The sequence below is a fragment of the Bordetella sp. BOR01 genome (assembly GCF_019218885.1).
Taxonomy (GTDB): Bacteria; Pseudomonadota; Gammaproteobacteria; order Burkholderiales; family Burkholderiaceae_B; genus Bordetella_A.
This window is the reverse complement of sequence record NZ_JAHUWT010000003.1, coordinates 451958-564633: the sequence shown is the minus strand read 5'-3', so window position 1 is coordinate 564633 and position 112676 is coordinate 451958. Positions and strand designations below refer to the sequence as shown.

Below are 112676 nucleotides of genomic sequence, written 5' to 3'. Positions count from 1 at the left end.
GCCGGCTATATGTACGGCCAGGTGCTGGGCGCGGCCACGGTGTTCCTGGCCATGCTGGTGGTGCTGGTCGTGCGGCCTCGTGGCCTGTTCGGCATAGGAGCGCGCGCATGAAATTCCTGCCCATTCCCATTCTGTGCGTCGCGGCGCTGGCCGTCCTGCCCTTGATGGCCGGGTCGTATGGCATGTCGTTCATGATCCAGACGTTCATTTTTATTGCGCTGGCGTATTCGTGGAACCTGATAGGCGGCTATGCCGGCTATACCCACTTCGGGCAGGTGGCCTTCTTCGGCCTGGGTGCGTATGTGGGGTCGCTGGCCATCCTGGACGGCACGCATTGGCTGGTGGCCTCGTTGTACGCGGGGGTGGCGGCTTCGCTGCTGGCGGCCGTGCTGGGTGGCGTGATGCTGCGCCTGAAGGGGCCGTACTTCGCCATCGGCATGTTCGGCATTGCGCGCGTCTGCGAATCGCTGGCGCTGGGGCTGGACGACATCACCCAGGGCGGCACGGGCCTGTACCTGGTGGTGGTAGAGCAACTGCACCTGTACTACGCGGTGAGCGCGATCGCCGTGCTGATGGTGCTGGCGACCTGGCGGCTGGACAACTCGCGGCTGGGGCTGCAATTGCTGTCGATCCGCGAGGACGAGACCGCCGCCAATGCGCTGGGGGTGCGCACCACCCGCCTGAAGATCGGCACCTTCGTGGCCTCGGCCTTCGTGCCCGGCGTCTGCGGCTGCCTGTACGCCTGCTACCTGGGCTATATCGACCCGGCCACCGCTTTCGCGCCCATGACCGAACTGACCGTGATTGCCATGGTGCTGCTGGGCGGCATGGGCACGGTGTTCGGCCCGCTGGTGGGCGCCGCGCTGATGTCGGTGGTCAATGAAGTGCTGTGGGCGCGCCTGCCCGAGATCTACCTGGCGCTGGTCGGGGTCATCATCCTGATCGCCGTGCTGTACATGCCGCGCGGCATCGTCAACTACGCGCAGCGGCGCGCCTGGCGCTGGGTGCCTGCGGCGCGCGGCCACCTGCGCCGCATGGCGCAGCGCAAGAAGGAGGCGACCTGATCATGAGCGCAACCTCATCGCCCATGTTGTCTGTCGAGAACGTCAGCAAGCGCTTCGCCGGCCGTGTCGCGCTGGATGGCGCCAGCCTGCAGATCGCGCCGGGGTCGATCACCGGCGTGATCGGCCCGAACGGCTCCGGCAAGTCGACCCTGTTCAACATTATTGCCGGCGCCATCCCCGCCGATGGCGGCCGGGTGGTGCTGCAAGGCCAGGACGTCACCCGTGCCACGCCGGCCGATATCTGCCGGCGCGGGGTGGGGCGCACTTTCCAGATCTCGCGGCTGTTCAACGAACTGACCGTGCTGGAGAACCTGGTGGCGATCGCGCATGGCCTGTCCGATGTGGCGGCCGTGGAACGGGCCCTGTCTTTGCTGGACTTCCTGGAAATCTCGGCCTTGCGCGACAAGTGGGGCGCCGAGCTGTCGTACGGCCAGCGCAAGCTCGTAGAGATCGCCCGCGCCCTGATGCTGCAACCCACCATGATGCTGCTGGACGAGCCGTTCGCCGGCATCAACCCGCGCCTGCAGAACCGCATCGTGGAGCACCTGCAGGCGCTGCGCGCGCAGGGCATGACGTTGTTTTTCATCGACCATGAAATGCGCATCGTGCTGGAGATCTGCGACGACCTGTATGTGCTGGCCGAAGGCCGCGTGATCGCGCATGGCGATGCCGACGCGATCCGCGGCGATGCGCGCGTCAAGGATGCCTATTTCTAGTGTCAGCAGACCCTGAGGTTCCGGAGCACAACGTCCCAGGCAGGGACACATAACTGGAGACAAGGAGCAGCCCATGAATCGACATATCGCGAAATTGGTGTTGGTGGCAGCCAGCACCCTGGCCGCCCTGGGGGCGGCGCAGGCAGCCGAGAACAAGCCCATCCGCGTGGGGGTGGCACTGTCGCAGTCCGGCAACCTGGCCGACAGCGCCAAGCACTATTTCCAGGGCGTGGAGCTATGGCGCGACCAGGTCAACGAGCGCGGCGGCTTGCTGGGCCGCCAGGTCGAACTGGTGGTGTACGACGACCGCAGCGATCCCGCCACGGCGGCCCGCCTGTACGAGAAGCTGATCAGCGACGACAACGTCGACCTGCTGTTCGGCCCCTGGGGGTCGGCCTCGGCCGCAACGGCCGCGGCGGTGGCCAACAAGCATAAGCGCGTGTTCCTGAATTCGGGCGGCGCGTCGGAACAGATCCAGGAGCGCGGTTTCAAGTACGTGTTCCAGACGGCCGCGCCCATCAGCGCCTATGTGGCCAGCATCGGCCCGCTGGCCGAGCAGCATCAGCTCAAGAGCATTGCCTTTTTCGGCCGGGACTATGCCGCCGCGCGCGACATGGCCAAGAGCATCAAGAAAATCGCCGAAGACCGTAAACTGGACCTGAAGACGACCGAGTTCTTTCCCGCCGGCACGACGGACTTTTCGTCGATGATCGCCCAGGCGCGGCAGATGCAGCCCGATATCTGGGTGTCGGTGGGCTATCCGAACGAGGCTATCGAGATGGTGCGCCAGATGAAGGCGTCGAACTACCTGCCCAAGGTCTTCATTCACAACGGTGCCTCGATCGAGGATTTCCTGAAGAGCACGGGCAAGGATTCGGAGTACGTGTTCGCCATGTCGCTGTACGAACCCTCGCTCAAGACCAAGGGCAACCCCGAATTCGTCAAGGCCTACCAGGAACGCTACAAGGCCGAGCCGGGCTATTACTCGGCGTTCTCGTATGCCGGCGCCACGGTGCTGGAAGCCGCCGTCAAGCAGGCGGGCTCGGTCGATCAGGAAAAGCTGCGCGAGATACTGACCACGCTGGAACTGGACACGGTGATGGGCCACCACAAGGTCAACCCCGAGACCGGCAAGCAGGTGGGGGTGACCGGGCTGCTGGCCCAGGTGCGCGACGGCAAGCGCGAGATCGTGATGCCGCTGGACGTGAAGACGATGGACGCGGTGATCCCCATGCCCGCCTGGGACAAACGCTGACCCCCGGCCCGGAGATCGCCATGGAACAGCAAACGGACGCCGCGCCCTTCCTGGAGTTGCGCGCGGTGACCACGGGCTACGGCGACGTGCCCGTGGTGCGCAACGCCAGCATGGCGTTTGCGCGCGGTGCGATCACGGCGGTGATCGGCTCCAACGGCGCCGGCAAGTCGACGGCCATCAAGGCGGCCGCCGGCCTGCTGCCAGTCTGGAAAGGGCAGGTGCTGATCGACGGCGCCGATGTGACCGCCGAGGCGCCGCACAAGCGCCTGGCACGTGGCGTGGCATTCGTGCCGCAGGGCCGCATCGTGCTGCCGGATATGACCGTGCGCGAGAACCTGGACATCGGCGCCTACATCCTGGGCGGCGATCGCGCCCGCATCGATGCCGCGTTGGACCGCATGGTGCGCATCTTCCCGGTGATCGGCCAGCGCATGAACCAGCTGGCCGGCACCATGAGCGGCGGCGAACAGCAGATGCTGGCGATTGCCCGTGCCCTGATGACCGACCCCATTGCCGTCATCCTGGATGAGCCCTCGCTGGGCCTTTCGCCCAAGCTGGTCGACCAGGTCTTCGAAAGGCTGACGGCCCTGGCCGGCGACGGCCTGACGGTGATCATGGTCGAGCAGAAGGCCTCGCGCGCGCTGGCGGTGGCCGATAGCGGGTATGTCATGCATACCGGGCAGGTCGTCTATTCGGGGCCGGCGCGGCAGTTGCTGGACAACCCCAATGTGCAGCGCCTGTTCCTGGGCGAGGTGCCCGAGGAAATCGACCGCCTGCTGGCGGCGGTGGAAGACGGGGAGCCGGCTCATGCCTGATGTGTGCGTGCGCCTGCGCCGCAGCCTGCTGATGACGCCGGGCAACCGGCCCGAGCGCCTGGCCAAGGCGGCCGGTTGCGGCGCCGACGTGCTGGTGTTCGACCTGGAAGACAGCGTGCCGCCCGAGCGCAAGGCGCAAGCCCGCGGCTGCGTCGCGCAGGCTTTGCGTGCGTTGTCCGCGAAAGGGCCGGAGCGTTGCGTGCGCATCAACGGCCTGGATACGCCCCACGCCGCGCCAGACCTGGCGGCGTTGCCGCTGGCGCACCTGGATAGCATCATGGTGCCCAAGGTCGAATCGCCCGATACGTTGCGTACCCTGGATGCACAACTGGCCGAACTGGAAGCCGTGCAGGGGCGTGAGCAAGCGCTGGAGCTGATCGTGATGCTGGAGACGCCGCGCGGCATCTTGCGCGCCTTGTCCATTGCCGATGCCTGCCATCGCACCACGGCGCTGTTCTTCGGTTCGGGCGACTACACCTCGGCGCTGGGAGCCGAGGTGGACGACACGACGCTGCTCTACCCGCGCTCGGTGGTGGCGGCCGCGGCCGCCGCGGCCGGCCTGGCCGCGATCGACGCGGCGTATTTCCTGGATGTGAAAGATGCCGCCGCCACGCGCCGCGACGCCGACACGGCACGCTGCCTGGGTTTTGACGGCAAGGTGGTGTTCCACCCCAACCAGGTCGGGCCGGTCAATGATGTGTTCACGCCCGACGCCACGGCGCTCGAGCGGGCGCGCCGCATCGTGGCCGCTTATGAGGCGGGCCTGCGCGATGGGCGCGGCACGGCCGTGGTGGACGGTGTGTTCGTGGCGGTCGACCTGGTGCCGCCCGCGCGCCGGCTGCTGGCGCGGGCCGCCGCCATCGCGGCCCGGTCCGGCGGGACCCGGCCCTAGGCATTCTTGTCTTTTTCATTGCTGACTTGCTACGGAGTCCAGTCCATGACCTGCACCGTTCCATCGCGCCTGCACCGTTCCGAACTGGCGGTGCCGGCCAGCCGTTCGCAGTTTTTCGCCAAGGCGGCGGCCAGTGCCGCCGATGTGGTCTTCCTGGACCTGGAAGACGCCGTGGCGCCGCAGTTGAAAGACCAGGCGCGCAGCCAGGCCATCGCCGCGCTCAACGATATCGACTGGGGCGCCAAGACGCTGGCGGTGCGCGTCAATGGCCTGGATACTCCCTGGGCGCTGCAGGATATTGTCGATGTGGCGCGCCACGCGCCGCGCCTGGACCTGATCTTGTTGCCCAAGGCGGGTTCGGCCTTCGATGTGCAGTTCGTGGACCAGATACTGACCTTGATCGAACGCGAGACCCGCCGCGACAAGCGCACCGGCATCGAAGTCTTGATCGAGACCGCGCGCGGCGTGGCCAACGTGGAAGCGATCGCCGCCAGTTCCCGGCGCCTGGAGGCCATGATCTTCGGCGTGGGCGACTATACGGTGGACATGCGTACCTACGATCCCGTGTTCGGCACGCCCAGCCCGCGCTATGCCATCCTGACACACGGGCAGGGCGCCGCGCGCGAACACCACTGGAACGACCAATGGCATTTCGCCATGGCCCGCATCGCCAATGCCTGCCGCGCCAATGGCCTGCGGCCCATCGACGGCCCGTTTACCGACTACGGCGATACCGAAGGTTTCCAGGCTTGCGCACAGCGTGCGGCCGCGCTGGGCTTCGAGGGCAAGTGGGCCATCCATCCCAGCCAGGTCGGCCTGGCCAACGAGGCCTTTTCGCCCACGGACGAACAACTGGCCTGGGCCACTCGCATCCGCGCGATGATCGATGCCTCGAACCGGCAAGGGCAGGGGGCGGTGGGCGATGACGGCGTGCTGGTGGATATGGCGCACTTGAAGCAGGCCAATGCGCTTGCCGAACGGCAGGCGCTGATCGAGCGGCAAACTGGCAGACGTGCGCCATGAGTGCCGCCGATCCGGTCCCCGCCATCGCCGAGGCGGATGCCACCGGTGAACTGGCGGCGTTGTACGACGATATCCGCAAGACCCTGGATGTGCCGTTCGTGAACCTGGTCTGGCGGCACCTGGCCACCATTGCGGGCGCGCTGCCCTGGACCTGGGCCACGGTGCGGCCGCTTTATGCCTTGCCGGCATTCGACCAGGCGGCCGACACCCTGGCCCGCGTGCCGGTGCTGGATGCCGAGATCGAGCCGTGCCTGCCCGAGGCGTTGCAGCTGGTGGGCGTGGGCACGGCCGAATGCCAGGCTGTCGGCGCCATGCTGGCCGACTATGGCCACGCCAACGCACGTGCCCTGCTGGCCTTGCTGGCGGCCGGGGCCCGCCTGGCAGGCCCCGGTGGCCGCGCGGCACCGCTGCCGCCGGCTCTCGGCGGCCTGGCGCCTGCCCGTGCACGCGTGCCGGGCGCCGCCCTGCCTTTGCCCGGCCTGGATACGCTGTCGCCGGCCATGCGGTGTGTTATCGAGACATTGAATGGCTATGGCCGCATTGCCGACACCGCCATCGTCGGCAGCCTGTATCGCCACCTGGCGCATTGGCCCGGCTTCCTGGCGCTGGCTTGCACCATGCTGGCGCGGCCTCAGCGCGACGGCGTGCTGGCGGCCCAGGTGCGCCGTACCCTGGCCGACGCGCAAGCGGTGGCACGGCACTTGCCCGCAATCGGGCCGGCAACCCTGGCGCCGGCCGCGCGTACGGCCGCCGTGGCCGCCATCGACGCGTTCACCGGACAGGCAATCAGCCGCATGGTGGTCATGGGGGCGGCCATGCAGCGCCTGCTGCCCCCGGGCGGCGCCGCGCCCGCCCGCCGCCGGCCGGCCAGGCTGATCATTCCGCCAGGGGCCGCGTCCACACGGGAAAACGCACGTTTTCAGTAGACCCCATGGCCATCAGCATGGCCATGTGATCGAAACCGGGCAGGGCTGCCAGCGCCTGCACGACGGCCTCACTGCCGATGGCGCTTTGCGGAAAGACGCAGTCAGGCACGCTACTTGCGTGCCTGTGCAACTGCCACCAGCAGTCATCGCCAAAGGGGCCCGTATCGTTGGTTTCGATGACGACGGCTTGCAGATCTGCCATTGGCATGCGGCATGAGTCGCCTCCGGGTTGGATGGCGATGATGGTTTCGCCGTCCAGGCGCGCCTGCCAGCGCCATCGGTTGCGGATCGCGGTGGCGCGACGGCGCAGCCAGGTCAGGATTCGGAATGTCATTGCACAGCCCGCTTGGTCTGCCGTATGTTGAAAATTGCATGCCTGGCCGATTATGCGCCGGGCGGCGCCGCCGATGGCGGCTGATGGAGGATCATGCACAAAGAGACGGATGCTTTCTTGCCGCAGCCGGCCGCCTTGCGGGGCGACGGGCAGCAGCCAGCCGTACCGCATCCGGACCGGATTGCCCTGTTCCTGGACCTGGACGGCACGCTGGCCGAGATCCAGGCGGATCCGGACCTGGTGTCGGTGCCGCCGGATACCATCGGTATCTTGCGGCAGCTCTACCAGGTGCTGGGTGGCGCGCTGGCCATTCTGTCGGGCCGGCCCGGCATCGACCTGGATCGCTTGCTGCATCCTTTGGCGTTGCCGTATGCCGCCGGCCATGGCGCCGAGCGCCGCGACCGCTGCGGCATCTTGATCCAGGCGCCGGCGCCGCCCAGCCTGGGCCTTGCGCGGGCGCAACTGCGCCAGCGCGTGGCCGATTGGCAAGGCGTCTGGATCGAACCCAAGGGCCATGGGCTGGCGGTGCATTTTCGCGGCGCGCCCCGCATGGCGGCCCGGGTCGAGTCGGCAGTACGCGAGACGGCGGCGCGCCATGCGCCGGCCTTTGACGTGCAGCCGGGCAAGATGGTGTTCGAGCTGCGCCCGCACGGTATCGACAAGGGTACGGCCTTGCGTGCCTTCATGCGCGACGCGCCCTTTGCCGGGCGCACACCGGTCATGGTCGGCGATGACCTGACCGACGAGGCCGCGTTCATCGCGGCGGCCCAGGATGGCGGGCATGCCATCAAGATCGGTGCGGGCCCCAGTACTGCCCTGTGGCGGCTGGACAGCCCGCATGCGCTGGCCTGCTGGCTGCAGCAGCTGAGCCGTGCGGGCCTGGAGAGCCCCCCGGCGGCCGCGACAACAACACAGGAGCCCTCATGAGTCGACTGATCGTGATATCGAACCGCGTTGCCATGCCTGCCGGAGCCAAGTCCCCCGGCGGACTGGTGGTGGGGGTTCGCGACGCGTTGCGCGAATCGGGCGGCACCTGGCTGGGATGGAACGGTGAGATCGATGGCGCAGGCGCGGACAGCCCCTTGTCCAGCGTGACGAACGACAACATCACCTACGCCACGTTCCCCTTGGCCCAGCAGGACTACGACCGCTACTACCGCGGCTTTTCCAACACGGTGCTGTGGCCGGTTTTCCATTACCGCACCGACCTGAGCCGCTATCGCCGCACCGACTATGAGGGCTATTTGCAGGTGAACCGCGATTTCGCCCGCCGGCTGGCGCCGCTGGTGCGCCCGGACGATGTCATCTGGGTGCACGACTATCACCTGTTGGCATTGGGCCGCTATTGCCGCGAACTGGGTATGCGCAATCGCATCGGGTTCTTCTTGCACATTCCCTTCCCCGCCGTCGAAGTGTTCAAGACCGTTCCGCCGCACCAGGCATTGGCGCAGGCCATGTGCGCGTACGACGTGGTGGGCTTCCAGACGGCGGCGGACGCGCGGGCCTTCAGCGACTATTGCGTGCAGTGCCTGGGTACCGAGAGCGCGGCCGGCGGGTTGCGCACGGCCGAGCGCCAGGTGCGGGTGGGTACCTATCCCATCGGGATCGACGTCGACGACGTGGCCACCATGGCACGCAAGAAGGGGTCGAGCCAAGTGGTGGCGCTGAAATTGGGGCTGGCCGACCGCAAGCTGATCATCAGTGTCGACCGGCTGGACTACAGCAAGGGCTTGCTGGAACGCTTCGCGGCGTTCGAGCAGTTGCTGGAAATCGAACCGGCGCATGGCAGCAGCGTATCGTTCGTGCAACTGGCGCAGTCCTCGCGTTCGGACGTGCAGGGTTATCGCGATATTCGCCGCGAACTGGACCGCGCCGCCGGCCGCATCAACGGCAAGTGGGGCGAACTGGGATGGGCGCCGTTGCGCTATATGAATCGCGATTATGCAAGGGCGACGCTGATGCCGCTGCTGCGCGCGTCGCAGGTTGGGCTGGTGACGCCCTTGCGCGACGGCATGAACCTGGTGGCCAAGGAATACGTGGCCGCGCAATCGCCGGACGACCCCGGGGTACTGGTGCTGTCGCAGTTCGCCGGCGCGGCCCGCGAAATGGAAGACGGCGCGCTGATTGTGAATCCGTACGACACCGAAGACATGGCCCGCGCGCTCAGCCGTGCGCTGCATATGCCGCAGGCGGAGCGCATCGAGCGCCACCGCGGCTTGCTGCAGGGCCTGCGCACGCATGACCTGGCGGCCTGGAAGAACCGTTTCCTGGCGGACCTGTGCGGAAAAGCGAAATACCAGCACGAGAATTATTCGCTTTAATCGCCATGGCGTCAGGCATACAGTCTCTGTCCAAACGGAGACATGTATGACCCACATAAAGAAAATGCCGCTTTCGCGCCTGGCGGCCTCGCTGGCGCTGGCGGCCGGCCTGGCCGGCGCCGGGCCTGTCCTGGCGGCCTACCCCGAGCATCCCATCAACCTGGTGGCGTCTTATGGGCCCGGCGGCGGCACCGATCTGGTGGCGCGCATGATGGCGCCGTTCCTGCAGAAGTACCTGGGCGGCGATGCCCGCATCGTGGTGCTGAACCGGCCGGGCGCCGGCGGCGCCATCGGCTTTGCCGAGATCGCCAACGCCAAGCCCGACGGCTACACCATCGGCTTCATCAACACCCCCAACCTGTTGACGATACCCATCGAGCGCAAGACGTCGTTCACCTGGAAAAGCTATGACCTGCTGGGCAACCTGATCGACGACCCGGGCGGCTTCACCGTGCATCGCGACAGCGGTATCCGCACGCTGGACGAGCTGGCGGCGTATGCCAAGGCCAACCCGGGCAAGGTCACCGTGGGCACCACGGGCACGGGGTCGGACGACCATATCGCCATGTTGCAATTCCAGCGCGCTTCCGGCACGACACTGACCCACGTGCCCTACAAGGGCGCCGGCGAAGTGCGCGGCGCCATGGCCAGCCAGCAGATCGTGGTGGGTGCCATCAACGTGGGCGAGGCGCTGCAGTACATCAAGGGCGGCACGCCCCTGCGCTTCCTGGGCCAGATGAGCAAGGCGCGCTCGGACCTGGCCCCGGATGTGCCTACCTTCATCGAGCAGGGCTACGCGGTGCAGCAAGCGTCGTTGCGTGGCCTGGCCGCGCCCAAGGGCTTGCCCGCCGAGGTGCGCGACAAGCTGGTGCAGGCCGTGGCCCAAACCGTGCAAGACCCGGCGTTCAAGAAGCAGGCGGCGGCGCTGTATGCGCCGCTGCGCTACCTGGCGCCCGCCGACTACGCCGCCGAACTGGCGGAAAGCGAGGCGGGCTACCAGTCGTTGTGGAAAGAGCTGCCCTGGGTCGATAAGTAGGGTGCCAGTCGTTCACTTCAGTCCAGTGAGACCAGGAACGAGCGATCCAGTTCGGCCAGGCGGGTGATGCCCAGCATGCCCATGTTGCGGGCGATCTCGTCGTGCATCAGTTGCAGTGCATGCCGTACGCCGGTCTCGCCGGCCACCGAGGCCGCGTAGTTGAAAGGCCGGCCCACGAACGCGCCATGCGCGCCCAGCGCCATTGCCTTCATGGCGTCGGTGCCGCGCCGCACGCCGCTGTCGAGCATGACAGTCATGGCGCCGGCCTGCTCCATGATCTCGGGCAGCACGCGCAGCGGCGATACCGCGCCGTCGAGCTGCCGGCCGCCGTGGTTCGAGACGATGATGCCGTCCATGCCCAGTTCGCGCGCGCGCCGCGCGTCGGCGGCGCCCAGGATGCCCTTGATGACCATGGGCCCTTGCCAGCGGCGGCGGATCTGCGCTACGTGGGTCCAGTTCAGGTGGCCGCGGTCCGAGAAGTCGCGCAGCACGCGCTTGGACAGGATGGGGGCGCCCCGGGTGGCGTAGTTGTTCTCGAAATGCGGCATGCCGTGCCGGACCAGGGTGCGCAGGAAGGTGCCCAGCAGCCAGCGAGGATGGGTGATGCCCTGGTAGGCCAGGCCCAGGCCGGGCTTGAGCGGCGTGCTGAAACCCGCTCGCACGTTGTTCTCGCGGTTGGCCTGCACCGGCGTATCTACGGTCAGCACCAGGATGTCCACACCAGCGGCCGCCACGCGGTCGATCAGTGCGCCGATCTGCGATTCGTCGCCGGGCAGGTAAGCCTGGAACCAGGTGCCGGGGGCGGCGTCCATGACTTCTTCCAGGCGGATCAGCGACGAGCCGCTCATGATGCAGGGCACGTTGGCCGCCCGCGCGGCGCGCGCCAGCACGATATCGCCCCGATAGGCCGTCAGCGCCGCGATACCCATGGGGGCAATGCCCACCGGCGAGGCGTAGCGGCGGCCGAACAACTCGACATCCTGGCGCCGCACCGAGACGTCCACCAGCACGCGGGTGCGGAACCCATGGCGGGAAAACGCCCGGCGATTGTCGTGTTCGGCCTGGCGGTCTTCGACCGAGCCGGCCACGTACTCGAAGATGGGGCGTGGCAGGCGGCGCCGCGCCGCGGCTTCGAAGTCGTGCAGCGACAGGAAATGCCGCAGCGGGCGCGGCGGCACATAGGGCGAGCGGGGCGGCGCGTCCAGGGGGTTCAGTTCGTCAGGCAGGGACATGAAGGTTCCAGCGGGCACGTCCGGACGATCCGGGCGGAATGCGCGGACTATATCGGCCTTCAACGTTAGAATAAAGCGAGTTTATTTGGTGGAATTTGTTCGATTTTCTTCACGCATCATGACTTTGAAGCAGCTCGAGGCTTTCTACTGGGCCGCCACCTGCAAGAACTTCTCGGTAGCGGCCAGCCGCCTGAATATCTCGGTATCGTCGCTGTCCAAGCGCATCGGCGAACTGGAGTCGGCCATCGGCGCCGCATTGTTCAATCGCGACAACCGCAGCGCGGTGCTGACGCCGCTGGGCGACCGCCTGCTGACCCACGCCCGCGATGTGCTGCGCAGCGCCGAGCACTTCATGCGCCGCGCCAACGACGCGCGCGCCTTGTCGGGCCGCTGCCGCTTCGGCGTGGGCGAACTGACCTCGCTGACCTGGATGCCGCGCCTGATCGCACTGATCCAGCGGTCGCACCCGAACCTGGCCGTCGAGCCCCATTCCAACCTGGGGCAAGTGCTGGAGACGCAGCTGGAAGACGGCGAACTGGACTTCGCCATCATTGCCGGCCCATCGACCCGTACCGCCATCGCCTCGCACGGCATCGGCCAGGTGCAGTTCGTATGGGTGGCCGCGCCCAGCCTGTATCCCGACGACCCGCCCCTGCATGCGCAGGACGTGGCCGAACAGACGCTGATCACGCTGCCCAACAGCGCAGGCACCGTGCGCATCCTGGACGAATGGCTGGCCGAACACCATGTGGCCACCGGCCGGCGCATGACGTGCGAGAACCTGGGGGCGGTGGCCGGCATGCTGAAAGAAGGGCTGGGCATCGGCTTCCTGCCCCGGGCCTGGGCCGCCGCCCTGGTCCAGCGCGGCCACCTGATCGAGCTGGCGTGGTTTCCGCCGCTGCGGCCGCTGGCCTATACCTATCAATGGCGTCGCGATGACACGCGCCCGATGGTGCAGCAATTGCGCGACCTGGCAACCCAGGCGGTCGACTTCGATATCCTGCCCTGCCTGATGTAGCCCTGGCCGTGGCCAGGGACGCGGGGCGGGTGCGCGGCGTTCACCACAAGGGATGCGGCGCCGCGAAGTCGACTTCGCTCATCACGCGCTCGCGCATGGCGGCCACCAGGGGCCGGATGTCGTCGCGCCGGCACTGGAATGAGTAGTGCAGCCGCCGCAGCGGCGGATCGCTCTCGATGGCGCGGATGGCGTGCTTGTCATACAGCGTGCGCATCCAGCCTTCCGGAAAGAATCCCACGCCCACGCCGGCCGCCACCATGCCGGCGATGGCCCCCATGTTGTTGCACGTCAGTTGGCGCGACACGCTCAGGTTGTTTTCCTGCAGCCAGGCCTCGAAGATGCGGGTCGAACCCGCGCCGGCAGGCATGGTGATGACCGTCATGTCCTGCAGGCTGGCGGGTGTCAGCACTTGTCCTTCTTCGAGCTGGGTGGCCGCGCCCGCCCAGGTGTAGCGCACCTCGGCGATGGTGTGCGAGGCAATCGAGGGCCGCGACGACCAGCCCGCCACCACGGCGAAGTCCAGTTCGCCGGCCTCGACCCGGCGCTCCAGGTTCTGGCCGACGTCCACGTGCGGTTCCAGGCGCAGTTCGGGATAGTCCTTGCGGCAGCGGGCCACGAATTTGGGCAGCCAGCTCATGGCCGCCAGTTCGCCCATGCCGAAGCGGCACACGCCCTGCAGGCCGTCGTCGGTGCCCACCGCCGCGCGCGCCCGGTTGGCCGCGCTGAGTATCTCGCGGGCCAGTGGCAGCAGGGTTTCGCCTTCGCGGGTCAGCACCGAACGATGGCCGCTGCGATCGAACAGCGTCTTGCCCAGGTCGGCTTCCAGCTCGGTGATGCGCTTGGACAGCGATGACTGCGACACGTGGATGTGCGCCGCGGCCGCCGCGAAGCTGGAAGACAGCGCGGCGGCGTAGAAGGCCTCGAGTTGCTTGAAAGTCATGCGGGCTGTTCCAGGTTGCCGCCGTGCGGGCGAGCATGGCGTTGATGCCGGAAATCGATGAAAGTCGAAGGAAATTTATCACTTTCTTCTGAGTATCGTTATTGCTAGAGTGCCTGGGCCTATAACGACAACCCTGCTTCTTGAAAGCGGAGGAGACATCATGAGCACAGCCTCTACCTGGCTGGCCGGCGCCGCGCTGGCCGCCGCCCTTGCCGGCCCTGCCGCCGCGCAGGACTGGACCCCCACCCGGCCCATCGAGATACTGGTGGGCTTCGCGCCAGGCGGGTCGGCCGACCAGATCGCCCGCCAACTGGCCGAAGCGGTGAAGAACACCGTGCCGGTACCGGTGGTGGTGATCAACAAGCCCGGCGTGGCCGGGGTGCTGGCCGCCCAGGAAATCGCCGCGGCCGAGCCCGATGGCTACAAGCTGTTCGTGGGCGGCGGCAGCGAGACCACGTCGGTGGGCAACCACCAGAAAATCTCGTACGATCCGCGCCGCGATTTCACGCCCGTGTTGAAGGCCGCGCGCCTGCCGTCGGTGCTGGCGGTGAACGTGAAGTCGCCGTATCCCGACATGAAGGCCTTGATCGCCGCCGCGCAAGGCAAGCCCGAAGCGCTGAGCTACGGGTCCACCGGCAACGGCAGCCTGTTCCATTCGACCATGCTGGCATTCGAGGCCAATAGCGGCTTGCGCTTTCTGCATGTGCCCTACAAGGGGGCGGCCGCTTCGCTGACCGCGTTGGCGGCCGGCGAGATCGACATGGCCTTCGGCGCGCCCGAAGAGGTGCGCGGCCTGATCGATGCGGGCAAGATCAGGCCCATTGCCTTGTTCTCGAAGTCTCGCGTGCCTTCGCTGCCCGATACGCCCACCATGACCGAGCTGGGCTACCCCGTCGCACTGGACAACATGAAAGGCCTGCTGGCGCCCGCGGGCCTGCCCCAGCCGGTGTACAGCTACCTGAACCGGGTATTCCACGATGCGCTGCAAAGCCCGTCGTGGAAGGCTTATGCCGAACGCAGCGGGCTGACCACCGACTATGCCGACGGCCCCGCCTTCCAGAAAGAGATCGACGACAGTTACACCTTGATCGGCAACTCGCTCGAAGCCACCCGCTCGGCCGCCAAGTCCGCCAAATAGCCACCGGAGACCTGCATCATGACATCGCACGCCAAGCCCGCCACCGTAGGATTCATCGGCCTGGGCATCATGGGGCGCGGCATGGCCGCATCGTTGCTGCGCGGCGGCCATGACGTGGTCGTGCACAACCGCGGCCGCGATGCCGAGACCACGCTGGCCGCGGCCGGCGCGCGCCGTGCCGCCACCCCGGCCGAACTGGGCGGCATGGCGCGAGTGGTGATGCTGTGCCTGTCGGATACCGAGGCTGTCCAGGCCGTGCTGTTCGGCCCCCAGGGCCTGGCATTGGCGCTGCCCGCGGGCAGCTACGTCATCGATACCAGCACCATCTCGGCATCGGCCACGCGCGAACACGCACGGCGCCTGGCCGAGCAGGGCGTGGCCTTGCTGGATGCGCCGGTCAGCGGCGGGCAACAGGCTGCCGAACAGGGCGCGCTCAGCTGCATGGTGGGCGCGGCGCAGGGCGATTTCGACGTCTGCCTGCCGTACCTGCAGGCCATCGCCTCGCGCGTGGTGCACGTGGGCGGCCATGGCGCCGGACAGGTGGCCAAGGCCTGCAACCAGGTGGCCGTCAGCGCGGTAATGCTGGGCGTGGCCGAGGCTTTCTCGCTGGCGCGCGCCAGCGGCGTGGACCCGGCTGCCGTGCGCGAGGCCCTGCTGGGTGGTGCGGCGCGCAGCGCCGTCCTGGAAAAGAACGCGTTGCGCTTGCTGCAAGACGATTACCAGCCGGGCTTTCGCGCCGGCCTGATGCGCAAAGACCTGCGCCTGGCGCTGGATGCCGCGCGCGATGCCGGGGCCTGCCTGCCGGTGGCCGCCACCACGCTGCAGTGGCTCGAGGCCCTGTGCAATACCGGCCATGCCGACGAGGACTGGAGCGCGGTGGGCCGCTTGATCGGCGAACTTGCGCGGCCTGCGCAACCCGCTTGAAGCCTGCCCCGGCGCTCGCGCAGGCGGGGCGAGGCCATGCCAAAAGGTTATGAGTACTGTTGTGTTTGCTATTTGTGCCGCGCCCCGGCCCGATTGCATGATGAGCCCTGCATCGACCCGTTCATACGCGCGATGACGATAATCCGCCCGCCGCGACCCGCAGGCGAGGCTTTTCCCGATTGAACAACAATCCCAGGGGGAAAACATGTTTCAGGCCCCGTGCCGCGCGTTGCGGCACGGAATGCGGTTGCGCACGTCCGTGCCGGCCGCGACACCCTGGCGCGCATGTCCTGCCCCCGCTTGCAGAGGACGATCATGCGAGTATTCAGCGGCGGTCTGGGAACGGAAACCAATACTTTCGCCCCGATGCCCACCAGCCTGGCGTCGTTTCGCGACCGCGATTACTACCCGGCCGGCACCCATCCCGATACCGTCACATTCGCTGGCGCTCCCCTGTACGTGGCGCGCCAGCGCGGCAAGCCGCTGGGCTGGGAACTGTGCGAAGGCATGGTCACGTCGGCGCAGCCTGGCGGCATTACCACGCGGGCGGCCTACGAGACCCTGCGCGATGAGCTATTGGGCGACCTGCAGCGCGCCATGCCGGTCGATATCGTGCTGCTGGGCCTGCATGGCGCGATGGTGGCCGATGGCTACGACGATTGCGAAGGCGACATCCTGGCGCGCGTGCGGGCCCTGGTCGGCCCCGACGTGACCGTGGGCGCCGAACTGGATCCGCATGCGCACCTGACGCCGGCCATGGTGGCCCAGGCCGACGTGCTGGTGTTGTTCAAGGAATACCCGCATACCGACATTCTCGAGCGCGCCGAAGACCTGGTGACTTTGTGCGTGGCAGCCCACGAAGGGCGGATCGCGCCCAAGGCCGCGCTGGTCGACTGCGAAATGATCGTGCCCATGCACACCACGCGCGACCCGGCGCGCGCCTTCGTGCGCCGCATGCAGGAACTGGAAGGGCGCGACGGCATCTTGTCGGTATCGGTGGCGCAGGGTTTCGCCACGGGCGACGTGCCCGAGATGGGCACCAAGGTGCTGGTGTACAGCGATGGCGACGCCGACGCTGCCGCGCGCCTGGCCCGGCGCCTGGCCGACGAGCTGATTGGCCTGCGCGAACAGCTGATGGTGCCGTACCGCAGCATCGACGAAGCCCTGGACGAGGCCCTGGCTTTCGAGGGCGGGCCGGTGGTGCTGGCCGACCGCCCCGACAACCCGGGCAGCGGCGCGCCCGGCGATTCCACCTTCGTCCTGCGCCGCCTGCTCGAACGCCAGGTGCGCAACGTGGCGCTGGGCCCGTTGTGGGATCCGGTCGCGGTGCGCATTGCCTTCGATGCCGAGCCCGGCGCCACCCTGGCCATGCGCCTGGGCGGCAAGATCGGCCCGCTGTCGGGCGACCCGGTGGACGCGTCCTGTACCGTCAAGGCGCTCAAGCGCGACATGGTCATGACCGGCTTGTCCGGCGCGCCCGCGCCGATGGGCGACTGCGCGCTGGTCGAGACGCAGGGCATCGAGATCGTGCTGAGCTCGGTGCGCAACCAGGCCATCAATGTGAACCTGTTCACGCAGCTCGACTGCGACCTGGCCGCCAGGAAGATCGTGGTGGTGAAGTCTGCGCAGCATTTCCATGCGTCGTTCTCGACGGTGGCGCGCCACGTCATCTACGTGGGCGGCCGCGGCGTGGCAACGCCCGATTGGAAGACCTTGCCATACAAGAAAATACGCCTGCCGAAATGGCCGCTGTAGCCGGCGCATCCGCTCAACAGTACCCGACCTATCCAGGGGAGATTCCATGAAAAAAAGACTGCTGGCCACCTTTGCCGCCGCCGCCCTGGCCGCGTCCTGCGTGCTGGCCCCGGCTGGCGCCCAGGCCCAGGACAAGACGCTGCGCATCGTGCCGCACGCCGACCTGAAGGTGCTGGACCCGACGTTCACCACCGCCTACATCACGCGCAACTTCGGCTACATGGTGTACGACACCTTGTTCGCGGTGGATGCCAAGGGCGAACCGCAGCCGCAGATGGTCGACAGCTACAAGGCGTCGGAAGACAAGAAGCAATGGACCTTCACGCTGCGCGATGGCCTGAAGTTCAGCGACGGCCAGCCGGTGACGGCGGCCGATTGCGTGGCGTCGCTGCAGCGCTGGACGGCGCGCGACAACATCGGCCATGCGCTGACGGCCGCCGGCGGCAAGTGGCAGGCGGTGGACGACAAGACTTTCACGCTGACGCTCGAACGCCCCTTCGGCCTGGTGCTCGACGGGCTGGCCAAGGTGTCCAGCTACCCCGCCTTCATTCTGCCCGAGCGGTTGGCCAAGATGCCGGCCGACCGCCCCCTGACCGAAGTGGTGGGCTCGGGCCCCTATCTGTTCAAGCGCGACGAATGGCTGCCCGGCAGCAAGGTGGTGTTCGTGCGCAACCCCGACTACGCCGCCCGCAGCGAAGCGCCGTCCGGCCTGGCCGGCAACAAGCGTTCGCACGCCGACCGCGTGGAATGGGTGGTGCTGCCCGATTCCAACAGCGCCGTGGCCGCGTTGAAGAACAAAGAAGTCGACATGATCGAACAGACCCCGCCCGACTATATCGAACCCTTGCGCGCCGAGAGCAGCATCAGCGTGGGCGTCATCGAGCAGAACCAGGCCTACATGGTGCTGAACCAGGCCTTTGCGCCGTTCGACAACATGAAGGCCCGCCAGGCGGTGGCGCATGTCATCGACCAGGCCAAGTTCGTGGCTGCCATGGGCTATCCGCCCGACCTGCGCCGTGACTACTGCGCCACCTTCTTCATCTGCGGCACGCCCAACGATACCGACGCGGGCGCCAAGCCGTACGCCAAGCCCGATCTGGCCGTGGCCAAGCAGGCGCTGGCCGAATCGGGCTACAAGGGCGAGAAGATCGTGGTGATGCTGCCCACCACGCCCACCTACCTGAATTCGGCCACGCTGGTCGCCATCCAGGCCCTGCAGGAACTGGGCCTGAACCTGGACATCCAGTCGATGGACTGGGCCTCGATGACGGCGCGGCGCAGCAAGAAGGTGCCGTTGAACCAAGGCGGCTGGAACGTGTTCCTGTCGTCGGCATCCGAGTTCAATGTGAATTCGCCGCTGAACAACACCTACCTGGCCGCCAGTTGCGGCAACACGCTGCCGGGCTGGCCCTGCGACAAGGAACTCGACGAGCTGCGCACCCAATGGATCGCGGCGGTCGAGCCCGCCGAACGCAAGCAGTTGCTCGAGCGCTTCCAGGAACGCGCCTACCAGGCTTTCCCGAACATCCCGGTGGGCCAGTTCTCGCGCACGTTCGCCGCCAACAAGTCGCTGAAGCACCTCGACCTGCTCTGGAGCGTGCCGAACGTCTGGGTGCTGGACAAGTGAGCGTCGCGCACCTTCCCGACCTGGCGGGGCCGCCATGGGCTACGTAATCCGTCGCGTGCTGTCGGTGGTGCCGGTCATGCTGGTGGTGGCCATCATCGCCTTCCTGTTGATCCACCTGTCGCCGGGCGATCCGGCGGCGCTGATCGCCGGCGATTTCGCCACCGCCGACGACATCGCCCGGTTGCACACGGCGCTGGGCCTGGACGAACCGCTGTGGCGCCAGTTCGGGCTGTGGGCCGGCCGGCTGCTGCAGGGCGACCTGGGCACGTCGATCTTCACGCACGTGCCGGTTACCCACTTGCTGGCGCAGCGGGTCGAGCCCACGCTGTCGATCGCGGTGCTGACCATGTCGCTGTCGATCCTGATCGCCATTCCCCTGGGCGTGCTGGCGGCCTACCGCGCCGGTTCGTGGATCGACCGGCTGGTCATGCTGTTCGCGGTGCTGGCGTTCTCGGTGCCGGTGTTCCTGGTGGGCTACCTGTTGATCTACGGCTTCGCCGTCAAGCTGCAATGGCTGCCCGTGCAGGGCTATACCAACCTGTCCAATGGCGTCTGGCCATGGCTGCGCAACTTGATCCTGCCGTGCGTGAACCTGGCGCTGGTGTATATCGCGCTGATCACGCGCATGACGCGCGCCACGGTGCTGGAAGTCTTGCATGAAGACTACATCCGCACCGCCCGCGCCAAGGGGCTGTCGGTGCTGCCGGTGCTGGAACACGCGCTGCGCAACGCCGCCATCCCCATCGCCACCACGGTGGGGGTGGGCATTGCGCTATTGATCGGCGGCGTGGTGGTCACCGAGACCGTGTTCGCCATTCCCGGGCTGGGGCGCCTGGTCATCGATGCCGTCGAACACCACGACTACCCGGTGATCCAGAGCGTGCTGCTGATATCGGCGGCCACCTATGTGCTGATCAACCTGCTGATCGACCTGAGCTACCGGTTGTTCGATCCGCGCATCCGTTACTGACCCGCCTTCCGGAAGACCCAGAATGTCAGACAGTACGATTTCTTCGGCAAGCAGCCCGGCCGCGGTGCACCAGGCACTGACGGTTGGCGCGCTGCGCTGGCGCTGGGTACGCAAGCATCCCACGCTGCTGCTGGGCCTGCTGCTGCTGCTGGTGGTGGCGGCGCTGTCGCTGGCGGCGCCGTGGATCGCCACCCACGACCCGCTGGCCATCAATCCGCTGCAGCGCCTGAAGCCGCCTTCTTCCGAGCACTACTTCGGCACCGATGCGCTGGGCCGCGACATCTACAGCCGCGCCGTGTGGGGCGGGCGGGTGTCGCTGGTGGTGGCGATCAGCGTGGCGGTGCTGGCCAGCATCCTTGGCGTGGTGCTGGGGCTGCTGGCCGGTTTCGTGCGCTGGGCCGACGCGGTGATCATGCGCATCATGGACGGTATGATGGCCATTCCCGACATTCTGCTGGCCATTGCGCTGATGGCGGTGATCCGCGCCAGCCTGACCACGGTGGTGATCGCCATCACCGTGCCGCAGATTCCGCGCGTGGTGCGCCTGGTGCGTTCGCTGGCGCTGACGCTGCGCGAGCAGCTGTTCGTCGAGGCCGCGCACGCAATCGGAACGCGGCTGCCGGTCATCCTGTGGCGCCATGTGCTGCCCAACACGCTTACGCCGCTGATCGTACAGGCCACTTTCATCGCCGCCACCGCGGTGCTGACCGAGGCCGTGCTGTCGTTCCTGGGCGTGGGGGTGCCGGCCCAGGTGCCCAGCTGGGGCAACATGATGGCCGAGGGCCGCAATTTCGTGGCGGTGGCGTTCTACACCATCCTGTACCCCGGCATCTTGCTGGCCGTGACGGTACTGGCCATCAACCTGATGGGCGACGGCCTGCGCGATGCGCTGGACCCACGCCTGGCCAACCGGCTCTAGGAGACGACAATGGCTGTATCCCCTGCGTCGCCCCTCGAGGCCGGCCCCCCCTTGCTGGAGGTCGACAACCTGTCGACCTATTTCGATACCGTGACGGGCACGGTGCGCTCGGTGGACGGCGTGTCGTACCGGGTGGATGCCGGGCACACATTGGGCGTGGTCGGCGAATCCGGCTGCGGCAAGAGCGTCACCGCATTGTCGATCCTGCGCCTGGTGCCCACGCCGCCCGGCCGCTATGCCGGCGGCCAGGTGCGCTATCGCGGCACCAATCTGCTGGACCTGACCGAGAAGCGGATGCGGCAGATCCGCGGCAACCGCATCTCGATGATCTTCCAGGAACCCATGACATCGCTGAACCCGGTGCTGACCGTGGGCCGGCAGATCGCCGAGACGGTGATGGTGCACCAGGGCGCCAGCCGGCGCGATGCCTACCGGCGCGCCGAGGAAATGCTGCGCCTGGTGCAGATCGCCGAACCCCAGCGCCGCGTGCACGAGTATCCGCACCAGTTGTCGGGCGGCATGCGCCAGCGCGTGATGATCGCCCTGGCGCTGGCCTGCAACCCGGAAGTATTGATTGCCGACGAGCCCACCACCGCGCTCGATGTCACGATCCAGGCGCAGATCATCGACCTGTTGCGCACGCTGCAGCGGCAACTGGGCATGGGCATCGTGATGATCACGCATGACTTGGGGGTGGTGGCCGAATGCTGCGACCGCGTGGTGGTGATGTACGCCGGCCGCAAAGTCGAAGAGGCACCGGTGGCCGAACTGTTCGATCATCCGCTGCATCCGTACACCCGCGCGCTGATGGCCTCGATGCCGTCGATGAATACCTCGGCCGAGCGCCTGGCCGAGATTCCCGGCATGGTGCCTGCGTCCAGCGAGCTGGGCCACGGCTGCAGCTTCGCCCCGCGCTGCGCCTATGCCACCGAGCGTTGCCGGCAGGAAATTCCTGGCCTGGACGCGCATGGCGACGATCACGTCGTGGCCTGTTTCGAGGCCGCCCGCGTGGCGGCCGGACTGCAAGGAGCCGCCGTATGAACGCACCTGTTCCCGCCGCCGCGCCCTTGCTCGAGGTACGCGACCTGAAGATGCACTTCGCGGCAAGGCGCAGCCTGCTGCGCCGGCGCGAGCGTGTCATCCAGGCCGTCGACGGCGTGTCGTTCTCGGTGGGGCGCGGCGAGACCCTGGCGCTGGTGGGCGAGTCCGGCTGCGGCAAGACCACCACCGGCAAGTCGGTGCTGCGCCTGATCCAGCCCACCAGCGGATCGGTCAAGCTGGATGGCGAAGAGATCCTGACGCTGTCGTCCGAACAGTTGCGCCAGCGCCGCCGCGACATGCAGATCATTTTCCAGGACCCGTATGCGTCGCTGAACCCGCGCATGTCGGCGGGGCAGATCGTGGCCGAGCCGATGCGCAATTTTCCAGGCCTGCAAGGCGCGCGCACGCGCCAGGAGCAACTGGCCTGGCTGTTCGCCAAGGTGGGGTTGCGCCCCGAGGCCATGGTCAAGTTCCCGCATGAGTTTTCCGGCGGACAGCGCCAGCGCCTGGGCATTGCACGCGCCCTGGCGCTGCAGCCCAAGCTGATCGTGTGCGATGAGCCTGTGTCGGCGCTGGATGTATCGGTGCAGGCGCAAGTGATCAACCTGCTGATGGATCTGCAGCGCGAGTTCGGTATTGCTTACCTGTTCGTGGCGCATGACCTGGCGGTGGTGCGCCACATCAGCCATCGGGTGGCCGTCATGTACCTGGGGCGCATCGTCGAGGTGGCCGATCGCGATACGCTGTTCTCGCGGCCGCTGCATCCATACACGGAAATCCTGTTGTCGGCGGTGCCGGTGCCCGATCCGCACAAGCCGGCGCAGCGGCGCCTGTTGCCTGGCGACCCGCCCAGCCCGGCCAATCCGCCGTCGGGCTGCCGGTTCCATACGCGCTGCCCGCTGGCGCAGCCGGTGTGCCGCGAGCAGCAGCCCGCCCTGACCCCACGCCCGGCCGGCGCGGACCAACCCGTGCAGTGGGTGGCGTGCCATTTCCGCTGACCGGCCAATGCCTGCAGGAGTGTGCCATGTTGTTTATTTCCGATGAGCAGATCGCCCCCCCGGGCGCCGGCGATCTGCTGGTGTACAAGTCGGTAGGCATCGGCCTGGAAGACGTGGCGCTGGCGAACCATGTATATCGGCGCATCGCGTCCGCCTGACGCTTGCGGGCCGGGCATGCATGATGACGCCGCCGCATCCGCCGGCCTGCCCGATGCCGACCTGGCAGCGGTCGAGTCGGACATCGCCGCCTTGCAGGCATGGATGGCGCAAGGGATCTTGACGTCGCAGGCGCTGGTGCTGGCCTACCTGCGCCGCATCGCCGCGTATGACCGCCAGGGCCCGGGCCTGAATGCCATCGCCGCGCTGCACCCCGATGCGCTGGCGCAGGCCCGGATGCGGGACGACGAGCGGGCCCGGGGCCAGGTGCGCGGGCCGTTGCATGGCATTCCCTTGCTGGTGAAAGACAACTACGACGTGGCGGGCCTGCCGACCACGGCCGGCACGCTGGCCCTGGCCGACTGGCGGCCGGATCGCGATGCCAGCGCGGTTCGCCGCCTGCGCGAGGCCGGCGCGATCATCCTGGGCAAGACCACGCTGCATGAGCTGGCTTGCGGCATTACCAATATTTCCTCGCTGACCGGTCAGACCCGTAATCCCTATGCGCCCGAGCGGGTGCCGGGCGGTTCCAGTGGCGGCACCGCGGCGGCGGTGGCGGCCAGCTTCGCGGCGGCCGGCCTGGGCAGCGACACCAGCGGTTCGATACGGGTGCCAGCCGCGGTCAACAACCTGGTGGGCCTGCGGCTGACGCGCGGCCTGGCCAGCCGCGCCGGCATCGTGCCGCTGTCGGCCACCCAGGACACCGCCGGGCCCTTGGCGCGTTCGGTGGCCGACCTGGCGCTGGTCCTGGATGTGATCGTGGGCACCGATGCGGGCGACCCCACGACCGCACGCGCATCGCGGCATGTGCCGCCGTCGTATCGGGACGCCTTGCGGCCAGGTGCGCTGGCGGGCCTGCGCATCGGTGTGGTTCGCAGCCTGTTCGGCACGCTGCCCGATGAGGCCGATGTCTCGGCGGTGGCGCATGCGGCGCTGGCGGCCATGGAAAGCCTGGGCGCGCACCTGGTCGATGTGGCCATCCCTCGGCTTGAATCTTTGCTGGCCGGCAGCAGCCTGACGCCGTTCGAGTTCCGGCAGGCCCTGGCCGATTATCTGGCGGCACAGGGCCATGCGCCGGTTGGCGGGCTGGCGGATATCCTGGCCCAGGGGCTGCATCACGAACAACTGGACGCCGTGCTGCGCCAGCGCGACGGCCTGCGCGATCCGGATGGGTCGTGCCATCAGGCCGCGCTGCGGGCGCGACGCGGCCTGAGACGCGCCGTGCTGGCCGGCATGAAGCGGCACGATGCCGACATGTTGGCCTACCCGGTGCTGCGGCGCCGTCCCGCGATGGCCGGGCAGCCACAGGCCGGGGCCAACAGCCAGCTTGCCGCGGCCACGGGCATGCCAGCGCTGAGTTTGCCGGCGGGATTCACGCGCGATGGCCTGCCGGTAGGCCTGGAACTGCTGGGCCGCGACTACACCGAGCAACATTTGCTGGACTGCGCCTGGCATTGGGAGCAGGCCATGCAGCCGCGCCGCGCGCCGTTCACCACGCCGCCATTGCGGCAGGGCCGGTCGCCCTGCCCGCGGCGCGGCACGCTGCGGCTGCAAACCGCGGGGCAGGGCGGCGCGCGGGTACGGTATGAGGTCGATCTGCCTGGCGCCGTGCTGCGCTACGATGCGCAGGCCGAAGTGGCGCCGGACGACGCCGTGGTCGCCCTGGCACTGCACGCCCCCGCGCCCGCCGATGCGGCGCGCGGCCCGGTGATCGCGCACTTGCTGCGCGGCGCCGCGCGTGCGCAGGGCGGGCTGGCCTTGCGTGGCGACATGGTGCAGGCCTTGCAGGGGCAGGGGCTGGTGGTGCGGCTATACACGCGGCGGTTTCCGCTGGGGGCCGCCCAAGGCACGCTGGCGCTATAGCAGCGTGCGCATCACCCCAGCTCGGCGGCCTGGCTGGCGTAGATCGACAGGGCCACCTGGCCATTCCACCAGTACACGCGTGCCACCTGGACGCGGCGGGCGATCTCCAGCGCCTGGGCCATGTCGCTTTCGATGAAATGCGTGTAGCAACCGGCCACGATGGCCTGTGCCTTGTGTTCGGCTGTTTGCAGGGCGCTGTGGCGGGTGGCGTCGCGCATGATCAGCTCGCCATGGAAGCCATGGCGGTGCAGCCAGTCTTGCGTGCGGGCGCGGTCTTGTTCGGGACGGCCCGTGATGATGGTGAGCTGTCTCAGGTCACGGGCTGGCAGAAGCTCGCTGGGCAGCAGCAGGTCGCGCTGCGCCAGGGTCGCGGCCAGGTCGGTGTCGTACAAATGGGGCGCCAGGTCGGGCAGCAGGATGCCATCCAGGTCGATAGCCCACGACGCGTAGGCGTCGGTGGGCAGGCGGGGCTGGTTGTTGGTGGCGTCGTAGGCTGGCGTGACTGACTCGCGCTCCCAGGGAAACCAGGCGCGAAAGCCCGGCGGCATCTCGACGCCGAAGTCGGGCCGCACCCGCGATTCGGCATCGTAGGCCAGTGTGAAAACCTTGAATGCGTAGCCCGATGCGGCCAGGAAGGCGATGCTGTCCGACAAGGTGGTGCCGCGCCCGGCGATGTCTTCTACCAGCAGTATGTGCGCGCCGGCCGGCGGCACCTGCGCGGTGAACCACGATACCTGCCGCGTGCCGCGGTCGTACGACAGCGCGTGCAAGGGCAGGTCGAGTGCCGTGCAGGCGATCAGGGCCGCGGGCAGCCCGCCGCGCGCAATCGCCACGACCGCATCGAAGCCCATGCCCCGCCACTGGGGGACGTGCTCGGCCACCACATGCTCGACCCGGGCATAGTCGTAAGGGAAGGCGGCGCGGGGGATGGGCATGACGTTGGCGGCGTAAGGAAAGGGCTGGGAAATTTTGCCATAGGTGGCCTGCGCAACGCCGTTTTATTTGCTCGCCTGGCCACTGGCCGCCAAGGATTGCGGCCGCGTATCCACCGCCAGGCAAAGCAACCCCGTGAGCAGGGCCAGTGCCACATGCAAGCCGTACACCGGCGTGAAGTCGGCGCGCTGCAGCGTGGCCGCGCCCAGCCACAACACCGTCACCGCCACGCCCATGACCGACCCGATCTGGCGCGTGGCCTGGTTCACCGCGCTGCCCACCGCGTAGTGCCGCGCCGGCAGCCGGCTGACCGCGGCGGCCGACAGCGCGGGCAGCACCATGCCCACGCCCAGGCCGCTAAGCAGCAGGCCGGGCAGCCAATGGCGTAGATAGGCAGGTTCGTGGCCGGGCACCAGCAAGAACCACAGGCCCGCGCAGGCGTACACCAGCGAACCGCCGACCAGGAATGGCCGATGCCCATGGCGCGCCGCCAGGCGGCCCGTGACAATGGCGGCGGGTATCACCAGCAGCGGCCCGGGCGTGATGGCCAGCCCGGCAAGCGGCATGCTGTAGTGCCAGATGCCCATCATGTAGAAGAAGAACGCGAAGAACATCATCGCGAACGCCATGCCGAAGGCCAGCGTGGCCAGGTTGACGTACCGGTAGCTGCGGTGCTGGAACAGGGTCAGGTCCAGCAGCGGCGTGGGCGTGGCGCGGGCCCAGGCGACGAAGGCAAGCAAGGCCACGATGCCCGTGGCCAGTGCCACCAGCAGGTCGCTGCGCTGCCAGGCGGGCGAGTCGGCCTGGACGATGGCCAGGGCGATGGCGCCCACGCCCAGCACCAGCAGCACCATGCCCACCACGTCCAGCGGCCGCTTGGTGTCGGGGCGCGACGACTCGCGCAGCCGCGACGCGCCGCACCACAGCGAAACAGCGCCCAGCGGCAGGTTCAGGTAGAACGCCCATTGCCAGCCGGCGCTGTCTGCCACCAGCGAGCCCAGGCTCGGGCCGATGGCCGCGGCCAGCGCACTGACGGCCCCCCACATGCTGACGACCACAGAACGCCGTGCTTGCGGAAACGCATCCAGCACCAGCGACAACGAAGCCGGCGTCAGCAACGCCGCACCGACTGCCTGCACCACGCGCGCGAAGATCAGCCATTGCACATTGCCGGCCAGGCCGCAGGCCGCGGAAGCCGCCAGGAAGATGGCGACCCCGATCATGAATACGCGCTTGCGGCCATGCCGATCGGCCAGCCCGCCCGACGGGATCAGCATGGTGGCGTAGACCACGGTGTAGGCATTCAGCACCCACGACAAGTCGGCCGCCGAGGCGCCGGGAAAGCCGGTGCGCAATGCATTGAAGGCGGCAAACAGCATGGTGCTGTCCAGAGACACCAGGAACACCGCGACACTGGCGATGAAGAAGATCGGCCAGGGGCTGGTGTCGGGCCGCGCAGTGGCGACAAGGGGGGAAGCGGTAGCAGTCGAATTCATATGATGGTCATCATATTATTGGGTAAGCGAAAATGCGGCGGCCTGGACGCGGGGGTTCAGGTGCTGCGACGTTGCGGGGAAAGCGTGTATTGATCGAGCAGGGTCTGGCGGCAGGCCGCCAGCACGGCCTTGCCTTCGGCGCCGCCCAGGGCGCGCGCCATTTGCAGTGCGCCGACCAGCGTGGCGGCAACGGCACGGGCTTGCTCTACAGTGGCATCGGGCATGGCTTGGTGCACGCGCTGCATCAATGCGCGCACGCGCACACGCGAGGCATCGCGTACCGGAACCGCCTGGCGGGGCATTTCGGAAAGCAGGGCGGCCACGGGGCAGCCGCGTTCGGGCGTGGCAAGATGCGCTTCGGACAGATACGATTCGACCAAGGTGCGCAGGGGATGGACACCCAGGCGCGCCTGTTCGGCGTTGTGCCGCGACAGGCGTTCGGCGTTTTCCTGGCCGGCGCGTTCGATGGCGGCAGCCAACATGGCATCGCGCGACGGAAAATGCGCATAGAAGCCGCCATGCGTCAGGCCGGCCTCTTTCATGATGTCAGCCACGCCCACGCCCCCATAACCGCCACGCCGGATCGCCCGCGCCGCGGTTTGCAGGATACGATCGTGAGTGACTTGCTTACGGGTGGGGGAGGTCGCCACGGCAAGGGGGTGAAAATATGATGATCATCATATTATTGCTGGGCGGGTGGTTGTGTCAAGGGGATTGGGTTCTTGAGCCGTCGCGGTGCAGGGGCCGTGGCCTGCGCCGCGACTCTTCATGGCTTATGCGCGTTGACTCGCTGGGGCGAATGGGGTTCTTGCCTTCGTGGGCCGCGCCATCTGGAGAAGGAAAAATGTGCGGTGCCGCGTTTCCAGTCCGCCCTGCGCGGCCTGGAAACGCATTCGGGTGTGGAACGGGCGTGAGATTGGGAAATGGGGCTCAGGCCCCGTCGCACTTCACCAGCCGATGAGCCTGAAGGCTGCGCGCGGCAGCCTTCAGGCGCGGCCCTTACTTTGCTTCCTCTCCTGACGACGAGGTCCACCCCGACGCCAAAAGAACCCTCACCAACCCAAAACAATAAAGAAATACACCCCCCTTCAGCGCAATCCCTCCCGCCGCGCCATCTCCATCCGATGCAAGGTGATCTTCCGCACCTCGGATTTACTGATCTCGATATGCGACTTCAGCATGCGTGCCGCTTCGTCGGCCCGCCGCGCCAGGATGGCCCGCAGGATGGCGCCATGTTCCACGTAGGTCGCGTCCACCCGGTAGTCCTTGGTGAAATCCATTTGCCGGATGATGCGGATCTTCTCGGTCACGTCGCGGTGGATCTGGGCCATCTCCGGGTTGCCGGCGGCCGCCACCAGGGCGCAATGGAAGGCTTCGTCAAGCTCCGCCACCTGCCTGCCGCCGCGCAGGCGTTCGGCGGGTGGCACCAGCCAGATGCGCTTGAGCGTCGACATCTCACCGCTGGCATCCATATCGTGCAGCCCGCAAAGCCGGATGACCGCAGCCTGCTCCAGCACGATGCGCACGTCGTACAAGGCCTCGAAACGCTCGAAATCGAATGGCCGCACGCGCCAGCCGCTACGTTGGCGCAGCAGCACGAAGCCTTCGCGCTCCAGCCGGTACAAGGCTTGCCGGACCGGCGTGCGGCTGACGCCCAGCCGCGCCACCAGGTCGCTTTCGGTGAATTCGTCACCCGGCAGCATGCGGAACTCGAACAGATCGCGCTTGATCAGTTCGTAGGCTTGTCCGGCCAGCGTCACGCCGGGGCCGGCCTGGACTGGCAAGTCGGGCAGGGCGTTCAGCGTCAATCGCATGTCAGGCTACCGCGCAACCCGCTACGGCATCGATGACCAGCAGCGTGTCTCCGCTATTGACCGGCTTGCCCTGCGCGCAACGGATGGCAGTGACGGTGCCGTCGAAGGCGGCCTTGATGGACAGCTCCATTTTCATGGCTTCCACAATCACCAGCGTATCGCCCGCCGCGACGCGTTGGCCGACGCTGACCGGAATTTTCCACACATTGCCGCACAGGTCCGCGCATACCGCGCGTTCGGTGTCGGAAAGCGCCAGCACGGTTTCTTCCGGCCCCTGCAGTTCGACCGACGCCGATTCTTCGGCTTGCCACAGGGCGACTTCGGCCTCGAACGCGGCTTGCTGGTTGGCCTTGAAGGCATCGATGTCGTCGGCGTGCTCGGCCAGGAAACGCCTATGCTCGGCAAAATCGAAGTCTTCCGTCTCAATGCGCAGCGAGGCGCGGCCGGCGCGGAAATCTTCGCGCAGAACGGCCAATTCGGCTTCGGACACCGGATAGAACCGAACCTGGTCGAAGAACCGCAGCAACCAGGGTTCGCCGTTCTGGAACACCGGATTCTTCAGGAACTTGTTCCAGATCGGCAGCGTGCGGCCCACCAGTTGGTAGCCGCCGGGCGAGTCCATGCCATAGATGCACATGTACACGCCGCCGATGCCCACCGTGCCTTCGGCGGTGAACGTGCGCGCGGGGTTGTACTTCGATGTCAGCAGGCGGTGGCGCGGGTCGATGGGCACGGCGCAGGGGGCCCCCAGGTACACATCGCCCAGTCCCAGCACCAGGTAGCTGGCGTCGAAGATGATGCGCTGCACGTCCTCGCGCGAGGCCAGCCCGTTGATGCGCTGGATGAAGTCCACATTGTTCGGCAGCCATGGCGCACTGGCGCGCACGGTTTCCTGGTAACGCTGCACCGCGCCCAGCGTGGCGCTGTCCTCGAATGCCATGGGCAAGTACACCACGCGCGTGGGGATCTTCAGTGTGGCGGCATCGGGCAGGGTGTCTTCGATGTGCAGCAGCCGTGCCACCAGCGCATCCTGGCCAATGATCCGGCTGTCGTACTGGATCTGCAGCGAGCGCACGCCGGGTGAAAATTCCAGCACGCCCGCAATGGGGGCGGCCGTCAGGGCCTGCATCAGCAGGTGCACCCGCATGCGCAGCACCAGGTCCAGCACATTGTCGCCGTACTCCAGCAGCAGGTAGTTGTCGCCGGCCTGGCGATAGGTGGCCAGTGGCCGGGCTTCGGTGGCGGGCAGGCGGGCCACGATGGGCGATAGCGCGTCCGGCGACTGTTCGGGCGCCGGCGCGCCATGCGCGGCATCGCCAAGCAGCGTGGCAATGGCGGTGTCCTGGCGGGCCTGCAAGGCCTGGGCGTCGGCCATGGCCAGCGGGATGAAGCGGATGCGGTCGCCGGGGCGCACCTGCCCGACCTTCCACAACTCGGCCTTGGCAATCGTTACCGGGCAGACGAAGCCGCCCAGGCTGGGGCCGTCGCGCGTCAAGATGACCGGGCTGTCGCCGGTGAAGTTGATGCTGCCGATAGCGTATTCGCAATCATGGATATTGGACGGATGCAGGCCGGCCTCGCCACCATCCTGCCGGGTCCAGGCGGGCTTGGGCCCCTGCAGGCGCACGCCCAGGCGGTTCGAGTTGTAGTGCACTTCCCAGTCGGCCGCGAAGAACTGCTCCATGGATTCGGGGGTGAAGAAATCGGGCGCGCCATGCGGGCCGACCAGCACGCCGATCTGCCAGTGGCCGGGATAGTCGGGTATCAGGGCCGGCGCGGCCGGGGCCGGCGCCGCCTCGGGCCGGGGCGTCAGGCTGGCCGGCAAGTCGGGCTGCGCCACGGGCAGCATGTCGCCGGCGCGCAGGCAGCGCCCCGCGTGGCCGCCGAACTGGCCCAGCACGAACGTAGAGCGGCTGCCCAGGTAGCAAGGCACGTCCAGGCCGTTGCGCACCGCCAGGTAGCTGCGGCAGCCGGCCAGCGCGCGTCCGATGGCCAGCACCTGGCCTCGCCGAACCTGCAGGGGTTGCCACATGGATACAGGCTGGCCATCCAGCAGGGCCTGCATGTGGGCACCCGTCAGGGCAACGATGGCGTCGCTGTGGAACTTGAGGGTCGGGCCGATCAAGGTGCATTCCAGGCCGGCGGCCTCGGGTGCGTTGCCTACGATGCGATTGGCCAGCCGGAACGCATAGTCATCCATCGGACCCGAGGGCGGAACGCCGATGTTCCAGTAGCCGACGCGGCCGGGATAGTCTTGCACGCTGGTGAAGGTGCCGCCTTCCAGCACTTCCAGCGCGGCCGGCCGGAAATCGAAGTCGTCCAGGAAGCGCGTGGACACCTTGCCGGCCTGGAAGCGCGGGTCGGCCGCCACCTGGCGCAGGAAATCCAGATTGGTGGCGATGCCATGCAACTGCGTGCGCGCCAGCGCGTCGCGCAGCTTGTACAGCGCGTCGTCGCGGTCAGTGCCGTGCACGATCAGCTTGGCCAGCATGGGGTCGTAGAACGGCGGCACTTCGGTGCCCGTGTCCACCCAGCCATCTACCCGCGCATCGTCAGGGAATTGCACGCTGGTCAGCACGCCGGGCGATGGCTGGAACCCCCGGGCGGGGTCTTCGGCATACAGGCGCACCTCGATGGCCGCACCGGTGGGCGGGCGTCGCAAGGCGTTCCAGTCCAGGGCATCGCCGGCGGCCACGCGCAGCATGCATTCGATCAGGTCCAGGCCGGTGACCGCCTCGGTGACCGGGTGCTCGACTTGCAGGCGCGTGTTGACCTCAAGAAAGTAGAACGCATCGCGCGCGCCGTCGTAGATGAACTCTACCGTGCCGGCCGAACGATAGGCCACCGATTCGCCCAGCATCACGGCGGCGCGCAGCAAGGCTGCCCGCGTGGCGGGCGGCAGGCCGGGCGCGGGTGTCTCTTCGATGACCTTCTGGTTGCGGCGCTGCACCGAGCAATCGCGTTCGCCCAGCGCCACGACCGTGCCCTTGCCGTCGCCGAAGATCTGCACTTCGACATGGCGGGCCTGGTCGACATAGCGTTCCAGGAAGGCGCCGCTGTCGCGGAAGAAGGTCTGGCCCTGGTGCTGCACGGCCGCGTAGGCGGCCGCCAGTTCATCGGCATTGGCGCAGCGCGACAGCCCGATACCGCCCCCGCCCGCGGTGCTCTTGAGCATGATGGGGTAGCCGATGCGCTCGGCCTGCGCCTGGGCATCGGCGCTGTCGGCCAGCAGCCCGGTGCCGGGCGTCATGGGCACGCCGGCCGCACCGGCCAGCTCGCGTGCGCGATGCTTCAGGCCGAATTCGCGCAACTGCCGCGGCGTGGGGCCGATGAACGCGATGCCGGCTGTTTCGCAGGCCTCGGCGAATTCCGCGCTTTCCGACAGAAAGCCGTAGCCCGGGAAAATGGCCTGGGCGCCAGCGGATTGGGCCGCCTCCAGGATGCGGTCGATGCGCAGGTAGCTGTCAGCGGCCTTGTCGCCGCCCAGCGCCACCGCCACGTCGGCCTGGCGCACATGAGCGGCATCGCGATCGGCGTCGGAATAGACCGCCACGCTCTTGATGCCCAGGCGCTTGAGCGTGCGGATGGTCCGCACGGCGATCTCGCCGCGATTGGCGATCAGTACGGTATGGAACATTATGGTTTTTCCCCTTGGTGGGCTTCGGTGCCTTGCAGGTGGCGCAGATAGGCGCGCCAGCCGCCGAACTCGGTGATGTCGCGCGCACCGGCGATGCCGCAGGGTTCGCAGATGAAGCCTTTCACGCGGCGGCCGTCGGCCAGTTCCAGGGTTCCGATGCCCAGCGGGGCCGGGATCTCGGCCACGAACTCGCCGAATGCCGCGGATGAAAGTTCCCACAGCTCAAGCGCGATCGCAGCGCCGTCGGCCACGCGCACCATGCCGGGCTTGGGCGGTGTGCTGTTGGCCAGCGCATACAGGCGATAGGCCGTGGCGCTGTGGGTGGCTTCAATGAAGCGGGCGCCGCGCGAGCTCAGTTGATGGTTCAGCGGCATGCCGCGCAGATGGGCGCCCACGACGGCCACCAGCACCGTCTGGCCGTTGCCGGCCGGGGCGGATGGCGTGCCGCCGGCGGGCCTGGCCCGCGCGGTCGCGCCCAGCTTCGTGGTCTGCGCGGCTTCCCAGCGGCGCCCGAATTCGGCCAGCGCGCGGTCTTGCCAGGCCAGTCCGATCAGCGTGATGCCGCACGGCAGGCCATCGGCGCGCAGGCCGCCCGGCAGGGCCAGCGCCGACAGGTCGGCCAGGTTGGCGAAGTTGGTATAGGTGCCCAACCGGGTATTCAGCGCCAGCGGGTCGGCCCGCAATTGGGCAATGGTGTAGATGGACGGCGATGTCGGCACCACCATCGCATCGAACCCCTGCAGGGTTTGCTGGATGATGCGGGCCAGTTCGGCGCGACGGTATTCGGCCTCGAAGGTGTCCACCGCGCTGTAGCGCGCCGCCTGCTCGACGATGCCGCGCACGACAGGGTCCAGTGCATCGGGATCGCGTTCGTGCAGGGCACGCACGGCAGCGTAGCGCTCGGCCACCCACGGGCCCTGGTACAGCAGGTCGGCCAGTTCTCGAAAGGCCGTGAAATCGATGGGCTCCAGCGTGGCGCCGAGTTCGCGCAGCGCCCGCAGCGATGCATCGTAGGCCGCCTGGGCCTGCGCATCGCCGAAGAACTCGGGCTGCGCCGGAATGGCCAGCCGCGGCTGGCGCGCAAGATGGGCGGGCATGGCCGGCATGGGCCGCGAGTACGGGTCTTGCGTGTCGTAGCCGCCGGCCACCGTGGCCACGCTGTCCGCATCATCCACGGTCAGCGCGAAGATCGACACGCAATCCTGCGTGCGGCAGGCCGGCACCACGCCGCGCGTGCTCAGCCAGCCCTTGGTGGGCTTGAGCCCGACGATGTTGTTCAGGCCCGCGGGCACGCGGCCCGAGCCCGCCGTATCCGTGCCCAGCGCGAATACCGCCAGGCCGCGTGCCACGACGCTGGCCGAACCCGAGCTCGAGCCGCCGCTGATGTAGGCGGGATCGAAGGTGTTGGGCACGGCGCCATGCGGCGACCGCGTGCCCACCAGGCCGGTGGCGAACTGGTCCAGGTTGGTCTTGCCGATCAGGACGGCGCCGGCGGCGCGCAAGCGCCGCACGACCTCGGCGTCTTGCTGCGCCACGTACGAAAACGCCGGGCAGGCGGCCGTGGTGGGCCAGCCTGCGGCATCGATATTGTCTTTGATGGCGAAGGGCACGCCGTACAGCGGCAGGCGCGTCAGGTCTGCGCCTGCCTGCGACCGTAACTGCGCGAGGTCGGCCAGTTGCGCCTGCAGCCGGGTGGCATCGGCGCGGCAGATCCAGGCGGGGTCGGCCGGGTCCAGGCTGTCGACCAGCCGGCCCAGCAGGTCGGCGGGTTGTGCGCCGTGCTGGCGATAGGCCGCCTGCCACTCGGCCAGGGTCCAGCCTTGCGATTGATTAATGACGTCGTGGGCCTTCATGCCTGGAATCCTCGCTTGTATACAAGTCATCCAGTCAAAGCAATCGACATGCCAACTCGCCTGGCGGTCTTTGAAAAACCAGCAGCCATGCGGGTTTGCAGCCGATGGAACGACTATCGGGCGGGCTGCTGAGTGCATTGCGTGCCGGCTTTTGGATCATGCGGGCGCACCGGCTTCGCGCATGAGCGCACCGATGCCGTGCATGTGCACCAACATCGACAGCGCGTCGGCATGCGGCGCCGGCCCGCTGGCTGCACCCCCCGGCCTGCCGCGCAAGCCGCGCCCCATGGCGCCTTGCGCGCTGTCGGCCGGTGAGTGGCATCGAGTTGGCATAGGAATTGCTTTGACCCTGATGCACGCGTTGCCGTGGCGTTCGCGATGCGGGCGGCTTTCTTTCGATGCACAGGCTGATCACGCCGGCGCTGCCGGCCCATTCAAGAAAAAGGATCCAAGCGATGAAGCGCAGACTCGTACTGAAGCAGTTGACCGCCGCCAGCCTGATGGCGCTGGCAGGCTGGGCACCCGGGGTGCTGGCGGCCGACACCATCAAGGTGGGCATCCTGCATTCGCTGTCGGGCACCATGGCAATTTCCGAAACCTCGCTCAAGGACGTGGCCTTGATGGCGATCGAAGAGATCAACGCGCAAGGGGGCGTCTTGGGCAAGAAGCTGGAACCCGTGGTGGTGGACCCGGCATCGAACTGGCCGTTGTTTGCCGAGAAAGCCCGCCAACTGCTCGCGCAGGACAAGGTGGCGGCGGTGTTCGGATGCTGGACTTCGGTATCGCGCAAGTCGGTGCTGCCGGTATTCAAAGAGCTGAATGGCCTGTTGTTCTATCCGGTGCAGTACGAAGGCGAAGAGCTGGAGAAGAATGTCTTCTATACGGGCGCGGCGCCCAACCAGCAGGCCATTCCCGCGGTGGAATACCTGATGAGCGAAGACGGCGGCGGCGCCAAGCGTTTCGTGCTGCTGGGCACCGACTACGTGTACCCGCGCACCACCAACAAGATCCTGCGTGCCTTCCTGCATTCGAAAGGCGTGAAGGATGAAGACATCCAAGAGGTCTACACGCCGTTCGGGCACTCCGACTACCAGACCATTGTCGCCAACATCAAGCGCTTTGCCACCGGCGGGCGCACCGCCGTGGTCTCGACGATCAATGGCGATTCCAACGTGCCGTTCTACAAGGAACTGGGCAACGCTGGCCTGAAAGCCACCGACGTGCCGGTGGTGGCCTTCTCGGTGGGCGAAGAAGAACTGCGCGGCGTCGATACCAAGCCGCTGGTGGGGCACCTGGCCGCCTGGAACTACTTCCAGTCGATCAAGAATCCGGTCAACGCCGCGTTCATCGAGAAATGGAAGGCCTACGCCAAGGCACACAACCTGCCGAATGCCGCCACCGCGGTCACCAACGACCCGATGGAAGCCACCTACGTCGGGATTCACATGTGGAAGCAAGCCGTCGAAAAGGCGGGCACGACCGATGTGGACCCTGTCATCGGCGCCATGGGCGGCCAGACCTACGCGGCACCGGATGGATTCACCATCCAGATGGACCAGACCAATCATCACTTGCACAAGCCGGTCTACATCGGCGAGATCCAGGCCGACGGCCAGTTCAGCGTGGTGTGGAAGACCAAGGGGCCGATCCGCGCCGAGCCGTGGAGCCCGTACATTCCCGGCAACGAAAGCAAGCAGGGCCTGTAAGCCCACGGGGACGAGGCGATGATGCGCAGCGCGTTTCTTGCACGGCTCGTGCTGGGCCTGGCGTCGGCCTGGCTGGCCGCGGCTTGGCTGCCGGCCGCCGCGGCGACCGGCCTGTCCCCGGCCCTGCTGGCGCCCCTGGCGGGCGACGATACCGGCGCCAGGCTGGACGCCATCGCCGGGCTGGGGGCGGCGCCCGAGCCACAAGCGGTGATGGTGCTCGAGGCCCTGGGCAGCGACCGCCTGTATGCGGCACCGGATGGCAGCCTGTGGGTGGACACGGGCGCCGGTACGGTCGACGCCGCCACGGGCCAAGCTGGGGTCTTGCCGCCGCAGGCCGGCGCGGTATCGGTGAACAACCGCCTGCGTCGCGCCATCGCGGCCGCGCTGGCCACGGCGCGGCTGCATGCGCCCGATCCCGCGCAGCGACTGGCTGCCGCGCAGAGGCTGCAGCGCGGCACCGAACCGGCGGCCCTGCCCATGCTGGAAAAAGCGTTGGCCGGCGAGCCCGATGCACAAGTGCGGGCCGCGCTGCAGATCGCCGTGGCCACGCTGCAATTGCAGAGCGACGCAGCAGCAGTGCGGCGCCAGGCCGCCGAAACCTTGGGCCACAGCGGCAACGCGGCATTCCGGCCGATGCTGGCGGCGCTGTTGCAGCAAGATGCGCAGGGCCGGCATGCCGAGCCCGATGCCGAGGTGCGCGCCGCCGCCGGCACCGCCTTGCATCGCATCGAGCGCCACCTGTCGATGGTGGAATGGGTGGGCAACCTGTTCTACGGCATCAGCCTGGGCAGTGTGCTGTTGCTGGCGGCACTGGGCCTGGCGATCACCTTTGGCCTGATGGGCGTCATCAACATGGCGCATGGTGAACTGCTGATGATAGGCGCGTACGTCACCTATGCCGTGCAGGCCCTGTTCCGGTCGTGGTTTCCCCAATGGATGGACGCCTACGTGATCGCCGCGCTGCCGGTGGCGTTCGTGGCGACGGCCCTGGTGGGCATGGCGCTGGAACGCACGGTGATCCGTTGGCTTTACGGCCGGCCGCTGGAGACCTTGCTGGCCACCTGGGGCATCAGCCTGATGCTGATGCAGGCGGTGCGCACGCTGTTCGGTGCGCAGAACGTCGAAGTCAGCAATCCGTCCTGGATGAGCGGCGGCTTGACGGTCATGGGCAGCCTGGTGCTGTCGTACAACCGCATCGCCATCATCGTGTTCGCGGTGCTGGTGGTGGCCTTCGTGTGGCTGCTGCTGAACCATACCCGCCTGGGCCTGTTCGTGCGGGCCATTACCCAGAACCGCCGCATGGCGGATTGCGTGGGCGTGCCGACCGGCCGGGTCGACATGCTGGCTTTCGGGTTGGGCTCGGGAATCGCCGGGCTGGCCGGCGTGGCGCTGTCGCAACTGGGCAATGTGGGGCCCGACCTGGGTCGGGCATACATCGTCGATTCGTTCATGGTGGTGGTGCTGGGCGGCGTGGGCCAGTTGGCCGGCACCGTCGTGGCCGCGCTGGGCCTGGGCGCCATCAACAAGTTCCTCGAGCCTTATTCCGGAGCCGTCATGGCCAAGATCACCATCCTGGCGCTGATCGTGCTGTTCGTGCAGAAGCGGCCGCAGGGCCTGTTCGCGCCGCGCGGCAGGAGCGCCGAATGAACGCCGCCACGTTGAACCCGGCCGCCATGCGCCGCCCTTTGTTCAGCCCGCGCGCCTGGGCCGCCCTGGCCATCGCCACGGCCCTGCTGGCGCTGCTGCCTTGCCTGAACCTGGTCTTTCCACCGGGCCACACCCTGCATGTGCCGGCGTATGCGGTGGCGCTGCTGGGCAAGTTCATGTGCTACGCCCTGGCGGCCCTGGCGCTGGACCTGGTGTGGGGCTATGCCGGCATCCTGTCGCTGGGGCATGGCTTGTTCTTCGCGCTGGGCGGCTACGCGCACGGCATGTACCTGATGCGCGCCATCGGCCGCGATGGCGTCTACCAGAGCGATGTGCCCGACTTCATGGTGTTCCTGAACTGGAAAGCGTATCCCTGGTACTGGGCGTTCACCGACCACTTCTGGTATGCCATGCTGCTGGTGGTGCTGGTGCCCGGGGGGTTGGCTTTCCTGTTTGGCTACTTTGCCTTCCGCTCGCGCATCAAGGGCGTGTACTTTTCCATCATCACGCAGGCGCTCACGTTTGCGGCCATGCTGCTGTTCTTTCGCAACGACACGGGTTTCGGCGGCAACAACGGCTTTACCGATTTCAAGCGCATCCTGGGTTTCGACATCACGGCGCCCGGTACCCGCGCGGCGCTGTACTGGGTGACGCTGGCGGTGCTGTTGGGTGCCCTGGTGCTGGCACGCGCGGTGACGCAGTCCAAGCTGGGCCGCGTGCTGACCGCGGTGCGCGATGCCGAAAGCCGGCTGCGTTTCATCGGCTACGAGCCGCTGGGTTTCAAGCTGTTCGTCTGGACCCTGTCGGCCGTGATGTGCGGCGTGGCGGGCGCACTGTACGTGCCGCAGGTAGGCATCATCAACCCCGGCGAGATGTCTACCGAGAACTCCATTGAAATGGTCATCTGGGTGGCTACCGGCGGGCGCGGCACCTTGATCGGCCCCATCATCGGCGCGGGTGCCGTCAATGGCCTGAAGACCTGGTTCACCAGTGTGTTCCCCGAATTCTGGCTGTACGCGCTGGGCCTGATCTTCGTGCTGGTGACCTTGTTGTTGCCGCAGGGCATTGTCGGTCTGGTGCGGCGCTGGATGGCGCGCCGCCAGGAGCACACCGCATGAGTATTGAATCGCGCAACCCCGCGGCCGCCGGGCCGGACGACAACGGCGGACCGAGCGGGCAGGCCTCGTACGGCCGGGTCAATCCGGCGGGCGTCGACACCACGCACGGCGCCATTCTGTACCTGGACGGCATTACGGTCAGTTTCGACGGGTTCAAGGCCCTGAACGACCTGACGCTGGACATAGGCGTGGGCGAGCTGCGCTGCATCATCGGCCCCAATGGCGCGGGCAAGACCACCATGATGGATGTCATCACCGGCAAGACGCGCCCCACCGCAGGCACCGCGTTTTTCGGGCAGAACATCGACCTGGCCACGCTGAACGAGGCGCAGATTGCCCACGCCGGTATCGGCCGCAAGTTCCAGCGGCCCACGGTGTTCGAACAGCACACCGTGTTCGAGAACCTGGAACTGGCCATGAAGACCGACAAGCGGGTGCGCCCCACGCTGTTCGCGCGGCTGACCGGCGAGCAGGCCGACCGCATTGCCGAGACCCTGGCCTTGATACGCCTGGCCGATGCGGCGCACCGGGTGGCGGGCCTGCTGTCGCACGGGCAGAAGCAGTGGCTCGAGATCGGCATGCTGCTGATGCAGGAACCGCAACTGCTGTTGCTGGACGAGCCCGTGGCCGGCATGACCGACGCCGAGACCGAGCGTACGGGAGAACTGTTGAACGAGCTGCGCGGCCGCCATTCGCTGATGGTGGTGGAACACGATATGGATTTCGTATCGCGCATTGCCGACGGCGGCAAGGTGACCGTGCTGCATGAGGGTTCGGTACTGGCCGAAGGGACCATGGCGCAGGTGCAGGCCGACGCGCGGGTCATCGAAGTCTATCTGGGGCGCTGACATGCTGGAAATCCAGGCCATCGATCAATACTACGGCGGCAGCCATACGCTGCGCGGCGTCTCGCTATCGTTGCGGCAGGGCGAATGCCTGGGCTTGCTGGGCCGCAACGGCGTGGGCAAGACCACCTTGCTGAAGTGCCTGATGGGTGTCCTGCCCACGGCCGGCGGCAAAGTCATCTTCGACGGGCGCGACATCTCGCGCTTGCCACCGCACCGGCGGGCCGCGCTGGGCATGGCCTATGTGCCGCAGGGGCGCGACATCTTCGCCCGGCTGACCGTGGAAGAGAACATCGTCATGGGCATGGCGCGCTTTCCAGGCGCCCGGGCACGCCGCATCAAGGAAGAGGTATTCGAGCTTTTCCCGGTACTCGAAAGCATGCTGGGCCGCCGTGGCGGCGACCTGTCGGGTGGCCAGCAGCAGCAGCTGGCCATTGCCCGCGCGCTGGTGGCCGAGCCGCGGCTGATCATCCTGGACGAGCCCACCGAGGGTATCCAGCCGTCCATCATCAAGGATATCGGCCGCGTCATCCGCCTGTTGCGCCAGCGCGGCGACATCGGTATTTTGCTGTGCGAACAATATTTCGATTTCGCCCATGAACTGGCCGACCATTTCGTGGTGCTATCGCGCGGCGAGGTCGTGGCCCAGGGGCCGCGCACCGAGATGGGCGGCGATGACGTGCGGCGCCATTTGTCGGTATAGCGCCGTAGCGCTTGATTCAAATGCACAAGCCTGTTACAGCGTTTCTTGTTACCCTTCTGGGCGAGGATGTTCCCGATTCCAGCCTTTTATACCGATACGCTGTCAGTGCCCGTTATTCCGACCCTACCTGCTTCGCCCGCGGCCGCCCGCCGCCCCCGAACCACGCTTGCCTGGCGCCGCGCCGGCACCGTGCTGTGCGCCAGCCTGCTCATGCTGCTGGCAGCCTGCAGCTCGACCAAGGTCGGGCCAGGGTATTACCGCGTGCAGTCGGGCGACACGCTCAGCAAGATCGCGCGCGCGCACAACACCAGCGTGTCGGAACTGATGCGCTTGAACAACTTGTCCAACCCCAATCGCATCAGCAAGGGGCAAGTGCTGCGCGTCAATGCCAAAGGCGGCGCGGCACCCGCGCCCACTGCCGGCAGCGCGCCGGCCCCGTCGCCGGCGGCGTCCGCGGCCGCCGTGCGCGGCATCAAGCTGGTATGGCCGGCCGACGGCACCGTCACGCATCGCTATAACGGCAGTTCGTCCAAGGGCATCACCCTGGTCAACAAGGCCGGCACACCGGTGCGGGCGGCTGCCGCGGGCAGCGTGGTGTATGCCGGCAATCGCCTGCGCGGCTACGGCAATCTGGTGATCGTGCAGCATTCCGGCGACTTCCTCAGCATCTACGCCCACAATAGCAAGATGCTGGTCAAAGAAGGGCAGAAGGTATCGCAGGGCCAGCAGATTGCCGAGATGGGCAGCACCGACCGCAGCGGCCCGGGGCTGTATTTCGAATTGCGCCATCGCGGCCAGCCGGTCGACCCGTCGGGCGCCTTGCCGCCGCGCTAGCGTTCCCGCAGCAGCGTCCTGACGCGCGCTTCATAGTCGGGCGGAAACGCCCAGAAGCGCAGTCCTCCCGATGTCACATGGGATTCAAGCCCACGTTCTTGCGGAGGCTTGTGCCACAGGAACTGCATGAGCACATCGCTGCTGACCCAGGCATTCCCGTACCAGAACCCATGCGCGCGGCGATGCAGGCCGGGAATTTTGCGCGAGTCGATGTTGATGATGTCGAAATTCTGGCGCTTCGATGCGTCCGTCACGAAGCGCCATTGTTCTGAATCCAGCACCTCGCGGTTGGGTCGGCCCGCTCGTGCGATGCCCTGGTGGCGGGCTGCCAGCCGCAGCGCACTGTCATTCATGTTGGCGCTCAGGGTGACCCGGCTGGTAAATGGGATGTACGTGCTCAGGTCGGCCACGAAGCGGTCCACATCTTCATCGGGTGCTGCAAAATAGACCTGGCCCAATCGCAGGCGGGCCCGGACATCTTCCGGCGACTCGCCCTGGCGCGGGCGCGACAGCACCGCCAGCCCTTCGCTGGCAATCCGCGCGCCCGCGCTGAACGCCAGGATATTGATGTGCTCGGCATCGGTATGCGCGAGCAGCATATCCACCAGCCGGGCAAACGCCGGCACCGATGCGCGGGCCACGCGCACGTCGGTCGCGTATGACAGCAGGCTGCCGGCGGACGGCCACAAGAACGCCAGGACGACCGCCTGCCGGCCGGTAAAGTGATGGAACTGTGCCGCCTGCGCCGTGCCGCGCCACACGGCGTTGTTGAAGCCATGCACATAAACGATCAGGTCTTTTTGCGGGCTGGCGTCCAGCGCCCGGTTGATGTCCGCGAGGAACGCGCGTGTCTGCGCGTTGGGCGCGGTCTCGTTGCCGATGTCGAACGAGGCCTGTTCGTCCAGGCGCTCCAGGCTCAGTATGGGACGCCCGCGCTCGACGTCGGACGTGGACAAGGCCGTTATGCGGTCCCAGTCGAGCGTTCCGTCGCCGATGCGGACCAGCGCCGTGCCCAGGCGCAGCGTGTCGCTGGGGAAAATGGTGTAGACCGGCTGGCGCGATTCGAGGAGCACCGCGCGGTTGGTGGCGTAGAACAGGGAGATGAATGAGCTTTTTCCGTTCTGCCCGCCGCGCGCGAAGGGGTCGACGTAGCCCGTGGTGAATTTCAAGGGCGTGGGCATCAGCCGCACGGGCGATGAACAGCCCGTTAGCACCAGTGCGCAGGCAGCAAGGGCCAACACCCTGATGAGCTTGCAGGTACCCGCCACCGCCTTGCCATTGCCGAGCATCATGTCTGCCGTCATTTGGTTGGAAAAGGCTGACGCTAGTGTTGCATGCGCTATCTTAATGCGAGTGTTTCGATGCGTGCAGGCCTGCGCACCGGCGCGCGGCCGTCACGCCCCTTCGGCATCGGCATCGGCCATGTGCGCAATGACGCGGTCCAGCATGGCGCCCAACTGGGCCTGTTCTTGCTTGCTCAGGCAACCGAAAATCTCATCGTTGCGGCGAGCGATCAGCGCCACGATCCGGGCGTAGCGTGCCTGGCCTTCGCCGGTAGGCATCAGCAGCACGCCGCGCGCATCGTTCTCGCACGCCTGTTTGGTGACCAGGCCGCGCTCGACCAGGGCCTGGGCCGAGCGGCTGGCCTGGCCCTTGTTCAGGTTGGCGGCCCGGGCCAGCTCGTTGACCGACAGGGGCGCGTAGCGGCCGATGGCCGCCAGGCAGCGCGCCTCGCCCAGCGGCAGGCCGCAAGTATCCTGGTACGCGCGGTTGCTGTCGCGGTCGGACACCTTGTTGACCACGTGCATCCGGTAGGTCAGGAAGCGTTCGAGGGCGGGCAGGGAAGCGGGGGCGTTGGCTTGGGCAGGCATGGTCCGGGTGGCGGGCAGGGCCCGCCATCGGTCAGTTGATGGTGATTTTGCTGTCGCGGATGACCTTGCCCCATTTCTCGCGCTCGGCCTGGGCATAGGCGGTCATTTCCTGGGGCGTGCTGGGGATGGCTTCCAGGCCCATGGCCTTGAATTTCTCGCGTACCTCGGGGGTATCCAGTGCGCCCCGCAAGGCCGTATTCAGGCGCTCGACGATGGCATCGGACGTACCTTTGGGCACCGCCAGCCCCTGCCAGGCATAGGCCTCGAAATCCTTCATTCCCAGTTCGATCAGCGTGGGCGTGTCGGGCATCGAATCCAGGCGCTTGGCGCTGGCCACCGCGATGGCGCGCAGACGGCCCGACGCGATGTACTGCTGGCCGGTGGCCGAATCGATGAACATCATGGGTACCTGGCCGCCGATCACATCCTGCACGGCCGGCGCCGCCCCGCGATAAGGCACATGCACCAGGGGCAGGCCGGTGCGCAGGCGAAACAGCTCGGTGGCCAGGTGGTGCGGGCTGCCCGAACCCGGCGAGGCGTAGTCGACCCCGTTGGACTGCGATTTGATCCAGGACGACAGCTCGTCCAGCGTCTTGGCCGGCACCGACGGGTTCACCACCAGGATCATGGCGAAGCGCGCCATCAGGCCTACTGATTTCAGGTCCGTGGCGGGGTCGTACGACAGTTTCGGATACAGCGCGGGGTTGGCGGCCAGGGTCGCGGTGTCGGCCGACAGCATGGTGTAGCCGTCGGGCTGCGCGCGCGCCACATAGTCGGCGCCGATCGCGGTGGCCGCGCCCGGTTTGTTGGCAATGACCAGCGCCTGGCCCAGCGATTGGCTCATCTGCTGGGCCAGGGTGCGGGCCACGATATCGGTGCCGCCGCCGGCCGGATAGGGCACGACCCATTCGATGGCACGGGTGGGGTAGTCGGCAGCCTGGGATGCGGTGGCGCCGGCGGCCAGCAGCAGGGCGGCTGCGGCCTTCAGGTAACGGTTCATGCGTTGTCTCCGTATTGTGGGTGCTGCGATCTTGGCAATGGGTACGGCAGGGGGTGATGCAAACAGGTACTGCTATCGGGTACGGCAATCAGGCCCGCGCGGCTTGCTCGGCCTGCTCGATCAGGGCCAGCACGGGCGCGGCCGCATCCTGCCGGCTGATCAGCGACAGGCAGAGCGCCGACAGGAACAGCGGCGCCTGGGCGTCGCCGACCCGCGTCAGGGCTTGTGCCAATTGGGTGTAAGCCAGGTCCAGGTCGGATTCAGTCATGGCGGGCCTGCTGCGTAAAAGGATGATAAGGCGCCAGCGCCAGGCGCGCGACGGATATGTCTGCCTGCCGCCAACGGCCCAGCACATAGCCGTCGGGGCGAATGGCGTACAGCGTGCCTGGCCGGGCACCGTAGCGCTCACAGGCCTGCCCGTCGGCGTCGTGCAGGGCGGCGCCGGGCGCGCGGCCGATCGACAGGATGCGCAACGGCGTGGCGGCCTGCGCCAGGTCTGCCAGCGGTGCAAGCGCGGCCGGGTCGCAGTCGAAGGCCAGCACGGTGAACGCCCGGCCGAATTGCCGGGTCAGGTGGCAGGTCTTGCCGTCTTGCCGCACCCGTGCCTCGGGCGCGGGTTCGCCGGGGGCGGCCTGCGGGCCAGCCTGGGGCACGCCGTCGGCCGCATTCAAGGCCGAGCCCCGGTACGAAATCGGCGATGACTGGCGCGGATTGATCAGCGAACACACGCTGGGGTCGGCCAGCGACAGGCGCAGCGCGGCCTCGCGCAGCAGCCGGAAACCGTAGTCTGGCGGCGCCATGAATTCGGTGCTTTTCGCGCCATAGCTCAGGTTCTGGCGGGTGGCATGCACGCGTTCCTGGCTGTAGCTGTCCAGCAGCGTATCGTCGGCGTGGCCGCGCAGTACCCAGGCCAGTTTCCAGGCCAGGTTGCCGGCATCGTCCAGGCCGGAATTCAAGCCGCGCACGCCGAAGATCGGCACCAGGTGCCCGGCATCGCCCGCGAACAGCACGCGGCCGTGGCGGTAGCTGTCCAGCGTCAGGCACTTGGCGTTGTACATCGAGATCCACAAGGGCTTCCACGGCTCGGTCTCGCCGATCATGTCCAGGTGGCTTTGCACGCGCGGCAGCACGTTCTCGGGCTGCACGGCGGCTTGCGCATCTTCGTCATCGCCGATCTGGTAGTCGATGCGCCATACGTTGTCGGGCTGGCGGTGCATCAGCAGGGTAGAGCCAGGGTTGGACGGCGGATCGAACCAGGCCAGCCGTTCGGTGGGGCGCGATGACGCCTGCTCGATATCGACGATGACGTAGCGGCCTTCGTACTGCATACCGTGCAGGGCCAGGCCCAGTTGCTCGCGCACGGTGCTGCGGCCGCCATCGCAGGCCACCACCCAATCGGCCCGCACGGTGTGCGAGCCGTCGGCATTGTCGATGCATACCGTGACGCCGGCGGCGTCGGGCCGTACCTGCGCCACCCGGCTCGACCAGGCCACCTGCGCGGGCGCCCGGCCGCGCTGCGAGGCCTGGTGGGCATACGCCTCGATGTAGTACTGCTGGATGTTGACCATCGGCGCATAGCGCTGGGTGGGGTCGCTGGGCATCTCGAAGCGCAGCACTTCCTGGTTGCGGTAGTAGCTGCGCCCGCTGTTCCAGGGCAGCGCCTTGCCCACCAGCGGCCGGTCGGCGCCGATCCACGACAGAATCTCTTGCGAGCGGCGCGATATGCAAATGGCGCGGCTGCCCGTGCAGTAGCCGTCATCGGCCTCGACCGTCAGCGAGGCGATGCCGTACTCGGCCAGCAGCGCCGCCAGTGCCAGCCCCACCGGGCCACCCCCGGCGATCAGGACGGCTACATGGGCAGGCAACGGGGCAGGGTCCGTCATGCCGGGTCTCCTTGTATTAGTTGTGTGCGCAACTATATAAGGATTTGGTTGCGTGCACAACTATTATTGATTTGAGTCAATGCAAAAGGTGTGGTTGTGGCGTACGCCAAGTAACAGGGCAAAAAAAAAGGTGTCAGGCGCCTTGGGGCACCTGACACCTGTTCACGCAGCGTGTCGTCCGTTGGCAGATGCCGGGCGGGTCCGGCACCTGCTTTCGATGCGTCAGTCCTCTTCGACGAAGGTTTCCTGGCGCTTCTTGCGAATCGACGGCAGCGCTACCAGCACCACCAGTACGGCGGCGGCGGCCAGCAGTGAAGCCGACAGCGGACGCTCGACGAAGGTGAAGAAGTCACCGCGCGACAGCAGCAGGGCACGGCGGAAGTTCTCTTCCATCATGGGGCCCAGTACCAGGCCCAGCAGCAGCGGCGCGCCTTCGCACTTCAGTTTCGCCCAGAAGTAGCCGATGACGCCGAAGATTGCCGTGGTGTAGATGTCGAACGTGTTGTAGTTCAGCGAATACACGCCGATCGTGCAGAACACCAGGATGGCCGGGAACAGGATGCGGTAGGGCACCTTCAGCAGCTTGACCCATATGCCGATCAGCGGCAGGTTCAGCACCACCAGCATCAGGTTGCCGATCCACATCGAGGCGATCAGGCCCCAGAACAAGTCCGGGTGGCTGGTCATGACCTGCGGGCCGGGCTGGATGTTGTGGATGGTCATGGCACCGACCATCAGCGCCATCACGGCGTTACCCGGGATACCCAGCGTCAGGAGCGGGATGAACGAAGCCTGCGCGCCCGAGTTGTTGGCCGATTCAGGGCCGGCCAGGCCGGCCGGGTGGCCCTTGCCGAAGCGCTCGGGTTCCTTCGACAGCTTCTTTTCCAGCGTGTAGGACGCAAAGGCCGACAGCACCGAACCGCCGCCGGGCAGGATGCCCAGCATCGAACCCAGTGCCGTGCCGCGCACGATGGCAGGGACGGCTTCCCGGATTTCCTGGCGATTGGGGTACAGCGAACCGATCTTGTCCTGCAGCTCGACGCGGTTTTCCTTTTGTTCGAGGTTGGACAGGATTTCGGCGAAGCCGAACACGCCCATGGCCACGATGGCGAAGTCGATGCCGTCTTGCAGTTCGGGGATGCCGAAGTCGTAGCGGGCCACGCCCGAGTTGACGTCGGTGCCCACCATGCCCAGCAGCAGGCCCAGCAAGATCATGCAGATGGCCTTGGGCAGCGAACCCGAGGCCAGCACCACGGCGCCGATCAGGCCCAGGGTCATCAGCGAGAAGTATTCGGCGGGACCGAACTTGAAGGCGACTTCGGCCAGCGGGGGCGCGAAGGCGGCGATCAGCATGGTGGTGACGCTGCCTGCAAAGAACGAGCCGATGGCAGCCAGCGACAATGCTGCCCCGGCGCGTCCATTGCGCGCCATCTGGTGCCCATCGAGCACTGTCACCACCGCTGATGTCTCGCCTGGCAGGTTGACCAGGATGGCGGTGGTGGACCCGCCGTATTGCGTACCGTAATAAATGCCTGCCAGCATGATCAGGCCGGCCACCGGGGGCAGCACGTAGGTGATCGGCAGCAGCATTGCGATGGTGGGAACCGGGCCCAGCCCGGGCAGCACCCCGACCAGCGTGCCCAGGATACAACCCAGCAGGGCGTACAGCAGGTTCTCGGGGGTGAACGCGACGGAGAATCCGAGCGCGAGGTTATCCAGCAATTCCATGATGTTGTCTTCCCCTGTTTTTTAGTTCAAGCCAAGAAACGCCGGCCACAGCGGGAAGATCAATCCCAGGCCCTTGATGAACGCCAGCCAGCAGAACGCCACAAGGCAAATGCCGTTGATCAGCGACACGCGCCAACTGAATTCGTGGCTGGCAATGCTGCTACCCACGACCAGGATGAACAGCGATACATAAAGGCCCAGCGGGCGCAGCAGCAACCCGAACAGGACGACGGAACCGATGATGATGAACAGGATCTTGAAGTCGAACTTGTCGATCTTGGTTTCAGTGGCCTTGGCGGAGATCGCGCCCAGGGCGACTGTGGCGCCCAGGATGGCCAGGCAGACACCTAGCCAGAAGGGAAAATAGCCGGGGCCCATGCGGGCGGATGTGCCCATGTTGTATTGGGTGGCCCCAAGCGCAAATCCTACGCCGATCAGGGCGAACATCACCCCCGACCAGAAGTCTTGCTTGTTCTTTAGCTGCATAGAAGGTCTCCGTATTGTGCCGTGCCAGGTTGCTGAAACCCGAGAGGCGGAGACGCAGTGCCGGAGGACGCATGAGGCTTGGACATGAAACGTATAAAAAAAAATATGGCACGGCGGCGCGAGCCATATCGGGTTCTGCAAGCGTCCGGACACTCAGCGCACCGCCAGCACGCATAGTCCAAGTCGAATTGATCGTATCACGATGTAGTTTAGAATTCTGTTGGTGAATCCTCTAACTATCCGGGGGGCCGATATCGAAACGCGGGAATTGCAACCGGCCGATTTCGCCACCTTGGCCGAGTTCCGCTACGCGCTGCGGTGCTTCACCGTTTTCAGCGAAGCCGAGGCTCACGGCCAGGGTTTGTCGCCGCAGCAGCATCAGGCCTTGCTTACCATCAAGGGTAGCGGGGCGCAGGCCCTTACCGTGGGCGAACTGGCCGAAAAACTCTGCATCAAGCACCACAGCGCGGTTGAACTCATCAGCCGGCTGGTGCGCATGGACATGGTCTCCCGTTCCATGGATCCGGCCGACGGCCGTCGCGTGCGCGTCACCCTGACGCCACTGGCCGAGACCAAGCTGCAAGCCTTATCTGCCGTGCATCTCGAACAATTGCGCCGCATCGGGCCGCTTTTGATCAAATTGCTGGATAAATTCGGCCCCGCAATTCGTTGAAAAAATGTACGGCAGATGGACACTGGGGGCGAAGGGCGGGCCGTTTGCCAACCGGCCGGCGCGGCGGCAAGCCGCGCCGCGGCGCTCTCTCGGGGCCATGCAAGTGGCCTCGGCGCACAGGGCCGAATACAAAACTAGGGAAAATCCCAAGGCGTTGGCAGCCCTTTTCGTTGCGATGCCGCAACAACGAGCCGCCGATTCCATTTATGCGCTGCTATCCACCGACGGGTCTTGCGCCCGCCGCTTGATTTCCTGGTGATGCTTTTCCATTGCCTGGCGCAGTTCGCGGCGCTCGCGCGCGGCGTCGTGCCGCTGCTTTTCTTCCAGCGTATGCAAGGCTAATTGAGGTACCGCCGTGGGCTGGCCCTGATCGTCCACCGCCACCATGGTGAAAAAGCAGCTATTGGCGTGGCGCACGACCTGTCCGCGGATGTCTTCGGTAATGACTTTGATGCCGATTTCCATCGACGTGCGCCCGGTGTAGTTCACCGATGCCAGGAAAGTGACCAGTTCGCCCACATGGATGGGCTGCCGAAAAACCACCTGGTCGACCGACAGGGTAACGACATAGTGCCCGGCATAACGGCTGGCACAGGCATAGGCAACTTGGTCCAGATACTTCAGAATGGTCCCGCCGTGGACGTTGCCCGCGAAATTCGCCATGTCCGGCGTCATCAGGATGGTCATCGACAATTGGTGGCTGGCTGTCTCTTGCATGGCATGGGGGGCACAGTGGAAAACGCCATGGTAATCGCTGCGCGCAGCGCCGGAATTCCGGGAATACGCTGCGGGCGGCCAGGTGCTCTTTGCAAAGCTTCACTTTGTACTTGATGTGGTTGCGATACGCTCACTGCGGTTTTTCATGGAGAAATGCATCATGTCTTCGTTACCCAAGCGTTGCACGGCCGAGCTCATCGGCACTTTCTGGCTGGTTCTGGGCGGTTGCGGAAGCGCGGTGTTGGCCGCCGGCTTTCCCGAGTTAGGCATTGGTTTCGCGGGTGTCGCATTGGCATTCGGGCTTACGGTGTTGACCATGGCGTACGCTCTGGGCCACATCTCGGGCGGGCACTTCAACCCGGCGGTCACGGTCGGCCTGGCGGTGGGCGGGCGCTTTCCGGCCCGCGAGATCGTGCCGTATGCCGTGGCGCAGGTCATCGGCGCCGTGATCGCGGCCGCGGTGCTGGCCTGGATCGCCAGCGGCAAGCCGGGCTTCGACCTGGTCGCCAGCGGTTTCGCGGCCAACGGCTACGGTGAGCACTCGCCTGGCCAGTACGCCTTGAGCGCCGCGCTGGTGTGCGAAGTCGTGCTGACCTTCGGTTTCCTGTTCGTGATCCTGGGTGCCACCGACAAGCGCGCGCCGGCGGGCTTTGCCCCCATTCCGATCGGCCTGGCGTTGACGCTGATCCACTTGATCAGCATCCCCGTCACCAACACGTCGGTGAATCCGGCTCGTTCTACCGGCCCGGCCCTGTTCGTGGGCGGATGGGCGCTCGAGCAACTGTGGTTGTTCTGGGTCGCGCCGATCGCCGGGGCGATACTCGCGGCGCTGGCTTACCGTTGCGTGGCAAGCGAAGACAAGTAAATTCGACAGTCTGCTGTTACGGCGGCTGTAGCGGTTTCATGGCTTGGCGGGGTGTTGGCGCAGCGGCGCGTATTCTGCCGGTACCCACGCATAGCCCTGGCCATCGGCGCGCACGTGGCCCAGCCCGGGAAAGGGCAGGTGGGCACCGGCTATCCATAGCTGGTTGCGCGCCGCGTCGGCAAAGACTTTCTTGCGGCTGGCCACGGCCTGCGCGCTGTCCACGTCAAACTCGATGGCCACTTCCGGGCGGGCGAACTGCACCGCATGGCTGTGCACGATATCGCCCCAGACCAGCAGGCTTTGTCGTCCCGAGGTGAACAGGTACGAGGTATGGCCCGGCGTATGGCCAGGGGTGGGCACGGCTTGCACGCCGGGCAGCAAGGTGTCGTCGGGCTGGTAGGTCAGGAATCTGCCGGCGGCCTGATAGGGGGCGGCCGAATCGCGCGACATCTTGAAGAACGCCTGGACGTCGGCGGGGGCCTGTGCTGCCACGGTAGCGCTCAGCCAGAAGTCGGCCTCGGCACGGGCCGCGTAGACGTCGGCGTTGGGGAACAGCGTCGTACCTTCGGCGGTCAGCAGGCCGCAGGCATGGTCGGGGTGCAGGTGCGTCAGCAGCACGGCGTCGACCTGCTCGGGCTGGAAGCCGGCGGCGCGCAGATTGTCGGCCAGGCCACCGGCCGTGGGGCCCAGGCAGGGCCCCGCGCCGGTATCGACCAGCACGACCTGCTTGCCGTTCTGCACGACGTAGCCGTTGACCGCGGTCTGCATGCCCGGGTCGAAGGGCACGAACATGCTGGCCAGCAGCGCCTGTATATCTTGTGCGCTGGCGCCGCTGAGAATGGTCGGGTCCAGGTCTACATAGCCGTCGTACAGCGCGGTGACGACGAAGTCGCCCAGCGCCATGCGATAGAACCCGGGGGCTTGGGCAGTCTGGCTCGGGGCGGTGGCCAGCGCGGGGGATGTGCCGCAGGCCAGCAGGGCCGCGGCAGACAGGCTGAGCGCGCACAATGTGCCGCGCGACAGGGAACAGGCCGGAAAGCGCATGAGCAGGGGCTCCGTATGGCAAGCGAGAGTGCGTCGAGAATAGCGCGAATCAACCCGGCACGTGCGCGGTGGCGCGCGCCTGGTCGGCCAGCCAGTCGGCCACGATGTTCACTTCGGCCGAACGCGGCTGCGCGCCGCATATCATCCAGTACGCATGGCGCGCGGCGTTTTGCAGGACGTCGCCCACGGCGACCAGGCGTTGCTGCGCCAGCAGCGGCTCGACCAGCGCGTGCCGGCCCAGCGCCACGCCGTGGCCGGCCAGCGCCGCGTGCACGATCTGGTCGTATTGGTTAAAGCGCAGCATGCCCTTGGGCTGGACCCGGCCCAGTTGGTGGGCCTGCAGCCATTCCGACCATTGCAGCCACGGGCGCGTGGGGTCGTCGAATTCCAGCAGGACCTGGCCGGCCAGGGTGGCCGCGTCGAGCCTGGCGATGCCCAGCAACGGATGCGCCACAGGCACCACGGCTTCGCCGAACAGCCATCGTGCACCGTCGGGCGCCGTCTCGCGCGGGCTGTAGCGGATGGCGATGTCGACGCCATCGCGGTCGATGTCCAGCACGCGGTTGTCGGCCGCCACGCGCACGTCCACCGTGGGGTGGGCGGCCTGGAAATCGCCCAGCCGCGGCAATAGCCAGAGCGACGCCACGCCGATGGTGGTGGTGACGGTGACCGGCGTGCGGCGTTCGGGTGCGCGCCATTGCCCGGCCAGTTCGCCCAACTGTGTCAGCCAGGGGTCGGCCATGCGGAACAGTTGCGCGCCTTCAGAGGTGAACGATACCGAGCGGAAGCCGCGCGACAGCAGCGCGACCCCCAGGTGCGCCTCAAGGGCGCGAACCTGGCGGCTGATCGCCGACTGCGTTACGTGCATGTCTTGCGCGGCGACGGTGATGCTCATGCGCCGCCCCACGGCCACGAACCCGCGTACCAGGTCCAGCGGCGGCAGCTTCGATAAGGGGTATGGCATTCCGGTGGCGCATGTGACTGCGGCGTGGAAATCGGTTGAACAATCATACCCGCCGGGCGTTCAATGGCAACAGACGAGACATGGCCCCCTGGGGCCATGCCGCAGCCAGGAGCCGCCATGGCCAGCCCCGCCATCCAGCTGTATTGCACCCAGGGAATGTCATTGGCCTTGCCGGCCCGGGCTGTCGTGCGCTTGAGGCGCGGCCGCGGGCTGCGTATCCTGTGCGAGTCCGGTACGGTGTGGATATCCGAAGACCGTTGCCGCGAAGACTATGTGCTCGCCGCCGGCGATACCGTGCGGCTGGGCGGCAATCGCGATATTGTCCTGAGCGGCCTGCCCGATGCGCGGGTCGCCTTTATCCTGGAGCCTTCCGCATGAGCGCGTCGCCTGCCTTGCCCTGCGAAATGTGGTTCGATTTCGCCAGCCCCTACAGCTACTTTGCTATCGAGCGGATCGAGCCGCTGGCGCGCCAGGCCGGCGTGCGCGTTGCGCTGCGGCCGTTTCTGCTGGGGCCGATTTTCCAGGCCCAGGGGTGGAACGATTCGCCGTTTCGGCTGTTCCCGGGCAAGGGCGCCTACATGATGCGCGACATCGCGCGCCTGGCCGACAAGTACGGTATCGGCTACCAGCGGCCCAGCCAGTTTCCGCGCATGAGCGTGCTGTCGGCGCGCGTGGCCTTGCTGGGGCAAGACCAGCCATGGGGGCGCAATTTCTGCCGGGCGGTGTTTCGCGCCAATTTCGTCGACGACCTCGATATCCAGGATCAGGACGTCGTGGCCGCCTTGTTGGACGGCCTGGCGCAGGATGGCCCGGCGCTGATCGAACAGGCGTGCCGGGAAAGTACCAAAGAGGCCTTGCGGCGGCAGGTCGACCGCGCGCGCGAACTGGGTATTTTCGGTGCGCCCAGCCTGATGGTGGGCAGCGAAATGTTCTGGGGCAACGACCGCCTCGAAGACGCCCTGCAATGGGCCGCGCGCGGCCCTGCCGCGCAAGCCTAGCGACTTCCCCTTTTCTACGGAGCCCCGCATGCCCTCGTCGGATAAAGTCATGATCGTCACCGGCGCCAGCCGCGGCATCGGCGCCGCCGTTGCCCGGTTGGCCGCTCAACGCGGCTACGCGGTTTGCGTCAATTACCATCGGCGCCGCGATGCGGCCGATGACGTGGTGCGGGTCATCCAGGCCGACGGCGGGCGGGCCATCGCGGTGGCCGCCGACGTGGCCGACGAGGCCCAGATCGTGCAACTGTTCCAGACCGTGGACCGCGAACTGGGCCGTGTCGATGCGCTGGTGAACAATGCGGGCGTGCTGGAAACGCAGATGCGCGTCGAAGACATGGATGCCGCGCGCGTGGCGCGCATCCTGGCCACCAACGTGGTCGGCGCGCTGGTGTGTTGCCGCGAGGCTGTGCGCCGCATGGCGCCACGCCACGGCGGGCGCGGCGGCGCCATCGTCAATGTGTCGTCGGTGGCGGCCCGGCTGGGGTCGCCGGGCGAATATGTCGACTATGCCGCCTCGAAGGGGGCGCTGGACACCCTGACCATCGGCCTGTCGAAAGAAGTGGCGGGCGACGGCATACGGGTCAACGCCGTGCGGCCGGGCACCATCTATACCGAGATGCACGCCAGCGGCGGCGAGCCGGGCCGCGTCGACCGCCTGGCCAGCGCCATCCCGCTGCAGCGCGGCGGCACTGCGCAGGAAGTGGCGGGTGCGGTGATGTGGTTCTTCTCGGACGAAGCCGGCTATACCACCGGGTCGTTCATCGAGGTCTCGGGCGGGAAATAGCCGGCCCCGCCTAGGGCCCCGTGTTCGGATAGTTCGGCCCCGCGTCGTGGAAGCCGCCGTTGCTGTACGGGTTGGCGGCGCCCGGGTGAGGGGGGCCAGGCTGGTGGTCGCCATTGGCGCAACCCGCCATCAGCAGCGCGGCGGCGACAAGCGACAGCAAGCGCAATCGGGATTTCATCGTGTCTCTCCTGGAGCGGATCGTGCACCCATGTTAATCCTCGGCGTGGCCAGCGTGGGCCCGGCTACCATCGCAGCCGGGCGGTCAGCCCATCAGGCGGGCCAGTTCCGTGCCCGGATCTTCCGCGCGCATGAAGGCTTCGCCCACCAGGAAGGCATCGACCTGGTGGCTGCGCATGAGTTTGACGTCTTCGGGCGACAGGATGCCGCTTTCGGTGATGACGCGCTTGCCGGCGGGAATCTGCGGCAGCAGGTCCAGCGTGTTCTGCAGGCGGGTCTCGAACGTACGCAGGTTGCGGTTGTTGATGCCCAGCAGGGGGGTCTTCAGGCTGAGCGCCACGTCCAGCTCTTTGGCGTCGTGTACCTCGACCAGCACGTCCATGCCCAGTTCCATGGCCAGGCCTTCCAGCTCGCGCAAATGGGCGGGCGACAAGGCCGCCACGATCAGCAGCACGCAGTCGGCCCCCATGGCGCGCGCCGAGATCACCTGGTAGGGATCGATGACGAAATCCTTGCGCAGCACGGGCAGCGGGCATGCGGCGCGGGCACGCCGCAGGTTGTCGTGCGAGCCCTGGAAGAACTGCACGTCGGTCAGCACCGACAGGCAGGCCGCGCCATGCATCGCGTAGGTGGCGGCGATGGCGGCGGGGTTGAAGTCATCGCGCAGCACGCCTTTCGATGGCGAGGCCTTCTTGATCTCGGCGATGACGCCGGCCTTGCCCTGGGCGATCTTGTCTTCGATGGCCTGGGCAAAGCCGCGCACGTCTTGCCGGGCCTGCGCTTCGCGCAGCAGTTCGGCTTCGCTGCGCATCTGGCGGGCAGTAGCGACTTCCTCGACCTTGACGGCGAGGATCCTCGCAAGAATGTCGTTCATTTCTGGAATTTCCGGGTATATGCGCAGAACTCTTCCAGCTTGGCGCGGGCCGAGCCGTTAGAAATCGTTTCAAAGGCCAGCGACAGCGCCTGCCCGATGGTATCGGCCTTGTTGCCGGCGTAAATGGCCAGGCCCGCATTCAGGGCGACGATGTCGCGGGCAACGCCGTCGACATTGTCCAGCGCCTGGATGACAAGCGCGCGAGATTCTTCGCGGTTGGCCACCTTGATGCCCCGATTAGACACCATCGAGAGGCCGTAGTCTTCAGGGTGGATCTCATATTCGCGGATTTCGCCGTCTTTCAGTTCGCCCACCAGGGTGGCGCCGCCCAGCGAGGCCTCGTCCATGCCGTCCTTGCCATGCACGATCAGTACATGGCGCGACCCCAGGCGCTGCAAGACGCGTACCTGGATGCCGACGAGGTCGGGGTGGAACACGCCCATCAACTGGTTGGCGGCATTGGCCGGATTGGTCAGCGGCCCCAGGATGTTGAAAATGGTGCGCACCCCCAGCTCTTTGCGCACCGGCGCCACGTTTTTCATGGCGCTGTGGTGGGCCGGGGCAAACATGAAACCGATGCCGACTGCCTGGATGCACTCGGCCACCTGCCCGGGGCTGAGCACCAAGTTGGCGCCCAGGGCTTCCAGCACGTCGGCGCTGCCCGATGACGACGAGGCGCTGCGCCCGCCGTGCTTGGCGATCGGCACGCCGGCCGCGGCGGCCACGAACATCGCGGTGGTCGAGATATTGAACGTATGGCTGCCGTCGCCGCCCGTGCCGCACATGTCCAGCAGGTCTTGCGGGTTGGGCGTGGCGACCGGCGTGGCGAACTCGCGCATGACCTGTGCCGCCGCGGTGATTTCGCCGACGGTCTCTTTCTTGACGCGCAAGCCCATCAGCAGCGCGCTGGCGATCTGCGGCGACATTTCGCCGCGCATCAGCATGCGCATCAGGTGCAGCATTTCATCGTGGAAGATTTCGCGATGCTCGATGCAGCGCGTCAGGGCTTCGGTGGGCGAGATGGTCATGTGTTGTCCCCTTCTTATCGGATGTTCAGGAAATTGCGCAGCAGGTCATGTCCATGCTCGCTCAGCACGGACTCGGGATGAAACTGTACCCCGTACAGGGGCAGCGACTTGTGGCGTACCCCCATGATGTCGCCGTCGGGCGCGGTGGCGGTCACCTCCAGGCAATCGGGCAGGGTATCGGGCGCGATGGTCAGCGAGTTGTAGCGGATCACTGTGTAGGGCGAGGGCAGGCCGGCGAACACATCGGTGCCGCGGTGCGTTACCTGCACCGTCTTGCCGTGCATGATCTGCTGGGCCCGCACGATATCGCCGCCGTAGGCCGCGCCGATGGCCTGGTGGCCCAGGCACACGCCCAGGATGGGCACCTGGCCGGCAAAGCGCTGGATCAGCGCCACCGATACCCCGGCCTCGGCCGGCGAACACGGCCCGGGCGACACGCAAATGCGGTCGGGCTTCAGGGCGGCGATCTCGTCCAGGGTGATCTGGTCGTTGCGGGCCACCCGCACGTCTTCGCCCAGTTCGCCGAAATACTGCACCAGGTTGTAGGTAAAGGAATCGTAGTTATCTAGCATCAAGAGCATGGGGCACCTGCGGAATGGGTTGCGCGGTTGCTTGGAATAGGGGGCGGCTAGGGCGGGCCTTAGATGGGCTCGTCCAGGCCATGCTGCACTTGTTCGGCGGCGCGCAGCACGGCGCGGGCCTTGGCCTCGGTCTCGGCCCACTCGAGTTCGGGGTTGGAATCGGCCACGATGCCGGCGGCCGCCTGCACGTACAGCATGCCGTTCTTGATCACGCCGGTGCGGATGGCGATGGCCACGTCCATTTCGCCGCCGTAGCTCAGGTAGCCGGCCGCGCCGCCGTAGATACCGCGGCGCACCGGTTCGAGCTCGTCGATGATTTCCATGGCGCGCACCTTGGGCGCGCCGGTCAGCGTGCCGGCCGGGAAGGTCGCGCGCAGCACGTCCATGCTGCTCATGCCGGCATTCAGGGTGCCCGTCACGTTCGACACCAGGTGCATCACGTGCGAATAGCGCTCGATGGTCATGGTATCGGTCAGCTTCACCGAGCCCACTTCGGCCACCCGGCCCACATCGTTGCGCGCCAGGTCGATCAGCATCACGTGTTCGGCGACTTCTTTCGGGTCGGCGCGCAGTTCTTCGGCCAGCGCCAGGTCTTGCTCGGGCGTGGAGCCGCGCTTGCGCGTGCCGGCCAGCGGGCGGATGGTGACCTGCGACTTGGCCACGCCGTTGTCGTTGACCTGCTCCTGGCGCACCAGGATCTCGGGCGACGCGCCCACCACCTGGAAGTCGCCGAAGTTCCAGAAGTACATGTAGGGAGACGGGTTCAGCGAACGCAGCGCGCGGTACAGCGACAGCGGCGCATCGCGAAACGGCTTGGCGATCACCTGGCCCACCTGCACTTGCATCAGGTCGCCGGCGGCGATGTATTCCTTGGCCCGGCGCACGGCGGCCAGGTAGTCTTCTTTTTTGAAGTCGCGCCGCTCGTCGGTCTGCATGCTGGCGTGGCTGTACGGGATTTCCACCGGACGGCGCAGGCGCGCGCGCAGGTCCAGCAGGCGGCGCTGGGCGCGGCTGTAGGCCTCGGGCTGGGTGGGGTCGGCATACACCATCAGGTAAGTGCGGCCGGCCAGGTTGTCCACGATCACCAGTTCGTCGACGTGCATCAGCATGATGTCGGGCGTGCCGCCGTCCATGCCCGCCGGGAACGGCTTGACCGCCGGGCCCAGGCGCGGCTCGATGTGCCGCACGGTGTCGTAGCCGAAATAGCCGGCCAGGCCGCCGCAGAAGCGTGGCATGCCGGGACGCACGGCCACCTTGAAGCGGGCCTGGTACTGCTCGATGAAGGCCAGCGGGTCGCCTTCGTGCGTCTCGCTGACCTGGCCGTCGCGCAGTACTTCGGTGGTCGTGCCGCTGGCACGGATCACGGTGCGCGCCGGCAGGCCGATGAACGAATAGCGTCCGAAGCGTTCGCCGCCCACCACCGATTCCATCAGGCAGCTCATGCGGCCGCCTTGGGGGCCGCTGTGGGCCAGCTTCAGGTAGATGGCCAGCGGGGTGTCCAGGTCGGCGTAGGTTTCGGCCACCAGGGGGATGCGGTTGTATCCCTGCGCGGCCAGTGCGTTGAATTCGATCTCGGTCATGTGGGGTCTCGTAGGTTTTCTGGATCTACGGACCGGGCACGCAACAAAAAAGCCCGGTCCAGTTGCGGTTCCGGGCTTTGGCGCTGTTTCTATACAGCTTCGGCACTAGGCGGCAGATGCGTCCAGGGCCGGGAAGGGAATCATCGCCACCCGGAAGACAAACGCCACCAACGCCACGAGGCGTTGCGCATTGGGTTCGAGGGGCGAGCGTTCATGTTACAGATACGAAATTCAGGATAGCCGGTGCGCCTGGGCTGCTACGAGACGGCCGGGCCGGCGACGGGTGCGGCGGGTAGGCCGGTGTCCTGTTTCCGGTCGGCGTTCCACAGCGAAATCCACTGGGCGGCGTCGACGATGCTGGCAACTATACCATCGACATCCAGTCCGCGCACGTCCTGGCCTTCGTTGTAACCGTAGGGCACGGCCAGCACGTGCATGCCCGCGGCGCGGCCGGCCAGGGCATCATTGATCGAATCGCCGATGGCCACGGCCTGCGCCGGGGCCACGCCCAGGCGTTCGCAGGCATACAGCATCGGGTCGGGGTCGGGCTTGCGGCGCGCGCAGGTATCGCCGCACACCACTTCCTGGAAAAAGCCCGCCAGTCCGGTGCGTTGCAGCAGCGGCAGGGTGAACTCGGTGGGCTTGTTGGTGACCACGGCCAGCTTCAGGCCCTGGTCGCGCATGGCTTTCAGGCCTTCGATCACGCCGTCGAACACCGCGGCCTTGTCGCCATTGACCAGGTGGTAGTGCCGGTAGAACGACTCGCGTGCCTGCTCGAACAGGGCCGGATCGGGGTCGGCGTCGTGCAGCGAGCCGGCCAGGGCGCGGCGCACCAGGTTGTCGACGCCCTTGCCCACGAAAGTGGCCACCACGTCTTCGCGCAGGGTAGGCATGCCCAGTTCGATGCGCATGGCATTGGCGGCATGGGCCAGGTCGGGAATCGAGTCGAGCAGGGTGCCGTCCAGGTCGAGCAGCACCGCGTGGAAAGTGGTCATGGCGGTCTCAGGCGGCTAAGGTGCTGGCTTTGGCGATTTCGCCACGCAGTGCTTGAATGACACTGGCATAGTCGGGCTGGCCGAAAATGGCCGAGCCGGCCACGAAGGTATCGGCACCGGCCGCGCGAATTTGCGCGATGTTGTCGATTTTGACGCCGCCGTCGACTTCCAGCAGGATGGCTTGGCCGCCCGCCTGCGTCCAGCGGTCGATGCGTGCGCGGGCGTCGCGCAGCTTGTGCAGCGTGGCCGGAATGAAGCTCTGCCCCCCGAAACCCGGGTTCACCGACATCAGCAGCACCACGTCCAGCAGGTCCATGACGTGGTCCATGGCGTCGAGCGAGCTGGCCGGGTTGAACACCAGCCCGGCCTTGCAGCCATGGTCGCGGATCAGCGACAGGGTGCGGTGCACGTGGCGCGAGGCATCGGGGTGGAAGGTAATGATGTTGGCGCCCGCCTTGGCGAACTGCGATACCAGGTCGTCTACCGGCTCGACCATCAGGTGCACGTCGATGGGCACTTGCACGTGCGGCCGGATCGCGGCGCACACCATCGGCCCGATGGTCAGGTTGGGCACATAGTGGTTGTCCATCACGTCGAAATGGATCCAGTCGGCACCGGCGGCGACGACATTGCGCACTTCTTCGCCCAGCCGGGCAAAGTCGGCGGACAGGATGCTGGGGGCGATGCGGGTGGCGGCCGGGGACGGGGCTGGCATGATGATCGGGGTTTCCGCGGGCATAATGTGCCATTATTGTAGTTTGCCGCACCTGAATGCCGCCTGGCCTGCTTCGCCAACCCTGCGGCATGCCGCTCAACCGCCCTGTGCCCACCGGGAAAGGCCCTTGAAACCGTACGACCTGACCGTCACCGTTGCTCCGCGCTTCGTGCCCGAGCAGTCCGATCCCGCCGAACAGCAGTATGTGTTCGCCTATACCGTGCGCATCACCAACACTGGCGAGCATCCCGCCCAGGTCATCAGCCGCCATTGGATCATCACTGATGGCAACCAGCGCGTGCAAGAAGTACGCGGCCTGGGGGTGGTGGGGCAGCAGCCCTTGCTGGCGCCGGGCGAGACCTTCGAATACACCAGCGGCTGTCCGCTCAATACGCCGGTGGGCACCATGCGGGGCACCTACCATTGCGTGGGCGAGAACGGCATCCCGTTCGAAGTGCCCATCGCCGAATTCCTGTTGGCCATGCCGCGGACGCTGCATTGACGGCCCTGGCTGCCCCTCTTTTCCTGTCATGCCCATGAAGCGTTTTCTTAGCTTGTTGTGTCTGCCGCCGCTGCTGCTGGTGGCGTGCAGTCTGCCCGAAGTCCCGCCCGAACAGGGCGGGCCGGACCAGCCTGGCACGCCGGGCGCCGCCGCCCCCTCGGAAACGGGCCCCCTGGTGGTGCCGCCGCTGTCGGCCTTGCGCGATACGCCCGCACGCACGCTGGGCGGGCGTTTCCAGCGCGCCACCTGGGCCGAGCTGCCGGGTTGGTCCAGCGACGACCTGTCCCAGTTCTGGCCCCTGTTCATCCGCAACTGCAAGGGCCTGATGCGGCCCACCAGCGGCAACCTGGCGGCACCGGCACGCGCCACCCCGCGCGCCTGGCAGCCCGTTTGCGCAGCCGCCGCCGACCCGGCCCGCGCCCCCGCGGATGCTGCCGGCGTGCGCCAGTTCCTGCAAACCTATTTGCAGCCATGGCGCTTGAACGGCGCCGACAATCGCCCGGCGTCGAATACGGTCACGGGCTATTACGAACCGCTGGTACGCGGTTCGCGGCGGCAGGAAGGGGCGTACCAATGGCCGCTGTACGCGGTGCCCGACGATCTGCTCACCATCGACCTGGGGGCGGTGTACCCCGAGCTGGCGGGCAAGCGGGTGCGCGGCAAGCTGGCAGGCAAGCGTGTGGTGCCCTACGACACCCGCGCCGGCATCGAGTCCTCCAGCGAACGGCCGCCGGCCATCGTCTGGATCGACGATCCGGTCGACAATTTCTTCCTGCAAGTGCAGGGGTCGGGCCGCGTGCTGCTGGCCGACGGCCCCGATGCCGGCACGACCATCCGGCTGGCCTATGCCGACCATAACGGCCAGCCCTATGCATCCATCGGCCGCTGGCTGATCGCCCAGGGCGAACTGCGCGCCGACCAGGCGTCCATGCAGAACATCCGCGCCTGGGCGCAGCGCAACCCGGCACGCGTGCCTGAAATGCTCAATGCCAATCCTGCCGTGGTGTTCTTCCGCGAAGAAGCCGTGGTCGACCCCGAACTCGGGCCGAAGGGGGCTTACGGCATCCCGCTGGCGCCGCGCCGTTCCATTGCCGTCGATACCGGCTTCGTGCCGCTGGGCGCGCCCGTGTACCTGGCCACCACCTGGCCGGCATCCGAGCGGCCCCTGCAGGGCCTGGTGTTCGCGCAAGACACCGGCACGGCCATCAGGGGCGCGGCGCGCGCCGACTTCTATTGGGGCTTCGGCGACGACGCCGGCGCACAGGCCGGCCGCATGAAGCAGCGCGGCCAGATGTGGGTGCTGTGGCCGAAGCAGGCCGGGGAGCCCAGCGCGCGATGACCCACCAGATTGTCGTCTGCGGCGCCGGCATCGTCGGGCTGGCCAGCGCGCTGGCCCTGGCGCGGCGCGGGCAGCGGGTGGCCTTGCTGGCGCCGGTTTCCACGGTGCCCGCCGCCGACCCCGACGCCTATCATCCGCGGGTCTATGCCATCTCGCCGGCCAGCCAGCGCTTCCTGGCATCGCTGGGGGTCTGGGACGCCATGCCCGCGGCGCGCATCATGCCCGTGCAGGCCATGGAAATCCATGGCGATGCCGATGGGCGCGTCGATCTCAACGCCTGGCAGGCAGCTCAGCCGCAACTGGCCTGGATCGTCGAGTCCGGTGAAGTCGAGCGCGTGCTGATGCAAGCCGTGCGCATGTTCGGCATTCCCTGGCTGCCCGAGCGCTGCGTGGGCTATCGCGACGGTGCTGTCGAGACCAGTTCGGGCGAGTGGTTGCGGGCCGAACTGTTCGTCGGCGCCGACGGCGCGGCCTCGCCGCTGCGCAACGCCGCCGGCATATCGCACCGCTCGGTGCCTTACCCCGACACCGGCCTGGTGGCGCACCTGGATGCCGAGCACCCGCATCAGGGCACCGCATTGCAGTGGTTCCGCGACGACGGCGTGCTGGCCCTGTTGCCGTTGCCGGATACTTCTGCCGGCCCGCAGGTGTCGATGGTGTGGTCGATGCATGACGCGCAGGCGCAGGCCTTGCAGGCCCTGGCGCCCGAAGCGCAGGCGGCCCAACTGGAACAACTGCTGGCGCGCGCCGCGCACGGGCGGCTGGGCCGCCTGCGCGTGCGTAGCAAAATCCACGGCTTTCCCCTGGCCCTGGAGCAGGCCAGCATGATGGGGCCGGGCATCGCCCTGGCCGGCGACGCGGCGCATCGCGTGCATCCGCTGGCCGGGCAAGGCCTGAACCTGGGCCTGGGCGATGTCGAGGCCCTGGCCCGCGTGGTGGGCGAACGCGAATCCTACCGTTCGGCCGGCGACGCCCGCGTGCTGCGGCGCTACCAGCGCGCCCGCGCCGAATCGGTGTTCGCCATGCGCCTGGCTACCGATGGCCTGTACCGCTTGTTCGGCACGCGCGCCGCACCGCTGGCCTGGCTGCGCAATGCCGGCATGCAATGGGTCGACGCTTCGTCTTTCCTGAAGCGCCATCTGATCGACGGGGCCTCGCGCAACTAGCCCGCCCCAAGGAGCACCAATGAATTTCCGTTTTTCCGTATTGCTGGCCCGTGCCCTGTGCATCACCGGGCTCGCCGCCGCCTGTGGCGCCTGGGCGCAGCAGGCACCCGCCGGCCACGACCAGGTTTATTCCACGGTATCCGGCGCGAAGGCGCCGGCGGCCACCGAATCGGTAGCCGACCCGGCCGCGCAGGCAGTGAAAGAACGCTTTGCGCAGCGCTTCACCGAACTCAGCGTCACCACGGTGCGGCGCACGCCCTACGGCATCTTCGAGGTCCAGCTGGGCAGCGACCTGGTCTATACCGACGAGAAAGTCACCTGGGTCATGGAAGGCCCGCTTATCGATGCCATCACGCGCCGCGACGTCACCCGCGAGCGCCAGGAAAAACTCGGCTCGGTGTCGTTCGATGAATTGCCGCTCGACCTTGCCGTCAAGCAGGTGCGCGGCGACGGCTCGCGCCAGATGGCCGTCTTCGAAGACCCCAACTGCGGCTACTGCAAGCAATTGCACAAGACCCTGCAGGACGTGGACAACCTCACCGTCTACACCTTCCTGTATCCCATCCTGGCACCCGATTCGCATACCAAGTCGCGCGATATCTGGTGTGCCAAAGATCCTGCCCAGACTTGGCAAGACTGGATGGTGCGCGGCAAGACGCCGCCCACCGCCGAATGCGATACGCCCATCGAACAGGTATTGGCGCTGGGCCAGAAACTGATGGTGCGCGGCACCCCCGCGATTTTCTTCAAGGATGGCAGCCGTCTCAATGGCGCTGCCCCGCTCGAGATGATCCAGGCCCGCCTGGGCCAATGACCGGAGCCTTCACGTGAATACTGATGCGATCAAGGTTGCCCTGCTCGACGATTACCATGGCGTGGCCGAGCGCTACGCCGACTGGACCACGCTCGGCCCCCAAGTCCAGGTGCAGTCGTTTCGCGACTACCTGCCCGAAGCCGAACGGGCAAGCGCCCTGCAAGACTTCGATGTGATCGTCGCCATGCGCGAACGCACGCCGTTTCCGGCGCAACTGATCCAAGCCCTGCCCAAGCTGCGCCTGCTGGTGACCACCGGCATGCGCAACCTGGCCATCGACATGGATGCCTGCACGCGGCAGGGTATCGTCGTTTGCGGGGCGCCTGGCAGCGCCGACGCCAATACCGCCACGTCCGAACTCGCCTGGGCGCATATCCTGGCGCTGTTCAAGAACCTGACCATCGAAGACGCCAACATGCGCCGCGGGCTGTGGCAAACCGGCATGCCGCGGCCGCTGGCCGACAAGTGCCTGGGGGTGGTGGGCCTGGGCAAGCTGGGCACGGCGGTGGCCCGGGTGGGCAAGGCGTTCGGCATGCACGTGCAGGCCTGGAGCCCCAACCTGACGGCCGAGCGTGCCCACCAAGCCGGGGTGGAATTCGTGCCGAAGCACGAGTTGTTCGCCAATGCCGATGTCATCAGCGTGCACCTGATACTTAGCGATCGTACGCGCCATGTGGTGGATGCCGCCGCGCTGGCCGCCATGAAGCCCACGGCTTTCCTGGTGAATACCTCGCGCGCCGGCCTGGTCGACCAGGCCGCATTGCTGGACGCCCTGCGCAAGGGCCGCATTGCCGGCGCCGGCCTGGATGTCTACGCCGAAGAGCCGCTACCGGCCACCGATACCTTGCGGGCGTTGGATAACGTCGTGTTGACGCCGCACTTGGGGTATGTGAGCCCTGAGAATTTCACGGCGTTTTATCGGAGTGCGCTTGAGGTGGTGCAAAGTTGGGTTGCGGGCAAGCCAGTGCGGGTGTTGAACGCGTAGCTTGATCCTCGGGGGATTGTTCTTCTGGCGTCGTGGCGTGCTGGCGTGAGCGCCTTGGCTTCACGGTGCCGTCGGGCGCCCTGCGCGCCCGGTTCGGCCCCGAGGCGCCGCGGCACTCACTCCCGCCCGACCCGACGCCAGAAGAGCAACCTATCCCAGCACCAAATCCATCAACCTGACCGCGCAAACACCAGCCTCTGCTCCGTCACGCCAGAATCGGTACAGGTATCGCCCCCCGCAGCTTGCGGATCGACCGGGTCCACCGGATCGAACGCCGTGTCGCCATTGGCGTCCGGCACGCCCGAGGGCTTGAGTCCTGCGAAGTCGAACAGGTCGCGGTCCATCAGGTGCGACGGCACCACGCGCGACAGGGCGTTGAACACATTCCAGGAACGGCCCGGATGCTGGCGGTCCCAGTCGCGGATCATGCGTGCCACTTCCTGGCGCTTCAGGTTTTCCTGCGAGCCGCACAGATTGCACGGAATGATAGGGAACTGCTTGAACTTGGCGTATGTCACCAGGTCGCTTTCGGGCACATAGGCCAGCGGCCGGATCACGGTGTGCCGGCCGTCGTCGGACACCAGCTTGGGTGGCATGGCCTTGGCCTTGCCGCCGTAGAACAGGTTCAGGAAAAACGTGGCCAGGATGTCGTCGCGATGGTGGCCCAGGGCGATCTTGGTGGCGCCCAGCTCGCCGGCCACGCGGTACAGGATGCCGCGCCGCAACCGCGAGCACAGCGAGCACATGGTCTTGCCCTCGGGGATCACCCGGGTCACGATCGAGTACGTATCCTGCGTCTCGATATGGAAGGGCACGCCCAGCGCACTCAGGTACGTGGGCAGCACATCGGGCGGAAAGCCCGGCTGCTTCTGGTCCAGGTTGACCGCCACGATGTCGAACGGAAAGGGCGCGCGCTTGCGCAGGCTGAGCAAGATGTCGAGCAGCGCGTACGAGTCCTTGCCGCCCGACAGGCACACCATGACGCGGTCGCCCGCCTCGATCATGTTGTAGTCGGCCAGGGCCCGGGTGGTTTCGCGCGCCAGCCGCTTGGCCAGCTTGTTGCCTTCGTGGCGGACTTTCTCTTCAGCCGGCGTGCGGACGGTCACGGAAGGGTCGGTAAGGTCTTGCATGGCTGGTCCGGTCTAGCGATTGATCTGGATCTCGACACCCACGGCGGCGCAGTCGGAAAACGCCATGGGCTTGCTGATGCGCAGCCGCAGCGCGCGGACTTCATCGAAGTCGCGCAGCAGGCGGGCCGCCACCTGTTCGGTCAGCGTTTCGATCAGGTTCACGTGCGCCTGGGTGCATTCTTCGACGATGGCTTCGCGCAGTTGCCGGTAGTCGAGCACACTGTGGATGTCGTGGTCATCGACGCTGCGGGTGATGTCCACGTCGAATTCGGCATCGATGTGCAGCGGCTGGGTGGCCCGGCGTTCGTGCTCGAGAATGCCGATGCGGGCATCCAGCGCCAGCCCGGAAAGGATGATGCGGCGTGTAGGCATGATCGATACCTGGAAGAGGGAACCGGAATTGTAAGGCGGGCGGGGCCCCTGGCTACAATCCGCTTGATGCGCCTGCACGGCGCGTAGCATCGCCATACGGAATACGACAGACATGCAGCAATATGACGCGGTGATCGTGGGCGGCGGCCCGGCCGGGGCCTCGTGCGCCATCTGGCTGGCCCGGCTGGGCCTGGCGCCGCTGCTGGTCGAGGCCGACGCGCGCCTGGGCGGGCTGAGCAATGACAACCCGTTCGTCGACGACTGGATCGCCGTGCTGCCCGGCGTCACGGGCCAGCAAGTCGCGGCCAATATTGCCGATAGCGTGCGGGCTGCCGGCGTGCCGGCGCACCTGGGCACGTATGCGCGGCACGCCCGGCGCACCGCTGGCGGTTTCCAGGTGGACCTGGACGCCGGGGCGGCGTCCACCGCCGTGCAGGCGCGTGCCCTGGTGATCGCCTCGGGCGTGCGCGCGCGCGGCCTGCCGGGCTATCCGGCCGATACGGCCTGGCCCGGCGTCTTCGTGGGGCCAGGGTCGTCCATCATGGCGCAAGACTACGCCGGCCTGTCGGTGGCTGTCCTGGGCGGGGGCGACAATGCCTACGAAAACTTCGTCTATGTGCGCAACCGGGGGGCGCGCAGCGTGCACTTGTACGCCCGCAGCGTGCGCGCGCAGCATCAATGGGTTGCGCGGGCCGGGCAAGACGGCGTGCGCGTCGGTCCGTACCGGGTCGATCCGGCGGCACGCACCGTCGATGGGCGCGCTTACGACCTGATCCTGGTGTTCTACGGCTGGGAGCCGCAGGCCGCCTTTGCCGATGGCCTGGGGCTGCAGCGCGACGCGCGCGGCTATATCCGCACCGACATCGCCACGGCCGAAGCCAGCGTGCCCGACGTCTACGCGATAGGCGAAGTGGCCCATCGCATGCATCCCTGCGTGGCGACCTCGCTGGCCGATGGGGTCGTGGCGGCCAAGGCCATCCAGCGCCGCTGGGAACGCGGCGCCGGCTAGCCAGGCGCCAGGCGCCCAAGCGTGCCCAGGTCGTCTCACCCGGACAGTGCCTGGCACCCGGCGGGAGCCGGGCACCTGCGCCGCACTATTTCGCCGACAGCGTGCAGTCCAGCGCCGCGGGCGGCGCCAGCCGGACCTTGAACGCGCGCAGTTCGTCGCGCCGGAACACGTGCACCGTCACACGGTCGCCCGCGCGGTACTGTGCCAGCAGCAAGTCCAGCCCGGCCGGCGCGTCCACGCGCAGGCCATCGACCGCCACCAATACATCGCCGGCCGACAGTCCGGCCTTGTGGGCCGCGCCGCCTTCGAGCACGGTGGCCAGCGCCAGCGATTCGTCTTGCTTGCGCGTGCGCACATCCAGCGACGGGATGTTCACGGTGGACTTCCATTGCAGGCCGACGCCGTGCGGGGCCAGCAGTTCGGCCAGCGGCACGTCGGCCGTGCCATAGGCGTAGCGGGCCACAAAGCGCCGCACGTCCACGCCGGTGGCTTCGCGCACCAGGGCGGGCAGGGCGTCTTCGGGCAGGCCTTGCGGCTTGCCGCGATAGAAATCGCGACCGTAGCGCTGCCACAGCAGCCGCATGACATCATCCAGCGAATGCGTGCCGCCTGAGTCGCGCCGGATGGCCAGGTCCAGCCCCAGGGCCACCAGCGCGCCCTTGGTGTAGTAGCTGACCAGGGCATTGGGCGAGTTCTCGTCCTGCTTGTAGTAGCGGGTCCAGGCATCGAACGAGCTTTCGGCCACCGACTGCTTGCGGCGCCCTGGCGAGCGCGCCACGCCGGTGATGGTCTTGGCCAGCAGGCGCAGGTAATCGGTCAGGCCGATGGTGCCCGAACGCAGCAGCATCAGGTCGTCGTAATACGAGGTGAAGCCCTCGAATATCCACAGCAGGCGGGTCAGGTCGGGCTGCTGCAGGTGATAGGGCACGAAGGCGGCCGGCTTGATGCGCTTGACGTTCCAGGTGTGGAAGTATTCGTGGCTGACCAATCCCAGGAAGCCGCGGTAGCCCTCGCCCTGGCCCTGCTGGCCCAGCACCGGCAGGTCTTTGCGCGTGGCCATCAGCGCGGTGCTGGCGCGGTGTTCCAGGCCGCCATAGCCGTCGCCCACCACCATGGTCATGAAGACATAGCGATCGCTGCTGTCCAGGAACGGCGCGCGCTTGGTGCGCGGCTCGAAGAAAGCGATCTGGGTTTCGCAGATGCGGCGCGCGTCGGCCGCGATGCGGGCCAGGTCTAGGCGGGGCGCCATGCCGGTGAACACCAGTTCGTGCTCGGCCCCGTGCGCCGTGAAGCGGGCCACCTGGGGCGTGCCCATTTCCACCGGGTGGTCGATCAGCGCGTCGTAGTCGGGCGCCCGGTACAGGCCAAAGCCATGGCGGCGCGCTGCGCCAGCCTGGCCGCGCGCCTCGGGCAGGCTGGTGTAGACCTTCCAGCCATCGATGCCGCGCGGCGGCGCCAGGTCCAGCAGGCAGGGACTGTTTTCCTGGCCCTGCACGCGCAGGAACACGCTGGTGCCGTTGAAAAAGCCGTGCGTTTCGTCCAGGTGCGCGCCGCGCACCGACAAATCCCAGGCGTAGACGGTGTACTCGACCTGCAGGGGGCCGTTGCAGGGATCGGCCTGCCAGGTGTGATTGTCGAGCTTGGTGACGGCAAGCTGCCGGCCGCCCGCGCGCGCTTGCAGGGTCTCGACCTGGCGCGAGAAATCGCGGATCAGGTAGCTGCCGGGAATCCAGGCAGGCAGGGCCAGTTGCTGGCCGGCGGGGTCCGGTTCGGGCACCGTCAGGGTGATGCGATAGCGATGGCCGGCGGGGTCGTGGGGCTCGAGGCGGTAAATTACGGGTGTATCCATTGCGCTATCTTACTTTCCTACGCTTATTTCTCCAGGAGACATCCATGAGCGAGTCGTTTGTGCTGGTCGAAACCCGTGGCCGCGTCGGTTTGCTGACGTTGAACCGCCCCAAGGCGCTCAATGCGCTCAATGACCAGCTCATGAATGAGCTGGGTGCCGCGCTGCTGGCCTTCGAAGCCGACGACGGTATCGGCGCGGTGGTCATCACGGGCAGCGAAAAGGCGTTCGCGGCCGGGGCCGACATCGGCGCCATGAAAGACTGGTCGTACATGGACGTCTATGGCAGCGAATACATCACCCGCAACTGGGAAACCCTGAAGCGGATCCGCAAGCCCGTCATCGCCGCGGTGTCCGGCTACGCCCTGGGCGGCGGCTGCGAACTGGCCATGATGTGCGACATCATCATCGCCGCCGACACGGCCCGGTTCGGCCAACCCGAAATCAAGCTGGGGGTCATCCCCGGCGCCGGCGGCACGCAGCGCCTGCCGCGCGCGGTGGGCAAGGCCAAGGCCATGGACCTGGCCCTGACCGCCCGCATGATGGGTGCCGAAGAAGCCGAGCGCGCCGGCCTGGTCTCGCGCGTGGTGCCGGCCGACAAGCTGATGGACGAAGCCATCGAGGCTGCCACCGTGATCGCCTCGATGTCGCTGCCGTCGGTCATGATGGCCAAGGAATGCGTCAACCGTGCCTTCGAGTCCTCGCTCAACGAAGGGCTGCTGTTCGAGCGCCGCGTGTTCCATTCGTTGTTCGGCACCGAAGACCAGAAAGAGGGCATGGCCGCTTTCGTGGAAAAGCGGCCCCCGGCATTCCGCCACAAGTAACGCCTGTTACACGAGCCACGAGCACAAAAACCGTGGCCAGCAGGGCGCGCATAGGGAGACTGGTTGCCGGCTGTAACCTTTGGATGGCACCTTGTTGCAGCTTCCGCGCCTATCCTGGAACGGCGTTATGTTGAAAAGGCCGCCTGCCGCCAGGCGGGTGGCCGGCTCGTTTGCCAACAACGAACAAGGAGCCCCCCATGCATAGTCGTCCGTTCTCTTCTGCCCGCCGCTGGCCCAAGGCCGTACTGGCCGGCGCGCTGGGCACCTGCTTCGCCTGCGCCGCGCTGGCCCAGTACCCGCAGCCGCAGCCCTCGATGCGGCTGGTGTCCGAAACCCCCATGGCCGCGCCCAGCTCGGCCGTCACTGCCGAAGAATTGCAGGACATTGCGGTTGACGCGTACCTGTACGCCTACCCGCTGGTGCTGATGGAAGCCACGCGCCGGGCCTCGACCCAGGTACAGACCTCGCTGGCCGGCAAGGCGCCGATGAACCAGTTCGGCCATCGCACGGTGTTCCCCGATCCGGGCGTTACCGACGTGGCCTGGCCCAGCACCGACATGCTGTATTCCAGCCTCTGGTACGACGTGTCGCGCCAGCCGCTGATCGTGCGCGTGCCCGCCTCGGGCGGCCGCTATTACGCGCTGTCGCTGCTGGACATGTGGACTGACGAGTTCGCCTCGCGCGGTACCCGCACCACCGGCAATGGCGAGCAGACTTTCGCCATCGTCGGCCCGCATTGGAAGGGCACCGCGCCAATCGGCGCCGACGTGGTGCGCAGCCCCACCGACATGGGCTGGCTGATCGCCCGCATCCAGACCGGCGGGGCGGCCGAGTACGGGGCCGTGAACCAGTTCCAGGCCGGCATGACCGCCTCGCCCATGGCGGTGCCGCCGCCACCGCCCACGCCGATCACCCCGCAGCGCCGCGGCGCTGCCAAGCCGGCCGTCTGGCCGCAAAACCAGGCCAGTCCGGGCTATACGCCGATGGGGGGGGCGTCGGCGATGGCGCCCGCGCCGCTGCGCCCGGCCTCGTCGATTACCTGGGACACCCAGGGTTCGCCGGGCCAGCAGGTGGCCGCCATGGATCCGGCCACCTTCTTCACGGTGTTTGCCGAACTGCTGCACGCCAACCCGCCGCATGCCAACGACAATGCCATCCTGTCGCGCATGCATCGCATCGGCTTGGTGGGCGGCCCGCAGCCCTTCTCGTACAGCCGCCTCGATCCGGTCGTGCAGCAGGCGCTGGCCGATGCCCGCCCGGTGGCGGGCCGCCGTATCGCGGATACGGTCGGCCAACTGGGCACACCCATGAACGGCTGGGGCATCGTCCGGCACGGTATCGGCACCTATGGCACCGACTACACGCGCCGTGCCGCCATCGCGTATGCGGGCCTGGGTGCCACCACGCCGCAAGATGCGCTGTATCCGGTCACCACCATCGACGACGATGGCGAATTGCTGCGCAGCGACGAAGACTACGTACTGCATTTCGACAAGGGGCAATTGCCGCCGGTCAATGCGTCCTGGTCCCTGATCTTGTACAACGCCAATCACGGCCTGGCCCCCAACCGCATCGGCCGCTATGCCCTGCGCAGCACCGACCCGCTGCGGTACAACGCCGATGGCTCGCTGGACATCTATATCCAGCGCGACGACCCGGGCCCCGGCAAGGCGTCGAACTGGCTGCCCGCGCCCGACCAAGGCAACTTCATGCTCAACATGCGGTTGTACTGGCCCAAAGACATCGCCCTCGACGGGCATTGGGCTCCCCCGCCAGTCAAGGAAGACTGACCGCCAGGGGCAGGCCATGCCTGCCCCTTTCCCCCGCCCAACTGCCGCAACCGGCACCGGATTGATCCGGTGCCGGTTTCTTCATTTGCTCGAGCAAAACGAATCACGCTATACTCTACGGGTTTGACGCTTGCGGGATGAAAACACGTGGTGAACCCACCGCGCATGTCGTTGCCGCAAGAGCGGGGAAGCTTGATGCAAAGCCTGGTAGAACAGAATCCGGTGCTTACCGATACCGATCGCGCGGTACTCGATGCTCAGGCTTGCCGAGGACTCTTGCGGGTATTGGCGGCGCAGGGAGCCATGGGGCTCGCAGCGGCAGCAATTGCAGGGATCATTGCGGGTACGGCGGCAGGTTTGTCGGCGTTGGCGGGGGCGGGGGCGTATTTCTTACCCAATGCGTTGTTTGCATTGCGTCTGCTCATCAACGTGCTCAAGTCAGGCCGGGCTAGTCCCGTTACTTTTTTCCTCGGCGAGATGGTCAAGCTGCTCATGACGGCACTGCTGTTGTGGCTGCTGTCGCGTGTGGCGCAAGACTGGCTGGTATGGCCGGCGGTGCTGCTCGGGCTGATCCTCACGCTAAAGGGATATCTGCTGCTGTTGCTGTTTCGCAAGTTGTCATAGCTGCTTAAAAATCATGCAAACGGTCGGTTCGCAAGGTCCGGCCACAGAGCAAACAGGGTAGGGTTCAAATGGCTGCTGCCAGCGACGTATCGCCTCAGTCCGCGTACATTCAGCATCACCTGGTGCACTTGAACAATATTGGCGAAAAGCAGTCCGTCATCGCCCAGTTCAATGTCATCAACTATGACTCGGTGTTCTGGTCCGCCCTCACCGGCTTGATCGTGGTTCTGTTTCTCTGGCTGGCTGCGCGCCGTGCCTCGGCTGGCGTACCGGGCCGTTTCCAGGCCTTCGTCGAAATGATCGTCGACATGGTCGACGAGCAGGCCAAGGGCATCGTCACCAACGTCAAGAGCCGCCTGTTCGTGGCCCCGCTGGCCCTTACCGTGTTCCTCTGGATCATCCTGATGAACGCGCTCGATCTCATCCCCGTCGACCTGATGCCCTCGCTGTGGCGCTGGACCGGCCTGGGCGCCCATCACGGCGACGTCCTGTACTACCACCGCATTCTGCCCACCGCCGACCTGAACGTGCCCATGGGCATGTCGCTGGGCGTGCTGCTGCTGATGTTCTACTACGGCATCAAGATCAAGCACCCGGGCGGTTTCGTCAAAGAACTCTTCACCGCTCCCTTCCATGCCCATGGCATCGGCGCGGTGGTGCTGGCCCCCGCCAACCTGCTGCTCAACCTGATCGAATACGCCGCCAAGTCCGTGTCGCTGGGCATGCGGTTGTTCGGCAACATGTTCGCCGGCGAACTCATCTTCATGCTGATCGCCCTGCTGGGCGGCGCCTGGACAGGCCTGAACGCGGCCAGTATCGGCCTGGGCATCGGCCACGTGCTGGCCGGTTCGGTGTGGGCCATCTTCCACATCCTGATCGTCCTCTTGCAGGCTTTCATCTTCATGATGCTGACGCTGGTGTACATCGGCCAGGCTCACGAAGGGCATTGACCCCAATTCCTGGCGCGGGCTCCTTGCCCGCGCCCGGGGCGCAAGGTTTTCTTGCATTCCAAGCAGTATCGTTTTCTTACAATTTGACTTCAGATTTCTAACCAAGGAGTTGTCATGACCAACGTTGCTTTCGTTGCTCTCGCTTGCGGTCTTATCATCGGTCTGGGCGCTATCGGCGCTTGCATCGGCATCGCATTGATGGGCGGCAAGTACCTGGAAGCTTCGGCTCGTCAGCCTGAACTGATGAACGCGCTGCAGACCAAGATGTTCCTGCTGGCTGGCCTGATCGACGCGGCGTTCCTGATCGGTGTGGGTATCGCCATGCTGTTCGCCTTCGCCAACCCGTTCGTAGGCTAAGCCCGGCGGTCCATGGCAACGCCCGCCTGCGCAATGGCGGGCTTGACGCCGGCGGTAGCGAAATCCCTACGCTGCAGGTCGGCAAAGTATCGAGTGCTCCGCGACGCCTTTGGTGCGTCCGGGGCCGCAAGGTGTTAAAGGAACGACCGTGAATCTGAACGCGACGATCTTTTTCCAGATGCTCGTGTTCTTCGTTCTGGGCTGGTTCACGATGAAATTCGTGTGGCCGCCCCTGACGAAGGCGATGGACGAGCGCCGCCAAAAAATCGCCGACGGCCTGGCCGCCGCCGAGAAGGGCAAGGCCGATCTGGCCCAAGCCCAAGCGCGCGTCAGTCTGATCGAGGCTTCTGCCAAATCCGAGAACCATGCCCGCATCATCGAGGCCGAAAAGCAAGCCGCCTCGCTGATCGAGCAGGCTCGCCGCGAAGCTGAATCTGAACGCGCCCGCATCGTCGCCCAGGCGGCGCAGGATGCTGCGCAGGAAGTCCAGCGTGCCCGTGATACGCTGCGCGACGACGTCGCCGCGCTGGCTGTCAAGGGTGCTGAACAGATCCTCAAGCGCGAGGTTGACGCCCGCGCCCACGCCGAGCTGCTCAACCAGCTCAAGGCGCAGCTTTAATCCGGGAACGCCATGGCTGAACTTTCCACTGTCGCCAGGCCCTATGCCGAGGCGCTTTTCAGCGCGGCTCGCGACGACAAGGCCGGCTTGCCGGCCTGGGCCGACCTGATCGGCGAGCTGGCCCACGTGGCCGCTCAACCCGACGTGCGCGAAGCGATGTCCGATCCGCGCCTGGGCGATGCGCAGCGCGCCGAGCTGTTCACTGGCCTGATCCAGGCCCAGTTGCCCCAAGCCGTCCGCAATTTCATCGAACTGCTGGTGGCCAACGACCGGCTGCTGTTGCTGCCCATCATCGCCAAGCAATTCGTCGCGCTGCAGAATCACCACGAAGGCACGGCGCAGGCGGAAATCACCAGCGCGTTCGAGCTCAGCGATGCCCAGGTCAAAGAACTGGTCGATGCGCTAGAAACCAAGTTCGGTCTCAAGCTCAAGCCCAGCGTCACCGTCGACAAGTCGCTTATCGGCGGCGTGCGCGTGGCGGTCGGCGACCAGGTGCTCGATACTTCCGTACAAGCCCAATTGGCCCGCTTGCGGGATACGCTGGCCGCCTGACGCGCGCACGGCCAGACAAACAGGATTCCAGGAGTCAATATGCAACTCAATCCCTCCGAGATCAGCGAACTGCTCAAGAGCCGCATCGAGGGCCTGGGCGCTTCGGCTGACATTCGCACCCAGGGCACCGTGGTGTCCGTAACCGACGGCATTACCCGCGTCCACGGCCTGTCCGACGTGATGCAGGGCGAAATGCTCGAATTCCCCGACAACGTCTTCGGCGTGGCGCTCAACCTCGAGCGCGACTCCGTCGGCGCCGTGATTCTGGGCGACTACACCGGCGTGTCCGAAGGCGACCAGGTCAAGACCACCGGCCGCATTCTCGAAGTGCCGGTCGGCCCCGAACTGCGTGGCCGCGTGGTCAACACGCTGGGTGTGCCCATCGACGGCAAAGGCCCGATCGACACCAAAGAAACCGACATCATCGAAAAAGTGGCGCCTGGCGTGATTGCCCGCCGCTCGGTGTCGCAGCCGCTGCAAACCGGTATCAAGGCCATCGACTCGATGGTGCCGATCGGCCGCGGCCAGCGCGAACTGATCATCGGCGACCGCCAGACCGGCAAGACCGCCGTTGCGGTCGACACCATCATCAGCCAGAAGGGCAAGGGCGTCACCTGCGTGTACGTCGCCATCGGCCAGAAGGCGTCGACCATCAACAACGTGGTGCGCAAGCTCGAAGAGCACGGCGCCATGGAATACACCATCGTCGTGGCCGCCTCGGCTTCCGACTCGGCCGCCATGCAGTACCTGGCCGCCTACGCCGGCTGCACCATGGGCGAGTACTTCCGCGATCGCGGCGAAGACGCCCTGATCATTTATGACGACCTGACCAAGCAAGCCTGGGCCTACCGCCAGGTCTCGCTGCTGCTGCGCCGTCCGCCGGGCCGCGAAGCCTACCCCGGCGACGTGTTCTACCTGCACTCGCGCCTGCTCGAGCGTGCCGCGCGCGTCAACGAAGAATACGTCGAGAAGTTCACCAACGGCGCCGTCAAGGGCAAGACCGGTTCGCTGACCGCGCTGCCGATCATCGAAACCCAGGCAGGCGACGTGTCGGCCTTCGTGCCGACCAACGTGATCTCGATCACCGATGGCCAGATCTTCCTGGAAACCGACCTGTTCAACGCAGGCGTGCGCCCCGCCATCAACGCCGGTATCTCGGTGTCGCGGGTGGGTGGTGCGGCCCAGACCAAGGTCATCAAGAAGCTGTCCGGCGGTATCCGTACCGACCTGGCGCAGTACCGTGAACTGGCCGCCTTCGCGCAATTCGCCTCCGACCTCGACGACGCCACCCGTCGCCAGCTCGAGCGCGGCAAGCGCGTGGTCGAACTGCTCAAGCAGCCGCAATACCAGCCGCTGCAGGTGTGGGAACTGGCCGTCACGCTGTACACGGTCAACAATGGCTACCTGGACGACGTGGACGTGGCGCAGGTCCTGGCCTTCGAAAAATCGCTGAAGGATCAACTGAAGGCCAAGCATGCCGGCCTGATCCAGCGCGTCGAAGACACCAAGGAACTGTCCAAGGACGACGAAGCCGAATTGGCTGCCGCCATCCAGGATTTCAAGAAGCACGGTGCTTTTTAAGGCAATGTCTGGCGTAGTGGCGGGCCTGGCGCCCGCCCTACGGTAGGGCGGGGCGAGCCCCGGCCGCATCCCGCCAAGCCGTTACAACAGGAAAGCGCAATGCCCGGAATCAAGGAAATCCGAACCAAGATCAAGAGCGTGCAAAACACGCGCAAGATCACCAAGGCGATGGAAATGGTCGCTGCATCCAAAATGCGCAAGGCGCAGGAACGGATGCGCGCGGGTCGTCCGTACGCCACCAAGGTGCGCGAGATTGCCGCGCACCTGATGCAGGCCAACCCCGAATACAGCCACCCGTACCTGGTCGAACGCGACATCAAGGCGGTGGGCGTGGTGCTGGTTACCACCGACAAGGGTCTGTGCGGCGGCCTGAACACCAACATCAGCCGTGTGACGCTGGCCAAGCTGAAAGACTTCGATCAGCGCGGCATCCGCGTGCAGGCCACGGCGTTTGGCAACAAGGGCCTGGGCCTGCTGACCCGTATCGGCGCCGACCTGGTTTCGCACGAAGTGCAGTTGGGCGACAAGCCCGACCTCGACCGCCTGCTGGGTGCCATCAAGGTGCAGCTCGACGCCTACCTGAACGGCGAGATCGACGCGCTGTACGTGGCGGCCACTCGCTTCATCAATACCATGAAGCAAGAGCCGGTGTTCCTGCGCTTGCTGCCGCTGGCCAGCGGTTTGGATGATCCCTTCCAGACGGGTGTCGAGACCCTGGCTCCTACCGCCGAGGTCAAGTCGAACTACAGCTGGGACTACATCTACGAGCCCGACGCCAAGAGCGTGATCGACGACCTGTTGCAGCGTTACGTCGAAGGCCTGCTGTACCAGGCCGTGGCCGAGAACATGGCCTCGGAGCAGTCGGCCCGGATGGTCGCCATGAAGGCAGCATCGGACAACGCCAAGAAGGTCATCGGCGAACTGCAGCTGGTCTACAACAAGACCCGCCAGGCGGCGATCACCAAGGAAATTTCGGAAATCGTAGGGGGCGCGGCCGCCGTCTGAGCAGCCTGCATCCCGTCAAAATGCTATCAAGCAAGGAATCGACATGAGCAACGGAACCATCGTTCAGTGCATCGGCGCCGTGGTGGATATTCAGTTCCCCCGCGATCACATGCCCAAGATCTACGAAGCGCTTACCCTGGCCGACGACACTTCGCCGTTCGCCGAAAAGGGCCTGACGCTGGAAGTGCAGCAGCAGCTGGGTGACGGCGTGGTGCGCACCATCGCGCTGGGCTCCAGCGACGGCCTGCGTCGCGGCATGAAGGTCGCCGGCACCGGCGCGCCGATCTCGGTGCCGGTGGGCATCGGCACGCTGGGCCGCATCATGGACGTGCTGGGTCGTCCCATCGACGAAGCCGGCCCCATCCAGCACGAAGAAAAGCGCGGCATCCACCAGCCGGCTCCCCGTTTCGACGAACTGTCGCCGTCGGTAGAGCTGCTCGAGACCGGCATCAAGGTTATCGACCTGGTGTGCCCGTTCGCCAAGGGCGGCAAGGTGGGCCTGTTCGGCGGCGCCGGCGTGGGCAAGACCGTCAACATGATGGAACTGATCAACAACATTGCCAAGCAGCATAGCGGCTTGTCGGTGTTTGCCGGCGTGGGCGAGCGTACCCGCGAAGGCAACGACTTCTACCATGAAATGGAAGAGTCGAAGGTGCTGGACAAGGTCGCCATGGTGTTCGGCCAGATGAACGAACCCCCGGGCAACCGCCTGCGCGTGGCCCTGACCGGCCTGACCATGGCCGAGAAGTTCCGCGACGAAGGCCGCGACATCCTGTTCTTCGTTGACAACATCTACCGCTACACCCTGGCCGGTACCGAAGTGTCGGCACTGCTGGGCCGCATGCCGTCGGCCGTGGGCTACCAGCCCACGCTGGCCGAAGAAATGGGCAAGCTGCAAGAACGCATCACGTCTACCAAGACCGGTTCCATTACGTCGATCCAGGCCGTGTACGTGCCCGCCGACGACTTGACCGACCCGTCGCCCGCCACGACCTTCCAGCATTTGGATTCCACCGTGGTGCTGTCGCGTGACATCGCCGCACTGGGTATCTACCCCGCCGTGGATCCGCTGGATTCGTCCAGCCGCCAGCTCGACCCGCAAGTCGTGGGCGAAGAGCACTACGCGGTGGCCCGCGGCGTGCAGCAGACGCTGCAGCGCTACAAAGAACTGCGCGACATCATCGCCATTCTGGGCATGGACGAACTGTCGCCCGACGACAAGCAGGCCGTGGCCCGCGCCCGCAAGATCCAGCGCTTCCTGTCGCAGCCGTTCCACGTGGCCGAAGTGTTCACCGGTTCGCCGGGCAAGTATGTGCCGCTGGCCGAAACCATCCGCGGTTTCAAGATGATCGTCGAGGGCGAGTGCGACGCCTTGCCCGAGCAGGCGTTCTACATGGTCGGCACCATCGACGAAGCCTTCGAGAAGGCCAAGAAACTGCAATAAGGATTTCATATGGCTACCCTGCAAGTGGATGTCGTCAGTGCAGAAGAAGCAATCTTCGCCGGTGAGGCGAAGTTCGTGACGCTGCCTGGCGAAGCGGGCGAGCTGGGCATACTGCCCGGCCATACCCCGCTGATTTCGCGCATACGCCCCGGGACGGTCAAGATCGTCCGTGCCGATGGAGGCGAGGAAAACATCTTCGTCGCCGGGGGCATCCTGGAAGTGCAGCCGGGCATGGTCACGGTGCTGGCCGATACGGCCATCCGTGCCGCCGACCTGGACGAAGCCCGTGCCGTGGCAGCACGCGAGAAAGCCGAAGAGGCCTTGCGCAATACCAAGGACAAGGCCGACATCGCGGTCGTCGAAGCCGAGCTGGCCATGTTGGCAGCCCAGGCTATCGCAGCCCGCAAGCTGCGCCAGACGCGCAACACGCACTGACAGCAGCAAGCAGTACCGCGGCGCGCCGGGCCATGCTCGGCGCGTACGCCACCCGAAGGCGGCCATGGCCGCCTTTTTTCATGTGCCCGCCAAGCACAGTTGGCGTCCCGCCGGCAGCCGTATCCGTATAAGCCGCAGCGCGACAATTGCGGATATCGCTGGGGTGCCCTGAAGCGTACGCTTTCATTTCTTGCGTACGTATCCAGGAGCCTGACTTGCGGGAAACACTTGATTGCGCTGTGCTGATGACCCCCGGCCATGAAGCCTGGGTACAAAATTGGGTGAACAGCCATCACGGCCAACTGGGCCGCGTGCGGCTACATGCCCAGCAACTGTCCGAACTGGCGCCCGGGGCGCCCGACACCCGGCTGCTGGCGCGGGCGCGGTTGGCACTGCGGCGCTTCGACGGCTGCGTCGTACCGGTGGCGCCCGCTTCGCTGTCTTGGGTACGCACGGTATTGGCCAATGCCGGCGGCGAACCGCGTACGCCATTGGTGGCCTTGGTGTTCGACATTACCGCACCCGCCATCCTGGACCTGCTGGCATTGGGCGCAGCCGACTTCGTCCGCGCGCCGGTTTGCCTTGATGAACTACGCGCCCGCCTGGTGCGCCTGCGCCGCGCAGCCTTGCCGGCGGCAGCGCAGGGCGGCACGGGCGGCCCCGCCGGCGCACCCTGCGGGGTGCGCGAACCCGTGCTGTCGTATGGCGCCCGGCCAGGCCCGCGCCGGGCAAGCACACGGGCCCGCCTTGAATCGGCCCTGGCCGCCTTGCACGCGCTAGAGGCCACCCAGGCCGACGAACCCTTCCAGCAGGCCAAGGCCCGCATGGTCGACGGCTTCGAGCGCGAATACCTGCGCCGGGCATTGTCGCGCCATGCCGGCAACGTAGCCCAGGCGGCACGCGCGTCCAGTAAGCACCGGCGAGCGTTCTGGGCGCTGATGCGCAAGCATCGCATCGATGCCACGCCTTATCGCAGTGGGGCCGGCCCCCGCCCCGACGCAACGGGCTAGCCGCAGCCCGCTCGGCCCGAAGGGCTCGCGCACGGCTTGTTGCGCGTCGGGGCCGATGCCTTCCACGAAGGGTAAAATCACGGCTTCCGTTTCCGAAGGATAGTCGTGTCCGCTGCCCCCCTGAAGAACGACGTGTTCCTGCGCGCCTTGCTGCGCGAACCCGTCCCCTATACCCCCATCTGGCTGATGCGCCAGGCTGGGCGCTACCTGCCCGAATACAACGCCACGCGCGCGCGCGCTGGCTCATTCATGGGGCTGGCGCAGAATCCCGACTACGCCGCAGAAGTCACGTTGCAGCCCTTGGCGCGCTACGACCTGGATGCGGCCATCCTGTTTTCCGACATCCTTACCGTGCCGCATGCCATGGGCCTGGGGCTGGATTTCGCGCCCGGCGAAGGCCCGCGCTTTGCGCGGCCCGTGCGTACCGAAGACGATGTGGCCCGCCTGTCGGTGCCCGACATGGAATCGCTGCGCTACGTATTCGATGCCGTGTCGGTCATCCGGCGCGAACTCGACGGCAGGGTGCCGCTGATCGGCTTTGCCGGCAGCCCCTGGACCATCGCCTGCTACATGGTCGAAGGCCGCGGCAGCGACGATTACCGTCTCATCAAGACCTTGCTGTATTCCCGGCCCGATTTGCTGCACCGCATTCTCGAGATCAACGCGCAGGCCACGCTGCAATACCTGAACGCGCAGATCCAGGCGGGAGCCCAGGCCGTGATGCTGTTCGACAGCTGGGGCGGCGTATTGGCCGACGGGCTGTTCCAGCAATTCTCGCTGGCCTACACCCGCAAGGTGGTGGACGGGCTTACGCGCGAACACCAGGGCCGCCGCGTGCCTGTCATCGTGTTCACCAAGGGCGGCGGGCAGTGGCTGGAAGCCATTGCCGGCTGCGGTTGCGATGCCGTGGGCCTGGACTGGACGGTGAGCCTGGGCCAGGCGCGGCTGCGCACCGGCGATGGCGTGGCCCTGCAAGGCAACCTGGACCCCATGACGCTGTTCGGCGGCGCCAATGCCATACGCGCCGAGGCGCGCCGCACGCTGGATGCGTTCGGGCCGGCGGGCCGCGGCGGCCATGTGTTCAATCTGGGGCACGGCATCTCGCAATACACCCCACCCGAAGCCGTCACCGAATTGGTCGACGAAGTGCACGCCTACAGCCGCGCCATGCACGCCTAAGTAAGTGTCCGCTTTCACGCCAGAGGCGCTGCCCGCGTACTTCGTGAACCGACTTGTGCACAGTAGCGAGACAAGTCGGGATAACCCCAAGTAGCTGGCAGCGATTCTGGAAAATGTTTATAACTATATGAATATAAAAAGAAAATAAAGGTGAATTGGCGCCTCGGTGCAATCCGGGACGCTATTCGTCTTGACATCGAGCAAGGTTGTTGGGTGTTTTCCCCAAAGTTATCCACAGGCAGCTGTGGATCTGGCATTTCAGTCCAGCCTGACAATCTCTTAGCTGCAAAACCAAGAATTCACTTTAACTTGTCCATGCCCTTCAGCCTGCTTTTCGTTCCCGCCGCCCATGCCTGACGATTCCGAGGGCATCGGTCCGCGCATGGATGCCTGGGTGCGTGTGGCGCTGGACGTTCCGCTGCCCGGTCCCTTCGACTACCGCGCCCAGGCCCCGGTGCCGGTCGGCACGCGCGTCATCGTGCCGTTCGGGCGCCGCAAGCTGATCGGGGTGGTGGTGGACAATCCCGAGGGCCCGGCGGTCGATGCTGCCCAGGTGCGCGATATCGAGCAAGTGCTGCAAGACCTGCCGCCTTTGCCGGTCGACTGGCTGCGCCTGGCACGCTTTGCGGCCGACTACTACCAACGGCCGCTGGGCGAAGTGATGCTGCCGGCCATGCCGCCGCCGTTGCGCAAGCCCTCGGCTTACCAGGGCAAGCGGTCGGGACAGGGGCCGGTGGCCCGCCTGGAGGCGCGCAAGGCAAAAGCCGCGGACACGTCCGTTGCCACTGTGCCCGACCAGGCCCCCGAACTCAATGCCGACCAGCTCGCGGCCGTCGAGGCCGTAGCGGCCGTGGCAGGCTTCAAGCCGGTGCTGCTGCATGGCGTGACGGGCAGCGGCAAGACCGAGGTCTACCTGCATGTCGCGCAGCGTGTACTGGCCGCGGGCCGCCAGGTGCTGCTGCTGGTGCCCGAGATCAACCTGACGCCGCAACTGGAAGGCGCATTGCGCAAGCGCCTGGAATCCGTGCTGGGCGCCGACGGCCTGGCCGTGCTGCACAGCGGCTTGTCCGACGGCGAACGCCTGCAGGCCTGGGCGCGCGCGCAGCGCGGGCAGGCACGCATGCTGCTGGGCACTCGCATGGCCATCTTTGCGCCGCTGTCCGAACTGGGCCTGATCGTGGTCGACGAAGAGCACGATGCCTCGTATAAGCAGCAGGAAGGCCTGCGCTATTCGGCACGCGACCTGGCGGTATGGCGGGCACGCGACCTGGATATCCCGGTGCTGCTGGGCTCGGCCACCCCGTCGCTGGAAAGCTGGCACCATGCAACACGCGGCCATTACCTGCGCCTGGCGCTACCGGGCCGGGCGCGGGTCAGCACCCTGCCGGCGATCCGGCTGATCGATACGCGCCGCCTGGCCATGCGCCAGGGCATGTCGCCGCAACTGACCGAGGCCATCGGCCAGCGGCTGGAACGCGGCGAACAATCGCTGGTGTTCCTGAATCGCCGCGGTTACGCGCCGGTGCTGCATTGTGCGTCGTGCGCATGGGTCAGCCATTGTCCGCGCTGTTCGGCGTTTACCGTGCTGCATCGAACCACGGGCCATGGCCATCGCCTGCATTGCCACCATTGCGGCTACCAGGCGCCGGTGCCGCGTGCCTGCCCGGAATGCGGCGACCAGGACCTGGAGCCCATGGGGCGTGGCACGCAGCGGGTCGAAGAGCACCTGGCCGAATTGTTCCCGCAGGCGCGTATCTCGCGTATCGATGCCGACAGTACCCGCCGCAAGGGCAGTGCGCAAACCCTGTTCGCCGCCGTGCATGCGGGCGAGGTCGACATCCTGGTGGGCACCCAGATGGTGGCCAAGGGACACGATTTCGCACGCCTGGGCCTGGTGGGCGTGCTTAACGCCGACTCGATGCTGTTCGCGCACGATTTTCGCGCGCCCGAGCGGCTGTTCGCCCAATTGATGCAGGTGGCGGGGCGGGCCGGCCGCCACGGCAGCGGCGGCGAAGTGCTGATCCAGACCGGCTACCCTGAACAGCACATCTACCAGGCATTGCTGCGCCACGACTACGCCGGCTTTGCCCGCCATGCGCTCGAAGAGCGCGAGACCACCGGCCTGCCGCCGTTTGCCTACCAGGCCCTGTTGACCTCAGAGGCGCGCGAGCTGGCGCAGGCGCTGGCGTTCCTGCAGCAGGCGCGCGCGCTGGCGGCCGATAGCGATTTTCCTGGCGTTTCGGCGCTGACCCTGTACGATCCAGTACCCTTGCGCGTGGTGCGCGTTGCCAATATCGAGCGTGCGCAATTGCTGCTGGAAAGTAACAGCCGGCCTGCCTTGCAGGGCTTTCTGGCCGCGTGGTCGGCCTACCTGCCCGCCATGGCGGCAGAAGCCCGCGTGCGCTGGCAATTGGAAGTAGACCCCCTTGAAATCTAGGCCCTGCTCATGCGATGCGTGGCTCCTTTTAGTGTGAACAGATCCTAGCCCTCATGTCCGACAGCGCACCCATCGGCCACGGCCTCAATCCCGCCCAGAAAGAAGCCGTCCTGTACCTGGACGGCCCTTGCCTGGTGCTGGCGGGCGCCGGCAGCGGCAAGACGCGCGTCATCACGCAGAAAATCGCCTACCTGTTGCGCGAGTGCGGCTACATGGGCCGCAACGTGGTGGCGCTGACCTTCACCAACAAGGCGGCGCGCGAGATGGACGAGCGCGTCAAGACGCTGGTTGACCGCAAGCTGGCCAAGGGGCTGACCATCAGCACCTTTCATTCGCTGGGCGTCAAGCTGCTGCGCGAAGAGGCACGCCACGCCGGGCTGAAGCCGCAGTTCTCCATCCTGGACGCGGACGACGCCATGGCCATCATCCAGGAACTGCTGGCCACCACCGACCGCGGCCGGCTGCGCAGCGTGCAGTCGATCATTTCGCTGTGGAAGAACGGGCTGCTCAGCCCCGACGACGCGGCGCGTACCGCTGCCACACCGGGCGAGGTCGAGGCGGCGCACGTGTATCGCAACTACAGTGCCACCCTGGCTGCCTACCAGGCAGTGGATTTCGACGACCTGATCCGCATTCCCGCGCAACTGCTGGAAAGCAACGAAGCCGTACGCACCCGCTGGCAGAACCGCGTGCGCTATCTGCTGGTGGACGAATACCAGGACACCAACGTGTGCCAGTACCGGCTGGTGCAGTTGCTGTGCGGCGACCGGGCCATGTTCACGGCGGTGGGCGATGACGACCAGGCCATCTACGCCTGGCGCGGCGCCACCATCGAGAACCTGGCCAAGCTCACCACCGACTACCCGCAACTGAAGCTGATCAAGCTGGAACAGAATTACCGCTCGGTGCAGCGCATCCTGGCGGCGGCCAACACAGTCATCGAAAAGAATCCCAAGCTGTTCGACAAGAAGCTGTGGTCGGACCTGGGCGTGGGCGAGCCCATCCTGGTGTCGCCCATGGACAGCGACGAGCACGAGGCCCAGTCGATCGCCATGAAGATCTCGGCGGCCCGCTTCGAGCGGCAGGCGCAATGGAAAGACTTCGCCATCCTGTATCGCGGCAACCACCAGTCGCGCATTCTTGAGCAGGCGCTGCGCAACTTGAAAATCCCGTACACCATCGCCGGTGGCCAAAGCTTCTTCGACAAGGCCGAAGTGCGCGATATCCTGGCCTATCTGCGCCTGGTCGCCAACGACGACGACGACCCGGCCTTCATCCGGGCGGCCACCACGCCCAAGCGCGGTATCGGCCAGGCCACTTTGCAGGTGCTGGGCCAGTATGCGGCCCAGCGCGAGGTCTCGCTGCTGGCCGCCGTGGCGGAATCGGGGCTGGAAAGCCTGCTGCAGCCGCGCCAACTCGAGTCGCTGCGTACCTTTGCCGAATACATCCGCCGCATCCAGTGGCGGGCCGGCCGCGGCCGCACCGATGGCAGCGGCTCGGCCGAGCCGGCCGGCGCCATCCTGGACGACATGCTGGGGGCGATCCAGTACGAGCGCTATCTGTATGACATGCTGGAAGAAAAGCCGGCCCAGACGCGTTGGGAAAACGTGCTGGAACTGACCGGCTGGCTCAAGCGCAAGGCCGAAGAAGACGGCATGTCGCTGTTCGACCTGGTGCAGCACGTGGCGCTGATCACCATGCTCGAGCGTGGCGAAGAAGAAGAGCCCGACGCGGTGAAGCTGTCGACGCTGCATGCCTCCAAGGGGCTGGAGTACCCGCACGTGTACCTGGCTGGCGTGGAAGAAGGCCTGCTGCCGCACCTGGGCAAGGATGACGAAGACGGCGATCCGGCGCGGGCGGCCGAGAACCTGGCCATCCGCATCCAGGAAGAGCGGCGCCTGATGTACGTCGGCATCACGCGCGCGCAGCGCAGCCTGAACCTGAGCTGGTGCAAGAAACGCCGGCGCGCCCGCGAGGACATGGTGCGCGAGCCCTCGCGCTTCATCGAGGAAATGGGCCTGGGCGATGTCCGCGTGCAAGAAGACGAAGCCACCCGCGCCATGAGCCCCAAAGAGCGCCTGGGCATGCTGAAGGCGTTGCTGCAGAAGTAAACGCCCGCGTCCGCCGGCGCGCGTCAGGGTACGGGCCGGGCAGCGGCGGGCATGGCGAGCTGCGCATACGACCGCTTCAACAGCAGCAGCCCGGCCACGCCTATGGCCACGCAGACCAGCACGTAGTAGGCGGGCACCATGCGGTCGTGGGTGTATTCGATCAGTGCCGTGTTGATGAAGGGCGCCAATCCGCCGAAAAGCATGACCCCGAAGTTGTAGGCCAGCGAGACGCCGGTAGACCGTATGTGCACCGGCAGCACCTCGGTCATGAGCGCGGGCGTGGGGCCCCAGATGAAGGCCATGGCCATGGCGGCCAGTATCTGTGCCTGCATCAGCAGGCCGGGGCTGGGCGCCTGCAGCACGCGCGCCAGCATCACCCACGATATCAGGCCGAACAGCACCGCGGCCGGCAGCATCATGGCGCGGCGCCCGTAGCGGTCGGACAGTATGCCCGCCAGCGGGCACAGCACCAGGATGACCACCGCGGAAACCGCCGTGCTGAGCTGGGCATCGGCCATCGACAACCCCAGTTCCCTGACCGCGTAGATGGGAAGATAAAGCAGCATTACGTAGTTCGACCCCGTGCCCAGCACAATGACGCAGAACGAGCCGATGAGCTCGCGCGGGTACTGCGCCAGCACGCGCGAAAGCGGCACGCGGGTGGCGTGCGTGCGGGTGGCCTGCCAGCGCAGGAACTCCGGCGTTTCGTCGACATGGGAACGCAGGTAGAAGCCGATGGGGCCGATCAGGATGCCGAACAGGAAAGGTACGCGCCATCCCCAGCTATGCAGCGCTTCGGGCGACAGGTGCGCCGACAGCAAGTACGCCACCGCCGCGCCGGCCGAGAACGCCAGCGATTGCGAGCACATCTGGAAGCTGCCGTAGTAGCCGCGGCGGCCCAGCGGCGCGAATTCCACCAGCATGGCGCTGGCGCTGGCGAATTCCCCGCCTACCGAGAAGCCCTGGATCAGGCGGGCCGCCAGCATCAGCACCGAGGCGGCCAGGCCGATCGAGGCATAGGTGGGCAGCATGCCTATCATGGCCGTTCCGCCCGCCATCATCAGGATCATGAGCGACAGCGCGCGCTTGCGGCCATGGCGATCGGCATAGATGCCCAGCACCAGGCCGCCCAGCGGCCGGATGAGAAACGCCACGCCAAATGTCGCCAGGCCCAGCAGCAGCGACACGCCGGCGCTTTCCGCCGGAAAGTACAACCGGGAAATAATGGCGGCGAACATGCCGTAGATCGCGAAATCGAACCACTCGAATGCATTGCCCAGCACCGAGGCGATGACGACGCGCCGGCGCATGGCAGGTGAAACAGGGACTTCCGTGGATGCGGTGGTACGCATGAGCGTCTCCTGGGGAAGGGCGTGGGCCCGGGTGGGCGGTACGCGGCCGCCTCGTGTTATCGCAGGCGGTCGTACACGATCTCGGCGAAGACACTGGCGCCGATGGGCAGGATCTCGTCGTCGAAATCGAATTCGGGGTGATGGCAGAACGGCCCGTCCTGGCCCACGAAGAAGTAGGCGCCGGGGCGCTGCTGCAGCATGAACGAAAAATCTTCCGAGGCCATCAGCGGCGTGACCTGGTCATCGACCGACGCGGCACCCACCACCCGGGCCGCGGCGCGCGCCACCGCGGCGGCTGGCTCGGCGGCGTTGATGGTGGGCGGGCAGCCCAGTTCGAATTCGCAGTCGATGGTGGTGCAATGGGCTTGTGCCAGGCCGCCGCAGATCTCGCGCATGCGGCGCAGCACCGTGTCGCGGCCCACTGCGGACAGGCTGCGCACTGTGCCCTGCAGTTCGACCTGGTCGGGGATCACGTTGGGCGCCGTGCCGGCATGGAAGGTGCCCACGCTGATCACCGCCGCATCCAGCGGGTCGATCGACCGGCTGACCATGGTTTGCAGCATGCCGGCCAGCTGGCAGGCGACGGTGATGGGGTCGTTGCCCTTGTGCGGCGCGGCGCCATGGCTGCCCACGCCTTGCACGCGGATGCGAAACACATCGCCGGCCGACAGCACCGGCCCGGCGCGTACGCCAACCCGGCCCGTCCCCAGCATGGGATTGTTGTGCAGCCCATAGATCTCATCGCAGCGAAAGCGCTCGAAGAGCCCGTCGTCGATCATGGCGCTGGCCCCGCTCAGGGTTTCCTCGGCGGGCTGGAAGATGAAATGCACAGTGCCGGCGTAGTCGTTGTGCAGGGCCAGGTACTGGGCCGTGGCCAGCAGGATGGCGGTATGGCCATCGTGGCCGCAGCCATGGAAGCGGCCGTCGTGCGTGGAACGGTGGGGCAGGCCAGTGCGTTCCTGCATGGGCAGGGCGTCCATGTCGGCGCGCAGTCCCAATGCGCCGGGGCCCGGCCGGCTGCCGCGCAGCACGCCCACCAGGCCGGTTCCGCCGATGCCGCGGTGCACCTCGATGCCCCATTGCTGCAGCTTGGCGGCCACCAGGTCGGATGTGCGGTGTTCCTGGAACCCCAGCTCGGGGTGGGCATGGATATCCCGGCGCCAGGCAGAAAATTCGCCTCGGCGGGCATCGAACCATGGATGTACGGGCATTGCTGCTCCTTCGGCCGGTGCATCGGGCCGGACGCCTTGCCGTGGGCCGGCGCCGTGGCTTGCACAGATAGTTGAAACTCAAAATATTCTTTAATAATAATAGTTGTTGTATAAGAATAAATTAGTGGAAAACCATTAGCCGGCATTGGCCGGCGCATGGCCGGGACGGTGCCGCTCCCTGTATCGCCTTACACTACGGGCTGTTCAAGTTCGCGGCTTAACGATGATTTTTCTGACGTACCGACTGGAAGCGTTGAGCGAAGAGGCCATCAAGCTCGTCAACGAACACTATGTCCGGTCATGTGGGCTGAGCGTGCGCGAATTGCGCGTGCTGCGCTGTATCGACGACCATCCGGCCATTACGCCCGGCGGGATCGTGGCGTTTACCTACCTGGAAAAGAGCTTGGTATCGCGTATCTTGAACCTGCTTATCAAGCAGGGCCTGGTGCGCCGTTCGGTCAGCCCCAGCGACGCGCGGCAGTTCAACCTGGTCGTGACCGCAAAGGGCCACAAACTGCGGGCCCACGCCGACGAGGTCGGCAAGACGCTGGAAGACGTCATGCTGGCCCCGCTGGATGCGGCCGAACGCCGCGCGCTGTCTGATGTGCTGGAAAAAATGACCCGCTGGGTCACAGGCGAGGGCATGTCGGCCGAGCTGGCAGCCCGGTTTCATACGAAGGGCTGAATGCCGGCCATGCACGCCAGGGCATCGCCCTGGCGCGTTCAAGCCTGGCGCAGTCAACCGGCCCGCTAGGCCAGTTCGCGCAGCAGCAGTTCCCAGAATTTCGCGCGGGCCTGCAAGGTGGACACCAGGATGTACTCGTGCAGCGTGTGCGCGCCGTCGCCATCGGCGCCCAGGCCGTCCAGCGTGGGCACGCCCATGGCCGAGGTGAAGTTGGCATCGCTGCCGCCACCCGTCATGGGGGCTTCTTCCAGCGCGAAACCGGCTACCCGTGCGTATTCCTGCGCCATCGACAGCAGCGCGGCCGCGGCGTCGGTGCGCACCATGGGCGGGCGGTTGAGTTCGACATCGATATCCAGTTCCACATCGGGCCCCACCGCGCACAGGTTGCGCATGCGGCGCAGCACGTCTTCGGCCGCACCCATGTCGGGCACGCGGAAGTCCACCACGCAGCGGCATTGCGCCGGCACCGTGTTGGTCACCGTGCCGCCGGCGATCGTGCCCACGCTGACGGTTACGCCGCGGTCGTAGTCGGTCATGGATTCCAGGGCCAGCACCTGGTGCGCCATTTCGCGGATGGCGCTGCGGCCTTTTTCGTGCTGCATGCCGGCGTGGGCCGGGCGGCCCTTGACGTTCAGGCGCAGCATGCCGGTGCCCTTGCGTGCCGTGACGCACTTGCCCCCGTTGGGGCGGGCCGGCTCGCAAACCAGGCCGTACTTGGCGTTGGCGGCATAACGCTCGATCGACGCGCGCGATGCGTGGCTGCCGGTTTCTTCGTCGGGCACCATCAGGAAATCCACCGGCAGGCGGGTGGCGCCCGGCTGGGCCAGGGTGGCCAGTGCGGCCAGGGCCAGGTAGATTCCGCCTTTCATGTCGTAGCTGCCGGGGCCGTACAGGCGGTCGCCGTCGATACGGCAGGGGTTGTCTTGCAGCGTGCCGATGGGGTGCACCGTGTCCAGATGCGCCAGCACCAGGATGCCGGGCCGCGTGTCGCCTGCCGCCCGATTGGTGGCGTACAGCAGCGGGCCGGTGGCCGCGCCCAGGGGCGTGACCTCGACCGTCAGCCCGGCCGCCTGTGCCTGAGCCTGAACCAGCGCGGCCATGGCGGCCACGCCTTCCGGCGAATTGGACGGCGATTCGCAGCGCACCCACGACTGGATGCCGGCGACGAGTTCTTCGGTAGTGGGCAGGGATGACATGCTAGGCGTTCCAGGTGTGTGGTGAGCGAGGGAAATCAGGCGACCTGCTGGCCTGCCAGCCTGGCCAGTTCTGCGTCGCTGGGCAGTTTGCCTTCGAACCACAGGCTGGCGCAAGCCGCCGACATGGCGCGGCCGTCGTGGCCGATGCCCGGCACGACCTGCAGCGTCCAGCCGAACGGCACGCCGCGGCGCTGCGCTTCGCGCTGGCCGGCCTCGAAATAATTGTGCGCGCGGGCGAACCGGTGCGGCCCCTGGCGTACAGCCGCCGGGTCGGACGGCAGGTTGGGATCGTCGGTGGCGATGTCCTGGTCGCCCGCCAGGATGGTCATGGGATAGGCCAGCAGCCGCACCAGGTGGTCGTCGGTCAGGCCCACGCCGCCAAGGCCTTCGGGGAAGGGATGGTCGAAGGTGGGCAGGGTGTACCACCCGGGGTTGGCGGCCGTGGCCGCGCAGAAGGGCGAGTGCGGTTGGCTGCTCATCAGGCGGTGCACGAACTGGCCGCCCGCCGAATGGCCGAACAGATAGGCCTGCTCGACCTCGGTGACACCGGCGGCGCGCAGGTCGGCAAACACCCGGCCGACCAGGGAGTAGGTCCAGCCGTCGATGTGGCGCGGGTTGCCGCCAGGGCTGAAGACGCGGCCGTTGTTGTAGCTTTCGACCCCGGGCCAGATATCGTCCGAGAAGGTCGGCGCCACGATCAGCACATTGTGCTTGTCGGCCGCGGGGATCCAGAAGTCGCGGTAGTCATCGCCGTTGCGCAGCACGCCGTGCTGCACCATCACCACCGGGCGGTCGGGCGCGTAGCCGTACGGACGGTAGGTCTGCAGCGTGAAGGGGCGATCGGCATTGCGGTCGTCATCGACATAGGCAATGGCATTGCGGCCTGCATGGCCCAGTTCCCGGGCGATACGGTCGGCGTTGGACATCTCTGCTTTCATGGTGGGTGTACTAGGGGTTGAGGTGGCAGGCCGACCAATGGCCGGATGCGATTTCTTTCAGTTCGGGCACCTGCTCGCGGCAGCGCGGCATGGCGTGCGGGCAGCGCGGGTGGAAGGTACAGCCCGGCGGCGGGTTCAGCGGCGACGGGATCTCGCCCTTGATGGGGGTGAACTTGCGGCCGCGCCGGCCGACATCGGGCACCTCGGCCAGCAGGGCCTGGGTGTACGGGTGGTTGGCGCGCGCGAAGATCTCGGCGGCCGGCGCGCGCTCGACGATCTTGCCCAGGTACATGATGGCGACGCGGTCGGAAATATGCTTGACGACCCCCAGGTCATGGCTGATGAACAGGTAGGTGAAGCCATGCTGTTCGCGCAGGTCCATGAACAGGTTGATCACCTGCGCCTGGATCGACACATCCAGCGCGGCCACCGGTTCATCGCACACCAGGAACTTGGGCGCCACCATCAGCGCGCGCGCGATGCCGATGCGCTGGCGCTGCCCGCCCGATATCTGGTGGGGAAAGCGGTCGCGGTATTCGCGGTCCAGGCCCACTTCGGACAGGGCGCGGTCGATGCGCGCGGGAATCTCGGCCGCCGGCGCCAGCTTGTGCACCTTCAGCGCTTCGCCCAGGATCTGGCGCAGGCGCTGGCGCGGATTCAGCGAGGCCTGCGGGTCCTGGAAGATCATCTGCACGCCCAGCGTATAGGCCAGCAGGTCGGCGCCGCGCAGGCTGGCGGCGGGCCGGCCCTGGTACAGCAGTTCGCCTTCGGTCTGGCGGTGCAGGCCGGCCACGACGCGGCCCAGCGTGGACTTGCCACAGCCGGATTCGCCGACCAGGCCCAGCACTTCGCCGCGCTCGATGGACAGGTCTACGCCATTGACGGCATGCACCGTGCGGTGGTCGATGGGCTTGCCGGCCAGCGCCAGCATGCGCTGGGCCAGGTCGGGACGCTGCTCGAAACGCTTGTGGACGTTGCGCAGCTCGATAACGGGCGTGTCTTGCGGGGTCATGCGGTGGCGGTCTCGCGGGCGATCGGTGCGTAGCAGCGGAAATTGCGCGGCCCTTCCTGCGTGGTGGCAGGCGATTGCTCGGCGCAACGCGTGATGGCATTCGGGCAGCGCGGGCGGAACGCACAGCCGGCGGGCCGGCCCGCCAGGCTGGGCGCCATGCCCTCGATCTGGTGCAGGCGCGCGCCCGGCGCGCTGTTGGCCGGCATCGAATCGAGCAGGCCCTTGGTATAGGGGTGGCGCGGCGCGTCGAGCACTTGCTCGACCGGGCCGGCCTCGACGATGCGCCCGGCATACATCACGGCCACGTGGTCGGCCAGTTCGGCCACCACGCCCAGGTCGTGGGTGATCCAGATCAGGGCAGTGTCGTGAGTGCGGCAGATCTCTTGCATGCGATACAGGATCTGCCCCTGGATGGTTACATCCAGGGCCGTGGTGGGCTCGTCGCAGATGATCAGATCGGGCTTGTTCAGCATGGCGATGGCGATCGCCACGCGCTGGCGCATGCCGCCCGAGAACTCGTGCGGGTAGCTGTCCAGGCGCTTCTCGGGCGCCGGGATGCCGACCATGGCCAGGGCCTCGCGGCAGCGCTCGCGCGCCTGGGCGGCGGGCACGTTCTCGTGCGTGAGAATGGCCTCCATCATCTGCTCGCCGATGCGCAGCACCGGGTTCAGCGTCATCAGGGGGTCCTGGAAGATCATGGCGATGCGGTTGCCGCGCAATTGGCGCATGCGTTCCTCATCCAGCTTGCGCAGGTCTTGCCCCTTGAACAAGACCTCGCCCGACACGATTTCGCCCGGCGGGTCGATCAGGCCCAGCAGCGAAAAACCGGTAACCGACTTGCCCGAGCCCGACTCGCCGACCAGGCCCAGTATTTCGCCGCGGCGCACGGCCAGGTCGACGCCGTCGACCGCCGGCCAGGCGCCGGCTTCGGTATGGAAGGCGGTGCGCAGCCCGCGCACCTGCAGGATCGTGTCGTTCATGCTCGTCGCGGGTCCAGGGCTTCGCGCAGGCGGTCGCCCACGATATTGATGGTCAGGATCAGCACCAGCAGGGCCACGCCCGGGAACATGCTGATCCAGTAGTCGCCCGACAGCAGGTACTGGAAGCCGTTGGCGATCAGCAGGCCCAGCGACGGCTCGGTGATGGGCACGCCCACCCCCAGGAACGACAGCGTGGCTTCCAGCGCGATGGCGGTGGCGATCTGGATGGTGGCAAATACCATTACCGGCCCCAGGCAGTTGGGCAGCAGGTGGAACACCATGATGCGCCAGGCCGGAAAGCCCAGGTTGGCGGCGGCCTCGACGTATTCCTTGCGGCGTTCCTGCAGGGCGCGGCTGCGCATGATGCGCGCGTAGTGCGCCCATTGCACCACCACCAGTGCCAGGATCACCTTGTCGACGCCGCGGCCCATCATGGCCAGCAGCACCAGCGCCACCAGGATGGTGGGAAAACCCAGGATGAAGTCGACGATACGCATCAGCATGGTGTCGACGAAGCCGCCCAGGTAGGCGGCGACCAGGCCGGCCATGCTGCCGATGGCGGTGGCCAGCCCCACCGCCGACAGGCCCACCATCAGGCTGATGCGCAGGCCATACAAGATGGCGCTGAACATGTCGCGGCCTTGGTCGTCGGTGCCCAGCAGGTACACCTGGCCGTCCATCGAGGTGGCGCCCGGGGGCAGGCGGCCGTCCAGCAGGTTCAGGCTGGCCAGGTCGTAGGGGTTTTGCGGCGCGAAGAAAGGCGCGGCCAGCACCACGATCATCAGGATGGCCAGTGCGATGGCCGAACCCATCACGGTGGGGCGGCTGTGCAGTTGCTTCAGGATGGCGGCGCGGCGCGGCGTCTCGGCCAGGGGCTGGATAGTGCGCGTGCGTCCGTTGGGGGATGAATGAGCCATGGCGTTAATGTGCGGGGGCGACAAGCTGCACGCGCGGGTCGAGCGCGGCATAGAGAATATCGACGATGAAGTTGACGATCACGAAGATCAGCGTCACCAGCATCACATAGGCCACTACTACCGGGCGGTCCAGCTGGTAGACGCTGTCGATCAGCAGCTTGCCCATGCCGGGCCAGGCGAACACGGTTTCGGTAATCGTGGAATAGGCGATGAGGCTGCCGAATTCCATGCCCACCACCGTGACCACCGGGATAAGGATATTGCGCAGGATGTGCCGGCGCACGATACGGCCGGGGCGCACGCCCTTGGCACGCGCGAATTTCACGTATTCCTGCGACTGGGCCTCGGCCACGCCGGTGGCGGTCAGGCGCAATACCAGGGCGATGTTGGCCAGCGCCAGGTTGACGGCCGGCATGATCACGTGCGACCAGCCATCGGCCGTCAGGATGGACAGCGGCACGCCCAGCACGCTGACCGTGTCGCCGCGCCCCGAGGCGGGCAGCCAGCCCAGCCATACGGCAAACAGCAGGATCAGCATCATGCCCTGCCAGAAGTTGGGCAGCGAGAAACCCAGCACCGAGGTCGCCATGATGCCGCGGCCCAGCGGGCGATCGCGGTGCAGGCCGGCCACCAGCCCCAGCGGGATGCCGATCACACAGGTCAGGGTGATGGCCACCACCACCAGTTCGAACGTGGCGGGTATGCGCTGCACGATGAGCTCGATGGCGGGGATGCCGTGCACGAAGGAATTGCCCAGGTCGCCGTGCAGGGCGCGCCACAGGAAGGTGAAATATTGCTGCCAGATGGGCTGGTCCAGCCCCAGGCGGGCGATGGTGGCCGCGCGGGCCTCCATCGTTGCTTCGGGGCTGACCAGCAGTTCGATGGGGTCGCCCACGGCATACACCGCGAAAAACACCACGACCGATACTGCCAGCAGTACGAACAGGCTCTGGATGAGCCTGCGCAGGGTAAACAAAACCACGTTGTGCGTTCCTTGGGGTCTTGCGAAAACAGCCGTGCGGCCCTACGGAGCCGACTTGACCGATGTGGCCAGAGTGTACTGGTCGGCGCGGCCTTCGTAGGTAAGCCCCTTGCGGAACGCCCAGATGCTGCTCTCGAAATGCAGGGGAATGCTGGGCAGGTCGGCCAGGGTGATGGTCAGGGCCTGTTGCAGCAGCTTTTCCCGCTTGGCGTCATCCACCGTGGTGACGGCCTGGCGGAACACCTTGTCCAGTTCGGGGTTGGAATAGCGGCCGTAGTTGCTGGTGCCCATGCCCAATTCGGGCGCGAACGACGTCACCCAGTACTGCAGGAACGACGAGGCCTCGCCGGTTTCCGACGACCAGCCGCCCATGGCGAAGCTGAATTCGCGCTTGGCGCGCTTTGGGAAGTACACCGAGCGGGTCATGGCGTCGACGTGCGCCTTGATGCCCACCCGCGACAGGTACTGGGCCACGGCCTGGGTGATCTGGCCGTCATTGATGTAGCGGTCGTTGGTGGACGACAGGGTCATTTCAAAGCCGTCGGGGTAGCCGGCCTCGGCCAGCAGCTTCTTGGCGCCTTCGGGGTCGTACTGCAGCTCGGGCGGGTTCGGCAGCGTGCCGAACATGCCGTCGGGCAGGAACTGGTTGGCCGGGGTGGCCATGCCGTCCATGATGCGCGCCACGATGGTCTTGCGGTCGATCGCCATGCTGATGGCGCGCCGCACGCGCACGTCTTGCAGCGGGTTCTTGCCATCGGCCGTCTTGACCAGCGGCGTGGCGTCGCGACCCACGTCGAACTGGAAGTACACCACGCGCACCGATGGCGTGACCACGTAGCCGAAGCCCGGGGTGTTCTTGATGCGCTGCACGTCGCGCGCCGCCGGGCTTTCGATCACATCGAAATCGCCCGCCAGCAGGCCGGTCAGGCGCGGGCCGGCGTTGGGCACCGGAACGAAGGTGACCTTGGCCCATTCGGGCTTGTCGCCCCAGTAATTCTCATTGCGCTCGAGCTCGATGCTGGTGCCCTTCACGTACGACTTGAACTTGTATGGGCCGGTGCCGATGGCGTTCTTGCCGCTGTTGAAGTCGGCCACCTTGGGCCAGGAGCCGGTCACCCCGCATTTCTGGTCCAGGTCGAAGGTGATGGGGCCGTGCTCGACGATGCCGCTCCACAGGATGCCGGTGCGCGTCAGGTCGTTGGCCAGGAGAGGGTAGGGCTTGAGCGTCTTGATGCGCAGGGTGTGCGCGTCGGTGGCTTGGACGTCGGCGAACTTCTGCACCACGGCGGCGTACGAGCCGGCGATGGATTCTTCATTGTTCATCGCGCGGCAGAAGGTGAAGATCACGTCCTGCGGCGTCAGCGGCTGGCCATTCGAGAACTTCACGCCTTCGCGCAGCTTGAATTCCCAGGTCGTGTCGTCCAGCGTTTTCCACGAGGCGGCCAGGCCCGGCACCAGGCTCATCTTGGAATCTTGCGCCACCAGCGTCTCGAAGATCTGCGAAGACATCGCATTGTTCGGCGTGGCCTGGTGGTAGTGCGGGTCCATGGCGGTGGGCTCGGAGGCCAGCCCGATCTTCAGCGACTGGGCGTGGGCACCGGCGGCCAGGCCGAACAGCGCGGCCAGGGCCGCCGCGCGAATGCAGGAAGCGTACATGGGGTGTTTTCTCCGGAGCAGTGGTGCTTTCGTTATCGGTATGGGGCGAAATCAGGCAATGGGTTGGGCCAGGCGCAGCACGGTCACGCCCGGGCGCAGGTTGGCCAGCGAGGGCATGATCAATACGCAGTTGTCGTAGGGGGTGACAAAGGGTTCGCCGGCGTTCCAGCCCAGCAAGGTGCCGGCCTGCGGCAGGTGTTCCAGCCCGCGCCACGGCTGCGCGAAGCGCACGTCGGCGCTTTGGGCGGCAATCGCATGCGTCACGCGCAGCGCCTGCTGGCGCGGCGCCGCGGGCGCGAACCAGTCGGCGGGCAGGTCGGCCCGGTCGAATGTGCCGGCCGCCGCCAGGAAGCGGGCCATCTGGTCTATCGCCACCTCGCGGGCCTGCGGCGCGCCATGAAAGCCGCACTCGATCAGCAGCGACCGCGTGCCGTTGTCGCCGCTTTCGCCGAAGCGGCCGTAGTCGCGCATGCGTACGCCGGCGGCATGGCCGGCGTCGGCAATCAGGTCGGCCGGGTTGCCCAATTGCAGCGCCAGTTCGATGTTGCGCGGCTGCAGGCCAGTCAGTTGCAGCGGCACATCGGAATTGCTCATCGAATGGAAATCCATCAGCCAGTCGGCCTGGGCCACCCACGGCTGCAGGGCGGCGGCGCGGCGGCGTTCTTGCGTGGACGGGTCGGCCAGCTTGTCGTCGCTCCAGACCCGGTTCATGTCCTCGTCGACAAAACGGGCCGGCAGGTAGTTGGCCGCGTCGAAGCGGTCGAAGGCCGCCAGATTGCAGAACGCCAATGTCAGCGTGCCGTGCCGTGGCCGCAAGCCGCTGGCCAGCAGTGTTTTCAATGCCCAGGCGCCGCACAGTTCGTTGCCGTGGATCAATGCCGTCAACAGCACCCGCTTGCCCGGCGAGCCCGAATCGAAATGCCACACGCCGGGCGTGTCGGTGTTGCCCAGCCGTTCGGCCGACAAATCCGGACAGGCAAGTTCAAACGGGCGCAGCGTGGCTGCGGCAGCAGGCGTAGACATGGATGCTCCATAAATAAGTGACGGATCGACGGCGCCACGGGCGCGAGGCGGAGCAGCACACAGCGGGAAGCGCGCGCAAAGGAAACCAAGCCCGCCGGCAAGGCGGACCGATGGCTGCCAGGAACATGCATTTCCCCCTGGGCGAGCCGCCAGCCGCGGGCTGGCGCGATGCCGATTCTTATCTTGAGGCAGATTCTAGGAGCCGCCGAGCTTTCTCGGCAATTAGAATATTTGCGAAACTATTTGCCTTTTTGGCAAAGCAACGCGTAGGCATGCCTGCATGCCCGGTCATATTGGTGACACCCTCATGCATGGAATTTCCCTGAAGTACTTCGTGGCCGTTGCCCAGTCCGGCAGCCTGAGCGGCGCATCCCGGCTGCTGCACGTGGCGGTATCGGCCATCAGCCGCCAGATCGCCCGGCTGGAAGAAGAGGTGGGCGCGCCGCTGTTCGAGCGGGCGCCGCGCGGCATGGCCCTGAGCGAGGCTGGCCGCCTGCTGCTGGCCCATGCGCGCCGCACCTTGCTGGAATCGGACGAGGTGCTGCGGCAGATCGCCGGCTTGCAGGGCACGCCGCATGACGAGATCCGCGTGGGCGCGTCCGAAGGGCCGGCGCAGGGTTTCCTGCCGGTCGCGATGGTGGATTTTCGGCAGCAGCATCCGCGTACGCGGTTTTCGCTGCATGTGCTGACGCCACCCGAATCCATGCGCCAGATCGCCAGCGGCGACATCGACGTGTCGGTGTCTTTCAATGTCGAGCCGGCGCAGGGCGTGACGGTGCTGCACTCATGGCGCGCGCCCGTCTATGCCGTCATGGCGGCCACCCATCCCCTGGCGGCGCGCAGCCGGCTGCAACTCGAGGACGTGCTGGCCTACCCCCTGGCGCTGACCGACGACAAGAGCACCGCGCGGCGCTTGCTGAACCGTACCTGCGCACTCGAGGACATGCAGTTGCAGGCGGCGCTGATCTCGAATTATTCACCGGCGCTGCATGGCTTCGTGCGCCATTCCAACGCCGTGATGTTCGCCGGCTACATTTCGGTGGCCTGGCGCCTGGCCCAGGACGGCCTGGTGGCGCGGCCGGTGGTCAGCGCCGAACTCCAGTCGCGCAACCTGCAGATCCAGACCATGGAAGGACGGCTGTTGCCGCCCGGGGTGGCACGCTTTGTCGAGCACCTGAAGGCACGTATCGACGAGGTCGAGGCAACCCTGCCGTAAGGCGGGGCCGCCGCGCCCATGCATCGTTGGGTGTCTACCTGGCCGGCGACGGTTACTTCGGATGTACCGACATGGCCAGCGTGTACTGGTCGCGCCGGCCTTCGTAGGCCAGGCCCTTGCGGAACGCCCAGATGCTGCTTTCAAAGTGCAGCGGGATCAGCGGCAGGTTGTCCAGCGCGATCTGCGTGGACTGCTGCAGCAGTTTTTCGCGCTTTTCCGGGTCGACCGTGACGATGGCCTGTTCGTACACCTTGTCGAACTCCGGGCTCGAGAAGCCGCCGTAGTTGCTGGTGCCCAGGCTGCGCGACGAGTCGGTCGAGGCAACCCAAAGCTGGAACAGCGCCGAGGCCTCGCCGGTTTCAGCCGGCCAGCCGCCCATGGAAAAGCTGAACTCGCGCTTGGCGCGCTTGGGGAAGTAGATCGACGCAGTCATGGCATCGACGTGGGTCTTGATGCCGATGCGCGACAGGTACTGGGCCACCGCTTGCGCCACCTGGCCGTCGTTCACGTAGCGGTTGTTGGTGGACGACAGGGTCAGTTCGAAGCCGTCGGGGTAGCCGGCCTCGGCCAGCAGCTTCTTGGCGCCTTCCGGGTCGTACTTGATTTCGGGTGCCTTGGGCAGGGCACCGAACATGCCATCGGGCATGTACTGGTTGGCCGGGGTCGACAGCCCGTCCATGATGCGGGCATTGATGGTCTTGCGGTCGATCGCCATGCTGATCGCTCGGCGCACGCGCAAGTCTTGCAGCGGGTTCTTGCCGTCGGCGCTCTTGACGAACGGGCTGGGGTTGCGGCCCACGTCGGGCTGGAAGAACACCAGGCGGGTCGAAGGCGTGGCCACGTAGGCAAAATTGCCGTTGTCTTTCAGGCGCGGCAGGTCGCGCGCGGCCGGGTTCTCGATCACGTCGAAATCGCCCGACAGCAGGCCGGTCAAGCGCGGGCCGGCGTTGGGCACCGGCACGAACTTCACTGTTTTCCAGTTCGGCTTGTCGCCCCAATACCCTTCATTGCGTTCCAGCTCGATGCCGGTGCCCTTCACGTAAGACTTCAGCGTGTACGGGCCGGTGCCGATCGCGTCCTTGCCGTTGTTGAAGTCGGCCACCGTGGGCCAGGGGCCGGTGACGCCGCAGCCTTCCTTGGGCGCGAACTTCAGCGGGCCGTGCTCGACGATGCCGTTCCAGATAATGGGCAGTTGCCGCGCCAGTTCGGCCGGCATCAGCGGGAAGGGTTCGGCGGTCTTCAGGATGACAGTGTGTTCGTCGGGCGTCTGCACGTCGGTCAGCAGCTTGGTCACCGTCATGTACGACTGCGAGATGTTGGTCTCGTTATTCAGCGTGCGGCACACCGAGAACAATACGTCCTGCGAGGTGAAGGGCTGGCCGTTCGAAAACTTCACGCCTTCGCGCAGCTTCAGTTCCCAGGTCAGGTCGTCCAGGTTCTTCCACGAGGTCGCCAGGCCGGGCTTGAGCGCCATGTCGGGGCTGCGGTAGATCAGCGAGTCGTAGATGTGCGCCGCAAACGCGTCGTTCTGCGTTTGCTTGTGATAGTGGGGGTCGGCAGAGGTGGGTTCGGACGATAGCGCGATCGTCAGGGACTGGGCCAGGGCGGCGGGGGCGGCGGCCAAGCCGGCGCTGGCCGCCAGCAGGGCCAGGGAAGTACGCAATTTCATGGAAGCTCCGAGTCGACAGGACGGATTGCGCCGCTGCCGGCCGGGTGCCGCCAGATGCAATCAATCGTGACAAGGGGCCGATTATCGGAAGCAGCTTTACGCGTTGTCAATTCGCGTAGATCGGTATTGCTGCGCGATGCCCATGCGTGGGGTAGCCAAAACAACAAGGCGCCGCTCCCCGCTTCGGGGTGCGGCGCCTTGGGGGCGCGAGGCGCTTACAAACGTTGCCGCCCGGCCCTTTTCAGGGGCGGGCGGCAAACCGGCGGGCTATTACCACTGCGAACCGGCGTAGCGGGCGCTGGCGGCGCGGGCGCGATTCATGGCGTCGTGTACTTCGGCGACGTAGTCGGCAAAGGCGCCGACGGCACGGGCAATCGCGCTGCCGGCCTGCTTCAGCAGCACCAGCGGTTGGGCATTCGGTTGGCTTTCCATTGCGCCGCGAAGCAGGTCGCGTTCCAGCGCATCGGTCAGGCGGGCATTTTGGTTCAGGGTCAGTTCGCTCATGGTCTATCTCCAGTCCGTTTCGTCATGGGGTAAACCATTATAGGGATAACCCTATGTGCAATGCAACATGAATCTGTGGATAAGTTGTAACGGTGGTTATCCGTGGCCATTTCGCAACTGACGGGCGGAATCGGCCAGTTCGCCCGCCGTCAAGCCTATGGGGCCGCGCCCCTGGGCCACCCGGGCATCGGCCGCCGCTCCGTGCAGCCAGACCGCGCCCGCCACGGCCTGGTCCAGTTCGATGCCCTGGGCGATCAGGCTGCCCAGCATGCCGGCCAGCACATCGCCCGTGCCGGCCGTGGCCAGGCCCGGATTGCCCGTGCTGTTCCGGCGGCACAGGCCGTCGGGGCGGCAAACCAAGGTGCCGGCTCCTTTCAGCACCACCCAGGCGGCATGGCGGCTGGCCAGCGCACGCGCCGCCGCCGGGCGGTCAGCCTGGACGGCTTGCGTGCCGATGCCCAGCAGCCGTCCGGCTTCGGCGGGGTGCGGCGTCAGTACCACCGGCCCCGGCCCCCAGCCGGGCAGCCGGCCCTCGGCCAGCAGGTTCAGGCCATCGGCGTCCAGCACCAATGGCGTTATATTGCGCTGCACAAAAAGCCCGGCCAAGGCAGCCTGGGCCTGGGCGTCGGTACCCAATCCGCAGCCGGCCACCCAGGCATCGATGGCCAGGCCGGCCTGGTACAGGCCGGCGGCATCGCGCAGCATCAGTTCGGGGTACAGCGGGTCGCAAGGCAGCGGGCAGGCCGGCTGGGCAAAGCCCACCAGCACTTTGCCGGCACCCGTTTTCAAGGCCGCCCGCGCGGCCAGCAAGGCGGCCCCGACCATGCCGGTGCCGCCCCCCACCACCGCCACGGTGCCGAACGTGCCCTTGTGGGAATCGGCGGGACGGGGTGCGAACAGGGCCGGCAGGTCTTGCCGAAGAATGGGGGCGGGCGGCGCGGTCGGGGCGGCGGACATGTTCGGATTCCGGGCTGGCAGGGATGGCTATCCACTATAGTGCCCAGACCGCGCGTGCCACATTTTCGGAGGGGACCATGTCCGATTCATCGCTCGACCACTATGCGCATTATCAGGCCCTGAAATTGCGCCGCCATCCGCAGGGCATTCTTGAAATCATCATGGGTGCCAAGGGCGGGGCGCCCGGCAAGCTTTCCACGGCCGACGAACGGCTGCACCGCGAACTGGCCGATATCTGGCGCGACGTGGACACCGACCCCGACACGCGCGTGGTGCTCATCCGCGGCGAGGGCAAGGGCTTCTCGGGCGGCGGCGACCTGGCCCTGGTGCAGCAAATGGCCGACGATTTCCAGGTGCGCGCACGCGTCTGGCGCGAGGCGCGCGACCTGGTCTACAACCTGATCAACTGCAACAAGCCCGTCGTGTCGGCCATGCATGGCGCTGCCGTGGGGGCGGGGCTGGTGGCCGGCCTGCTGGCAGACGTGTCCATTGCCGCGCGCGACGCCCGCATCATCGACGGCCATACCCGGCTGGGCGTGGCGGCGGGCGACCATGCCGCCATCGTGTGGCCGCTGCTGTGCGGCATGGCCAAGGCCAAGTACTACTTGCTGTTGTGCGAAGCCGTCAGCGGCGAAGAGGCCGAGCGCATCGGGCTGGTGTCGTTGTGCGTGGACGAAGCCGAACTGATCTCGAAGGCGTTCGAGGTGGCCGGCAAACTGGCCAACGGGTCGCAGACGGCAATCCGCTGGACCAAGTACGCGTTGAACAACTGGCTGCGGCTGGCCGGCCCCAGCTTCGATACGTCGCTGGCGCTGGAATTCATGGGCTTCGCCGGGCCGGACGTGCGCGAAGGCATCCAGTCGCTGCGCGAGCGGCGTCCGCCCAATTTCGGCTTGGATTCGCCTTTCTGAGCGCGGCGGGCAGGCTGTTGCCAGGTGTCAGGCTCCGCAGGTGCCTGACACCATGGTGTGCCACGACTGTCTCAATAGTATGGTGTCCGGCACCTGCGGAGCCTGACACCTGGAGGCAATTGCCTTCATTTCTTGTTCAGAAACCGCGCAAACGCGTCCTGCGCTTCCTGTGTCTTCAGGCGGGCGCGGAATTGGGCGGCCTCGAAGTCCAGGGTGTCGTCGACGGCCTGGCGGTCGGCGCGCTTCATCATGGCCTTGGTCAGGCGCAGGGCGCTGCGGGGCTGGGCCGCCAGGTCGGCTGCCGTGGCGCGGGCGGCGGCCAGCGCCTGGCCCGGCTCGGCCAGCGCGGTGACCAGGCCGGCCTGCATGGCCTCGTCGGCCCCGAACGCCTTGCCCTGCAACAGCCACTGCGCGGCCTTGCGGGCGCCGGCCAGGCGCGGCAGCATCAGGCTGGACGCCCCTTCGGGACACAGGCCCAGCGCCACGAACGGGATACGCAGCGTGGCGTTGCGTGCCGCATACACGAAATCGCAATGCTGCAGCAGTGTTACGCCTATACCGATGGCGTAGCCTTCCACGGCGGCGATCACCGGCACGTCGGTGGCGATCAGGGCACGCAGGAAGGTCATGCCGGCGCTGTCGCCGTCGGGCCGGTCAGCCTGGAAGTCGTGCAGGTCGTTGCCTGCGGTGAAATGTTCGCCGGCGCCCGCCAGGATCACGGCCGACAAGTCCCGGTCTTCGGTGGCCTGGCGCAACTGCGCCGCCAGTGCGTAGTAGGTGGCGGTGTCCAGGGCGTTGCGCCGTTGCGGACGATTGATCGTCAGCGTCAGGATGGCGCCATCGCGTTGGGCCTGCAGGCTGTCCGGCAACTTGCTCGCTGCAGTACCTTCGTGCTCCGCACTTCGGTATTCGCCCTTGGGGCGGCCCGGCGGGCTCATCGGGATGCCTTCGTGCTCCGCACTCCGGTATTCGCCCTTGGGGCGGCCCGGCGGGCTCATGCCAACACCTTGCCGCCCAGCCGGGCCTGCGCCTGCGCATATTCCTGGCGCAGCGCGGCGATGATGTCGGCGGCGGGGCGCACGCTGTCGATGCCGCCCACACCCTGTCCGGCGCCCCAGATGTCTTTCCAGGGCTTGACGCGCGTGGATCCGAAATTGGACGCGCCGGTCTCGGGGGCCGGCAGGTTGGCGGGGTCGAGCCCGGCCGCGGCGATGCTGGCTTTCAGGTAGTTGCCCGGAATGCCGGTGAAGAATGGGGTGTACAGGATGTCGGACGCGCTGGCATCGACGATGGCCTGCTTATAGTCATTGGAGGCGTTGGCTTCGGTGCTGGCGATGAAGCGCGTGCCCATGTAGGCGAAGTCGGCGCCCATGGCCAAGGCCGCCAGGATGCCCGACCCCGAGGTGATCGCGCCCGACAGGATGACGGGGCCGTCGTAGAAGCGGCGCACTTCGGACAGCAGGGCGAAGGGGCTGAGCGTGCCCGCGTGGCCGCCGGCCCCCGCGCACACCAGGATCAGGCCATCGACGCCGGCTTCCAGCGCTTTTTCGGCATGGCGCACCGTGGTGACGTCGTGGAACACCTTGCCGCCCCAGGCGTGGATGGCCGCCACCAGGTCGCCCGGCGCGCGCAGGCTGGTAATGATGAACGGCACGCGGTGCTTGCCGCACAGGTCCAGGTCTTGCTCCAGGCGGTCGTTCGACTGGTGAATGATCTGGTTCACGGCGAACGGGGCCACCACCGCCGACGGGTCGGCCTGCCGGCGGGCGGCCAGGCCCTCTTGCACTTCGGACAGCCAGTCGTCCAGCAAGGCCTGGGGGCGGGCGTTCAGGGCAGGGAACGAGCCCACCACGCCGTTGGCGCACTGCGCCACCACCAGCTTGGGGTTGGACACGATGAACATGGGTGAACAAATGACCGGCAGCGTCATTTGCGCATAGAGCTGGTTGACCAGGGCGTGGGGCTGGGTAGCGTCGCGTGCGTTCATGAAAAGGCGGAAAGTTGAAAATGGGCGAGGGGCGTGCGTATAATTACCTACCGGATGTCCGGTAATTAATTATCTACCATTTAACGGCATGCGCCGTCGGCCTGTCAATGCGGGGCCGGCACGCCTGCCCGCCAGGCCCACGCTTGCCATGCCCGATAGTCCAGTTCCCGCCAAACGGCCCCGCGCCGGACGCCCGCCCACGCTGCAGGCGCCCCGCGAACGCATCCTGGAAGAAGCGGCGCGGCTGTTCGCCCGCTGCGGCTACGAAAGCAGTTCGGTGGCCGACCTGGCCGCGGCCATCGGTGTGTCCAAGGCCGCCATTTACCACTACTACACCACCAAGCAAGACATCTACGACGCCATCATTCTGGAGGTACTGGGCGGCCTGACCCGGGCGGTGACACAGGCGGTGGCGCAGGCGCCCACGGCCCGCGAACGGCTGCGCCAGTTCATGCTGGGCCATGCCCGCTACTTTGAAGGGCACCACGCGCAGTTCGTCACCATGCTGGTGGGCTATTCCGGCATGGCCATCACCGAACGCGAAGACGCGGCGCGCCTGCGCGATGGCTATGAACACCTGCTGCGCGACATTCTTTCGGGCGGCGTCGCCAACGGCGAATTCCGCGCGCTGGACGTGGCGTCTACCGGGCGCGCCGTGTTGTCGATGCTGAACTGGATGGCGCGCTGGTACCAGCCCGGCGGCCCTGAGACTGCCGAGACGATCGCGGCCGGCTATTTCGACTTGCTGGCCGGCGGCCTGCTGGCCTAGCGCCTTTACTTCACTTGCTCCATTTCACTGTTTCACCCGTTCTACAGGTTCCCCATCATGGCTCTTGATACCGAAACCCTGACCTTGCTGCTGGATGCGGTGCGCCGCTTCGTGACCGACCGGCTAGTGCCGGCCGAAGAGGCACTGGCCCACACGGGCGAGATCCCGCCCGACATCGTGGCCGAAATGCGCGAGCTCGGGTTGTTCGGGTTGTCGATCTCGTCCGACTACGGCGGCCTGGGCTTGAACATGGAAGAAGAAGTGCGCGTGGTGTTCGAACTGGGCCAGACCTCGCCGGCCTTCCGGTCGCTGGCGGGTACCAATATCGGCATCGGCTCGCAATCCATCGTGCTGGCGGGCACCGACGAGCAACGCAGCCGCTACCTGCCGAAACTCGCCAGCGGCGAATTGATAGGCTCGTTCGCCCTGACCGAGCCCGACGCCGGTTCGGACGCCATGTCGCTGCGCACCAGCGCCGTGCGCGACGGCGAGCACTACGTGATCAATGGCACCAAGCGCTACATCACCAATGCGCCGGTAGCGGGCTTGTTCTCGGTGATGGCGCGCACTGCGCCCGAACGCAAGGCCGGATCGATCTCGTGCTTCCTGGTCGAAGCCGGCACGCCGGGCCTGACCCTGGGCAAGCCCGACAAGAAAATGGGCCAGGCGGGCGCACTGACTTGCGACGTGGTATTCGACAACTGCCGTGTGCCGGCCGCTACCCTGCTGGGCGGCGAAGAAGGCAATGGTTTTCGCACCTCGATGCGCGTGCTGGACAAGGGCCGGTTGCACATTTCGGCCCTGTGCGTGGGCATTGCCGAGCGGCTGGTGCGCGACGCGGTCAAGTACGCCATCGAGCGCAAGCAGTTCGGCCAGCCCATTGCCGAGTTCCAGCTCGTGCAGGCCATGATCGCCGACAGCCAGGCCGAACTGTATGCCGCGCGCTCGATGGTGCTGGACGCGGCCCGCAAGCGCGACCGCGGCGAGAACACGACGCTCGAGGCGGCCTGCTGCAAGCTGTACGCCACCGAAATGGCAGGGCGCGTGGCCGACCGCGCGGTGCAGATCCATGGCGGCGCGGGATACATGTCCGACTACGCGGTCGAACGCTTCTACCGCGATGTGCGCCTGTTTCGCATCTTCGAGGGCACCACGCAGATCCAGCAACTGGTTATCGCGCGCGAGACCATCAAGGCCTATTCGTAGCGCCGGCACGCGTGCCGCGTTGTGCGCGGCGCGCACAAGAACGTTCGGAAAACGGAATACGCCATTGCCGCGGCAAGGGCTAATATCCAAGGTTCCCTGTCGCTATCGCATTCACTCATCGCCCATCATGTCGCAACGACCTGCTCCCCTGACCGGCATTCGCGTGCTGGACCTGACCCGCGTGCTGGCCGGCCCCTGGTGCACCCAGAACCTTGCCGACCTGGGCGCCGAAGTCATCAAGATCGAACGCCCCGGCGCGGGCGACGACACGCGCGCCTGGGGCCCGCCCTACCTGAAAGACGCCGCCGGCGTCGACACCACCGAAGCCGCCTACTACCTGAGCGCCAATCGCAACAAGTACTCGGTGGCGCTGGATATCGCCTCGCCGCGCGGTGCCGAACTGGTGCGCGAGCTGGCCCGCCAAAGCGACATCCTGGTAGAAAACTTCAAGGTCGGGGGCTTGCGCAAGTACGGCCTCGACTACGACAGCCTGAAGGCCGACAACCCCGGCCTGATCTACTGCTCGATCACCGGCTTCGGCCAGACCGGCCCCTACGCCAGCCGCCCCGGCTACGATTTCATGATCCAGGGCATGGGCGGGCTGATGAGCATCACCGGCGAACGCGACGACCTGCCGGGCGGCGGCCCGCAGAAAGCCGGCGTGGCGGTGGCCGACCTGATGACCGGCATGTATTCCACGGTAGGTATCCTGGCGGCCCTGCACGAGCGCGGCCGCAGCGGCCTGGGCCAGCATATCGACATGGCGCTGCTCGATTGCCAGGTGGCCATGATGGCCAACCAGAACCTGAACTACATGACCTCGGGCCAGGCGCCGCGCCGCGCCGGCAACGCGCACCAGAACCTGGTGCCGTACCAGGTGTTCGCGGCCAGCGACGGCCACTTGATCGTGGCGGTGGGCAACGACAGCCAGTTCCGCAACTATTGCCGGGTCATCGGCCTGCCCGAATTGTCTGGCGACCCGCGCTTTGCCACCAATCCACAGCGCGTGCAGAACCGTGAAACGCTGGTGCCGCTGCTGGCCGAGCGCATGGCCACCGGCGAGCGCGACCACTGGCTGGCCGAGCTCGAGGCGGCCGGCGTGCCGGCGGGGCCCATCAACACCCTGGACCAGGTCTACCAAGACCCACAGGTGCTGGCGCGCGAAATGCGGCGCGAATTGCCGCACCCCACCGCCGGCACCGTGCCCATGGCGGCCAGTCCGCTGAAGTTCTCGGGCAGCCCGGTGCAATACCGCCGCGCGCCGCCGCTGCTGGGCGAGCATACCCGGCAGGTGCTGGCCGAGCGGCTGGGTTTGTCCGAAGAGGAAATCCAGGCACTGGGACAGCCGCGCGCGTAGGCATGAACACAGGTGTCTGGCTCCGTAGGTGCCAGGCACCATTCCATTGAGACAGCCTGGCCATACCTCCCGCCAGGTGTCTGACTCCGAAGGTGTCAGATACCGTTCTATTGAGACAGCCTGGCCATACCTTGGTGTCTGACACCTCCGGAGTCAGACACCTGGCATGCCAGACAGACATGAACCAGAAAGGAGCCATCCAATGACAGATATCCAGACGATTGCCATCGTGGGCGCGGGCGCCATGGGGCGTGGCATTGCGCAGATCGCCGCGCAAGCCGGCGTGCAGGTGCGCCTGTATGACACCAGCGCCGAGGCCGTGGCTTCGGCCCGCGAATCGCTGAGCCAGTTGTGGGACAAGCTGGCCCAGAAAGGCAAGCTCAGCGTCGCCGACGCGCAGGCCGCGCTGGCGCGCGTGCAGTCCGCCGCGGCGCTCGAAGACCTGGCCGATTGCCAACTGGTCATCGAGGCCATCGTCGAACGCCTGGATATCAAGCGCGATCTGTTCGCCAAGCTTGAAGCCGTCGTGGGCCCCGATTGCATCCTGGCATCGAACACCTCGTCGTTGTCCATTACCGCCATTGCGGCCGCCTGCCAGCGCCCGCAGCGCGTGGCCGGGTTCCATTTCTTCAACCCGGTGGCCTTGATGAAAGTGGTCGAGGTCATCGATGGCCTGCGCAGCGACCCCGCCGCCGGCGATGCGCTGGCCGCGCTGGCGCGCCGCATGGGGCATACGCCCGTGCGGGCCAAGGACATGCCGGGCTTCATCGTCAACCATGCCGGTCGCGGCATGAACATCGAAGGCCTGCGCACGGCGCAGGAATCGGTGGCCTCGTTCGCGCAGATCGACGCCATCATGCGCGAGCAGGCGGGCTTTCGCATGGGCCCGTTCGAACTCATGGACCTGACCGCGCTCGATGTCTCGCACCCGGTCATGGAATCGATCTACCGGCAGTTCTTCGACGAACCGCGGTTCCGCCCGTCGCCCATCACCACCGTGCGCCTGGCGGGCGGCCTGGTCGGCCGCAAGGCGGGCGAAGGCTTCTACGCGTACCCTGACGGCCAGAAGCAAGTGCCGGCCGAAGCGCCCGTGCCCGCAGCGCAGGCCGGCCTGCGGGTCTGGATCAGCCCCGCGCACGAAGATGGCCATGCACGCGCGCAGGTCCTGCTGGAATCGCTGGGTGCCAGCATTGTCGATGCGGCCGAGCCGCCCGAGCAGGCCCTGATCGTGGTGACGCCATATGGTGAAGACGTGTCCACCTGCGCTTATCAGCAAGGCCTGGATGCCGCGCGCACGGTCGGCCTGGATACGCTGCATCGCCTGGAAGCCGGCAAGCGCCGCACGCTGATGCTGTCGCCGGCCACGCAGGCGCGCTGGCGCGATGCCGCCCATGCGCTGCTGGCCGCCGACGGCACGCCGGTCAGCGTCATCCAGGATTCGCCGGGTTTCGTCGCGCAACGCATCGTGGCCGCGATCGTCAACGTGGCGTCCGAGATCGCCCAGCAGGGCATCGCCACGCCGTCCGACATCGACCGCGCCGTGACCCTGGGCCTGGGTTATCCGGCCGGTCCACTGGCCATGGGCGATGCCTTGGGTGGTACTCGCATTCTCGAGATCTTGCGCAACCTGCAGCGCGTCACGGGCGACATGCGCTACCGGCCCAGCCTGTGGCTGCAGCGCCGCGTGCAACTGGGCTTGTCGCTGCTGGCTGAACCCGCGGCGAACTGATCACGCCAAGCCCGGGCGGCCGTGCAGCGCCGCCACATTTCCAGGCAGGCCGCGCGCCTGCCTTTTCGTTGGGCGCTCGCGCCGCCGTCCACGCGTAGTCAAAGTGTCGTCGCCAAAGACAGTCCGAAGGGCACCGACGACACCCATCATTGACGGTGCCAGCGGGCAGGCCCCGCGGGCGTAGGCGGCAGGCGAGTCTTATCGGCGGGGTGGCATGCTTATTGCTTGAAAGCCGGGGATACATTTCTCGGCGACCACCCCATGAATTTCGACTACAGCGCAGAAGACCAGGCGTTCCGGCAAACGGTCGAGCGCTTCATCGATACCGCGCTGCCCGCAGAATTGCGGCATAAAGTCTTGAACCACCTGCGCCTGGGCAAGGAAGATTTCCTGCAATGGCACCGCATCGTGCATCGCCAGGGCTGGGTGGGCGCCAGCTGGCCGAAAGAATACGGCGGCACCGGCTGGACCGCCATCCAGCAGCACATCTGGCAAGAAGCATGTGCCCTGGCCGGGGCGCCCATCATCCTGCCGTTCGGCGTCAGCATGATAGGCCCGGTGTTGATGGCCTATGGCAGCGCGCAACAGAAAGAGCGCTACCTGCCCCGCATCCTGTCGGGTGAAGACTGGTGGTGCCAGGGGTATTCGGAACCAGGCGCCGGCTCGGACCTGGCATCGCTGTCGACCCGCGCCGAGCGCAGGGGCGGCCACTACGTCGTCAATGGCCAGAAGGCCTGGACCACCTTTGCCCAGCATGCCAACTGGATGTTCTGCCTGGTTCGTACCGACTCTACGGTGTCCAAGCAAAAGGGCATTTCTTTCCTGCTGATCGACATGTCCACGCCGGGCATCACGATTCGCCCGGTCACCATGCTGGACGGCGAACAGGACGTCAACGAAGTCTTCCTGGACGACGTCAAGGTGCCGCTCGAGAACCTGGTGGGCGTAGAGAACCAGGGCTGGACCTACGCCAAGTTCCTGCTGGGCCATGAGCGCACCTCCATCGCGGGCGTGGGTCGATCCAGGCGCGAGTTGGCATTCCTGAAGCGATTCGCCTTGGGCCGAGGCCAGCATGGACAGCCGCTGCTGCGCGACCCGCTGTTCGGCACGCGGGTCGCCGAGCTCGAGATCGACCTGATGGCCCTGGAACTGTTGGTGCTGCAGGCCCTGTCGCGCCACGACCCCGGCCATGCAGGCGGGCCGGAGGCGTCGGTCATGAAGATCATGGGCACCGATATCCAGCAGCGCCTGACCGAACTGATGGTGGACGCGGCCGGCCCGTATGCCGCGCCGCTGGACGAGGCCTATCTGGATGGCGCCAGCGCCGCCAGCGCGTTCGGCGACGACGCTGCCGCGCCGCTGGCCCGGCAATACCTGAGCTACCGCAAGCCTGCCGTCTACGGCGGCTCTACCGAGATACAGAAGAACATCGTGTCCAAGATGATTCTGGGCCTTTAAGAGACATTCATGCATTTCGACTACACCGACGAGCAGCAACAGTTCGCCGATGCGCTAAGCCGCTGGCTGCAGAAACACTACACCTTCGAGCATCGTGTCGATGTCGTCGCGCGGCAGGCCGGTATTTGCCAGGAAGACTGGCGCCAGTTGGCGGAACTGGGTGTGTTCGCCATCACCGCGCCGGACGCGGCGGACGGCTTCGACGGCGATAGTGTCGACCTGATGCTGGTCATGCAGGAAATGGGCCGCCATCTGGTCGTCGAGCCGGTGCTGGACACGCTGGTCGGCATCGATGTGCTGAAGCAGGCCGGCGCCGATAGCGCGCTGCTGGCCGCTATCGGCGCAGGTACCAACCGCGTATCGTGCGC

The 112676-nt window shown here is 66.7% G+C and carries 108 protein-coding genes (2 of these 108 running past the window's edge); 63 read left to right on the top strand and 45 right to left on the bottom strand.

Annotation, left to right across the window (positions count from 1 at the left end):
- The 8 genes from KW845_RS17460 to KW845_RS17425 all read left to right on the top strand — a co-directional run.
- Nucleotides 1-111, top strand: the end of a protein-coding gene (locus tag KW845_RS17460) for a branched-chain amino acid ABC transporter permease (protein ID WP_218370605.1). Its footprint begins 753 nt before the window's first position; 111 of the gene's 864 nt are visible here — the last part of the coding sequence; its start codon lies off the left edge, out of view; the stop codon is at nucleotides 109-111.
- Nucleotides 108-1064 carry a branched-chain amino acid ABC transporter permease gene (locus tag KW845_RS17455; protein ID WP_218370604.1) on the top strand — a complete coding sequence of 319 codons (957 nt, stop codon included), beginning with the start codon at nucleotides 108-110 and terminating at the stop codon, nucleotides 1062-1064. Before KW845_RS17460 ends, KW845_RS17455 begins: the two co-directional genes overlap by 4 nt.
- Nucleotides 1065-1066: 2 nt before the next feature.
- Nucleotides 1067-1780 (top strand): ABC transporter ATP-binding protein, encoded by a 714-nt coding sequence (locus KW845_RS17450; RefSeq protein ID WP_218370603.1) that lies wholly within the window; start codon nucleotides 1067-1069, stop codon nucleotides 1778-1780.
- A gap of 73 nt (nucleotides 1781-1853) precedes the next feature.
- The gene (locus KW845_RS17445; protein WP_218370602.1) at nucleotides 1854-3035 is read left to right on the top strand and encodes an amino acid ABC transporter substrate-binding protein; all 1182 of its coding nucleotides are present in this window, start codon (nucleotides 1854-1856) and stop codon (nucleotides 3033-3035) included.
- 20 nt (nucleotides 3036-3055) lie between these two features.
- Nucleotides 3056-3850: an ABC transporter ATP-binding protein gene (locus tag KW845_RS17440; RefSeq protein WP_218370601.1), complete on the top strand. Its 795-nt coding sequence runs from the start codon at nucleotides 3056-3058 to the stop codon at nucleotides 3848-3850.
- A complete protein-coding gene (locus tag KW845_RS17435) occupies nucleotides 3843-4742 on the top strand; it encodes a CoA ester lyase (RefSeq protein ID WP_218370600.1) in 900 nt (299 codons plus the stop codon). The genes KW845_RS17440 and KW845_RS17435 overlap by 8 nt, the downstream gene beginning before the upstream one ends.
- A 45-nt stretch (nucleotides 4743-4787) precedes the next feature.
- Entirely contained in the window at nucleotides 4788-5765 is a 978-nt protein-coding gene (locus KW845_RS17430) for a CoA ester lyase (RefSeq protein WP_218370599.1), read from the top strand.
- Entirely contained in the window at nucleotides 5762-6691 is a 930-nt protein-coding gene (locus tag KW845_RS17425; protein ID WP_218370598.1) for a hypothetical protein, read from the top strand. Before KW845_RS17430 ends, KW845_RS17425 begins: the two co-directional genes overlap by 4 nt.
- Here the strand turns inward: KW845_RS17425 and KW845_RS17420 are convergent.
- Entirely contained in the window at nucleotides 6642-7025 is a 384-nt protein-coding gene (locus KW845_RS17420; protein ID WP_218370597.1) for a hypothetical protein, read from the bottom strand. The two genes, KW845_RS17425 and KW845_RS17420, sit on opposite strands and share 50 nt — an antisense overlap.
- Before the next feature lie 93 nt (nucleotides 7026-7118).
- Between KW845_RS17420 and otsB the strand changes: the two genes are divergently transcribed.
- Genes otsB through KW845_RS17405 form a run of 3 tightly spaced genes read left to right on the top strand, consistent with a single transcriptional unit; the run spans nucleotide 7119 to nucleotide 10382 of the window.
- On the top strand, nucleotides 7119-7952 hold the full coding sequence (gene otsB / locus KW845_RS17415; RefSeq protein WP_218370596.1) for a trehalose-phosphatase: 834 nt from the start codon (nucleotides 7119-7121) through the stop codon (nucleotides 7950-7952).
- The gene (otsA, locus tag KW845_RS17410) at nucleotides 7949-9346 is read left to right on the top strand and encodes an alpha,alpha-trehalose-phosphate synthase (UDP-forming) (RefSeq protein WP_218370595.1); all 1398 of its coding nucleotides are present in this window, start codon (nucleotides 7949-7951) and stop codon (nucleotides 9344-9346) included. Before otsB ends, otsA begins: the two co-directional genes overlap by 4 nt.
- 46 nt (nucleotides 9347-9392) lie before the next feature.
- A complete protein-coding gene (locus KW845_RS17405; RefSeq protein WP_218370594.1) occupies nucleotides 9393-10382 on the top strand; it encodes a tripartite tricarboxylate transporter substrate binding protein in 990 nt (329 codons plus the stop codon).
- 17 nt (nucleotides 10383-10399) lie between these two features.
- Here the strand turns inward: KW845_RS17405 and KW845_RS17400 are convergent, their stop codons facing one another.
- Nucleotides 10400-11614, bottom strand: coding sequence for an alpha-hydroxy acid oxidase (locus tag KW845_RS17400; RefSeq protein WP_218370593.1), 1215 nt, complete (start codon nucleotides 11612-11614; stop codon nucleotides 10400-10402).
- A 118-nt stretch (nucleotides 11615-11732) separates the two neighbouring features.
- Here KW845_RS17400 and KW845_RS17395 point away from each other — a divergent pair, with 118 nt between their 5' ends.
- Nucleotides 11733-12632 carry a LysR family transcriptional regulator gene (locus tag KW845_RS17395; protein WP_218370592.1) on the top strand — a complete coding sequence of 300 codons (900 nt, stop codon included), beginning with the start codon at nucleotides 11733-11735 and terminating at the stop codon, nucleotides 12630-12632.
- Nucleotides 12633-12672: 40 nt separating this feature from the next.
- On the opposite strand, the gene KW845_RS17390 is transcribed toward KW845_RS17395, so the two are convergent.
- Entirely contained in the window at nucleotides 12673-13572 is a 900-nt protein-coding gene (locus tag KW845_RS17390) for a LysR family transcriptional regulator (protein ID WP_218370591.1), read from the bottom strand.
- 160 nt (nucleotides 13573-13732) lie between these two features.
- Here KW845_RS17390 and KW845_RS17385 point away from each other — a divergent pair, with 160 nt between their 5' ends.
- From KW845_RS17385 to KW845_RS17345, 10 genes are all read left to right on the top strand, one after another.
- The gene (locus KW845_RS17385) at nucleotides 13733-14710 is read left to right on the top strand and encodes a tripartite tricarboxylate transporter substrate binding protein (RefSeq protein WP_218370590.1); all 978 of its coding nucleotides are present in this window, start codon (nucleotides 13733-13735) and stop codon (nucleotides 14708-14710) included.
- An 18-nt stretch (nucleotides 14711-14728) separates the two neighbouring features.
- Entirely contained in the window at nucleotides 14729-15634 is a 906-nt protein-coding gene (locus KW845_RS17380) for an NAD(P)-dependent oxidoreductase (RefSeq protein WP_218370589.1), read from the top strand.
- Between the two features lie 315 nt (nucleotides 15635-15949).
- The gene (locus KW845_RS17375) at nucleotides 15950-17389 is read left to right on the top strand and encodes a M81 family metallopeptidase (RefSeq protein WP_218370588.1); all 1440 of its coding nucleotides are present in this window, start codon (nucleotides 15950-15952) and stop codon (nucleotides 17387-17389) included.
- 46 nt (nucleotides 17390-17435) lie between these two features.
- The gene (locus KW845_RS17370) at nucleotides 17436-19016 is read left to right on the top strand and encodes an ABC transporter substrate-binding protein (protein WP_218370587.1); all 1581 of its coding nucleotides are present in this window, start codon (nucleotides 17436-17438) and stop codon (nucleotides 19014-19016) included.
- 34 nt (nucleotides 19017-19050) lie between these two features.
- Complete coding sequence (locus KW845_RS17365) at nucleotides 19051-19986, top strand: ABC transporter permease (RefSeq protein ID WP_218370586.1); 936 nt, start codon at nucleotides 19051-19053, stop codon at nucleotides 19984-19986.
- Nucleotides 19987-20008: 22 nt separating this feature from the next.
- Nucleotides 20009-20905, top strand: a complete 897-nt coding sequence (locus KW845_RS17360; RefSeq protein WP_218370585.1) for an ABC transporter permease — start codon at nucleotides 20009-20011, stop codon at nucleotides 20903-20905.
- A gap of 9 nt (nucleotides 20906-20914) precedes the next feature.
- Nucleotides 20915-21946, top strand: a complete 1032-nt coding sequence (locus tag KW845_RS17355; RefSeq protein ID WP_218370584.1) for an ABC transporter ATP-binding protein — start codon at nucleotides 20915-20917, stop codon at nucleotides 21944-21946.
- Nucleotides 21943-22944: an ABC transporter ATP-binding protein gene (locus KW845_RS17350; protein ID WP_218370583.1), complete on the top strand. Its 1002-nt coding sequence runs from the start codon at nucleotides 21943-21945 to the stop codon at nucleotides 22942-22944. The genes KW845_RS17355 and KW845_RS17350 overlap by 4 nt, the downstream gene beginning before the upstream one ends.
- Nucleotides 22945-22970: 26 nt before the next feature.
- Nucleotides 22971-23102, top strand: coding sequence for a hypothetical protein (locus KW845_RS29510; RefSeq protein WP_255592723.1), 132 nt, complete (start codon nucleotides 22971-22973; stop codon nucleotides 23100-23102).
- A gap of 16 nt (nucleotides 23103-23118) precedes the next feature.
- Nucleotides 23119-24963 (top strand): amidase, encoded by a 1845-nt coding sequence (locus KW845_RS17345; RefSeq protein ID WP_218370582.1) that lies wholly within the window; start codon nucleotides 23119-23121, stop codon nucleotides 24961-24963.
- Between the two features lie 11 nt (nucleotides 24964-24974).
- On the opposite strand, the gene KW845_RS17340 is transcribed toward KW845_RS17345, so the two are convergent.
- The 7 genes from KW845_RS17340 to KW845_RS17310 form a co-directional block, all read right to left on the bottom strand.
- Nucleotides 24975-25898, bottom strand: a complete 924-nt coding sequence (locus KW845_RS17340; RefSeq protein WP_218370581.1) for a phosphoribosyltransferase family protein — start codon at nucleotides 25896-25898, stop codon at nucleotides 24975-24977.
- Between the two features lie 63 nt (nucleotides 25899-25961).
- Nucleotides 25962-27392, bottom strand: a complete 1431-nt coding sequence (locus KW845_RS17335; protein ID WP_218370580.1) for a DHA2 family efflux MFS transporter permease subunit — start codon at nucleotides 27390-27392, stop codon at nucleotides 25962-25964.
- A gap of 56 nt (nucleotides 27393-27448) precedes the next feature.
- A complete protein-coding gene (locus tag KW845_RS17330; protein ID WP_218370579.1) occupies nucleotides 27449-28042 on the bottom strand; it encodes a TetR/AcrR family transcriptional regulator in 594 nt (197 codons plus the stop codon).
- Nucleotides 28043-28480: 438 nt separating this feature from the next.
- The gene (locus KW845_RS17325; protein WP_218370578.1) at nucleotides 28481-29206 is read right to left on the bottom strand and encodes a GntR family transcriptional regulator; all 726 of its coding nucleotides are present in this window, start codon (nucleotides 29204-29206) and stop codon (nucleotides 28481-28483) included.
- Nucleotide 29207: 1 nt separating this feature from the next.
- The gene (uca, locus tag KW845_RS17320) at nucleotides 29208-32843 is read right to left on the bottom strand and encodes an urea carboxylase (protein WP_218370577.1); all 3636 of its coding nucleotides are present in this window, start codon (nucleotides 32841-32843) and stop codon (nucleotides 29208-29210) included.
- Entirely contained in the window at nucleotides 32843-34696 is a 1854-nt protein-coding gene (gene atzF / locus KW845_RS17315; protein WP_218370576.1) for an allophanate hydrolase, read from the bottom strand. Before atzF ends, uca begins: the two co-directional genes overlap by 1 nt.
- 156 nt (nucleotides 34697-34852) lie before the next feature.
- Nucleotides 34853-35029 (bottom strand): hypothetical protein, encoded by a 177-nt coding sequence (locus tag KW845_RS17310; RefSeq protein ID WP_218370575.1) that lies wholly within the window; start codon nucleotides 35027-35029, stop codon nucleotides 34853-34855.
- A 122-nt stretch (nucleotides 35030-35151) separates the two neighbouring features.
- Here KW845_RS17310 and urtA point away from each other — a divergent pair, with 122 nt between their 5' ends.
- The 6 genes from urtA to KW845_RS17280 all read left to right on the top strand — a co-directional run bounded on the left by urtA (nucleotide 35152) and on the right by KW845_RS17280 (nucleotide 41549).
- Nucleotides 35152-36402: an urea ABC transporter substrate-binding protein gene (gene urtA / locus KW845_RS17305; RefSeq protein ID WP_218370574.1), complete on the top strand. Its 1251-nt coding sequence runs from the start codon at nucleotides 35152-35154 to the stop codon at nucleotides 36400-36402.
- A 21-nt stretch (nucleotides 36403-36423) separates the two neighbouring features.
- Nucleotides 36424-38049, top strand: coding sequence for an urea ABC transporter permease subunit UrtB (gene urtB, locus KW845_RS17300; protein WP_218371411.1), 1626 nt, complete (start codon nucleotides 36424-36426; stop codon nucleotides 38047-38049).
- Between the two features lie 26 nt (nucleotides 38050-38075).
- A complete protein-coding gene (urtC, locus tag KW845_RS17295; RefSeq protein ID WP_370628269.1) occupies nucleotides 38076-39167 on the top strand; it encodes an urea ABC transporter permease subunit UrtC in 1092 nt (363 codons plus the stop codon).
- The gene (gene urtD / locus KW845_RS17290) at nucleotides 39164-40015 is read left to right on the top strand and encodes an urea ABC transporter ATP-binding protein UrtD (RefSeq protein WP_218370572.1); all 852 of its coding nucleotides are present in this window, start codon (nucleotides 39164-39166) and stop codon (nucleotides 40013-40015) included. Before urtC ends, urtD begins: the two co-directional genes overlap by 4 nt.
- A gap of 1 nt (nucleotide 40016) precedes the next feature.
- Entirely contained in the window at nucleotides 40017-40715 is a 699-nt protein-coding gene (gene urtE / locus KW845_RS17285) for an urea ABC transporter ATP-binding subunit UrtE (RefSeq protein WP_218370571.1), read from the top strand.
- A 66-nt stretch (nucleotides 40716-40781) separates the two neighbouring features.
- The gene (locus KW845_RS17280; RefSeq protein ID WP_218370570.1) at nucleotides 40782-41549 is read left to right on the top strand and encodes a LysM peptidoglycan-binding domain-containing M23 family metallopeptidase; all 768 of its coding nucleotides are present in this window, start codon (nucleotides 40782-40784) and stop codon (nucleotides 41547-41549) included.
- On the opposite strand, the gene KW845_RS17275 is transcribed toward KW845_RS17280, so the two are convergent.
- The 7 genes from KW845_RS17275 to KW845_RS17245 form a co-directional block, all read right to left on the bottom strand.
- On the bottom strand, nucleotides 41546-42841 hold the full coding sequence (locus KW845_RS17275) for an alpha/beta hydrolase (protein WP_218370569.1): 1296 nt from the start codon (nucleotides 42839-42841) through the stop codon (nucleotides 41546-41548). The genes KW845_RS17280 and KW845_RS17275 overlap by 4 nt on opposite strands.
- A 102-nt stretch (nucleotides 42842-42943) precedes the next feature.
- Nucleotides 42944-43420: a MarR family winged helix-turn-helix transcriptional regulator gene (locus tag KW845_RS17270; RefSeq protein WP_218370568.1), complete on the bottom strand. Its 477-nt coding sequence runs from the start codon at nucleotides 43418-43420 to the stop codon at nucleotides 42944-42946.
- Nucleotides 43421-43451: 31 nt separating this feature from the next.
- Nucleotides 43452-44420, bottom strand: coding sequence for a tripartite tricarboxylate transporter substrate binding protein (locus KW845_RS17265; protein ID WP_218370567.1), 969 nt, complete (start codon nucleotides 44418-44420; stop codon nucleotides 43452-43454).
- A gap of 88 nt (nucleotides 44421-44508) precedes the next feature.
- Nucleotides 44509-44688 (bottom strand): hypothetical protein, encoded by a 180-nt coding sequence (locus KW845_RS17260; protein ID WP_218370566.1) that lies wholly within the window; start codon nucleotides 44686-44688, stop codon nucleotides 44509-44511.
- Entirely contained in the window at nucleotides 44681-46303 is a 1623-nt protein-coding gene (locus tag KW845_RS17255; protein WP_218370565.1) for an FAD-dependent oxidoreductase, read from the bottom strand. Before KW845_RS17255 ends, KW845_RS17260 begins: the two co-directional genes overlap by 8 nt.
- A gap of 222 nt (nucleotides 46304-46525) precedes the next feature.
- Complete coding sequence (locus KW845_RS17250; protein WP_218370564.1) at nucleotides 46526-48031, bottom strand: tripartite tricarboxylate transporter permease; 1506 nt, start codon at nucleotides 48029-48031, stop codon at nucleotides 46526-46528.
- A 21-nt stretch (nucleotides 48032-48052) separates the two neighbouring features.
- Nucleotides 48053-48517: a tripartite tricarboxylate transporter TctB family protein gene (locus KW845_RS17245; protein ID WP_218370563.1), complete on the bottom strand. Its 465-nt coding sequence runs from the start codon at nucleotides 48515-48517 to the stop codon at nucleotides 48053-48055.
- A 223-nt stretch (nucleotides 48518-48740) separates the two neighbouring features.
- Here KW845_RS17245 and KW845_RS17240 point away from each other — a divergent pair, with 223 nt between their 5' ends.
- Nucleotides 48741-49190 carry a MarR family winged helix-turn-helix transcriptional regulator gene (locus KW845_RS17240; RefSeq protein WP_370628247.1) on the top strand — a complete coding sequence of 150 codons (450 nt, stop codon included), beginning with the start codon at nucleotides 48741-48743 and terminating at the stop codon, nucleotides 49188-49190.
- 204 nt (nucleotides 49191-49394) lie between these two features.
- On the opposite strand, the gene KW845_RS17235 is transcribed toward KW845_RS17240, so the two are convergent.
- Nucleotides 49395-49907, bottom strand: coding sequence for an acyl-CoA thioesterase (locus tag KW845_RS17235; protein WP_218370562.1), 513 nt, complete (start codon nucleotides 49905-49907; stop codon nucleotides 49395-49397).
- Nucleotides 49908-50067: 160 nt separating this feature from the next.
- On the opposite strand from KW845_RS17235, the gene aqpZ reads away from it, so the two are divergent.
- A complete protein-coding gene (gene aqpZ, locus KW845_RS17230; protein WP_218370561.1) occupies nucleotides 50068-50772 on the top strand; it encodes an aquaporin Z in 705 nt (234 codons plus the stop codon).
- A 36-nt stretch (nucleotides 50773-50808) separates the two neighbouring features.
- Here the strand turns inward: aqpZ and KW845_RS17225 are convergent, their stop codons facing one another.
- Together KW845_RS17225 and KW845_RS17220 are read right to left on the bottom strand one after the other, a co-directional pair.
- Nucleotides 50809-51816 carry an MBL fold metallo-hydrolase gene (locus KW845_RS17225; protein WP_218370560.1) on the bottom strand — a complete coding sequence of 336 codons (1008 nt, stop codon included), beginning with the start codon at nucleotides 51814-51816 and terminating at the stop codon, nucleotides 50809-50811.
- A 49-nt stretch (nucleotides 51817-51865) separates the two neighbouring features.
- The gene (locus KW845_RS17220; protein WP_218370559.1) at nucleotides 51866-52780 is read right to left on the bottom strand and encodes a LysR substrate-binding domain-containing protein; all 915 of its coding nucleotides are present in this window, start codon (nucleotides 52778-52780) and stop codon (nucleotides 51866-51868) included.
- A gap of 117 nt (nucleotides 52781-52897) precedes the next feature.
- Here KW845_RS17220 and KW845_RS17215 point away from each other — a divergent pair, with 117 nt between their 5' ends.
- The 3 genes from KW845_RS17215 to KW845_RS17205 are packed head-to-tail and all read left to right on the top strand — an operon-like array spanning nucleotide 52898 to nucleotide 54562.
- Entirely contained in the window at nucleotides 52898-53158 is a 261-nt protein-coding gene (locus KW845_RS17215) for a DUF2917 domain-containing protein (RefSeq protein ID WP_218370558.1), read from the top strand.
- Nucleotides 53155-53778, top strand: a complete 624-nt coding sequence (locus tag KW845_RS17210) for a 2-hydroxychromene-2-carboxylate isomerase (RefSeq protein ID WP_218370557.1) — start codon at nucleotides 53155-53157, stop codon at nucleotides 53776-53778. Before KW845_RS17215 ends, KW845_RS17210 begins: the two co-directional genes overlap by 4 nt.
- Before the next feature lie 28 nt (nucleotides 53779-53806).
- Nucleotides 53807-54562 (top strand): SDR family oxidoreductase, encoded by a 756-nt coding sequence (locus KW845_RS17205; protein ID WP_218370556.1) that lies wholly within the window; start codon nucleotides 53807-53809, stop codon nucleotides 54560-54562.
- A 10-nt stretch (nucleotides 54563-54572) separates the two neighbouring features.
- On the opposite strand, the gene KW845_RS17200 is transcribed toward KW845_RS17205, so the two are convergent.
- From KW845_RS17200 to rpe, 7 genes are all read right to left on the bottom strand, one after another.
- A complete protein-coding gene (locus KW845_RS17200) occupies nucleotides 54573-54740 on the bottom strand; it encodes a hypothetical protein (RefSeq protein WP_218370555.1) in 168 nt (55 codons plus the stop codon).
- 84 nt (nucleotides 54741-54824) lie between these two features.
- Nucleotides 54825-55613 (bottom strand): indole-3-glycerol phosphate synthase TrpC, encoded by a 789-nt coding sequence (trpC, locus tag KW845_RS17195; RefSeq protein WP_218370554.1) that lies wholly within the window; start codon nucleotides 55611-55613, stop codon nucleotides 54825-54827.
- Nucleotides 55610-56641: an anthranilate phosphoribosyltransferase gene (gene trpD, locus KW845_RS17190; protein ID WP_218370553.1), complete on the bottom strand. Its 1032-nt coding sequence runs from the start codon at nucleotides 56639-56641 to the stop codon at nucleotides 55610-55612. Before trpD ends, trpC begins: the two co-directional genes overlap by 4 nt.
- Before the next feature lie 14 nt (nucleotides 56642-56655).
- Complete coding sequence (locus KW845_RS17185) at nucleotides 56656-57222, bottom strand: aminodeoxychorismate/anthranilate synthase component II (RefSeq protein WP_218370552.1); 567 nt, start codon at nucleotides 57220-57222, stop codon at nucleotides 56656-56658.
- 59 nt (nucleotides 57223-57281) lie between these two features.
- Nucleotides 57282-58802: an anthranilate synthase component I gene (trpE, locus tag KW845_RS17180; protein WP_218370551.1), complete on the bottom strand. Its 1521-nt coding sequence runs from the start codon at nucleotides 58800-58802 to the stop codon at nucleotides 57282-57284.
- 257 nt (nucleotides 58803-59059) lie between these two features.
- On the bottom strand, nucleotides 59060-59797 hold the full coding sequence (locus tag KW845_RS17175; RefSeq protein ID WP_218370550.1) for a phosphoglycolate phosphatase: 738 nt from the start codon (nucleotides 59795-59797) through the stop codon (nucleotides 59060-59062).
- 7 nt (nucleotides 59798-59804) lie between these two features.
- A complete protein-coding gene (rpe, locus tag KW845_RS17170; RefSeq protein WP_218370549.1) occupies nucleotides 59805-60536 on the bottom strand; it encodes a ribulose-phosphate 3-epimerase in 732 nt (243 codons plus the stop codon).
- Between the two features lie 103 nt (nucleotides 60537-60639).
- On the opposite strand from rpe, the gene apaG reads away from it, so the two are divergent.
- From apaG to KW845_RS17145, 5 genes are read left to right on the top strand one after another with little or no spacing between them, the layout of a single operon-like run.
- Nucleotides 60640-61014: a Co2+/Mg2+ efflux protein ApaG gene (gene apaG / locus KW845_RS17165; protein WP_218370548.1), complete on the top strand. Its 375-nt coding sequence runs from the start codon at nucleotides 60640-60642 to the stop codon at nucleotides 61012-61014.
- 34 nt (nucleotides 61015-61048) lie between these two features.
- Nucleotides 61049-62353: a murein transglycosylase A gene (locus KW845_RS17160; protein WP_218370547.1), complete on the top strand. Its 1305-nt coding sequence runs from the start codon at nucleotides 61049-61051 to the stop codon at nucleotides 62351-62353.
- Nucleotides 62350-63519: a UbiH/UbiF family hydroxylase gene (locus KW845_RS17155; protein WP_218370546.1), complete on the top strand. Its 1170-nt coding sequence runs from the start codon at nucleotides 62350-62352 to the stop codon at nucleotides 63517-63519. The genes KW845_RS17160 and KW845_RS17155 overlap by 4 nt, the downstream gene beginning before the upstream one ends.
- Nucleotides 63520-63538: 19 nt before the next feature.
- Nucleotides 63539-64333: a DsbC family protein gene (locus KW845_RS17150; RefSeq protein WP_218370545.1), complete on the top strand. Its 795-nt coding sequence runs from the start codon at nucleotides 63539-63541 to the stop codon at nucleotides 64331-64333.
- Nucleotides 64334-64361: 28 nt separating this feature from the next.
- Complete coding sequence (locus KW845_RS17145) at nucleotides 64362-65318, top strand: D-2-hydroxyacid dehydrogenase family protein (RefSeq protein ID WP_218371409.1); 957 nt, start codon at nucleotides 64362-64364, stop codon at nucleotides 65316-65318.
- Between the two features lie 170 nt (nucleotides 65319-65488).
- Here KW845_RS17145 and ttcA read toward each other — a convergent pair whose 3' ends face one another.
- Nucleotides 65489-66448, bottom strand: coding sequence for a tRNA 2-thiocytidine(32) synthetase TtcA (gene ttcA / locus KW845_RS17140; RefSeq protein ID WP_218370544.1), 960 nt, complete (start codon nucleotides 66446-66448; stop codon nucleotides 65489-65491).
- A 12-nt stretch (nucleotides 66449-66460) separates the two neighbouring features.
- A complete protein-coding gene (gene folB, locus KW845_RS17135) occupies nucleotides 66461-66820 on the bottom strand; it encodes a dihydroneopterin aldolase (RefSeq protein WP_218370543.1) in 360 nt (119 codons plus the stop codon).
- 112 nt (nucleotides 66821-66932) lie between these two features.
- On the opposite strand from folB, the gene KW845_RS17130 reads away from it, so the two are divergent.
- Complete coding sequence (locus tag KW845_RS17130) at nucleotides 66933-67829, top strand: NAD(P)/FAD-dependent oxidoreductase (protein WP_218370542.1); 897 nt, start codon at nucleotides 66933-66935, stop codon at nucleotides 67827-67829.
- Nucleotides 67830-67914: 85 nt separating this feature from the next.
- Here the strand turns inward: KW845_RS17130 and KW845_RS17125 are convergent, their stop codons facing one another.
- Nucleotides 67915-69678 carry a M61 family metallopeptidase gene (locus tag KW845_RS17125; RefSeq protein ID WP_218370541.1) on the bottom strand — a complete coding sequence of 588 codons (1764 nt, stop codon included), beginning with the start codon at nucleotides 69676-69678 and terminating at the stop codon, nucleotides 67915-67917.
- Between the two features lie 44 nt (nucleotides 69679-69722).
- On the opposite strand from KW845_RS17125, the gene KW845_RS17120 reads away from it, so the two are divergent.
- From KW845_RS17120 to KW845_RS17050, 15 genes are all read left to right on the top strand, one after another.
- Nucleotides 69723-70499 carry an enoyl-CoA hydratase gene (locus tag KW845_RS17120; protein WP_218370540.1) on the top strand — a complete coding sequence of 259 codons (777 nt, stop codon included), beginning with the start codon at nucleotides 69723-69725 and terminating at the stop codon, nucleotides 70497-70499.
- Nucleotides 70500-70696: 197 nt separating this feature from the next.
- Nucleotides 70697-72289 carry a DUF1254 domain-containing protein gene (locus KW845_RS17115; RefSeq protein WP_218370539.1) on the top strand — a complete coding sequence of 531 codons (1593 nt, stop codon included), beginning with the start codon at nucleotides 70697-70699 and terminating at the stop codon, nucleotides 72287-72289.
- 195 nt (nucleotides 72290-72484) lie between these two features.
- Nucleotides 72485-72913 carry an ATP synthase subunit I gene (locus KW845_RS17110; protein WP_218370538.1) on the top strand — a complete coding sequence of 143 codons (429 nt, stop codon included), beginning with the start codon at nucleotides 72485-72487 and terminating at the stop codon, nucleotides 72911-72913.
- A 68-nt stretch (nucleotides 72914-72981) separates the two neighbouring features.
- Nucleotides 72982-73863 carry a F0F1 ATP synthase subunit A gene (gene atpB, locus KW845_RS17105; protein WP_218370537.1) on the top strand — a complete coding sequence of 294 codons (882 nt, stop codon included), beginning with the start codon at nucleotides 72982-72984 and terminating at the stop codon, nucleotides 73861-73863.
- A gap of 114 nt (nucleotides 73864-73977) precedes the next feature.
- On the top strand, nucleotides 73978-74220 hold the full coding sequence (gene atpE, locus KW845_RS17100) for a F0F1 ATP synthase subunit C (protein WP_003815363.1): 243 nt from the start codon (nucleotides 73978-73980) through the stop codon (nucleotides 74218-74220).
- A gap of 148 nt (nucleotides 74221-74368) precedes the next feature.
- The gene (locus KW845_RS17095; protein ID WP_218370536.1) at nucleotides 74369-74839 is read left to right on the top strand and encodes a F0F1 ATP synthase subunit B; all 471 of its coding nucleotides are present in this window, start codon (nucleotides 74369-74371) and stop codon (nucleotides 74837-74839) included.
- Between the two features lie 12 nt (nucleotides 74840-74851).
- Nucleotides 74852-75391 carry a F0F1 ATP synthase subunit delta gene (locus KW845_RS17090; protein WP_218370535.1) on the top strand — a complete coding sequence of 180 codons (540 nt, stop codon included), beginning with the start codon at nucleotides 74852-74854 and terminating at the stop codon, nucleotides 75389-75391.
- 39 nt (nucleotides 75392-75430) lie between these two features.
- Nucleotides 75431-76972, top strand: coding sequence for a F0F1 ATP synthase subunit alpha (gene atpA, locus KW845_RS17085; protein ID WP_218370534.1), 1542 nt, complete (start codon nucleotides 75431-75433; stop codon nucleotides 76970-76972).
- A gap of 99 nt (nucleotides 76973-77071) precedes the next feature.
- Nucleotides 77072-77977, top strand: a complete 906-nt coding sequence (gene atpG / locus KW845_RS17080) for a F0F1 ATP synthase subunit gamma (protein ID WP_218370533.1) — start codon at nucleotides 77072-77074, stop codon at nucleotides 77975-77977.
- A gap of 43 nt (nucleotides 77978-78020) precedes the next feature.
- Nucleotides 78021-79421 (top strand): F0F1 ATP synthase subunit beta, encoded by a 1401-nt coding sequence (gene atpD, locus KW845_RS17075; protein ID WP_218370532.1) that lies wholly within the window; start codon nucleotides 78021-78023, stop codon nucleotides 79419-79421.
- A 9-nt stretch (nucleotides 79422-79430) separates the two neighbouring features.
- Nucleotides 79431-79856: a F0F1 ATP synthase subunit epsilon gene (locus KW845_RS17070; protein ID WP_218370531.1), complete on the top strand. Its 426-nt coding sequence runs from the start codon at nucleotides 79431-79433 to the stop codon at nucleotides 79854-79856.
- 215 nt (nucleotides 79857-80071) lie between these two features.
- Nucleotides 80072-80866 (top strand): helix-turn-helix domain-containing protein, encoded by a 795-nt coding sequence (locus KW845_RS17065; RefSeq protein ID WP_218370530.1) that lies wholly within the window; start codon nucleotides 80072-80074, stop codon nucleotides 80864-80866.
- A gap of 105 nt (nucleotides 80867-80971) precedes the next feature.
- The gene (gene hemE, locus KW845_RS17060; RefSeq protein ID WP_218370529.1) at nucleotides 80972-82045 is read left to right on the top strand and encodes a uroporphyrinogen decarboxylase; all 1074 of its coding nucleotides are present in this window, start codon (nucleotides 80972-80974) and stop codon (nucleotides 82043-82045) included.
- A gap of 349 nt (nucleotides 82046-82394) precedes the next feature.
- Nucleotides 82395-84482, top strand: coding sequence for a primosomal protein N' (locus tag KW845_RS17055; protein ID WP_218370528.1), 2088 nt, complete (start codon nucleotides 82395-82397; stop codon nucleotides 84480-84482).
- 53 nt (nucleotides 84483-84535) lie between these two features.
- Complete coding sequence (locus KW845_RS17050) at nucleotides 84536-86593, top strand: UvrD-helicase domain-containing protein (protein ID WP_218370527.1); 2058 nt, start codon at nucleotides 84536-84538, stop codon at nucleotides 86591-86593.
- Nucleotides 86594-86616: 23 nt separating this feature from the next.
- On the opposite strand, the gene KW845_RS17045 is transcribed toward KW845_RS17050, so the two are convergent.
- On the bottom strand, nucleotides 86617-87945 hold the full coding sequence (locus KW845_RS17045; protein WP_218370526.1) for an MFS transporter: 1329 nt from the start codon (nucleotides 87943-87945) through the stop codon (nucleotides 86617-86619).
- A gap of 56 nt (nucleotides 87946-88001) precedes the next feature.
- On the bottom strand, nucleotides 88002-89156 hold the full coding sequence (locus tag KW845_RS17040) for a M20 aminoacylase family protein (RefSeq protein WP_218370525.1): 1155 nt from the start codon (nucleotides 89154-89156) through the stop codon (nucleotides 88002-88004).
- A 223-nt stretch (nucleotides 89157-89379) separates the two neighbouring features.
- Between KW845_RS17040 and KW845_RS17035 the strand changes: the two genes are divergently transcribed.
- Complete coding sequence (locus tag KW845_RS17035) at nucleotides 89380-89841, top strand: MarR family winged helix-turn-helix transcriptional regulator (protein ID WP_218370524.1); 462 nt, start codon at nucleotides 89380-89382, stop codon at nucleotides 89839-89841.
- A 65-nt stretch (nucleotides 89842-89906) separates the two neighbouring features.
- Here the strand turns inward: KW845_RS17035 and KW845_RS17030 are convergent, their stop codons facing one another.
- From KW845_RS17030 to KW845_RS16995, 8 genes are read right to left on the bottom strand one after another with little or no spacing between them, the layout of a single operon-like run.
- The gene (locus tag KW845_RS17030; protein ID WP_218370523.1) at nucleotides 89907-91037 is read right to left on the bottom strand and encodes a M20 family metallopeptidase; all 1131 of its coding nucleotides are present in this window, start codon (nucleotides 91035-91037) and stop codon (nucleotides 89907-89909) included.
- A gap of 35 nt (nucleotides 91038-91072) precedes the next feature.
- Nucleotides 91073-91975: an alpha/beta hydrolase gene (locus KW845_RS17025; RefSeq protein WP_218370522.1), complete on the bottom strand. Its 903-nt coding sequence runs from the start codon at nucleotides 91973-91975 to the stop codon at nucleotides 91073-91075.
- Between the two features lie 10 nt (nucleotides 91976-91985).
- A complete protein-coding gene (locus KW845_RS17020) occupies nucleotides 91986-92987 on the bottom strand; it encodes an ABC transporter ATP-binding protein (protein ID WP_218370521.1) in 1002 nt (333 codons plus the stop codon).
- The gene (locus KW845_RS17015; RefSeq protein ID WP_218370520.1) at nucleotides 92984-93967 is read right to left on the bottom strand and encodes an ABC transporter ATP-binding protein; all 984 of its coding nucleotides are present in this window, start codon (nucleotides 93965-93967) and stop codon (nucleotides 92984-92986) included. The genes KW845_RS17020 and KW845_RS17015 overlap by 4 nt, the downstream gene beginning before the upstream one ends.
- Complete coding sequence (locus KW845_RS17010) at nucleotides 93964-94884, bottom strand: ABC transporter permease (protein WP_218370519.1); 921 nt, start codon at nucleotides 94882-94884, stop codon at nucleotides 93964-93966. The genes KW845_RS17015 and KW845_RS17010 overlap by 4 nt, the downstream gene beginning before the upstream one ends.
- A gap of 4 nt (nucleotides 94885-94888) precedes the next feature.
- A complete protein-coding gene (locus KW845_RS17005; protein WP_218370518.1) occupies nucleotides 94889-95866 on the bottom strand; it encodes an ABC transporter permease in 978 nt (325 codons plus the stop codon).
- Between the two features lie 42 nt (nucleotides 95867-95908).
- A complete protein-coding gene (locus KW845_RS17000) occupies nucleotides 95909-97522 on the bottom strand; it encodes an ABC transporter substrate-binding protein (RefSeq protein WP_218370517.1) in 1614 nt (537 codons plus the stop codon).
- A 51-nt stretch (nucleotides 97523-97573) separates the two neighbouring features.
- Complete coding sequence (locus tag KW845_RS16995; protein ID WP_255592718.1) at nucleotides 97574-98545, bottom strand: succinylglutamate desuccinylase/aspartoacylase family protein; 972 nt, start codon at nucleotides 98543-98545, stop codon at nucleotides 97574-97576.
- Between the two features lie 307 nt (nucleotides 98546-98852).
- Here KW845_RS16995 and KW845_RS16990 point away from each other — a divergent pair, with 307 nt between their 5' ends.
- Nucleotides 98853-99761 carry a LysR family transcriptional regulator gene (locus KW845_RS16990; RefSeq protein WP_218370516.1) on the top strand — a complete coding sequence of 303 codons (909 nt, stop codon included), beginning with the start codon at nucleotides 98853-98855 and terminating at the stop codon, nucleotides 99759-99761.
- A gap of 52 nt (nucleotides 99762-99813) precedes the next feature.
- On the opposite strand, the gene KW845_RS16985 is transcribed toward KW845_RS16990, so the two are convergent.
- The 3 genes from KW845_RS16985 to KW845_RS16975 form a co-directional block, all read right to left on the bottom strand.
- A complete protein-coding gene (locus tag KW845_RS16985) occupies nucleotides 99814-101430 on the bottom strand; it encodes an ABC transporter substrate-binding protein (RefSeq protein WP_218370515.1) in 1617 nt (538 codons plus the stop codon).
- A 270-nt stretch (nucleotides 101431-101700) separates the two neighbouring features.
- Nucleotides 101701-101934, bottom strand: coding sequence for a hypothetical protein (locus KW845_RS16980; RefSeq protein ID WP_218370514.1), 234 nt, complete (start codon nucleotides 101932-101934; stop codon nucleotides 101701-101703).
- Between the two features lie 96 nt (nucleotides 101935-102030).
- Nucleotides 102031-102891, bottom strand: a complete 861-nt coding sequence (locus KW845_RS16975) for an NAD(P)H-hydrate dehydratase (protein WP_218370513.1) — start codon at nucleotides 102889-102891, stop codon at nucleotides 102031-102033.
- 77 nt (nucleotides 102892-102968) lie between these two features.
- Here KW845_RS16975 and KW845_RS16970 point away from each other — a divergent pair, with 77 nt between their 5' ends.
- Nucleotides 102969-103802: an enoyl-CoA hydratase/isomerase family protein gene (locus tag KW845_RS16970; protein ID WP_218370512.1), complete on the top strand. Its 834-nt coding sequence runs from the start codon at nucleotides 102969-102971 to the stop codon at nucleotides 103800-103802.
- Between the two features lie 125 nt (nucleotides 103803-103927).
- Here KW845_RS16970 and KW845_RS16965 read toward each other — a convergent pair whose 3' ends face one another.
- On the bottom strand, nucleotides 103928-104800 hold the full coding sequence (locus KW845_RS16965) for an enoyl-CoA hydratase-related protein (protein ID WP_370628244.1): 873 nt from the start codon (nucleotides 104798-104800) through the stop codon (nucleotides 103928-103930).
- Nucleotides 104797-105789, bottom strand: coding sequence for a nitronate monooxygenase family protein (locus KW845_RS16960; RefSeq protein ID WP_218370511.1), 993 nt, complete (start codon nucleotides 105787-105789; stop codon nucleotides 104797-104799). The genes KW845_RS16965 and KW845_RS16960 overlap by 4 nt, the downstream gene beginning before the upstream one ends.
- Before the next feature lie 148 nt (nucleotides 105790-105937).
- Here KW845_RS16960 and KW845_RS16955 point away from each other — a divergent pair, with 148 nt between their 5' ends.
- From KW845_RS16955 to KW845_RS16930, 6 genes are all read left to right on the top strand, one after another.
- Entirely contained in the window at nucleotides 105938-106558 is a 621-nt protein-coding gene (locus tag KW845_RS16955; protein ID WP_218371406.1) for a TetR/AcrR family transcriptional regulator, read from the top strand.
- Nucleotides 106559-106615: 57 nt separating this feature from the next.
- The gene (locus KW845_RS16950) at nucleotides 106616-107764 is read left to right on the top strand and encodes an acyl-CoA dehydrogenase family protein (RefSeq protein ID WP_218370510.1); all 1149 of its coding nucleotides are present in this window, start codon (nucleotides 106616-106618) and stop codon (nucleotides 107762-107764) included.
- 127 nt (nucleotides 107765-107891) lie between these two features.
- A complete protein-coding gene (locus KW845_RS16945; protein WP_218370509.1) occupies nucleotides 107892-109121 on the top strand; it encodes a CaiB/BaiF CoA-transferase family protein in 1230 nt (409 codons plus the stop codon).
- A 202-nt stretch (nucleotides 109122-109323) separates the two neighbouring features.
- A complete protein-coding gene (locus KW845_RS16940) occupies nucleotides 109324-110850 on the top strand; it encodes a 3-hydroxyacyl-CoA dehydrogenase (protein ID WP_218370508.1) in 1527 nt (508 codons plus the stop codon).
- Between the two features lie 261 nt (nucleotides 110851-111111).
- The gene (locus KW845_RS16935) at nucleotides 111112-112308 is read left to right on the top strand and encodes an acyl-CoA dehydrogenase family protein (protein ID WP_218370507.1); all 1197 of its coding nucleotides are present in this window, start codon (nucleotides 111112-111114) and stop codon (nucleotides 112306-112308) included.
- 9 nt (nucleotides 112309-112317) lie between these two features.
- A protein-coding gene (locus KW845_RS16930) for an acyl-CoA dehydrogenase family protein (protein WP_218370506.1) crosses the window boundary here: on the top strand, nucleotides 112318-112676 show its 5' end (the start). 781 nt of this gene lie beyond the right edge of the window; the window shows 359 of its 1140 coding nt (coding positions 1-359); its start codon is at nucleotides 112318-112320; its stop codon lies beyond the right edge, outside the window.

Bases quoted from the DNA above. Each gene is read 5' to 3' on its own strand.
- KW845_RS17455 (WP_218370604.1), top strand. From the start codon at position 108: ATGAAATTCCTGCCCATTCCCATTCTGTGCGTCGCGGCGCTGGCCGTC.
- KW845_RS17450 (WP_218370603.1), top strand. From the start codon at position 1,067: ATGAGCGCAACCTCATCGCCCATGTTGTCTGTCGAGAACGTCAGCAAG.
- KW845_RS17445 (WP_218370602.1), top strand. From the start codon at position 1,854: ATGAATCGACATATCGCGAAATTGGTGTTGGTGGCAGCCAGCACCCTG.
- KW845_RS17440 (WP_218370601.1), top strand. From the start codon at position 3,056: ATGGAACAGCAAACGGACGCCGCGCCCTTCCTGGAGTTGCGCGCGGTG.
- KW845_RS17435 (WP_218370600.1), top strand. From the start codon at position 3,843: ATGCCTGATGTGTGCGTGCGCCTGCGCCGCAGCCTGCTGATGACGCCG.
- KW845_RS17430 (WP_218370599.1), top strand. From the start codon at position 4,788: ATGACCTGCACCGTTCCATCGCGCCTGCACCGTTCCGAACTGGCGGTG.
- KW845_RS17425 (WP_218370598.1), top strand. From the start codon at position 5,762: ATGAGTGCCGCCGATCCGGTCCCCGCCATCGCCGAGGCGGATGCCACC.
- KW845_RS17420 (WP_218370597.1), bottom strand. From the start codon at position 7,025: ATGACATTCCGAATCCTGACCTGGCTGCGCCGTCGCGCCACCGCGATC.
- otsB (WP_218370596.1), top strand. From the start codon at position 7,119: ATGCACAAAGAGACGGATGCTTTCTTGCCGCAGCCGGCCGCCTTGCGG.
- otsA (WP_218370595.1), top strand. From the start codon at position 7,949: ATGAGTCGACTGATCGTGATATCGAACCGCGTTGCCATGCCTGCCGGA.
- KW845_RS17405 (WP_218370594.1), top strand. From the start codon at position 9,393: ATGACCCACATAAAGAAAATGCCGCTTTCGCGCCTGGCGGCCTCGCTG.
- KW845_RS17400 (WP_218370593.1), bottom strand. From the start codon at position 11,614: ATGTCCCTGCCTGACGAACTGAACCCCCTGGACGCGCCGCCCCGCTCG.
- KW845_RS17395 (WP_218370592.1), top strand. From the start codon at position 11,733: ATGACTTTGAAGCAGCTCGAGGCTTTCTACTGGGCCGCCACCTGCAAG.
- KW845_RS17390 (WP_218370591.1), bottom strand. From the start codon at position 13,572: ATGACTTTCAAGCAACTCGAGGCCTTCTACGCCGCCGCGCTGTCTTCC.
- KW845_RS17385 (WP_218370590.1), top strand. From the start codon at position 13,733: ATGAGCACAGCCTCTACCTGGCTGGCCGGCGCCGCGCTGGCCGCCGCC.
- KW845_RS17380 (WP_218370589.1), top strand. From the start codon at position 14,729: ATGACATCGCACGCCAAGCCCGCCACCGTAGGATTCATCGGCCTGGGC.
- KW845_RS17375 (WP_218370588.1), top strand. From the start codon at position 15,950: ATGCGAGTATTCAGCGGCGGTCTGGGAACGGAAACCAATACTTTCGCC.
- KW845_RS17370 (WP_218370587.1), top strand. From the start codon at position 17,436: ATGAAAAAAAGACTGCTGGCCACCTTTGCCGCCGCCGCCCTGGCCGCG.
- KW845_RS17365 (WP_218370586.1), top strand. From the start codon at position 19,051: ATGGGCTACGTAATCCGTCGCGTGCTGTCGGTGGTGCCGGTCATGCTG.
- KW845_RS17360 (WP_218370585.1), top strand. From the start codon at position 20,009: ATGTCAGACAGTACGATTTCTTCGGCAAGCAGCCCGGCCGCGGTGCAC.
- KW845_RS17355 (WP_218370584.1), top strand. From the start codon at position 20,915: ATGGCTGTATCCCCTGCGTCGCCCCTCGAGGCCGGCCCCCCCTTGCTG.
- KW845_RS17350 (WP_218370583.1), top strand. From the start codon at position 21,943: ATGAACGCACCTGTTCCCGCCGCCGCGCCCTTGCTCGAGGTACGCGAC.
- KW845_RS29510 (WP_255592723.1), top strand. From the start codon at position 22,971: ATGTTGTTTATTTCCGATGAGCAGATCGCCCCCCCGGGCGCCGGCGAT.
- KW845_RS17345 (WP_218370582.1), top strand. From the start codon at position 23,119: ATGCATGATGACGCCGCCGCATCCGCCGGCCTGCCCGATGCCGACCTG.
- KW845_RS17340 (WP_218370581.1), bottom strand. From the start codon at position 25,898: ATGCCCATCCCCCGCGCCGCCTTCCCTTACGACTATGCCCGGGTCGAG.
- KW845_RS17335 (WP_218370580.1), bottom strand. From the start codon at position 27,392: ATGAATTCGACTGCTACCGCTTCCCCCCTTGTCGCCACTGCGCGGCCC.
- KW845_RS17325 (WP_218370578.1), bottom strand. From the start codon at position 29,206: ATGCGATTGACGCTGAACGCCCTGCCCGACTTGCCAGTCCAGGCCGGC.
- uca (WP_218370577.1), bottom strand. From the start codon at position 32,843: ATGTTCCATACCGTACTGATCGCCAATCGCGGCGAGATCGCCGTGCGG.
- atzF (WP_218370576.1), bottom strand. From the start codon at position 34,696: ATGAAGGCCCACGACGTCATTAATCAATCGCAAGGCTGGACCCTGGCC.
- KW845_RS17310 (WP_218370575.1), bottom strand. From the start codon at position 35,029: ATGCCAACTCGATGCCACTCACCGGCCGACAGCGCGCAAGGCGCCATG.
- urtA (WP_218370574.1), top strand. From the start codon at position 35,152: ATGAAGCGCAGACTCGTACTGAAGCAGTTGACCGCCGCCAGCCTGATG.
- urtB (WP_218371411.1), top strand. From the start codon at position 36,424: ATGCGCAGCGCGTTTCTTGCACGGCTCGTGCTGGGCCTGGCGTCGGCC.
- urtC (WP_370628269.1), top strand. From the start codon at position 38,076: ATGCGCCGCCCTTTGTTCAGCCCGCGCGCCTGGGCCGCCCTGGCCATC.
- urtD (WP_218370572.1), top strand. From the start codon at position 39,164: ATGAGTATTGAATCGCGCAACCCCGCGGCCGCCGGGCCGGACGACAAC.
- urtE (WP_218370571.1), top strand. From the start codon at position 40,017: ATGCTGGAAATCCAGGCCATCGATCAATACTACGGCGGCAGCCATACG.
- KW845_RS17280 (WP_218370570.1), top strand. From the start codon at position 40,782: ATGTTCCCGATTCCAGCCTTTTATACCGATACGCTGTCAGTGCCCGTT.
- KW845_RS17275 (WP_218370569.1), bottom strand. From the start codon at position 42,841: ATGATGCTCGGCAATGGCAAGGCGGTGGCGGGTACCTGCAAGCTCATC.
- KW845_RS17270 (WP_218370568.1), bottom strand. From the start codon at position 43,420: ATGCCTGCCCAAGCCAACGCCCCCGCTTCCCTGCCCGCCCTCGAACGC.
- KW845_RS17265 (WP_218370567.1), bottom strand. From the start codon at position 44,420: ATGAACCGTTACCTGAAGGCCGCAGCCGCCCTGCTGCTGGCCGCCGGC.
- KW845_RS17260 (WP_218370566.1), bottom strand. From the start codon at position 44,688: ATGACTGAATCCGACCTGGACCTGGCTTACACCCAATTGGCACAAGCC.
- KW845_RS17255 (WP_218370565.1), bottom strand. From the start codon at position 46,303: ATGACGGACCCTGCCCCGTTGCCTGCCCATGTAGCCGTCCTGATCGCC.
- KW845_RS17250 (WP_218370564.1), bottom strand. From the start codon at position 48,031: ATGGAATTGCTGGATAACCTCGCGCTCGGATTCTCCGTCGCGTTCACC.
- KW845_RS17245 (WP_218370563.1), bottom strand. From the start codon at position 48,517: ATGCAGCTAAAGAACAAGCAAGACTTCTGGTCGGGGGTGATGTTCGCC.
- KW845_RS17235 (WP_218370562.1), bottom strand. From the start codon at position 49,907: ATGCAAGAGACAGCCAGCCACCAATTGTCGATGACCATCCTGATGACG.
- aqpZ (WP_218370561.1), top strand. From the start codon at position 50,068: ATGTCTTCGTTACCCAAGCGTTGCACGGCCGAGCTCATCGGCACTTTC.
- KW845_RS17225 (WP_218370560.1), bottom strand. From the start codon at position 51,816: ATGCGCTTTCCGGCCTGTTCCCTGTCGCGCGGCACATTGTGCGCGCTC.
- KW845_RS17220 (WP_218370559.1), bottom strand. From the start codon at position 52,780: ATGCCATACCCCTTATCGAAGCTGCCGCCGCTGGACCTGGTACGCGGG.
- KW845_RS17215 (WP_218370558.1), top strand. From the start codon at position 52,898: ATGGCCAGCCCCGCCATCCAGCTGTATTGCACCCAGGGAATGTCATTG.
- KW845_RS17210 (WP_218370557.1), top strand. From the start codon at position 53,155: ATGAGCGCGTCGCCTGCCTTGCCCTGCGAAATGTGGTTCGATTTCGCC.
- KW845_RS17205 (WP_218370556.1), top strand. From the start codon at position 53,807: ATGCCCTCGTCGGATAAAGTCATGATCGTCACCGGCGCCAGCCGCGGC.
- KW845_RS17200 (WP_218370555.1), bottom strand. From the start codon at position 54,740: ATGAAATCCCGATTGCGCTTGCTGTCGCTTGTCGCCGCCGCGCTGCTG.
- trpC (WP_218370554.1), bottom strand. From the start codon at position 55,613: ATGAACGACATTCTTGCGAGGATCCTCGCCGTCAAGGTCGAGGAAGTC.
- trpD (WP_218370553.1), bottom strand. From the start codon at position 56,641: ATGACCATCTCGCCCACCGAAGCCCTGACGCGCTGCATCGAGCATCGC.
- KW845_RS17185 (WP_218370552.1), bottom strand. From the start codon at position 57,222: ATGCTCTTGATGCTAGATAACTACGATTCCTTTACCTACAACCTGGTG.
- trpE (WP_218370551.1), bottom strand. From the start codon at position 58,802: ATGACCGAGATCGAATTCAACGCACTGGCCGCGCAGGGATACAACCGC.
- KW845_RS17175 (WP_218370550.1), bottom strand. From the start codon at position 59,797: ATGACCACTTTCCACGCGGTGCTGCTCGACCTGGACGGCACCCTGCTC.
- rpe (WP_218370549.1), bottom strand. From the start codon at position 60,536: ATGCCCGCGGAAACCCCGATCATCATGCCAGCCCCGTCCCCGGCCGCC.
- KW845_RS17160 (WP_218370547.1), top strand. From the start codon at position 61,049: ATGAAGCGTTTTCTTAGCTTGTTGTGTCTGCCGCCGCTGCTGCTGGTG.
- KW845_RS17155 (WP_218370546.1), top strand. From the start codon at position 62,350: ATGACCCACCAGATTGTCGTCTGCGGCGCCGGCATCGTCGGGCTGGCC.
- KW845_RS17150 (WP_218370545.1), top strand. From the start codon at position 63,539: ATGAATTTCCGTTTTTCCGTATTGCTGGCCCGTGCCCTGTGCATCACC.
- ttcA (WP_218370544.1), bottom strand. From the start codon at position 66,448: ATGCAAGACCTTACCGACCCTTCCGTGACCGTCCGCACGCCGGCTGAA.
- folB (WP_218370543.1), bottom strand. From the start codon at position 66,820: ATGCCTACACGCCGCATCATCCTTTCCGGGCTGGCGCTGGATGCCCGC.
- KW845_RS17130 (WP_218370542.1), top strand. From the start codon at position 66,933: ATGCAGCAATATGACGCGGTGATCGTGGGCGGCGGCCCGGCCGGGGCC.
- KW845_RS17125 (WP_218370541.1), bottom strand. From the start codon at position 69,678: ATGGATACACCCGTAATTTACCGCCTCGAGCCCCACGACCCCGCCGGC.
- KW845_RS17120 (WP_218370540.1), top strand. From the start codon at position 69,723: ATGAGCGAGTCGTTTGTGCTGGTCGAAACCCGTGGCCGCGTCGGTTTG.
- KW845_RS17115 (WP_218370539.1), top strand. From the start codon at position 70,697: ATGCATAGTCGTCCGTTCTCTTCTGCCCGCCGCTGGCCCAAGGCCGTA.
- KW845_RS17110 (WP_218370538.1), top strand. From the start codon at position 72,485: ATGCAAAGCCTGGTAGAACAGAATCCGGTGCTTACCGATACCGATCGC.
- atpB (WP_218370537.1), top strand. From the start codon at position 72,982: ATGGCTGCTGCCAGCGACGTATCGCCTCAGTCCGCGTACATTCAGCAT.
- atpE (WP_003815363.1), top strand. From the start codon at position 73,978: ATGACCAACGTTGCTTTCGTTGCTCTCGCTTGCGGTCTTATCATCGGT.
- KW845_RS17090 (WP_218370535.1), top strand. From the start codon at position 74,852: ATGGCTGAACTTTCCACTGTCGCCAGGCCCTATGCCGAGGCGCTTTTC.
- atpA (WP_218370534.1), top strand. From the start codon at position 75,431: ATGCAACTCAATCCCTCCGAGATCAGCGAACTGCTCAAGAGCCGCATC.
- atpG (WP_218370533.1), top strand. From the start codon at position 77,072: ATGCCCGGAATCAAGGAAATCCGAACCAAGATCAAGAGCGTGCAAAAC.
- atpD (WP_218370532.1), top strand. From the start codon at position 78,021: ATGAGCAACGGAACCATCGTTCAGTGCATCGGCGCCGTGGTGGATATT.
- KW845_RS17070 (WP_218370531.1), top strand. From the start codon at position 79,431: ATGGCTACCCTGCAAGTGGATGTCGTCAGTGCAGAAGAAGCAATCTTC.
- KW845_RS17055 (WP_218370528.1), top strand. From the start codon at position 82,395: ATGCCTGACGATTCCGAGGGCATCGGTCCGCGCATGGATGCCTGGGTG.
- KW845_RS17050 (WP_218370527.1), top strand. From the start codon at position 84,536: ATGTCCGACAGCGCACCCATCGGCCACGGCCTCAATCCCGCCCAGAAA.
- KW845_RS17045 (WP_218370526.1), bottom strand. From the start codon at position 87,945: ATGCGTACCACCGCATCCACGGAAGTCCCTGTTTCACCTGCCATGCGC.
- KW845_RS17040 (WP_218370525.1), bottom strand. From the start codon at position 89,156: ATGCCCGTACATCCATGGTTCGATGCCCGCCGAGGCGAATTTTCTGCC.
- KW845_RS17035 (WP_218370524.1), top strand. From the start codon at position 89,380: ATGATTTTTCTGACGTACCGACTGGAAGCGTTGAGCGAAGAGGCCATC.
- KW845_RS17030 (WP_218370523.1), bottom strand. From the start codon at position 91,037: ATGTCATCCCTGCCCACTACCGAAGAACTCGTCGCCGGCATCCAGTCG.
- KW845_RS17025 (WP_218370522.1), bottom strand. From the start codon at position 91,975: ATGAAAGCAGAGATGTCCAACGCCGACCGTATCGCCCGGGAACTGGGC.
- KW845_RS17020 (WP_218370521.1), bottom strand. From the start codon at position 92,987: ATGACCCCGCAAGACACGCCCGTTATCGAGCTGCGCAACGTCCACAAG.
- KW845_RS17015 (WP_218370520.1), bottom strand. From the start codon at position 93,967: ATGAACGACACGATCCTGCAGGTGCGCGGGCTGCGCACCGCCTTCCAT.
- KW845_RS17010 (WP_218370519.1), bottom strand. From the start codon at position 94,884: ATGGCTCATTCATCCCCCAACGGACGCACGCGCACTATCCAGCCCCTG.
- KW845_RS17000 (WP_218370517.1), bottom strand. From the start codon at position 97,522: ATGTACGCTTCCTGCATTCGCGCGGCGGCCCTGGCCGCGCTGTTCGGC.
- KW845_RS16995 (WP_255592718.1), bottom strand. From the start codon at position 98,545: ATGTCTACGCCTGCTGCCGCAGCCACGCTGCGCCCGTTTGAACTTGCC.
- KW845_RS16990 (WP_218370516.1), top strand. From the start codon at position 98,853: ATGCATGGAATTTCCCTGAAGTACTTCGTGGCCGTTGCCCAGTCCGGC.
- KW845_RS16985 (WP_218370515.1), bottom strand. From the start codon at position 101,430: ATGAAATTGCGTACTTCCCTGGCCCTGCTGGCGGCCAGCGCCGGCTTG.
- KW845_RS16980 (WP_218370514.1), bottom strand. From the start codon at position 101,934: ATGAGCGAACTGACCCTGAACCAAAATGCCCGCCTGACCGATGCGCTG.
- KW845_RS16975 (WP_218370513.1), bottom strand. From the start codon at position 102,891: ATGTCCGCCGCCCCGACCGCGCCGCCCGCCCCCATTCTTCGGCAAGAC.
- KW845_RS16970 (WP_218370512.1), top strand. From the start codon at position 102,969: ATGTCCGATTCATCGCTCGACCACTATGCGCATTATCAGGCCCTGAAA.
- KW845_RS16965 (WP_370628244.1), bottom strand. From the start codon at position 104,800: ATGAGCCCGCCGGGCCGCCCCAAGGGCGAATACCGGAGTGCGGAGCAC.
- KW845_RS16960 (WP_218370511.1), bottom strand. From the start codon at position 105,789: ATGAACGCACGCGACGCTACCCAGCCCCACGCCCTGGTCAACCAGCTC.
- KW845_RS16955 (WP_218371406.1), top strand. From the start codon at position 105,938: ATGCCCGATAGTCCAGTTCCCGCCAAACGGCCCCGCGCCGGACGCCCG.
- KW845_RS16950 (WP_218370510.1), top strand. From the start codon at position 106,616: ATGGCTCTTGATACCGAAACCCTGACCTTGCTGCTGGATGCGGTGCGC.
- KW845_RS16945 (WP_218370509.1), top strand. From the start codon at position 107,892: ATGTCGCAACGACCTGCTCCCCTGACCGGCATTCGCGTGCTGGACCTG.
- KW845_RS16940 (WP_218370508.1), top strand. From the start codon at position 109,324: ATGACAGATATCCAGACGATTGCCATCGTGGGCGCGGGCGCCATGGGG.
- KW845_RS16935 (WP_218370507.1), top strand. From the start codon at position 111,112: ATGAATTTCGACTACAGCGCAGAAGACCAGGCGTTCCGGCAAACGGTC.